The organism is Noviherbaspirillum suwonense, from assembly GCF_900182955.1.
Lineage (GTDB): Bacteria > Pseudomonadota > Gammaproteobacteria > Burkholderiales > Burkholderiaceae_D > Noviherbaspirillum_A > Noviherbaspirillum_A suwonense.
The window spans coordinates 284,047-395,140 of record NZ_FXUL01000001.1 but is presented as its reverse complement, the minus strand read 5'-3'; the positions used below and the strand labels follow the sequence as shown (position 1 = coordinate 395,140).

The following is a 111,094-nucleotide window of genomic DNA, read 5'->3' as shown; positions in this document are numbered from 1 at the left end:
GGCGACGCCAAGGAAGACATCACCTTCCAGTTCCGTTTCAAGAGCACCTCGAAGCGGACCCCGCTGACCATCGGCGACAAGCAGGTGCTGATACCGCTGATCAATTCCGGCCCGATCAACGGCGTCGACCCAGCCGCGCTGAACGTGCGCGAGTCCTACACCATCGACATGGTGCGCGGCGACCGCCGCAGCGGTTCCCGCTCCAGCCTGACCAACCTCAGCGGCGGCGGCACCACCTTCATCAAGCCTGTCGACAATATCGGCGAGAAGTCCTTCCCGGGCGGCTATGACGCCTATGCGAACCAGCACGTGTACAGCGTCGCCATCCCCGGCTGCGGCAACGGCCGCGTGTTCGTCGGCCAGCGCAAGGAGCCGTTCTATATTGCCGTCGGCAAGATCTTCGACCTGGTCAACCTGAACCCGCTCGGCGCTGAAGTCGGCGGCAACAAGAACGACCTGGAAAACAAGAACGTCAGCACCATCGCACTGGAAGTGCCAATTGCCTGCCTCGCGGCCGGCGGCGATTCCGTGATCGGCGCTTACACGACCGCCAGCGTGCGCCAGGGCAAGCTGACCAACCCGACGCCCGCATCGGGCCTGAACAATGCGACGAAGGAAGGCGGCGCATGGACCCAGGTCTCGCGCCTGGGCATGCCGCTGGTGAATGAAGTCGTGATCGGGATGGACGACAAGGACCGCTTCAATGCATCCAAGCCGAGCAACGACGCGCAGTTCATCAACTACGTGACCAACCCGACCCTGCCGGCGCTGCTGCAGACGCTGTTCCCGGTTGCCAAGGCGCCGACCAACCTGCCGCGCACCGACCTGGTGACCGTGTTCCTGAAAGGCATCGCCGGCGTCAACCAGCCTAAGAACGTGGTCGCATCGGAAATGCTGCGCCTGAACACGGCGATCGCCGCGACCCCTGCCGCATCGCAGAACCCGCTGGGCGTGGCCGCTGGCGACAATGCCGGCTTCCCGAACGGCCGCCGTCCCGCGGATGACGTGGTGGACCTGTCGCTGCGCGTGGCGATGGGCGCGCTGTGCACGCTGACCGGCGCTGCCGACGCGCTGCAGGTCGGCTGCAAGCCGTCCGATGCACCGGTGGGCGGCGTTGCGCTGACCGACGGCGTTCGCAAGACCGCGGCCGACTACCAGGCGGCCTTCCCCTACCTGACGGCGCCGCTGTCCGGCTCCTTCAATAACTAGGCCCAGGAGAATCACGATGACCAACAAGCGACTTTATGCGACCGGGGGCGCCTTGCTGCTGGCGCTGGCGCTCGGCGCCTGCGGCGGCTCGAACGATAACGACCACGGCAATAGCGGCCAGGATGCCAACGCCGGCGCGACCGACGCGTTCTTCACGCAGGTCCTGGCCCTGATCGGCACCAGCCCGGACAACACCGAGCCGGTGTCGATCGACGGCATCGCAGCCACCTCGCCGGAAACCATCGAGCCGGCGCCGCTGTAAGCTGCCGGCCTGACGTCAGGCACGCCCAATGGCGGACTTCGGTCCGCCATTTTTATTACTGGATCCCGTTCGTCACGGTAGCGGTGCGCATCGCGCACGCTGCCTACGGCGCACACCCAGGGCGACGAGGTCGGCGCAGCGGCGTGCTACCCGGCCCGCCGGGTCAAGGTTTGGCGCCTCTTGTCAGCGCCGCAGGCCGAGGGCATCATGGCGTCCAGATCAACGAGGAGACGATGCGATGGACTTTGACCCGAAGCTGGACTTGCAGCAGGTGCGCGAGATCGACGTGCCGGTCGCCGACGTGTGGCGCGGCTGGACCACCCCCGATGTGCTGATGCAGTGGTTCTGCCCGAGGCCATGGAAGGTCGTGGAATGCGAGATCGACCTGCGCCCTGGCGGCATCTTCCGCACCGTGATGCAATCCCCCGAGGGGCAGAACATGCCGGCCAATGCCGGCGCTTACCTGGTGGTGGAACCGCAGAAGCGGCTGGTATGGACCAATGCGCTCGGCCCCGGCTACCGGCCCAACCCGCCGTCCGACGACCAGCAGATGGGCTTCGTGTTCGTGGTCGACCTGCGGCTGGAAGCGATGCCCGACGGCGGCACCCGCTATCATGCGCGCGTGATGCACGCGACCGAGGCGGCATGCGCGGCCCATGCGGCGATGGGCTTCGAACAGGGTTGGAACGTCGCACTCGACCAGCTGGTGGCGCTGATGAAGCAGGGCGGCTGACAGGCGTTCACGCCGGCGATGTCAAGGCGCAACGCCGGTGACGCCGTAGCCGCCTCCTGTTGACTCCCACTGTCACACCCGCTCCAGCACGAGCGCTATCCCCTGCCCGACGCCGATGCACATCGTGCACAGCGCGAAGCGGCCCTTGCCTGCATGCAGCTGGTTGACCGCCGTGGCGACCAGGCGTGCGCCGGATGCGCCCAGCGGGTGGCCCAGCGCGATCGCGCCGCCGTGGCGGTTGACACGCGGGTCGTCGTCCTGCAGGCCCCAGTCGCGCATCACGGCCAGCGCCTGCGCGGCGAAGGCTTCATTGAGTTCGATCACATCCATCTGGTCCATCGTCAGGCCGGTCTGCACCAGCACCTTGCGCGCCGCCGGCGCCGGGCCCATGCCCATCACCCGCGGCGGCACGCCGGCGCAGGCCATGCCCAGCACCCGGGCGCGCGGCTTGAGCTGGTATTTGTAGGCCGTCTTTTCGCAGGCAAGCAGCAGCGCGCAGGCGCCGTCGTTCAGTCCAGACGCATTGCCGGCGGTGACCGTGCCGTCCGCCGAGACGATGGGCGGCAATGCCGCCAGCGCCTCCAGCGAGGTCGCGCGCGGATGCTCGTCCACGGTCAGGATCAGCGGATCGCCCTTCTTCTGCGCCAGCGTCACCGGCGTGATTTCCTCGTCGAACACGCCGTCCTTCTGCGCCTGCGCCGCCCTGGCCTGCGACGCCAGCGCGAAGCGGTCCTGCGCCTCGCGGTCGACGCCGAATTCGCGGGCGACGTTTTCGGCGGTCTGCGGCATCGACTCGGTGCCGTACTCGGCCTGCAGCAAACGGTTGACGAAGCGCCAGCCCAGCGTGGTGTCGTGGATCTCGGCATGGCGCGAGAACGCGGTCTCGGCCTTGGGCATGACGAACGGCGCACGGCTCATCGATTCAACGCCGCCGGCGATCATCATGGTCGCCTCGCCCGCGCGGATCGCACGCGCGGCGCTGCCCACCGCGTCCATGCCGGAGCCGCACAGCCGGTTGATAGTGGCGCCCGGCACGCCGACCGGCAGGCCGGCCAGCAGCGCGGCCATGCGGGCGACATTGCGGTTGTCCTCGCCGGCCTGGTTGGCGCAGCCGAGCAGCACGTCGCTCAGCTGTTCCCAGTCGACGTCGGGATTGCGCACCATCAGCGCGGCCAGCGGAATGGCGGCGAGGTCGTCGGTGCGCAGGGTGGAAAGCATGCCGCCGTAGCGGCCGAAGGGCGTGCGGATCGCATCGCAGATGAAGGCAGGGATAATCATGGCGCTCCAAAAAAATAGTGACTGTTGAAAAGTTCCTATTTCAGGACATGACGCACTTGCTCGCTACCGGCCGCGATGGCGGCTGACCGTTATTTCGCCCAGCCTACTCCTTGATGAAATGCTCGCGGTAGTAGCGCAATTCCTCGATCGATTCAATGATATCGGCCAGCGCCGTATGCTTCTGGTGTTTCTTGAAGCCGCTGATCAGCTCGGGTTTCCAGCGCCGGCAAAGCTCTTTCAGCGTGGACACATCGAGGTTACGGTAATGAAAGAACGCTTCCAGCTTCTTCATGCCGCGCGCCATGAAACGGCGGTCCTGGCAGATCGTGTTGCCGCACATCGGCGACTTGCCGGGCGGGACGAAGTGCCGCAGGAAATCGACCAGCGCCACTTCGGCATCGGCCTCGGTGATCGTGGATGCCTTGACCCGGTCGATCAGGCCGGAGCGGCCGTGCGTGCCCTTGTTCCAGGCGTCCATGCCGTCGAGTATCTCGTCGGGCTGGTGGATGGCGAACACCGGGCCCTGGGCCAGGATGTTGAGGTTGGCGTCGGTGACGACCGCGGCGACTTCGATGATGCGGTCGGTGTCGGGATCGAGTCCGGTCATTTCCATATCGATCCAGACAAGGTTGAATTCATTCGGCCGCGCCGGAATGGCGGCCTGCCCGTCGACTTGGGTAGCTTGTGACATAATTTGCGTTTCCTCCGGTTTGTCCGCATTTTCTCACAGGCATAGCATGTCCACACACGGCTTTTCCATATTGTTCATCGCGTTTCTGCTTGCCACGCTGGCTTTGCGCTGCTGGCTGCTGTGGCGCCATGTGCGCCATGTGCATGCCCATCGCGGCGCGGTGCCGCCGCAGTTTGCCGAGAAGATACCGCTGGCCGCGCACCAGAAGGCAGCCGACTATACCGTCGCGCGCAGCCGCTTCTCGCTGCTGACCATGTTCGTCAATACCGTCGTGCTGCTGGGCTTCACCCTGCTGGGCGGCCTCCAATGGCTGTCGGTCGCCATCGTCAACCTGACCGGCCCCGGCATGACCTACCAGATCGCGCTGCTGGCCGCCTTCGCCGTGATCTCGGGCCTCATCGACCTGCCGTTCGAGTACTACCGCCAGTTCGTGCTGGAAGCGAAGTTCGGCTTCAACAAGATGACGCCGAAGCTGTTCGTCTCGGACATGGTCAAGAGCGTGACGCTGGGCGCCGTGATCGGCCTGCCGCTGGTCTGGGTGATCCTGGCGCTGATGGAGCGCGCCGGCGACCTGTGGTGGCTGTATGCATGGTTCGTCTGGAGCGGCTTCCAGCTGCTGATGCTGGTGCTCTTCCCGACCGTGATCGCGCCGATGTTCAACAAGTTCACCCCGCTGGCCGACGACAGTCTGCGCGCCCGCATCGAGAGCCTGATGCAGCGCGTCGGCTTCGCCTCCAAGGGCCTGTTCGTGATGGACGGCAGCAAGCGCAGCGCCCATGGCAATGCCTACTTCTCCGGCTTCGGCGCGGCCAAGCGCATCGTCTTTTTCGACACGCTGCTGGCGCGCCTGGCGCCGCATGAGATCGAGGCGGTGCTGGCGCATGAACTGGGCCATTTCAAGCTCAAGCATATCGTCAAGCGCATCGCGATGATGTTCGCGCTGTCGCTGGCGTTCCTGGCGCTGCTGGGCTACCTGAAGAAGCAGGTCTGGTTCTATGCGGGCCTGGGCGTCGACCCGATACCGGGCCTGCCATACGACGCGATGGCGCTGATCCTGTTCATGCTGGTGCTGCCGGTGTTTACCTTCCTGTTCTCGCCGCTGACCTCGATTTCCTCGCGCAAGCATGAGTTCGAGGCGGATGCGTTCGCGGCGAAGCACAGCAATGCGCAGGACCTGGTGTCGGCGCTGGTCAAGCTGTATGAAGACAATGCGTCGACGCTGACGCCCGACCCGCTGCACTCGGCGTTCTACGACTCGCATCCGCCCGCCACGGTGCGCATCAACCGGCTGCTGGCCAACGGGAGGCCGGCATGAGGGCCGCGCTGCTGACCAGCCGCCGCTGCCAGGCCGTGCTGCCGGCCGCGACGCCGGAAGATATCGGCCGCATGCTGGCGCTGCTGCCGGACTGGACCGTGCAGGACGGCAAGCTGGTGCGGGCCTTTTCCTTCAAGGACCATTACGAGACGCTGGCCTTCGTCAATGCGCTGGCCTGGGTCAGTCATTGCGAAGACCATCATCCCGAACTCACCGTCACCTATAACCGCTGCGTCGTCCGCTACGACACGCACTCGGTCAATGAAGGAAAGGGCGGCCTGTCCGACAATGACTTCATCTGCGCCGCCAAGGTCGACGCCCTGTACGACCAGCGCGTGGCGCGCGCATGAGCGCGGACACCGGCATCATCATCGCGGCCCATGGCCGTCATTACATGGCGCAGGCGGGTGACCTGCGGCTGCAGTGCGTCACCCGCGGCAAGCGCAGCGACGTGGCCGTGGGCGACGTGGTGACGCTCAAGCTCACCTCGGCCAACCAGGCCGTGATCGAAGGCATACAGGAGCGCAAGACCCTGCTCTATCGCTCCGACCAGTACAAGTCCAAGCTGCTGGCGTCCAACGTGACCCGGCTGCTGATCGTGGTGGCGACCGAGCCGGCCTTTGCCGACGACCTGATCTCGCGCGCGCTGGTGGCGGCCGACGCCGCCGGGGTCGAGGCCCATATCATCCTTAACAAGACCGACGTCACCGCCTCCCTGGAAAAAACCCGCAAGCGGCTCGCGCTGTATGCCGGCCTTGGCTACCAGGTGCACGAAGTCTCGGCGCGCACCGCGCCCGAGGCGGCCGTTGCCACGCTGATGCCGGTGCTGCATGGGCAGTCTTCCATCTTCATCGGCCAGTCCGGCATGGGCAAGTCCTCGCTGATCAACCTGCTGGTGCCCGATGCCGACATCGCGGTGCGTGAAATTTCCGCTGCGCTCGACACCGGCAAGCACACCACCACCTTCACCCGCCTCTACTGGATAGACAAGGAAAGCTCGGTCATCGATTCACCGGGTTTCCAGGAATTCGGCCTGCACCAGCTGACCGAAGGCATGCTGGAGCGCGCCTTCCCCGAGTTCGGGCCCTACCTGGGCAACTGCCGTTTCTACAACTGCCATCACATCAGCGAGCCGGACTGCGCGGTGCTGGGCGGCGTGAAGGATGGCAAGATCGCGCCGATGCGGCATGCGCTGTATGCGCAGTTGCGGCATGAGTCGATGCAGACGGTGGGGTACTAGCCCGCGCTTGCCGCGTGCTGTTGCATTAACTTTCCGTGCTGGCTGGTTACAGATAACCGGTTCAACCACTCTGGAGAGTTCCATGATCACCCCGCCCGCCGGAAGCGAAAGCCTGGTACCGGCTTCGCTGACGCCTTCCAGTTCAGCCCCAATCGGCGTTGCCCCCATACCGCCGTCCGTGCACAGCAGGACGGAAAAGCCCGCATCCCTGCTGGTAGTGCGTCCTGCAGGCGGCGGCATGCCTGATTTCGCCGGGCTTACTTCCACCTATAGCGGAAAGAGTATCCATACGCTCGACTTGAAGGGCGCCGACCTGCGCAGCGGAGCATGGCGTTTTCTTGGAAACTTTTTAAAAGTCCTGGCTTCGCTCGACACACTGGATCTGAGCCGAATAATGATAGGCGGAAGGGATGCATTCCAGATCAGCAACTTCGGACTTTTTCTTAAAAAGCTGGATGCAATGCCAGTGCGCTTGTTATTAGGAAAAAACGGGATCGGATCGAATTGCATTGCCCCGATTGCAGCTCGGCTGTCCGTCGACAAGCAGTTGAAAGCGCTGGACCTCTCGGGGAACCTGCTGGGCGCAGCGGACATACAAACACTGGGCGATGCGCTATCCCATAACGAAACGCTTCAAGATTTGAATCTGGCGGAAAACCGGCTTGACGCCAGCGCGATTCCCGCATTGAACGATTTGCTGAACCGTGCAGGCTCCCTCAAAAACCTGGATCTGAGCGGAAATCTTTTCACGGCGGAAGAAAAGGCAAACCTGCGGCAGAGGGCGGGCATGCGCACTGCCGGACCGGTGGAACTGGCGCTTTAAACGTTGAAACCCGACGCTTGACCGCAATACGCCCGTCGGGCCCGTTATGACTGCGGCAAGTGTCTTTTCGCAAAAATCTCCCCTATAATCAGCAAATTGACGAACTTCGGCGGCAGGCGCCACCCTCGCCGCCGTTTTCTTTTATGGCAATCAAACACTTTCTGCAGTTTTCCGACTTCACGCTCGACGAGTTCGAGTACGTGATCGAGCGCGCGCACGTCATCAAGCGCAAGTTCAAGAACTACGAGCCCTACCACCCGCTGGAAGACCGCACGCTGGTCATGGTGTTCGAGAAAAGCTCGACCCGCACCCGCCTGTCCTTCGAGGCCGGCATGCACCAGCTGGGCGGCGCGGCGATCTACCTCAACACCCGCGACAGCCAGCTGGGCCGCGGCGAGCCGGTGGAGGACGCGGCGCAGGTGATGTCCCGGATGTGCGACATCATCATGATCCGCACCTTCGGCCAGGACATCATCGAGCGCTTCGCCGCCAATTCGCGCGTGCCGGTCATCAACGGCCTGACCAACGAGCATCATCCCTGCCAGGTGCTGGCCGATGTCTTCACCTACCTCGAGCAGCGCGGCAGCATCGCCGGCAAGACCGTGGCCTGGATAGGCGACGCCAACAACATGCTGTACTCGTGGCTGCAGGCTGCCAAGGTGTTCGGCTTCCATGTGAATGTCTCCACCCCCGCCGGCTACGACATCGACAGCGCGCTGGTCGCAGCCGACAACGACTGCTACACCGTTTTCCCTAATCCGTCGGACGCCTGCCAGGACGCCGACCTGGTCACGACCGACGTCTGGACCAGCATGGGTTTCGAGGAAGAAAATGCCGAACGCCTGAAGGCCTTCGACGGCTGGATCGTCGACAGCGACAAGATGAAGCGCGCACGGCCCGATGCGCTGTTCATGCACTGCCTGCCGGCCCATCGCGGCGAGGAAGTCTCGGCCGATGTCATCGACGGCCCGCAGTCGGTGGTCTGGGACGAGGCGGAAAACCGGCTGCATGTGCAAAAGGCCTTGCTCGAATTCCTGGTGCTCGGCCGCATCGCCGCATAATGACCTATCAATCACCTGTTTGAAGAAAGACTCTCATGAGCGACATCAACAAAGTCGTGCTGGCCTATTCCGGCGGCCTCGATACCTCGGTCATCCTTAAGTGGCTGCAGGACAATTACCATTGCGAAATCGTCACCTTCACCGCCGACCTCGGCCAGGGCGAGGAGCTTGAGCCGGCGCGCCAGAAGGCGCTGAAGTTCGGCATCAAGCCGGAGAACATCTACATCGACGACGTGCGCGAGGAATTCGTCCGCGACTTCGTGTTCCCGATGTTCCGCGCCAACACCGTCTATGAAGGCGAGTACCTGCTGGGCACGTCGATCGCGCGCCCGCTGATCGCCAAGCGCCTGATCGAGATCGCCCGCGAAACCGGCGCCGACGCGATTTCGCATGGCGCCACCGGCAAGGGCAACGACCAGGTCCGCTTCGAACTCGGCGCGTATGCGCTGATGCCCAACGTGAAGATCATCGCGCCGTGGCGCGAGTGGGACCTGCTGTCGCGCGAGAAGCTGCTGAAGTATGCGGAAGACGCCGGCATCGAAGTCGACATGAAGCACAAGAAAGGCGGCGCGCCCTACTCGATGGACGCCAACCTGCTGCACATCAGCTTCGAAGGCCGCCACCTGGAAAACCCGGCGGCGGAAGCCGAGGAATCGATGTGGCGCTGGACCGTCAGCCCGGAAGCGGCGCCTGACGAAGCCGAGTACCTGGACATCGAATTCGAGAAGGGCGACATCGTCGCGCTGAACGGCACCCGGATGTCGCCGGCCACCGTGCTGACCGAGTTGAACCGCCTCGGCGGCAAGCATGGCATCGGCCGCCTCGACCTGGTGGAAAACCGCTACGTCGGCATGAAGTCGCGCGGCTGCTACGAAACCCCGGGCGGCACCATCATGCTGCGCGCTCACCGCGCGATCGAGTCGATCACGCTGGACCGCGAAGTCGCGCACCTGAAGGACGACCTGATGCCGCGCTATGCGCAGATGATCTACGCCGGCTACTGGTGGTCGCCCGAGCGCGTCGCGCTGCAGACCCTGATCGACCATACCCAGCAAAGCGTCAACGGCTGGGTCCGCGTCAAGCTGTACAAGGGCAACGTGATCGTCGTCGCCCGCGACTCGAAGACAGACTCGCTGTTCGACATGAACATCGCGACCTTCGACGAGGATGGCGGCGCCTACAACCAGGCCGATGCCGGCGGCTTCATCAAGCTCAATGCGCTGCGCATGCGGATCGCGGCGATGGCGCGCGAGAAGCGCGGCCAGTAATCTTCAACGCATAACGGGGCCCGATGCCGGGCCCTTTTCTTTTATTGGAAGGAAGCGCAATGAGCGATCAATTCGAGAATGTCACGATTACCAAGAAGGCCAACGTCTACTTCGACGGCAAGTGCGTGTCGCACACCGTCACGATGGCGGACGGCAGCAAGAAGTCGGTCGGCGTGATTTTCCCGTCCAACCTGCTGTTCAACACAGGCGCGCCGGAAATCATGGAACTGAATGCCGGCAAGTGCCGCATTCGCCTGCAGGGCGAGGACACCTGGACCGACTACGAAGGCGGCCAGCAGTTCAGCGTGCCGGGCAATTCCAGCTTCGACATCGTGACGCTGGAAATGCTGGATTACGTCTGCCATTTCGGCTGATCGGCTGATCCGCAGCCCATTTTGCAACGGTGTAATGCGCTTCGCTCATTACACCCTATGAATCAATCCGTTATACGAACACCGGCTCCGGCTCCAGCCGGACGCCGAACCTGCTCTCCACGTCCTGCCCTATCGCCTCCGCCAGCGCCACCATCTCGGCCCCGCTGGCGCCGCCGCGGTTGACCAGCACCAGCGCCTGTTTCTCGTAGACGCCGGCCGCGCCCATCGTCCTGCCCTTCCAGCCGCACTGGTCGATCAGCCATCCGGCCGCCAGCTTGAAGCTGCCGTCGCCCTGCAGGTGGCTGACCATGCCCGGGTGGCGGGCAAGCAGCGCGTCCCGCTGGGCCGCCGGCACCACCGGGTTCTTGAAGAAGCTGCCGGCGTTGCCCAGGAGCGCCGGGTCGGGCAGCTTGCGCTGGCGGATCGCGATCACCGCCGCGCTGATGTCTGCGGCGCCCGGCGCGGTCCAGCCCCGAAGCGCCACTTCCTGCGCCAGTTCCGCATACCGCAGGTTGGGCTGCCACCGCTTCGGCAGCGCGAACGTGACATCGAGGATGACCGCGCGGTCGCGCAGCCGGTGCTTGAAGATGCTGTCGCGGTAGCCGAATTCGCAGGCTTCCCGATCCAGATGCAGCAAGGCGCCGGTGTCGAAGTCGAATGCGGTCAGGCCATGGAAGCAGTCCTTCAGCTCGCTGCCATAGGCCCCGATGTTCTGGATCGGCGATGCGCCCACGCTGCCGGGGATCAGCGACAGGTTTTCCATGCCGCCCAGCCCATGCGCCAGCGTCCACATGACAAGGCCATGCCAGCTTTCGCCGGCGGCCGCACGCACCAGCACCGCGTCGCCGGTTTCGCCGACGATGTCGATGCCCGTGCCGCGCATCTGCAGCACCAGGCCGTCGAAGTCGCCGGTGAACAGCAGGTTGCTGCCGCCGCCCAGCACCAGCCTCGGCAATGCGTTCAACGTCGGGTCGGCGCGGACCGCACGGAGGTCGTCCACGCCATGCACGGGCAGCAAGGCATGGGCATGGGCATCGATGCCCATGGTGTTGAATGAACGCAGCGATACGCCGGTTTGCAGGTGGGGTACGGGAGCCATGGCCGGCGATTATAGCGCCTAGCCACCCGGTTTTTTGTCCGCTAGAATGACCGGCCTCGCAGTCAGCAATCAGCGCCTCTCCGGCGCGCCAGCAAAAGGACATCCCATGCCATCGTTCGACGTAGTATCCGAAGCCAACCTGGTCGAAGTGCGCAATGCGCTCGACCAGGCCAACAAGGAAATATCCACCCGTTTCGATTTCAAGGGCAGCGACTCCCGCATCGAGCAGAAGGAGCAGGAACTGACCGCCTTTGCCGACAGCGATTTCCAGCTCGGCCAGGTGCGCGACGTGCTGACCGCCAAGCTGACCAAGCGCAGCGTCGACGTGCGCTTTCTCGACATCGGCAAGGTGGAAAAGATCGGCGGCGACAAGGTCAAGCAGGTGATCAAGATCAGGAAGGGCATCGAGTCCGACGCCGCCAAGAAGATCGTGCGCCTCGTCAAGGACAGCAAGATGAAGGTGCAGGCCAGCATACAGGGCGAGTCGGTGCGCATTACCGGCGCCAAGCGCGACGACCTGCAATCCGCGATGGCGCTGCTGCGCAAGGAAGTCGCCGACCTGCCGCTCGAGTTCAACAACTTCCGTGATTAAGCGCGCGCTGCCGGGAGCGGCGGCGCTGCTGGCGCTGCTGGCCGCACTGCCGGCCGCGCAGGCCGCCGACATCGGCGTGGTGGGGCTGTTTCCAGGCAAGGCGGTGCTGGTGGTGGATGGCGGCGCGCCGCGCACCTATGAAGTCGGCAGCACGGTCGCGCTCGGCGTGCGGCTGCTGGCTGCCGACCAGTCCGGCGCCACGCTGGAAAGCCGCGGCCGGCGCGAGGTCATCGCGCTGGGCAGCCACGTGAACCGCCAGGCGCCGTCCGCGCAGGCCGGCACGGTGCTGCAGGCGGACGAGCGCGGCCACTTCTTCGCGCAAGGCATGATCAATGGCAACCCGGTGCGCATGCTGGTCGACACCGGCGCATCGCTGATCGCGCTGCCGGCGGCCGATGCGCAGCGCATGGGCATCGACTACCGCCACGGCGGCCGCGGCACGGTCAGCACCGCCAACGGCGTGGTGCCGGTCTACCGGGTCAGGCTGGACACCGTGCGCATCGGCGACCTGGAGCTGAGCCAGGTCGATGCGCTGGTGCAGGAACAGGGCCTGCCGATCGCGCTGCTCGGCATGTCCTTCCTGAACCGCACCGAGATGCGCCGCAGCGGCGAGCAGATGACGCTGCAGCGCCGCTACTAGACTCCCCTACTCGAGTGCCAGGCGGCGCTGGCGCACTGCATTGGCCAGGCCTTCCAGCACCTTCACGCTCGAATCCCAGTCGATGCAGCCGTCGGTCACCGACTGGCCGTAGGTCAGTTCCTTGCCCGGCACCAGGTCCTGGCGGCCGCCGACCAGGTGCGACTCGACCATCACGCCGACGATGCGGGTCTCGCCGCCCGCGACCTGCGCCGCGATATCGGCGCAAACGGGCACCTGGTTGTCCGGCTTCTTCGAGCTGTTCGCATGCGATGCGTCGATCATCAGGCGCGAGGCCAGGCCGGCGGCGGCGATGTCGCGGCAGGCGGCGTCGACGCTGGCGGCGTCATAGTTCGGCGCCTTGCCGCCGCGCAGGATGATATGGCAGTCCTCGTTGCCGCCAGTGGACACGATGGCCGAGTGGCCGCCCTTGGTCACCGACAGGAAATGGTGCGGCTGGGACGCGGCCTTGATCGCATCGACCGCGATCTTGATATTGCCGTCGGTGCCGTTCTTGAAGCCGACCGGGCAGGACAGGCCGGACGCCAGTTCGCGATGCACCTGCGACTCGGTGGTGCGGGCGCCGATTGCGCCCCAGCTGATCAGGTCCGCCACGTACTGCGGGCTGATCATGTCGAGGAATTCGGTGCCGGCCGGCAGGCCCAGCTCATTGATGTTCAGCAGCAGCTCGCGCGCGGTGCGCAGGCCGTCGTTGATGCGGAAGCTGTTGTCCATGTACGGGTCGTTGATCAGGCCCTTCCAGCCGACCGTGGTCCGCGGCTTCTCGAAGTAGACCCGCATCACGATTTCCAGCTCCGGCGCGAAGCGTTCGCGTTCGGCGGCGAGGCGGTGCGCATATTCCATCGCTGCCTTGGTGTCATGGATCGAGCAGGGTCCGATCACGACCATCATCCGGTCGTCCTGGCCGTGAAGTATCCGGTGCAGCGCGTTGCGGCTGTCGGCGACGACGGTCGCCGCCTTGTCCGAAACGGAGAACTCGCGGATCAGGTGCGAAGGTGGGATCAGTTCTTTCAATTCTCGTATCCGTAAGTCATCGGTGCGCGGCATGTTTTCTCCTGGGTGATTTCTTGCATCTCTAAAACGAAAAAACCGCCATCGCGGGCGGTTTTTTCAGAATTTCGGCTTGTCTCGTTTTTGCTTTTACGTGAACTTACCGCTTTTCCTCCGCCTTGGGGCTGGGGTAGCTAAAGTAAAAGTAAAAGTGGAAACGGGCAAAGGTCATGGGAATTCGGTGCATGCTGGTAAAAAGCTTGGGCAATAGTGCAGCAATTTCGCGGGATTTGCAAGCGTGGCGAGCGTGAAATGATGGGCTTGAGCCGATATCGCGGCGGATGGTTGCCGTTGCGGCAAGCACTGGCATGCCGGGTCGGGCAGGTCGTGCGGCAAGCCGCCGGCGGCCCGGCTGCAGCCCTGCTCCCGCGACTTGCCCGCCGTTCCTCAGCCGTAATGCCCGAGGGACGGCCGCCGCAGTTGCGCCACCAGCTCGATCAGCCGGGGCCGCACTTCCTCCAGCAGGAATTCGGGAGACAGGTTGAATGCGGGACCGCCGCAGTTGATGCTGAGCGGCGCCGCGTTTTCACTCGGGCGGAACGCGATTGCGATCGCGTTCACGTCGGGCTGCCAGTCGCCGAAGGACGTGCAGCAGCCCAGGGTCCGGTATTCGTCGACCGCCCGCATCACGCGGTCGCGCAGCGTCGGCCAGGCCAGTTCGTCGAGGTCGCGCACGCGTTCCAGGATGTCGTTGCGCTCGTTGCTGGACACTTCCGCTAGATAGGCCCGTCCCATCGCGGTGCTGGCCACCGGGATGCGCGCGCCGACGTCGAGCCGCAGCGTCAGCGCCGCCTGGCTGCGGCAGTTTTCCACGTAGATCATGCTGAGCCGGTCGCGCATGCCCAGCGACACCATGGTGTGGGAGAAGTCGGCCAGTTCCTGCATCAGCGGCCGCGCGATCTGCCGGATGTCCAGCCGCGACAGCATTGCGCTGCCCAGCGCCAGCGTGGCCGTGCCCAGCCGGTACTTGCCGACCTGGTCGTCGTACTGCAGGTAGCCCAGCTTGGTCAGCGTATAGGTCAGCCGCGACACCGTGGACTTGGGCAGCTTGCTGCGTTCTGCCAGTTCCTGGTTGCCGAGGAGCTTGTCGCCCGAGCGGAAGCAGGCCAGCAGTTCGAGCCCGCGTGCCAGCGCGGTCACGAAATGCCGGTCTTCCTTGATGTTGGGCCGCATCAGCGGCGTCGCAACCGAGCTGGCTAGTTGTTGTGTCATGGTGATTTCCCTGGTGCGTCGATGTTGAGCCGGTGCCTGGTGGGCCGATGCTTCGTGAGCCTGCCCTTCGTCAGTTGCCGCTGGCGGCAATGCGCTGCAATTCCTTTTTCAGGATTTTTCCGGTCGGCGCCGCCGGCAGGTGCTGCATGATGACGATCTGCGTCGGCACCTTGTATGGCGACAGCCGCTCCTTCAGGTAAGCGCGCAGCGCATCGACGCTGACTTTCGCATCCTGCGCGGTCTCGACGAATGCCACCACCTCCTCGTTGCCCTCGACCGCACGGCCGACCACCGCCGACTGGACCACGTCCGGGTGGCCGTTCAGCACCTGCTCCACTTCGACCGGGTAGACATTGAAGCCGGAACGGATGATCAGCTCCTTGCTGCGGCCGACCACGTGATAGGCGCCGTCGGCGTCCACCCGCGCCAGGTCGCCGGTGCGCAGCCAGCCGTCGGCCGTCAGCGTCTCGGCGCTCAGTTCGGGCGCGCGGTAGTAGCCCAGCATGACGTTGGGGCCGCGCACCTGGATCTCGCCGACGCCCGCCTCGTCGAGTTCGGCGCCCTGCAGCCGCACCTCGATGCCCGGAATCGCCTGCCCGACCGAGCAGTCCGGACGCGGCGCTTCCATGCGCGTCTGGCAGATCGACGGCGCCGCCTCTGTCATGCCGTAGCCGTTCTGTAGCACGATCCGGAACGCCTTCTCGAAATCGGTTTTCAGCGACGCCGTCAGCGGCGCCCCGCCCGACTGGGCAACGCGCAGGTGCGGCGCCAGCAGCGGCGTGCCGGTCTGCTCGCTCCAGGCCAGCAGCTTGGCGTACATCGCGGGCGCGCCATGCATCACGGTGATGCCGCGCATGGCCAGCGCATGCGCCAGCGCCTGTTCGGAAAAGCGCGGCACCAGCAGCAGCGCTGCGCCGCTGACCAGGGACGCGACCAGCAGCGCGGACAGTCCGTAGACATGCGACAGCGGCAGCACGCCATAGACCGTATCGCCCGGCCCGAGCTTTCTCAGCACGCGGTTGTTGTTGCCGATGAAAAGCAGGTTGGCATGGCTCAGCATCACCGCCTTGGGCGCGCCGGTGGTGCCGGAGGTGTAGACCATGACCGCGGGCTGCTGGGCCGGGTCGGCGAACACCGGCTCCGGTTCGGCGTGGGTATTGAGCGCGCCCAGATAAACCTCGCCGATGACGGGCCAGAGTTGCCGCTCGGCGCCGCGCGCCACCGCATGCGCCTGCGCCGCAGGCGACACGGCGCCGAAATACAGCGCGCGGCGGGCGCCGGAATGGTCGAGGAAGTTATCGATCTCGCGTGCGGAAAGCCGCGCGTTCACGGTCGCGGACCAGGCGTCGAGCTGGCTGAGCGCCATGATGCAGACCGCCAGCGCGACGGCGTTTTCAGCCACCAGCAGAACGCGGTCGCCGGGCCGCACGCCGGCGGCCGAGAACTGGGCCGCGACCGCGTCGACCGCGGCGGGCAGTTCGCCATAACGAAGGGTGATCAGGTCGTCGGCCAGCGCGATCGCGTCGGGCTGGGATGCCGCCCAGGGCAAAAAGGCGTGGTGAATGCGACGCGGCACGGCGCCGGCATCCGTTTGATTCTGCATTACGTCTCCTCGCACGCTGCTTGCGTGCATTCTATTTCTGCCGATACTGTCATAATGGAACTCAAAAATCAAATTTAATCAGAACGATATTCTGCACTGCAAAACAATATTTTAAGTGGAAAATGCGTTTGCCGCAGCGGCCAAGGCTGGATTTCCTCCAGTCAAGCCTAGGGGACAATTCTTGACAGATGAAATGACCTCACATAGAGTTCCGCATGCTCAAACACCATTCCACCTTGCAGAACCTCAAATCGCTGTGAAAAACACGGCGTCCAATTTTTCCGTCACCGGCGAAAAAAACTGCTAGAAACAGGAGAACAAGCATGCCAGCAACGCACCGGCCCGAGGCCACTTCACCGGATCTCGTCATCGGCATCGTGGGATGCGGCGTCATGGGACGCGGCATCGCGCAGATCGCCGCGCTGGCCGGCGCCACCGTGTGGCTCAATGACACGCGGGCCGAAGCCGCGCATGCCGCCCGCGACACGCTGGCCAACACCTTCGGCATGCTGGTCGAGAAAGGCAAGCTGCAGCGCGATGCCGCCGACAGCGCGATCGGCCGCCTGCATGCGGGCGCCGACCTGAAGGAACTGGCCGGCTGCCACCTGGTGATCGAAGCCATCATCGAGCGGCTGGACGCGAAGAAGGAACTGTTCCGCACGCTGGAAGACATCGTCGGCCCGGACGCGATCCTGGCGACCAATACGTCGTCGCTGTCGGTCACCTCGATTGCGGCCGGCCTCAAGCGGCCGCAGCAGGTGGTGGGCTTCCACTTCTTCAACCCGGTGCCGCTGATGAAGATCGTCGAGGCCATCGGCGGCCTGATGACTTCGCCGGAAGTGGTCGACTACATGCTGGCGCTGGGCCGCCACTGGGGCCATGCCGCGGTGCGGGCCAAGGACACGCCGGGCTTCATCGTCAACCATGCCGGCCGCGGCTTCGGCACCGAGGGCATGCGCATCCTGGCCGAGGACATCACCGACATCCCGACGCTGGACCGCATCCTGCGCGACGGTCCCGGCTTCAAGCTCGGTCCGTGCGAACTGATGGACCTGACCGGCCTGGACGTGTCGCACCCGGTGATGGAATCGATCTATCAGCAGTATTACGAAGAGCCGCGTTTCCGGCCTCAGCCGCTGACGCGCCAGATGCTGGACGCCGGCGCGATCGGCCGCAAGGTCGGCCATGGCTTCTACCGCTACAGCGCCGACGGCAAGAAGGAAGTCCCGGCCGAGCCGGCGCCCTCCTCCGCATTGCCGCCCAGCGTATGGCTGTCGCAGGCGCGGCCCGAGCTGGCCGCGCGGATCGCGCCTTTCCTTCAGGCCGCCGGCGTGACCGTGGAAAGCGGCGACACGCCGAGCAGCGAGGCGCTGTGCCTGGTCACGCCGCTGGGCGACGACGCGACCCGCTGCTGCGCGGCGCAGGGCCTCGATCCGCGCCGCACGGTGGCGGTGGAAACCCTGTTCGACCTGACCCGCCGCCGCGTGGCGATGACCACGCCGGCGACCGACGCCGCCTATGCCGACATGGCGCGCGGCCTGCTGGGCGCGGACGGCGCGGCCGTCAGCCTGGTGCGCGACAGCACCGGCATCGTGTCGCAGCGCGTGGTTGCGCACATCATCAACATCGCCGCCGAGATCGCGCAGCAGGGCATCGCGGAGCCGGCCGACATCGACCGCGCCGTGACGCTGGGCCTCGGCTATCCGCGCGGGCCGCTGGCCTGGGGCGACGAGCTCAGCGCCGGAACCGTGCTGACCATTCTCAACAACCTGCTGCAGGAAACCGGCGACCCGCGCTACCGCCCCAGCCTGTGGCTGCGCCGGCGCGCCGAACTTGGCCTGTCGCTGCTGCACCGCGAAATCTGATCCATCCCTGCTGCGCCGGCCCCGCGCCGGCGCAGTGTTCTGCACTAGCATCGCTCACGCACCATCAAGAACTATCAATCTGGAGAAAACCATGCAAGCCAAAGCACAATTCCACTGGGACGACCCGCTGTTGCTGGACCAGCAGCTCACCGATGAAGAACGCATGGTGCGCGACGCCGCGGCCGCCTACTGCCAGGACAAGCTGCAGCCACGCGTGCTGGACGCTTTCCGCAACGAGACCACCGACCCGGCCATCTTCCGCGAGATGGGCGAGCTTGGCCTGCTTGGACCGACCATTCCCGAGCAATACGGCGGACCTGGCCTGAACTACGTCAGCTACGGCCTGATCGCGCGCGAAGTCGAACGTGTCGACTCTGGCTACCGCTCGATGATGAGCGTGCAGTCGTCGCTGGTGATGGTGCCCATCTATGAATTCGGCACCGAGGAACAGAAGCGCAAATACCTGCCCAAGCTGGCCACCGGCGAATGGATAGGCTGCTTCGGCCTGACCGAGCCGAACCACGGCTCCGATCCGGGCTCGATGATCACCCGCGCGAAGAAAGTCGACGGCGGCTACGAGATCAGCGGCGCGAAGATGTGGATCTCCAATTCGCCGATCGCCGACGTGTTCGTGGTCTGGGCCAAGGACGATGAAGGCGCGATCCGCGGCTTCGTGCTGGAAAAGGGCATGCAGGGCCTGTCGGCCCCGGCCATCCACGGCAAGTTCGGCCTGCGCGCATCGATCACCGGCGAGATCGTGATGGACGGCGTGTTCTGTCCTGAAGAAAACGCCTTCCCCGACGTGCGCGGCCTGAAGGGCCCGTTCACCTGCCTGAACTCGGCGCGCTACGGCATCGCCTGGGGCGCGCTGGGTGCGGCCGAAGCCTGCTGGCACACCGCGCGCCAGTACGTGCTGGACCGCAAGCAGTTCGGCAAGCCGCTGGCGGCCAACCAGCTGATCCAGAAGAAGCTGGCCGACATGCAGACCGAGATCACGCTGGGCCTGCAGGGCTGCCTGCGCCTGGGCCGCATGAAGGACGAAGGCATCGCGGCGACCTCGATCACCTCGATCATGAAGCGTAACTCGTGCGGCAAGGCGCTGGACGTGGCGCGCCTGGCGCGCGACATGCTGGGCGGGAACGGCATCTCCGACGAGTTCGGCGTGATCCGCCACATGGTCAACCTGGAAGTGGTCAACACCTACGAAGGCACGCATGACATCCATGCGCTGATCCTGGGCCGCGAGCAAACCGGCATCGCCGCTTTCTGATGCGGAGGCAGATATGGACCTGAATTTCACCGCGGAAGAAAGCGCATTCCGGCAGCAGGTGCGCAGCTTCATGCAGGAAAAGCTGCCTGCCGACATACGCCGCAAGGTGCTCGGCGGCATGATCGTTGAGCGCGACGACTACGTGCGCTGGCAGCGCGTCCTGCATGAGCAGGGCTGGGGCGCGCCGGGCTGGCCGCAGCAGTTCGGCGGGCCGGGCTGGAACGCCACGCAGCAGTATATTTTCGAAGAGGAGTCGGCCGCCGCCGGCGCGCCGCGCGCGATCCCCTTCGGCCTGAAGATGGTGGCCCCGGTCATCATGGCCTTCGGCTCGCCGGAACAGCAGCAGCGCTACCTGCCGAAGATCCTGTCGGCCGAGGAATGGTGGTGCCAGGGCTATTCCGAGCCCGGCGCCGGCTCCGACCTCGCATCGCTGAAGATGCGGGCCGCGCGGGAAGGCAACGAGTACGTGCTCAATGGCCAGAAGACCTGGACCACGCTGGGCCAGTATGCGGACTGGATATTCTGCCTGGTGCGCACCGACCCCGACGTCAAGCCGCAGCGCGGCATCTCCTTCATCCTGGTGCGGATGGACACGCCGGGCATCACGGTGCGTCCCATCATCACGATGGACGGCGCGCACGAGGTCAACGAGGTCTATTTCGAGAACGTCCGCGTCCCCGCCGAGAACCTGATCGGCGAGGAGAACAAGGGCTGGACCTATGCCAAGTTCCTGCTCGGCCATGAGCGCACCAACATCGCCGGCATCGGCATCGCCAAGCGCGAACTGGCGCGCCTGAAGCGGGTCGCGTCGGAAGAGAAGAAGAACGGCAAGCCGCTGCTGCAGGACCCGATGTTCGCCGTCCGCGTCGCGCAGGTGGAAGCGGACCTGACCGCGCTGGAAATCACCAACCTGCGCGTGCTGTCGGCCGAGGCGGAGCACCGCGCGCCCGGCCCGGAAGCGTCGATCCTGAAGATCAAGGGCACCGAGATCCAGCAGGCCATCACCGAGCTGCTGACGCAGGCGGTCGGTCCCTATGCGCTGCAGCTCAACCGCGCGGCCATGGCCGCCGGCTACCAGGGCGAGCACGCCGGACCGGCCTATGCGGAGCCGCTGGCCGCCGGCTATCTCAACATGCGCAAGCTGTCCATCTATGGCGGCTCCAACGAGATTCAGAAAAACATCATCTCGCAAATGATCTTGGGACTGTAAATCATGGACTTCACATTTACCGAAGAGCAGCAGATGCTGCAGGACACCACGCGCCGCTTCGTCTCCCGGGACTATACCTTCGAGACGCGCCGCCAGCGCCTGGCGGCAGCCCGCGAAGGCCGCGCCGACCGCAAGGTCTGGCAGGGCCTGGCCGACCTTGGCGTGCTGGCGCTGAACGTGCCCGAAGAGGACGGCGGACTTGGCGGCAACGCGATCGACACCATGCTGGTGATGACCGCGCTGGGCGAGGGCCTGGTGCTGGAACCTTTCCTGTCCTCCGCCGTGCTCTCGACCCGGGCGCTGGCGTCGATGGGCAGCGCCGCGCAGAAGGAAAGCATGCTGCCGGCGCTGGCCGCCGGCGAGACCGTCGTGGTGTTCGCGCACGATGAAGCGGCCAGCCGCTTCGACTGGAAGGCGATCGAGACCAGCGCCCGCGAGGACGACGGCAGCTATGTGCTCAACGGCCGCAAGAGCGTGATTCCCTACGCGCCCAGCGCCGACGTGCTGCTGGTGACGGCCCGCATCCAGGGCCCGGACCAGCCGGGCGCGATGGCGGTTTTCGCGGTGCCGCGCAATGCGGCCGGCATGCGCATCGTGCCGGCGCCGCTGGTCGACGGCTCCGTCGCCGGCGAGATCGTGCTCGACGAGGTCTCGCTGCCGGGGCAGGCGCTGCTGGGCGAGACCACCGACGATGCGGAAAGCCGGATCGCCGACGTGCTCGACGCCGGCATTGCGGCGGTCTGCGCCGAAGCGGTGGGCGCGCTCGACAAGCTGCTGGCGGCCACCGTCGAATATGCCCGGACCCGCAAGCAGTTCGGCGTGCCCATCGGCAAGTTCCAGGCGCTGCAGCACAAGATGGCGGACATGGTGCTGCACATCGAGCAGGCCCGTTCGATGAGCTACCTGGCGTCGGTGCGCTGCACCGATCCCGACCTCGCGCTGCGCCGCCGCGACCTGTCGGCGGCGAAGGTCATCGTCGGCCAGGCATGCCGTTTCGTCGGACAGCAGGCGGTGCAGCTGCACGGCGGCATGGGCGTGACCGACGAACTCGACGTGAGCCATTACTTCAAGCGCCTGATGGCCATCGAAATGGCGTTCGGCAGCACCGACACCCACCTCGAGCAGCTTGCCGCCAGCCTGAGTTGAACCAGGCGCGGCATCATGCACCTGCACGTAAAAACGGCGGCCTCACTGGCCGCCGTTTTTACGTGAGGAATCAGTTTCCCGTCGCCCGGCAGGTCTCCATCACATCCATCGCGCCGCGGTAGAAGTCGGTCCGCGCGCCCATTGCGCCGAGCAGCGTGTGATACAGGTTGTCATGGCTGTAGGGCCGCGGAAGCTGGCCGCGCATGCATGCGCCGTCGATTGCAAACCGCGCGCGGTAGGCGTCGGACATCCAGATGATCAGCGGTATCCGCGTCTGCTCCCCCGGCGCCACCTCGTACGGCGCGCCGTGCAGGTGCACGCCATTCTCACCCAGCGATTCGCCATGGTCGGACAGGTAGATCAGCGCGGTGTCGAAGCGGTCCGACACCTTGCGCAGCAGCGCGATCTGCCCGGTCAGCAATTGATCGGTGTAGACGATCGTGTTGTCATAGGCATTGCGTATCTCGTCGAGGCTGCAGCGGTTGATGTCGTTGGACTGGCATGCGGGCGTGAATCGTTCGGCGGACTGCGGATAGCGCTCGTAGTAGGCCGGCCCGTGGCTGCCCATCTGGTGGAACACCACCAGCCGGTCGGGGCCGCCCTGCGCCGGCCTGGCCGCCAGTTCGGCTTCCAGCCCCGTCGTCAGGATGCCGTCGAGGCAGGACGCGCCGTCGCAGAACGGCTTTTCCCGGCTCTCGCTGAAGTCGAGCGTGCGGCGGTCACCGGCGATGCCTTTGCTTCCGGAATTATTGCTGCGCAGGCTGACCTCGACGCCGGCCCGCGCCAGCTCGGACAGCACGTTCGGGCTGCGCGCGGCAGCCGCCAGGGTGAAGTCCTCGCGGCCGAGACGGGACAGCATGCAGGGCACCGACACGGCTGTCGTGGTGGCGCAGGAAGTCACGTTGCCGAAGAAATGGACGCCCTCTACCTGGCTCAGCCCGGGGTTGGTCGGCCGGCCGTAGCCGCCCAGCTGGAAGTTCATCTGGCGCGCGGTTTCGCCTATCACCAGGAAGACCAGCAGCGGCCTGGCCGCGGCCGGCGACGCGATGCGCCGCGGCATGCCGGCGGCCGCCGCCGTGCCGCCAGCGGCGTCCTGCAGCCGGCCATTCGCATATTCGGCCAGTCCCTGGACCGCCGCGCCCGGCACCGACAGGTAGTGCAGGTCCCGGCGCTGCGTTGCGAAGTCGCCGAAGCGCGACGCCTGGACGCCGACCAGGGGCGCGGCCAGCGCCAGCGCCGCGGCGCAGAACAGCAGCCGGTGCCGCAGGTGCCCGCGCAGGTCCAGCGGCGCGATCCGCGAGCGGGCGACCAAAAACTGCGGCAGCACGCCGAAGCAGACGGCATAGATCACGATGCGCGGGCTGAACAGGGCCAGCGCCTCGCGGCTGTCGGTGGCGCCGACGTTGCGTATCATCTCGCTGTTGATTGCGAGCCCGAAACTGTCGGCGCAGAACGCCGCCATGGAGCCCAGCGGGAACAGCAGGCCGGCGACCACGATCATCAATGTATTGCCCGGCACCATCAGCAGCGCGGCGGCATAGAGCAGCGTCAATACCAGTCCGAGCGTTGCCAGGAAGAATACGTCGGCTGCCTGGCCGTGCGAGAATGCCGCAGCCGTGGCCTGCCAGAAACGCAGGTTGAAGAACGCCACGAATAGCGTTGCGATCAGCAGCGCGAAACTGACCGGCGACCTGAACCGGACGATGCGCTGGGCGGCCTGCGCCCGTGTTTGATTGGCTGCTGCTTTCATCTGTTTACGCGGAATGGGGCGAACCGTCGCGGAGCGCATGGTTCTGTTATGGTTCTGTTCTGCAGGCGCATTGGTGCCGACCGGCATGATGCGCAGCATGCAATATTGCACGCAGATCAGGCAAGTTTGTCCGAACGCAGACATCCGCGTTGATTCGCAGCAGTATGCAGTGGGTACGACGATATTATTTGTTCGCATTGATTCATGCAGGCAGGAATCAACCGTTGATCATCAAGGGCAATAACGTATGCTGGCAACCCACCCGAGTCATGTCGTGAACGACTGGGTCGCACAAACGCGACCGCTCGTCGACGCGCATCTGGACGAGATGCTGAAGCCGGCGCGGCCGTCTCCGGTCATCGAGGCGATGCGCTACAGCGTCCTCGGCCCCGGCAAACGCATACGCCCGCTGCTGACGCTGGCGGTCGCCGACTTCCTTGGAATGCGGCCGGCCGGCGCGCTGCACGTGGCCTGCGCGATCGAGATGATCCATGCCGCCTCGCTGATCCTCGACGACCTGCCCTGCATGGACAACGACCGCGAGCGGCGCGACCGTCTCTCCACGCATGCGGCCTATGGCGAGGACCTGGCCATCCTGGCCGCGGTGTCGCTGCTGATGCAGAGCCAGTGCGTGATGGCGTCCCACCAGACGCTGGCGCCTGAACTTCGCGTGCGGCTGATCCAGCTGCTGTGCGAGACCATCGGGCCGCACGGCCTGTCGCTCGGCCAGTACATCGACCTCAGCTCCAAGGCGCAGCCCGCCAGCCTGGCCGCCATCACCCAGATCCATCACCTGAAAACCGGCGTGCTGTTCGTCGCCGCCGCGAAGGCCGCCTGCCTGATGTGCGCCGCCACGCCGGAGCAGGAAGAACGGGTCGTGCGCTTCACCACCAACCTGGGCCTGGCCTTCCAGCTCAAGGACGACCTCGCCGACCTCGACGAGGCCAACCTCAACCTGGCAGCGCGCATGGGCGCATCGAGCGCCGAGCGCACTTTCCACGGCTACCTGCAGGCGGCCGACGCCGCGATCGGCAATGAGCAGAATGCCGCGGTGCTGCAGGATTTCGCCCGCACCTTTTTCAGCAAGCGCTAGGCGTCCGCCTTGGTCCAGAGCCCGGCCCTGGACACGGTCGGGGGCCGCCGCCGGCGCGCCACCGCGGCCGTCGCCACGAACCAGCCGCGGCACACGTGCGCAAGCTTGCTCTTGCCGGGGACCTGCATCCTGCCATGCCAGGCGGCCGGCTGCGCCGCCCTGACCCGCAGGCCGATATCGCGGTAGATCAGCAGCGCGCTGGCGATCGCCCATGCGCAGCGCCACGGCAGCTGCGCCATGCCTATCCGCGCCGACGCATAGTATTGCTCGGCCAGCTCGACCAGCTCGCAGGCCAGCGCATGCAGCGCCGCATGATGCTCGGGCAGGTGCATGTCCTCGCGGCGGATGCCGCTGCGTTCCAGCCACTGCTCGGGCAGGTAGCAGCGCCCTACCTGCATGTCCTCGATCACGTCGCGCGCGATATTGGTCAGCTGGAAGGCGATGCCCAGGTCGGCCGCCCGCAGGATCACTTCCCTGTCCCGCGCTCCCATGATCCTGGCCATCATCACGCCGACCACGCCGGCGACGTGGTAGCAGTAATGCAGCGTGTCGTCGAGCGTGCGGAAGCGGGCTTCCTCCGCGTCCAGCCCGAAGCCTTCGAGCAGTTCGAACAGGTAGCGCCGCTCGATGCCGTGCCTCTGCACGACCTGCGCCAGCGCGGCGAATGCCGGTATCGCGCTGGGCTGGCCGTCGCAGATGCGGTCGGTTTCGTCCTGCAGCATCCGCAGGCGTGCCCTCTTCTCCTCGATGCCCAGTTCCTGCTGGCCATGCCCCAACGTCTGGCCGTCGATGACGTCGTCGCAGTAGCGGCACCAGGCGTAAAGCATGGTCACGCTGTCGCGGGTTTCCGGGTCGAACAGCATGGCGGCCTTGGCAAAGCTCTTCGAGCCCTGCCGGATGGCGGTCTGGCTGTAGGCGGCAAGATCCTGCATCAGGCCACCTTCCGGCCGCCGAGGTCGTCGAGCACGATGCCGGCAGTGGCCTTGGCGGAACCGACCACGCCCGGTATGCCGGCGCCCGGGTGCGTGCCGGCGCCGACGAAATACAGGCCGTCGATCTGCGCGTCCTTGTTATGGGTGCGGAAGTACGCGCTCTGCCACAGCACCGGCTCCAGCGAGAATGCCGAACCCACGTGCGCATTGAGTTCGTCGCGGAAGTCGAACGGCGTGAAGATGCGGCAGGTCACCAGGTCCCGCGTCAGGTTTGGAATCTGGTGCTTCTCCAGGTAGGCCAGGATGCGGTCGCGATAGCGCGGCCCTTCCACTTCCCAGTCGATGTCGGCATTGCCCAGATGCGGCACCGGCGCCAGCACGTAGTAGGCGCTGTGGCCGGGCGGCGCCAGCGTCGGGTCGGTGACGGACGGCGCATGCAGGTACAGCGAGAAATCGTCGGCCAGCTCGGCGCCGTGGAAGATATCCTTCAGCAGCTCGCGGTAGCGCGGCCCGAACAGCACGGTGTGATGGGCGAGTTCGGGCCGCTCGCCCTTGAGGCCGAAGTAGATGACGAACAGCGACATGCTGAAGCGCTTCTTCCTGAGGCTGGCGGCCTTGCGCCTGGCCAGCGCATTGTTGCGCAGCAGCTTGTCGTAGGTATGGACGACGTCGGCGTTGCTGGCGGCCAGCAGGCAGGGAATGGTCTCGCCCGATTGCAGCTTCACCGCCGACACCTTGCCTTTTTCGACGACAATTTCATCGACGCCGGCATTGAGCCGCACCTCGCCGCCCAGGTCCTGGAACAGCTTCAGCATGCCCTCGATCAGCGCGCCGGTGCCGCCCTTCGGAAAGAACACGCCCCACTGCCGCTCCAGCGCATGGATCAGCGCATAGATCGCCGATGTCTCGAACGGGTTGCCGCCCACCAGCAGCGAATGGAAGCTGAAGGCCTGGCGCAGCTGCGGGTCCTGGATGAAGCGCGACACCATGCTGTAGACGCTGCGGTAGCTCTCGAGCTTGATCAGCTGCGGCGCCACGCGCACCATGCTGCGGAAGTCGGGAAACGGCACATGCCCGAGCTTCACGTAGCCTTCCTGCAGCACGGCCTCGGAATAGGCAAGGAACTTGCGGTAGCCCGCCACGTCGGCCGGTGACTTCAGGCCGATCTGGCGGTCGAGTTCGGCCTGGTCGTTCGCATAGTCGAAACAGTAGCCGTCTTCCCAGCACAGCCGGTAGAACGGGCTGACCGGCAGCATCGGCGCATAGTCTTCCAGCCGGCGGCCCGACAGCGCGAACAGTTCTTCCAGCGCGGTCGGGTCGGTGATGACCGTCGGCCCGGCGTCGAAGGTGAAGCCCTGGTCATGGTAGACGTAGGCGCGGCCGCCGGCCTTGTCGCGCTGTTCCAGGATGAGCGTATCGATGCCTGCCGACTGCAGGCGTATTGCCAGCGCCAGGCCCCCGAATCCACTGCCGATCACGACTGCTTTGATGATGATTCCTTTCCGGTTTCGATGGCCGCCCTGAAGGCGGAAAGCACGGGGACCGGCGGTTTGCCGGTCAGTATGCGCAGCTGGTCGAACCATGTCAGCCGGGCTGCATAGAAGCGTTCGATCAGCTGTTGCGGCAGCTTGTAGAAACGCTGCAGGATACGGTAGCGCTGCAGCGGCGGGCTGGCGTAGAACAGCATCCGGTTCAGCAGGCGCATGAAGCCCTGGCGGCGCCACTGCTGCACCGAGAACGCCTTCGTCTGCTGGTAGACCGACTCCGCGTCCAGCGCCGGCATGCCGGCGATCAGGTCGGCCAGCTTCACCGCGTACAGCAGCGAATAGCCGGTGGTCGCGTGGAACAGGCCGGCGCGCAGGCCGCTGCAGGGCAGCGCGCCCGGCTTTTCGCGCCAGAATGCGTCGATGTCGCCCGACAGCGCAATGGGCAGCACGCCGGTCTCCTCCCGCACGACGCCGGCCACCTTCCAGCCGCGGCTGGCGATATAGGCGTCGATATGGTCGCCCACCGCCGCCTGATCGAGGTCGGGCTGGTTGCTGTAATAGGTGTCCTCGACCAGCATGCGGCGGGCGTCGAACGGCAGCGTGTAGACGAAGCGGTAGCCGCCGTCCTGCGGCACCGTCGCGTCCATGATGATGGGCACCGTCTGCCCGTGCGGCTCGGCAAGCTCCACTTCCCGTCCGACGAATTTCTGGTAAGCGCAGCGCATGTGCCCGGATGCCTGGTGGCCGCGGCCATCGATCACCACGCGGGCTTTCAGCGTCTGGCCGCCGGCCTGAACGGTATTGCGGTCGACGATGCTGACCGCGGCATCGAGCATCACGGACTCGCCCAGGGCCGCGGTCAGCACTTCGTGGAACCGGGTGGAGCTGATGCTGTAGCAGCCGGTGTCGAGCATGCGCCGGTGGGTCGGGAAGCGTACTTCATAGCCGGGCCACTGCCTGACCACCATCGGCTGCAGCCAGGCCAGCTGCGCCGGCGTCAGGTCCTTCTGGTAGAACGACCAGGTATGGTTGCCGCCGAGCACGGCGCCCTGCTCCACCAGCAGGATGCGCAGTTCCGGCCTCTGCAGCCGGAGCCGCCAGGCGATCAGGCCGTTGGCCAGGCCGCCGCCGACGAGGATGACGTCATGCATCGCGCAGCACCTTCTCGATGACGTCGCAGGCCTGCGACACGCCGTCTTCCGCCTTTGCCTTCTGCGCGACGCTGGCCGCCGCCGCCTGCATGCCGCTGTCCGCGAGCACGCGCTGCAAGGCCTGGCGCAAGGCCCGCGCGCCGGCGCGCTTGCCCGGCAGCACGCGGGCCACGCCCAGGCGCTCCAGGCGCAGCGCATTGTCGAGCTGGTCATGCGCATGCGGCACGATGATCTGCGGCGCGCCGGCCTGCATTGCCTTGAACGCGGAGCCGATGCCGCCCGCGTGCACCACCACCGCCGCGTACGGGAAAACCTGCTCGAACGCGGCGTAGTCGACGCGGAAGGCCCAGTCGGGCAAGGGTTCGGGCAGGCGCGACGACGCGGCAAGGCCGCTGGTGATCAGGAGCGCCCGCATGCCCAGCGCGCCGGACGCGTCGAGGCCATTGCGGTAGAAGTCGCCGGCGTCGTTGCTCGCGGCCGACGACAGCGTGAAGATAGCCAGCGGCAGGTCGTCCCGTTCGAGAAACCGCTGCAGCGCTTCCGGCAGCGGCGCGGCAGCCGGCGGCAGCTGCGCGGTGCCGGTCTGGCGCACCGACGCCGGCCAGTCCGGCTGCGGCCCGCCCAGCATCGGCGAGAACATCGCCAGCACGCAGCCGGGCGAATGCTGGCCCTCGTACATCGGGTGGCCCTGTTCCGCGATACCCAGTTCCCGGCCCAGGTCCAGCACCGGCCTGACCCACTGCTCGGTGTGCTTCCTTACATACTGGAATATGTTCTGGTGCATCTGCGGCGAACGTCCGCACAGCCACGGCAGCAGCGGGAACGGCAGGTAATTGGGCCGCTCGTACACCGAGAAGAAGGACATCGGCTGAAACACCGCGGACACCCACGGTATGCCGGTGCGGGCCGCCACCAGCGGCGCGGCCAGCGCCATCAGCGACTGGCTCACCAGCAGGTCGGCGTCGCGGGTCGCGTCCGCCAGGTCGTCGTAGCTGCGCCGTATCGCCGGCGACAGGTAGTCCTGGTAGACGAACTGCCCGCCGGTTTTCGGATGCATGTAGCGCGCATGGAATGCCGCGGTGTTTTCCGGGTCCGGCCGCATGTGTACATAGTCCAGGCCCGTGTCCAGCACATGCTGCCGATGGTTGGCGCTGGTGGCGACCGTCACCCGCTTGCCGCGCTGCCGCAGTTTGCGTCCGAGCGCCAGGAAAGGGTACAGGTCGCCGAGCGAGCCGGCGGTGGCGAAAACGATATGTTGTTGGGGCATGGCGGTGTCCGTCATGGCCTGCGCACCGCGGGCAGCCGCCACCACGGTTCGGCCGGATGCAGGTGGTGCTCGTGGTGGTAGCCGAAATGAAAACAGGTCAGCAGTGACATCAGGTAGCCATATTCATTGCTGCGGGTCCGGTGGCGGTCGGGGAAGCCTGCGCCGCCTGCCGGCAGGTGCCGGTGCGGCAGGAAAGTGCCGAAATAGAAGAGCTGGAACGAGGAGATCAGTCCGGGCACGGCGAAGAACAGCAGGATGTTTTCCAGCCGGGCGCCGAGCAGCATGTAGATGCCGACCCGCAGGCACATCGTCAGCACCTCGCGCGGTCCGAAATAGGTTTTCATGAACTGGCCGTACCAGCGGAACGCCCGGTCCGGCGTCGCCGCCGCGAAGTCGGGGTCGTCGGCGCTGCCCGGCTGGCGATGATGCGCATGGTGCTTGGGCGCCAGCCGGCGGAACGTGAAGCCGGCATACAGCCACACCGCAACCGCGCCGATCAGGTTTCCCGCCGCCGGGTTGGCCGGACAAAGCGACCCGTGCATCGCGTCGTGGGCGACGATGTAGACGCCGACAGACAGCCAGGTCAGCACGGCCAGCAGCAGCAGCGCCTGCGGCAGATGCGCCATGCTCCGCAAGTCGAGGAAGAACACGCCGTAGACATGCAGCGCCAGCCATGCCGCGATGATCGCCAGCGCCAGCGCCGTGCCTATCCAGCTTTGCCGGGACGCGGTCATTTCCTGGCGTTATTGCTGCGCAGCTGCTTGCGCAGCTTTTCCACCGGCGGCGCATACAGGAAACCGAAGGAGATGCCGCCCTCGCGGCCCCTGGTCGCATGGTGCAGGTAATGCGCGGTCATCAGTCGTTTCAGGTAGCGGTTTTTCGGACGCCACTGGTGCGCCAGCCGCTTGTGGATCAGCACGTCATGCAGCAGGCCATAGATCATGCCGTACAGCGTCACGCCGAGCGCGATCCACCACAGCGGCGCATTCGTATCGCCCAGCGCGAACAGGCCGATGGTGGCCGCCGCGAACACGATCGCATACAGGTCGTTCTTTTCCCAGCCGGTCTGCCGGCGCGACAGGTGATGCGATTCGTGCCAGCCCCAGCCGAAGCCGTGCATCACGTATTTGTGGATCAGCGCGACCGCGCCTTCCATCACGATCATGGTCGCTATCACGAGGAACAGGTTAAATGCTTTCATGCCTGGGGGTCGGTGAGCGAAGGTGTAGGGAAACGCGTCCGGGGCGATGCTGGCCGGATCGTGGCCGCGGGCGCCGGCAATCCCAACAACCTGCCATGCGCAGCGAGGCAAGTCATTCTACTGTGGGCGGGAAACAATCGATCGATTAACCCTGTTGGAAGAAGGTTTGATCAAACCGCCGGGGCCGCGCCGGTGCGCAGGGAACGCGCGGCGTGGCCAGTGTAGCAATTCTTTAACATCTGGTGACAATCTAAACATATTAAGGGTAGCAAAAATGAACGGCCAGGCTTAAACTGAATTTCCGATGGGCACTATCCATTAGAGACATAGCCATGAATGCGCAGAAGAAAGAACTCAGCATGCGGACGCGGTTTTTTGTATCGGGCCTGGTTTGCCTGGTCATGGCCAGCGTGCTGTTCGGTGCCGCTTTTTCATCGGTCCTCCGGCTTTCCACTCCGGAACGGCCGGGGACGCAAGGCCAGGCCATCGTCAAGATGACGGACGCGCGACCGCGTTCCTGAAGCGGCCCGCTGCCCCTTTGCGCATGCATGCCGGCCGACGCCGGGATGCATGCGGCCGGATGTGCAAACCCCGCCTCGCACCCGGCGGATGACATTGCCCAGGCCAGCGCCGGCGCTTACTTCATATCCAGCGCGATCCCGTGTTTTTCCATCAGCCGGTACAGCGTCATCCGCGACACCCCGAGTTCGCGCGCCGCCTGCGACACATTGCGGCCGACCCGCTGCAGGCTGAGGTGTATCGCCTCCCGCTCGGCCTCGGTGCGCGCGCTGTCCAGGCCGACCTGGATACGGGCCGGCTCCCCGGCCAACCCCAGGTCCACCGCGGCGATCAGCCGCCGGTCCGTCATCACCACCGCCCTCTGCACCCGGTTGAACAGTTCACGCACATTGCCCGGCCAGTCATGGGCCATCATCGCCGCCAGCGCCTGCTGGCTGAAGCCTTCGAGCCGGCTGGAGGTGTCGGCGACGCATTGCCTGAAGAAATGCTCGGCCAGCATCGTGATGTCGCCCTTGCGCTCGCGCAGCGGCGGCACCACGACCGTCAGCACATTGAGCCGATAGAACAGGTCCTGCCGGAAGCGCCCGGCCGCCACCGCCTTTTCCAGGTTCAGGTGGGACGCGGCCACCACCCGCGCATCGACCCGGATGCTGCGCGCCGAACCGACCCGGCTGATGGTCTTTTCCTGCAGGAAGCGCAGCAGGTTGATCTGCAGGTCCAGGCTGAGGTCGCCGATCTCATCGAGGAAGATGGTGCCGCCGTTGGCCGCCTCGATCAGCCCGCGCCGCTCGCTGACCGCGCCGGTGAACGAGCCGCGTTCATGGCCGAACAGTTCCGAGTGCACCAGCGACGGCGAAATGGCGCCGCAGTTGACTGCGATGAACGGACCATCGGCGCGCGCGGAGATGCGGTGGATCGCCTGCGCCGCAAGCTCCTTGCCGCTGCCGCTTTCGCCGCCGATCAGCACCGGCGCATTGTTGGCGGCGACCTTGCGGATATGCCAGCGCAGCTGCGCGATGCCGGTGCTCGCGCCGACCATGCCCAGGCTGTCGTTGACCCGGGTGCTGCCGGCCTGCTCGGCGCGCAGCAGCGCCCGGCCGTACGCATGGCCGACCGTATGGGCCAGGTGCGCCAGGTCGACCGGCAGGGTGTGGTAGTCGAACAGGTAATTCAGCACGAGGTCGCGCAGCGGCGCATTGCGCAGCGCGCTCGGGCCGCATACGCCTATCCACTCGGCCTGCCGCCAGTAGCGCATGCAGGCTTCGATATCGGCCAGCTGCGCCAGCGGCGCCTGGCGCATCAGCAGCAGGCAGACCAGCGGCTGCGGCGGCGCCTGCCGCTGCAGCTGGCGGGCGGCCGGCAGGTCGGTCGCCACCTGCACGTCCCAGCCGGCGTCGCGCAGGTGCGCGGCGATCGCGCCGGGGTCCTCGTCCAATGCGATGATGTTTAGTTTGCGCATCACATTACAGCGACATCGGCATGCGCAAGGTCAGCGTCAGGTCCGGCGTGTCGCGCGTGAGCCCGGCGCCGACCGACACGTTGAACGAGGTCTTGTCGCTGTAGCGGTAGGCGTAACCCAGGAGCATGGTCGCCAGGTTGGTCCGCACCGAGCCCGGCACCGTCACCCCGTTCTGCTTGGTGCGGCCGACGGAGTTGATGTCGAAGCCCAGGCTGAACGAGGACTTGTCGTTGAGCGCCAGGCCCATGCCGAAATTCATGCCCAGGATCGGGCCCGGCTCGACGGTGCCGATGAACTCGGACTCGCCGTTGAGCACGCGCCGGCTGATGTCGGTCCGCTTGAAGTTATGGGTGTAGCTGAAGCTGCCGAAGAACACCGCCGGGTCGGACGGGAACAGCCAGGTCAGGCCCGGCTGCAGCGAGTAGAAACCCGAACCGGTGGGCAGGTCGATCGGCAGCCCGGTGCCGCTGGTGTTGCCGATGCAGCGGGTCACGCAGTCGGTCACCACCTCGAACGGGTCCTTGCCGGTGCGGCTCTTGAACCGCAGCGAGCCGATCATGTAGGGCCGGGTCGCGCCGCCGTCGTTGAGCTGGTAGCGGCCGGTCACCTCGATGTCGCCGATGCCCTTGCCGCTGGTGTCGAACGCCGACTCGCTGGCGCTGCCGGTGAATATCTCCCGGCTGATCGCGGAGTCCGACCGGTACACATAGGGCAGCCTGGCCTCGATTTCAAAGCGGTTGGTCAAGCCGAATCGGCCGGTCAGCGCACCGGTGAACGTGTGCCGCTTGACTTCGCGGACATCGACCAGGCCGATCAGCAGCGCCGGGATGACCGTGTAGCCGACCAGCGCAACCCGGTTGTTGGAGGAATAGCCGTATTGCAGCGAAGGTTCGAACACCATCTTGCCGCGCGGCGTCAGCACGCCGGGTTGTTCGAACAGCGGTGCGATGGTGCGGGTTTCCGCATTGGGAGCCGTGCCCACCTGGACTTGCCGCGGTCCTTCGGCCGCGCCGGCCTGCGCCGTCTGCACCGTGGCCACCGGCGCTGCCGGCTCCGCGCCCCCGCCCGCAGCCGGCCCGGTGCCCCTGGCATTGGCCAGGTAGTCCAGGCCCAGCGCCTTGCGGATATCGCCGTTCCGCGCCTCCTGTTCGGCAATTGCGCGTTTCAGTTTTTCCAGTTCCCTGCTCTGCAGTTCCACCTGCCGGCGCAACATGCCCAGCTCCGCGGTCTCGGGCGTGTTGTCGGCAAGTTGCTGCGCGTAGGCCAATTCACTGGAAAGCGCGAGCACTGAACAAGCTGCCGCCCCGATGATGAAGGCATTCTTTTTTTTCACACTTTGTCTCCAAGGTGCCGATCTTAGTTTTATGCAACTATTTTTGGTGTCTCATCCTGATGCAGCAATGACGAATATATAACAAAAAAAACCGGACCGGCCTTGAAACTTGACCCTTTTGGCAACTATTTTGTGAATAATTAAACAATGGAAACAGATCAACTTCAGGCATCCTCGGCTAATTCTTTTCGAAAATCCCACTAAATTTTCTCTCTGGAAAATCCTGTCACATGGATGTGACAGCCATGCATAGAGGCCCTTGCCTGCTGGCGCTTGTCTGGCCTCATAGGGAGATATGCGGAAAACGCGCCGCCGCGATTGCCGGAGACTCCCGTCATCGATAAATGTTGTCACGCTGGCGTTACACCCATCTTTCGCTATCCGTCCGTGTTTTCATCCATGCCGTCCACGCTGACAGAACGCGCGGCAGTCCGGAACGCCTTGGAGGTGTCAGCAAGCTGTTACACCTTTGGCATCGATCGTCGACTTTTTCAGGCACTGCGACCTCTGACGCCGCTGCCGCGCATTGCGCTGAATTCCAGTTTTCATAGCAAAAAGATATCGCTGAATGCAATTTGAGGCCGTGTGGCACCATTTTTGCAAAGAGCATTCGTTGTTGGCTGATTGCCAACACGACCTGAACTTGCCCTGAACTAAAATAATGGAGAACGTATGAACAAGTCTTTATTGGCGACCGCAATCGCCTTGGCCTTCGGCGTCGGCGGCCAGGCTTACGCCAACCCCGTCAACAATGGCAGCGACGGCACGACAACGTCCACAACCGGCAGCCAGACGGCGACGGCGACATCGACGCAGAGCGGCGGGGCCAGTCCGCAGGCGAACGAGAATTCGACGGCAACGCTGGACAGCCGCACCAACCAGGGATCGGGCGCGGCAACGGCCAGCGCGGCACGCAGCGCAACCACCAATAACGGCGCGACCTCCACCTTCACCAATGCGTTCAATGTGGCCACCGCCACCGCGACGAGCAGCCTGACGGGCACGGTGACGGGGAACACCATCAGCAACATCGGCAATGTCGCCACCAATAGCGGCACGGCCAACGGCGCAGTCGGCGGCGTGGGCACCGGCGGCAACGGCGCAGGCGGCACCGCCTCCGGCACCGGCGGCAATGGCGCCGCATCCACCGCCGGCAACGGCGCGGTCGGCGCCGTCGGCGGCTCTGCCACCAACGGCAGCGCGACCAACGGCGGCAGCACGGCCGGCGCAGGCGGCGCAGGCGGCACGGCCTCCAATGCGGGCAGCGGCGCGGGCGGCGCAGGCGGTGCGGGTGGCGCCGGCGGCGCAGGCGGCGCAGGCGGCCTGGTCACCAGCGGCGCAGGCGGCGGCGGCGGCGCCAGCGGCACGGCGACCGGGGCCAATGGCGCATCGTCCGGCAGCACCGGCGGCCAGACGGGCGGCGCAAGCGGCCTGGCAACCGGCGGCGGCGGCGGCGCAGGCGGCGCGGGCGCTGCGGGCGGCGCAGGCAATGGCGGCGCAGTAACCGCAAGCAATGGTCCTAGCGGCGGCAATGGCGGCAATGGCGGCACGATCACATCGGGCGGCGCAGGCGGCAGCGCTACTTCCGGCACCAATGCCGGCACTGGCGGCACCACCACCACCGGCAGCGGCGGCAATGGCGCATCGGCCGGCGCAGGCGGCTCCGGCACCACCGGCGCGGGCGGCGCAGCCACGGCGGCATCGAGCGGCGCGGGCGGCTCCGGCGGCACGGCAACCTCGGGCGCGGGCGGCAACGGCGCAGCAAGCGGCAGCGCCACCAGCACGGCCGGCAATGGCGCAGCGGGCGCCGCAGGCGGCAATGGCGGCGGCAGCGGCGCGGCGACCAACACGGCCGGCAACGGCGCAGCGGGCGGCCAGTCGACCAACGGCAGCGCGACCAATGGCAGCGCGACCGCGGGTAACGGCGGCGCAGGCGGCGCAGGCGGTGCCGGTGGTGCGGGCGGTGCAGGCGGCTCGGCCGGCACCCAGACCGCGCAAGGCGGCACCGGCGGCGTCGGCAACGGCGGCGTGGGCGGCGCAGGCGGCACCAACACCGTCAATGCCGGCACCTTCAACATGTCCAATGCCATGTCCAGCGTCGGCCAGTCGGCCGCAGGCATCATGGTGGCAAGCCAGAACAGCGGCCTGTCCAGCCTGATCCAGCAAAGCGTCAACGTCCAGGCCAACCTGAACGTCGGACGCTGATCGTACGGAGCGCTGCCGGCCCACGCCCGCAAGGGCTGGCGGCCGGCGGCGCTCCGCGTTGCCTGGAACAGGAATAATAAGGAGACACCATGCGACATGTACGCGTATTCATGCTGGCGCTGTCCGCCCTCGCGGCCTTGCCCGGCGCGGCGCTGGCGCAGGACGACGCCCCGGCCATCGCAGGCTTCGGCCCGGCGCTGGCAAGCGACAGCCTGGCGGATTTCCGCGGCGGCAGCGAACTGGCGAGCAGCGAGATGCGGCTGGCCGGCACCACCGCGGAAAACGCCGCGACCAACGTCGTCACCGGCGCCAACAGCATCAGCGCCGGCTCGTTTGCCAACATGAGCGGCATCCCGGTGGTCATTCAGAACTCGGGCGCCAATGTGCTGATCCAGAATGCCACCATCGTCAACCTCCAGCTGAACTGAGGCCGGACCATGAGGCATTGCATGCTGCTATGCGGCGCGGTCCTGCTGGGCGGCCTGGCGCATGGCGCCGACCTGCCCGCGCTGGGCGGCGTCCAGTACTCGGTGCCGGTCAAGAGCATCAAGGAAATACGCCGCGCGTCGACCATGCTGCAGCAATACGACTTCAGCTGCGGCTCGGCGGCGCTGGCCACCCTGCTCACCCACCATTACGGTTACCCGGCCAATGAGCGCGCCATTTTCGAGGACATGTATGCGCGCGGCGACCAGCAGAAGATCCGCAAGGAAGGCTTTTCGCTGCTGGACATGAAAAACTTCCTGGAAGCGCGCGGCTTTCGCGCCGACGGCTTCCAGCAGCCGCTGGAGAAGCTGGCGGAAGCCGGCATTCCGGCCATCGTGCTGATCAGCGAGAACGGCTACAACCATTTCGTGGTGATCAAGGGAATGCGCGGCGACCGCATCCTGCTGGGCGACCCGGCCAGCGGCACCCGGGTCATGCCGCGGACGCTGTTTGAAAACGTCTGGAAAAACAAGCTGCTGTTCGTCGTTCACAACCACGTCGAGCAGGCGCGGTTCAATGACGCGTCGGACTGGAATGCCGCGCCGCTGGCGCCGCTGGCCAGCGGCGTGGGGCGCGACAGCCTGTCGAACATCACGCTGCCGAAGTTCGGCCCGGGGGACTTCTGATGCGCGCCGCTCCCCTCCTGGCATTGGGCCTGTGCCTGTCGCTGGCGGCAGGCCGCGCCGCCGCCGACGCGCCGCTCTGGACCGCGGTCGAGGACAGCACGCTCGAGTCGATGCGCGGCGGCTTCGACTTCGGCAACGGCCTGACCGTGTCCTTCGGCATCGAACGGGCGGTGTACATCAATGGCGCGCTGGTGACCAGCACCACGGTCAATGTCGGCGACCTTGCGCGCGTCACGCCGGAACAGGCGGCCCTGGTCACACGCCAGGCCGCGGCAATCAACCTGGTGCAGAACGGACCGGGCAATGCGTCTGCCCTGACGGGCAGCGACCTCGCCACCCCGGGCACGGTGATCCAGAACACGCTGAGCAACCAGAACATCCAGAGCCAGACCATCATCAACGCCAGCAGCAATGCGATGGGCCTGATGAAGACGCTCAACACGCTGACATCGATGCGCGAGGCGTTGGGCAACAGCGTGCGTTAGCGGCGGCGATGCGCGCCGGCCGCTGATAAGCTTCCTGCCAGCCGCTATCAGGCTGCGCACGCCTGCAGCCGCTGGGCGGCGCCGCCGGACTTCGCCAGGCTGGAGCGGAAGCCGTCTTCGATGATCCGTATCGTCCTGGAAATGGCGCGTCCCTTGGCGGCGATATTCTTCGCCTGCGTTTCAACCCGCGCAATGGCCAGCGACGTCAGCGCGCCGTCGAACAGCATCAGGATCGGCTTGTGCGGCCCGGCTGCGGCCACGCCGGTTTCCAGGCCCAGGCTGGCATGGACATTGGCCGGCCATGAGGCTTTGGCAATGTCCGGTCCGGTCCGATCCGACGCAAGGAAAATGCCTCTGCTGCCTCTGCAGTAAGCCGGTGGGTGATAAAGTCGGACGCTTGCATAACAAGGCATGCGAACGCTGTTCGGTGCATTCCCTTGCCTGAACTATTCAGCTGCTCACCACGATCATCATGAACTGGACCCTACTCTTCATCGCCGGCCTGCTCGAAGTCGCCTGGGCCATCGGCCTCAAGTACACCGAAGGCTTCACCCGTCTCTGGCCCAGCATCGGCACCGCCGCCGCGATGCTGGCCAGCGTCGGCCTCCTGGGCATCGCGATGCGCGACCTGCCGGTCGGCACGGCCTATGCGGTATGGGTGGGCGTCGGCGCGGTCGGCACCGTGGTGCTCGGGATCGTGCTGTTCGGGGAGTCGGCCAGCCTGGCCAGGCTGCTGAGCGTGGGTCTGATCGTCGCGGGCATCATCGGCCTGAAGCTGGCCGGGGAATAAGGGACGGCGTCCTGCCGCCTCGCCGGCGGCGCCCGGGCTGCCCGGATGCGGCTGCCGCGTCGCTTGCTGAGAGCGCATCGACGGTGGCGCGGGCGGACGAAAAAAAACCGCTACCAGGGTAGCGGTCGGATAAGACTAAACGGCAATCAGCGCTCGTACACCGCGTCGACCACGCACAGCGCGGTCATGTTGACGATGCGCCTGACCGTTGCCGACGGCGTCAGGATATGCACCGGCTTCGCGCAGCCCAGCAGCACCGGCCCGATCGCGATGCCGTTGCCGGCAGTCGTCTTGAGCAGGTTGTAGGCGATGTTGGCCGCGTCGATGTTGGGCATCACCAGCAGGTTGGCTTCGCCGGTGAGCGTGGTGTCGGGCATGGTGCGCTTCAGCAGCGCGCCGTTGAGCGCGGTGTCGCCATGCATCTCGCCGTCCACTTCCAGGTCCGGCGCCAGTTCGCGCAGCAGCGCCAGCGCGGTGCGCATCTTCCTCGCCGACTCGCTGTTGCTCGTGCCGAAGTTGGAGTGCGACAAGAGCGCTACCCGTGGCGCCAGGCCGAACCGGCGCATTTCCTCGGCCGCCAGCATCGTGATTTCGGCGATCTGCTCGGCGGTCGGGTTTTCGTTCACATGGGTGTCGACCAGCACGACCTGCCGGTCCTGCATGATCAGGCCGTTCATCGCCGCGTACACATTGACGCCCTCGCGCTTGCCCAGCACATGGTCGATGTAGCGCAGGTGGACGTCGGTGGTGCCATAGGTGCCGCAGATCATGCCGTCGGCGTCGCCCTTGTGGACCATCATCGCGCCGATCAGCGTATGGCGGCGGCGCATTTCCAGCTTCGCATACTGCTGGCTGATGCCTTTACGGACGGTCATCGACAGGTAGGTTTCCCAGTAGTCGCGGAAACGCTCGTCGTATTCGGGATTGATCACCTCGAAGTCCACGCCCGGGCGCAGGCGCAGGCCGAATTTCTGGATGCGCTGCTCCAGGATGGCCGGGCGGCCGACCAGGATGGGCTTGGCCAGCGTCTCGTCGACCACGACCTGCACCGCGCGCAGGACTTTCTCTTCCTCGCCCTCGGCATAGACGATGCGCTTGCGCTCCGCCGGCGCCTTCTTCGCAATCGCGAAGATCGGCTTCATGAATGTGCCGCTGCGATAAACGAACTGCTGCAGCCGCTCGGCATAGGCCTGCATGTCGGTGATCGGCCGCGCCGCAACGCCGCCCTCTTCGGCCGCCTTGGCGACGGCCGACGCGATCTTGTTCATCAGCCGCGGGTCGAACGGCATCGGAATGATGTAGTCCGGGCCGAAGGACAGGTTGGTGATGCCGTAGGTGGTGGCGACGATATCGGACTGCTCGGCTTGTGCGAGTTCGGCAATCGCATGGACCGACGCGATTTCCATTTGCCGGGTGATCGTCGTTGCGCCGCAATCGAGCGCACCGCGGAAGATGTAGGGGAAGCACAGCACGTTGTTGACCTGGTTCGGATAATCCGAACGGCCGGTCGCGATCACGGCGTCGCTGCGCACCGCCTTCACTTCCTCCGGCAGGATTTCCGGGGTCGGGTTGGCCAGCGCCAGGATCAGCGGGCGCGGCGCCATCTGCATGACCATTTCCTGCTTCAGCACGCCGCCGGCGGACAGGCCAAGGAAGATGTCGGCGCCGGCGATGACCTCGGACAGGCTGCGCTGTTCGGTCGGCTGCGCGAACCGGGCCTTGTCCGGGTCCATCAGCTCGACGCGGCCGGTATAGACCACGCCGGCCAGGTCGGTCACCCAGATGTTTTCCAGCGGGAAGCCAAGGTCGACGATCAGGTCCAGGCAGGCCAGCGCCGCGGCGCCGGCGCCGCTGACGACCAGCTTGCATTCCTTGATGTCCTTGCCGACGACCTTCAGGCCGTTCAGGATGGCCGCGCCGACGATGATGGCGGTGCCGTGCTGGTCGTCGTGGAAGACCGGGATCTTCATCCGCTCGCGCAGCTTGCGTTCTATATAGAAGCACTCCGGCGCCTTGATGTCTTCCAGGTTCACGCCGCCGAAGGTCGGCTCCAGCGAGGCAATGATGTCGCACAGCTTGTCGGGATCGGTTTCATTGATCTCGATATCGAACACGTCGATGCCAGCAAACTTCTTGAACAGCACGCCCTTGCCCTCCATCACCGGCTTGGACGCGAGCGGCCCGATATTGCCCAGGCCCAGCACCGCGGTGCCGTTGGTGATGACCGCGACCAGGTTGCCGCGGGCGGTGTAGCGGAAGGCATTGGCCGGATCGACGACGATTTCCTCGCAGGCCGCCGCCACGCCAGGCGTGTAGGCCAGCGCCAGGTCGCGCTGGTTGGTCAGTTGCTTGGTGGGGGTGACGCTGATTTTTCCGGGGGTGGGAAACTCGTGGTATTCGAGCGCGGCTTGCCGCAGTTGCTGGCGAATCTGTTCTTTCTGGTCATTCGGCATATCCATCTGCGGCCTTCCTGTGAATTCTTACGGAAAGCTGGCGATTCTAGCAGACCGTTCATCACATAACTAATAGGTGTTTATACGAACAGATTAGTAGTTACACCAATCTCTCCAGCCTTGTTATTGACATATTAGCTTTACTTTACGACATCCACACTATCCGTTATCGGGCATCGAATGCTATCCCTGCGATAAGCACAATCAATTTCCAGAAATCATTAACTTTAGCTATTATCCATCCCAAGCCGATTTATTAAATTTATCTTCAACAGGAGCACATCATGGCCGACAACAATTCCGTCACCATCCAGAACCTCGAAGCCGCCTTTGCTGGCGAATCGATGGCGCACATCAAATACCGTTATTTCGCCAAGCTGGCCCGCGCCGCCGGCGCCGAGGATGTCGCACAGATTTTCGAGGCGACCGCGGACCAGGAAGTCATGCATGCGTTCGGTCATTTGGACCTGCTTTATCCAAAGGCTAAAATGACGCCTGCCAAGGCGCTGGAAATCGCCATCGAGGGTGAAACCTACGAATACACCGAGATGTATCCGAAATTCCGGCACCTGGCCGTGGAGGAAGGCAATTCCGCAGCGGTCGCGGAATTCGACGAGCAGATCGCCGAGTCGAAGGAACATGCGGAGAATTTCCGTCGCACGCTGGAAATGGCCGCCAAGCGTTTCGCTGCGCTGGCCAAGGTCGAGGAGCGTCATGCAAATCATTACCGCGATGCGCTGAACGCACTCGAAAAGGCAGCCTGAAGGCATCGCCAGTCATTGAATCTTTTTTAGAAAACAAGGGAAAACCATGAAGTCCTACCAATGCGTCGTCTGCGGTTTCATTTATGACGAGAACGTCGGCATGCCGGAAGACGGCATTCCAGCCGGCACCCGCTGGAGCGATATCCCGGAAAACTGGGAATGCCCGGACTGCGGCGTTTCCAAGGCCGATTTCGATATGGTCGAACTCTGATACGACCGGCGTGCGCTGCGCGCCACCCCGGCCCGCGCCGGGGTGGCGCTTGTTTTTTGTCCAAGGAAAACCAATGAGACCGATCATCATCATCGGCGCCGGCATGGCCGGCTACACTGCCGCCCGCGAGCTGCGCAAGCTCGACAAGACCGTTCCGCTGACCATCGTCACCGCCGACGATGGCGGCTTTTATTCCAAGCCGATGCTGTCGAACGCCTATGCGCAAAACAAGCTGCCCACGCAGCTGGTGACCCAGACGGCGACCCAGCTGGCTGCGCAGCTCGACGCCACCATCATGACCGGGACCCGGGTCGAGCGGCTCGACACCGCGGGCAGGAAGCTGGTGACGGACAAGGGCGAGCTGGACTATGACAAGCTGGTCTTCGCGGTGGGCGCGCATCCGATCCGGCTGCCGCTCGAGGGCGACGCGGCCGACCAGGCGATGTCGGTCAACCACGTCGAGGATTACGTGCGCTTTCGCCAGCAGCTTGACGCGACCGAAGCCGGCCGCAGGGCGCGCGTGACCATACTCGGCGCGGGCCTGATCGGGTGCGAATTCGCTGACGATCTCGCCGGCGGCGGCCATGCGGTGACATTGATCGATCCCAATCCGCTGCCGCTGGCCGCGCTGGCCGCGCCGGCGCTGTCCGAGGGCTTGCAGGCGTCGCTGACCGAACGCGGTGTCGACCTGCGGCTGGGCACCACGGCCAGCCGGGTCGAGCGCGGCGACGGCGGCCTGAATCTGACGCTCGCCAATGGCGCGACCGTGCAGACCGACATCCTGCTGTCCGCGGTCGGCCTGCGGCCCAGCACCACGCTGGCGGCGACCAGCGGCCTGACCGTCAACCGCGGCATCGTGGTCGACAGCTACGGCCGCAGCAGCGCGCCCGACGTCTATGCGCTGGGCGACTGCGCCGAATACACCGAGGCCGATGGCGCGACCCGGATCATGCCGTATATCGCGCCGCTGATGAATGCGGCCAGGGCGATTGCCCGCACGCTGACCGGGACGCCGACCGCGATCGACCTGAAACCGTCGGCCGTCATCGTCAAGACGCCCTGCTACCCGCTGGCCCTGGTGCCGCCGCCGCAAAAAAGCGTGGCGCAAGGGAGCTGGGCTACGGCGCGTGACGACAAGCGCACCATTTGCCGTTTCTATGATGCGGATGGCCTGATGGCCGGCTTCGGCATGTCGCACCATGACGCGGCAGGCAGGCAGGCGCTGATGGCGGAACTCGGCAAGCCCCGGGACGCTGCGCCCGGCGCCTGATGGATCGCGGCTGGCGGCTGGCCGCTGGCCGATCATTGTTTAGGGTTTAGGGCTTACGGCTGGCGACCGATGGCTGGGAATATACCTCTGACAGTTGACGGCCGGACGCCGGTCCGCGGCGCTCGACCGCCGGCATCCGCCCCACAGGCAGCCGCACGGCGCCGCCGGCCTGCGCGGCACGACGCGGTCTGCCCGCCCGGCCTTGGGTACAATCCGGCATGCTCTCCGAATTCAGTCTCATCTCCCGTTACTTCGACCGTCCGCCGCGCGCCAACGGCAATGCCGAACTGGGCATAGGCGACGACTGCGCGCTGCTGCGCACCGCGCCCGGCATGCTGACGGCCATTTCGTCGGACATGCTGGTGGAAGGACGCCACTTTTTCGCCGGCGCCGATCCCCGGCTGCTGGGCCATAAGAGCCTGGCGGTCAACCTGTCCGACCTGGCCGCCATGGGCGCGCAACCGCTGGGCTTCACGCTCGCGCTGGCCCTGCCGGCAGCGGACGAAGCATGGCTTGCGCCCTTCGCCGACGGCCTGTTCGCGCTGGCCGACCGGCACGGCTGCGAACTGATAGGCGGCGATACGACCAGGGGACCGCTGACCATCTGCATCACCATTTTCGGCGCGGTGCCGCCCGGCCAGGCATTGCGCCGCGACGCCGCCCGGCCCGGCGACGACATCTGGGTGTCCGGCTCGCTGGGCGACGCCCGGCTGGCGCTGGCCGGATACCGGAACGAACTCGCGCTGGACGCAGCCGATCTCGCCGCCGCCGCCGTGCGCATGCATGCGCCCGAGCCGCGTGTCGCACTGGGACTGGCGCTGCGCGGCCTCGCGCATGCGGCAATCGACATCTCGGACGGCTTTGCCGGCGACCTCGCGCACATCCTCGAACGTTCAGCCGTGGGCGCCACGGTGGACGTCGATGCGCTTCCCGCCGGCTCCATGCTCGCCAGGCAGCCGCAGCCGCTGCGCCGGCAGTATGCGCTGGCCGGCGGCGACGACTACGAACTCTGCATCACGGCGCCGCGCAGCCGGCGCGCCGACGTGCAGGCCGCCGCGGCCCACGTCGGCTGTGCGATGACGCTGGTCGGGACGATAGACGCCAGCCCCGGCCTGCGGCTGGTAGACCACCTGGGCGCGCCGCTGGCGCTGCAGGCCGCGTCCTTCGACCACTTCGCGATGCCGCCGTCATGACGCCGGCGCCCAGGTCTTCCACGCCCGTGCCCGGCGGGCGCAGCATGCTGCAGTTCATGCGCCGTCATCCGGCGCACCTGCTCGCGCAGGGCTTTGGCAGCGGCCTTTCGCCCATCATGCCGGGCACCAGCGGCACGCTGTTCGGCTGGGCGTCCTTTGTCGCGCTCACCACCGCATGGCCAGCCTGGTTCTCGCCGCTGCACTGGGCATGGATCATCGTGGCCGGATTCGCCGTCGGCACCTGGGCATGCGGGAAAACCGGCCGCGACATGGGCGTGTCCGACCATGGAAGCATGGTGTGGGACGAGATCATCGCCTTCTGGCTGGTGATGCTGTTCGTCATGCCGGCAGGCTTTGGCACGCAGCTAGGGGCGTTCGTCCTGTTCCGTTTCTTCGACATGGTCAAGCCGCCGCCGATCAAATACTTCGACCGCCACGTCAAGGGCGGTTTCGGCGTCATGTGGGACGACATCGTTGCCGCGTTCTACACGCTGCTGGTGATTGCGCTGTGGCGGGCCGGCGCGTCATAGGAACCCCGTGAGGCCATGAGCCCATGAGCGCATCGGCCCCCAGTCCACGCGGCCGCGACGCGGCGGCAGCTTACTTCAGCGACCTCTCGGTCGTGTACTTCAGCAATACCTGCAGCTCGGTCGGACCCGCCTTCTTCAGCCATTCGCGCGCGACGGTTTCGCCGATGCGGTCAAGGTAGCTGCGGATCATGAAATCCATGCCGGCGACCTTCATCCGGTTGGCGGACAGCTGCTTTTCCTGGCCAAGGTCGCTTTCCTGGCTCATCTGCCAGCCCCGCGCTTCAGCCACCTTGGCCGCGTCCAGCACGACCTTCCGGTCGCCCGCCGTCAGCCGGCCGAATGTGTCCCTGCGCAGGAACACCATGTTCTTGGGCAGCCAGGCATTGACCTTGTAGTAATGGTTCATTGCGCGCCAGGCCTTGGTGTCGACACCGGTTCCGCTCGACGTCAGCATCAGCTCGACCCGCTTCGCCGCGATGGCCTTCGCGAGGTCGACCGCCTGCACGCTCACGGTGCGCGCCCCGACCAGTTCGGCAATGCGCTCGGTGGTCGGGTTGTAGACGCGCATCGCCCGGCCGCTGAAGTCCCGGATGGTCTCGACCGGTTCGCTCGAATACAGGTTCTGGGGCGGCCATGGCACCGCGTAGAGCACCATCAGGTCCCGCTGGGCCATCGCCTTTTCCACCGCCGGGCGCGCGGCGGTCCACATGCGCCTTGCATCGTCGTAGCCGGACACGATGAAGGGCAGCGAATCCATGCCGAACAACAGTTCCTCCTTCTGGAGGCTGGACATGATGACCTCGCCCGCCTCGGTCTTGCCGCTGCGCACGCCGCTGAAAATCTCGGTCGGCTTCACGAGGCGCCCGCCGGAATGCACACGGATGTTCACCCGCCCCTCGCTGGCGGTCCTGACATCGTCGGCGAACTGCTGGATGTTGCGGGTATGGAAGTTGTCCGGCGCGTACGCCGTGGCGAGGTCGATGTCGATTGCGGCTGGCGCGGGCGTGGCGGCCGGCGGCGGGGGCGAGGGCTGCGCAGCGAAGGCCGGCATCGGGATGGAAAGCGGGAGGCAGATGGTAAGCCGGAGCAATAGCGTCGTGATCGTATTCATGGGCCCGCCAGGTGAGTGATCGTGTAACTAATGGTTACAAAGCGCTGGCGGATTATAAAATGTTTGGACGTCAATACAATCCCGGAATCAAAACACTTTCATAACAATTCACGGCGGGCCGGCGCATCAAACGCCGGGACCGGGTGGTAAAGTAAAACCCACCGGGGAGACGGCCTTTTATCGAAATTCGAGAACAGGAGACAACATGAAAGACATCAATGCGCTTGCAGAACAGGTAGGCATCGTGCTTCAGTCGCAGCGGCTGATGCTGGCGACGGCGGAGTCCTGCACGGGCGGCGGCGTGGCCCAGGCGGTGACCGAGATTGCCGGGTCGTCGGGCTGGTTCGAATGCGGCTTCATCACCTATTCGAACGCGTCCAAGACCGACATGCTGGACGTGTCCGAGGGGCTGATCGTCCGCTATGGCGCGGTCAGCGACGAGGTGGCGACAGCGATGGCCGAAGGCGCGCTGGCCAACAGCAATGCGACGATCACGCTGTCGACGACCGGGATCGCCGGACCCGGCGGCGCGGTGCCGGGCAAGCCGGTCGGCACGATCTGCTTCGCCTGGGCGATGGGACACCGGACCTACAGCGAGCGCAAGGTGTTTGCAGGAGACCGGCATGCGGTGCGCGAGCAGACGGTCGCCCATGCGCTGTCCGGCCTGCTGCGCTTCCTGGAACAGTAAGCGCGGCGCCGGGCGCTAGCCGGCGGCCAGGCCGCGCTCGCGGTTGATCGCGTCGCGGGTCTCGCAGGCGACGCGACGCGCCGCCTGGTCGAAGGTCTCGCCGCTGCCCGCGAGCGGCTGCGCATACAGGATGGCCCGCGAGGAATTGATCATCATGCCGGCGCCGTGGCCGTCGCGGCCGGCGGCCACCGTGGCGGCGATGTCCCCGCCCTGCGCGCCGATGCCCGGCACCAGCAGCGGCATGTCGCCGACGATGGCCCTCACCTGCGCCAGTTCGCCGGGAAAGGTGGCGCCGACCACCAGGCCGCATTGCCCGTTGCGGTTCCACTTTTCCGCGACCAGCCGCGCGACGTGCTGGTACAGCGGCCGGCCGTCGACCTGCATGAACTGCAGGTCGGAGCCGCCCGGATTGGACGTGCGGCACAGCACGATGACCCCCCTGTCCTGCCATTCCATGTAAGGCGCCACCGAGTCGGCGCCCATGTACGGATTGACCGTCACCGCGTCCGCGTCATAGCGTTCGAACGCTTCCCGCGCATACTGTTCGGCGGTGGCGCCGATGTCGCCGCGCTTGGCGTCCAGCACCAGCGGCAGGTCCGGGTGATGCGTGCGGATGTATTTGCACAGCGCCTCGAGCTGGTCCTCCGCCCGCAGCGCGGCGAAGTAGGCGATCTGCGGCTTGAAGCTGCAGGCGGCGTCGGCGGTGGCGTCGACGATGGACTTGCAGAATTCGAATATCCCGTCCGGCCGCCCCTGCAGGTGGGCAGGAAACCTCGACACGTCCGGGTCCAGTCCGACGCACAGCAGGGAGTTGCGGGTGCGCCATGCGGACGATAACTTTTCTGTAAAACTCACGGTAAACCTTGGCTGGAATGGGTGAAATGTCCACGATCAAGCTTGCTTGCATCAGACGCGCACATTGTAACTTGCCATGTTATGTTTCGGACATCATCGCGCCCGCGCAGTGAGCAAGCGCCTTTACGGACCGTCCCGGCATCCGGACCAGGCGGGAAGCCCTCTCCCGGACGCATCACCAATCGATAAGGAAAATTTCTATGAAAACATGGCTGTCATGGCTTAGCGCCGCACTCTTCGCCGTCCTGCTTTCCGGCTGCGGCTACAACCAGTTCCAGAGCAGCGACGAAGCGGTCAAGGCAGCCTGGGGCGAAGTGGTGAACCAGTACCAGCGGCGCGCCGACCTGGTGCCAAATCTGGTCAACACGGTCAAGGGTTATGCCTCCCATGAGCGCGAGACCCTGGAAGCGGTGACCAAGGCGCGCGCCGCCGCCACCAGCATCCAGGTGACCCCAGAGGTGCTGAACGACCCGCAGGCATTCGAGCGCTTCCAGCAGGCGCAGGGACAGCTGACGCAGGCGCTGTCGCGGCTGCTGGCGGTGTCGGAAAACTATCCGCAGCTCAAGGCCGACGGCCTGTTCCGGGACCTGCAGTCGCAGCTCGAAGGCACGGAAAACCGCATCACCGTCGCCCGCCAGCGCTACATCAAGGCGGTGCAGGACTACAACGTGCTGGCGCGCAGTTTCCCGACCAACCTGACGGCGAAGATGTTCGGCTACCCGGTGCGGCCGTCGTTCACCGTGGAAAATGAAAAAGCCATTTCCAATGCGCCAGCCGTCAACTTCGGCAAGTAAGGCCGGCATGGTCGCGCGCTGGCTGGCCGGACTGGGCCTGGCATTCTGCGTGCTGCTTGCAGGCGCGCAGGACCTGAAGCCGGTGCCGCCGCTGCAGACGCGCGTGACCGACACCATCGGCATGCTGACGCCGGCCCAGCGCGACACGCTGGAGAACGTGCTGAAGGAGCAGGAGGAACGCACCGGCAACCAGGTCGCGGTGCTGCTGGTCGGCTCGACCGCGCCGGAGGCGATCGAGCAGTTCAGCATACGGGTGGCGGATGCATGGAAACTGGGCCGCAAGGGCGTGGACGACGGCGTGATCCTGGTGGTCGCGCGGGACAACACGCCGGCGCTGCGCCGGCTGCGCATCGAGACCGGGCGCGGCGTGCAGGGTTCGCTGACCGACGCCCAGTCGCGCCGCATCCTGGAGGAAGTGATCGCGCCGCATTTCCGACAGAACGACTTTTACGGCGGGCTGTCGGCCGGCGTTTCCGCCATCACCGCGCTGATCGACAAGGAAAACCTGCCGGCGCCGGCGCCCCGCGCGCAGCAAACAGGCGGCGAGGAAGGCATCGGCTCATGGCTGCCCTTCCTGCTGTTCGGGCTGTTCTTCATCGTGCCGATGTTCATGCGGGGCGGCCGTCGCCGCAACCGGCTGGGCGGCAATGACTGGGGACGCAATGCCGGCATCATCGTCGGCAGCGCGATCGGCAACAGCATCGGCAGCCGCGGCGGATTCGGCGGCGGCGGTTTTGGCGGCGGCGGTGGCGGCGGTGGATTTTCCGGCGGCGGCGGCGGATTCGACGGCGGCGGCGCTTCGGGGAACTGGTGATGACAAACTTGAAAAGACTGTGGCGGCACCTGACGACCACGCAGGCCAGCGGACGCCGGGCTTTCTCCAAGGAGGTGCTGGCCGACATCCAGCAGACCATCGCCGAGGGCGAACGGCTGCACCGGGCCGAGGTGCGCCTGATCATCGAGCCGGCGATGCCGCTCGATGACGTGCTCGAAAACCTTCATCCGCGCGCGCGTGCGCGCATGCTTTTCTCGGATTACCGGGTCTGGGACACCGAGGAAAATTGCGGCGTGCTGATCTACCTGAACCTGGCCGACCACCAGGTGGAAATCGTGGCCGACCGCGGCGTTGGCCGCCTGGTGCAGCCCGAAGAGTGGCAGGCGGTCTGCGACACCATGATAGGCCACCTGAAGCGCGGCGCTTTCCGCGACAGCACGGTCGCGGCGCTCAGCCAGCTCAACGAGCTGCTGCACCGGAAGCTGCCGGCCACCGGCGAACGCGTCAACCAGCTGTCGGACAAGCCCATCATCCTCTGAGCCCGGCCAGGCTCAGCCCCGCTCGTATATCCATTGCACCAGCAGGTCCAGCGGCTCGCGGGCCGCGCCGGCATTCGGGTGATTGACGATGCAGACCACCGCATACCATTTGCCCGAGGCGGCCATCACATAGCCGGCGATCGCGCGCACGCCGTCCAGGCTGCCGGTCTTGATGTGCGCGCGGCCGGCGACGGGCTTGTCCCGGAGCCGCTTGCGCATGGTGCCGTCATTCGCCACCAGCGGCAGCGAGGCGATGAATTCGGGCATGGTCGGCGAGTTGTAGCCGGCCAGCAGCACCCGGCCCATGGTAATGGCGGAGATGCGCTCGCTGCGCGACAGGCCGGAACCGTTGTCCAGGACCAGGTCGGGCGCATCGATGCCCTTGCCCATCAGCCAGCCGCGCACCGCGGCGGCGCCGCCTTCCGGATTGGCCGGCGCCGGCGAGGCCTCGCTCGCCATCGTCAGCAGCAGCTGGCGGGCCATCACGTTGTTGCTGAACTTGTTGATGTCGGTGATCACCTGGGTCAGCGGCGCGGATTGCCACTCGGCGACCAGGCGCGCATCGGCAGGCAGCAGGCCGTCGCGGACCTGCCCGCCCAGCGTGCCGCCCATCTCGGTCCAGAGCCGGCGGAACACCGCGCCGAAGAAGGCAGCGCGGCTCATCTGGTAGGGATGCGCATACAGCACGTTTTCACCGCAGGCATACGGGTAAGTGCCGTCGATGGCGATGCCCTGGTCGGTCAGGCTGGGCGCGAGGTTGGCGTTCCAGTTGCCGCACTCCCCTTCGACCAGCACGGGGCCGCTGACGGGCAGCCCGGACACCGGCGGCTCGACGCTGACGCGGGCCTTGCCGCTGGCCTGGTCCGGCGTCAGGCGCAGCGCGAACGCATGGTAGTTGAGCAGCAGCGCATCGGGGCCGGCATTGTACGGTTTGAGCGGCGCGCCGTCGAACTGGGCGGCGTCGAACGGCCGCGTCTCGAAGCGGCTATGGTCCAGCACCAGGTCGCCGCTGATCTGGCGTATGCCCTTCTCGCGAAGCTGGCGCAGGAACAGCCACAGGCTTTCCACGTTGAGGCGCGGGTCGCCGCCGCCGCGGATGACGAGGTCGCCTTCGAGGACGTCGCCGCGCTGCGGGCCGGCCGCATAGGCGCCGGTTTTCCAGGTATAGGTCGGCCCCAGCAGCTGCAGCGCGGCCTGCGTCGTCACCAGCTTCAGCGTGGACGCGGGATTGAGCGGCGCCAGCGCGTTCGACGACACCAGCGTGCGGCCCGCGATGACTTCCTGCGCATAGGCGCCGACGGCGCTCGACGGTATGCCGGCGTGGCGCAATGCCTGGGTTACGCTGGCAGGCAATTCCTGCGCGGCTGCGCCGCCGCAGGCAAAAACCAGGACAATGGCGGCTTGGAGTCTGAATGAAATTCGCATACGATCCGGAGTAATTCGGAAGAGTAAAAAACGGCAAGGCTAACACGACCGGTTTTTATCGCCGCTGCCGGCGCACCGTTCAAATCAAGGAATCACGATGTCCAAACCTTCCAAGAGCCCGGACAGCATACTGGCCCTGGATAGTCAGTTCTGCTTCGCGCTCTATTCGGCCTCGCTGGCCATGACCAAGACCTACAAGCCGCTGCTCGACAAGCTCGGCCTGACCTATCCGCAATACCTGGTGATGCTGGTGCTGTGGCAGGAGGACGGCCTGCTGGTGAAGACCATAGGCGAGAAGCTGTTCCTCGACTCCGGCACGCTGACGCCGCTGCTCAAGCGGCTGGAGGCATCCGGCCTGATCGTTCGCGCCCGCGACACGGAAGACGAGCGCCAGGTCCGGATCACGCTGACGCGCGAGGGCCGCGCGCTGAAGCGGCGTGCGCAGGACATACCGCAGCAGGTGCTGTGCGCCAGCGGCCAGTCCGAACAGGCGGTGACGGGACTGCGCGCGCAGCTGGCGCTGATACGCGACGGCCTGGTCCGCAACAAGGAATAAGCCGGTCCGGGCTGCCGGGGGCGTCGACGTCAAGGCAGACCGCCACGCTATCGGCGGCACAGATAAATTCAATTGCACACAATTTAATTTTACGTTATCTTGTGTCCTTCGAACGCAGCACCCCATTTCCAACGACACGGAGAAAGCCATGCAAGTACTCTATACCGCGCACGCCACTGCAACCGGAGGCCGCGACGGCCGCGCAACGTCCGACGACAAGCACCTGGATGTCGCGCTGAATACGCCCAAGGAACTCGGCGGCGCCGGCGGCGCGGGCACCAACCCCGAGCAGCTGTTCGCGGCTGGCTATGCGGCATGCTTCCTGTCCGCGATGAAATTCGTCGCCGCCCACACCAAGGTGCAGCTGCCGGCCGAGACCGCCGTCAATGCGGAAGTCGGCATCGGCCCGAACGACAAGGGCGGCTTCGGCCTGGCGGTGAGCCTGCAGGTAGCGCTGCCCGGCATGGCCGCCGATGCGGCGCAGGCGCTGGTGAACAAGGCGCATGAAGTCTGCCCCTACTCCAATGCCACCCGCAACAACATCGACGTTGGCCTGACCATCGGCTAATCACTGTCCTGACCAGGGCTGCGCCCCCGCGGATTGACGCCGCCGGGGCGCTTCGCTACGCTGACGCTTCCCCAGCGACCGGCACACTCCATGATTCCCTACCTCGACGCGGCGCAGCTTGCCGCCGCGCTGCCTTATCCAGTCCTCATCGAAGCCCTGCGCGATGCATTCCGCACCGGCGCCGAAACGCCGCGGCGACACGTGCACCCGATTTCCCCCGACCATGACGCTGTCCTCCTGCTGATGCCGGTATGGCAGCCGGAACGCCATGCCGGCGTCAAGCTGGTGACCGTCGCGCCGCGCAATCCGCAACGCAATCTGCCCACCGTGCATTCGATCTTCATGCTGTTCGACAGCGCGACCGGCGCGCCGGTATGCCAGATGGATGGCGAGGAGCTGACGCTGCGCCGCACCGCTGCCGCATCCGCGCTGGCATCGTCCTACCTGTCGCGAGCCGACAGCAGCAGCCTGCTGATCGTCGGCACAGGCTCGCTTGCGCCTTACATGGCGGCCGCGCATTGCGCGGCGCGGCCGATCCGCCGCATTACCGTATGGGGACGTTCGCCGGACAAGGCGGCCCGTACCGCCGCATCCATACGCCAGCGCCTCGGCGACGACACGATCGACGTGCTGACCGCGCAAGACCTGGAGCCGGCGGCCGGAAGCGCGGACATCATCAGCTGCGCGACCACCAGCACCGTTCCCGTGGTCCGCGGACGATGGCTGCGGCCGGGTACCCACGTCGACCTGGTCGGCGGCTTCCGCCCGAACATGCGCGAGGCCGACGATGCGCTGATGGCCAAAGCGGACGTGTTCGTCGACACCTTCAACGGCGCGCTGGCCGAAGCCGGCGACCTGCTGCAGCCGATCGAAGCAGGCTGCCTGGCGCGCGACGACATCCGCGCCGAGCTGGCCGACCTCTGCGCCGGCAGGCATCCGGGACGCACCGACGCGGCGCAGCTGACGCTGTTCAAATCGGTCGGCACCGCGCTCGAGGACCTGTGCGGCGCCAACCTTGCCTGGGACTTCCACCACCCGTGAGCAAGCGGCGGAATGCTGCCGCCTACACCGTCTTGTCCAGCGTGATCGGCAGGTCCCGCACGCGCTTGCCGGTGGCATGGAACACCGCGTTGGCCACCGCCGCGGCCACGCCGACGATGCCGATCTCGCCCATCCCCTTCGCGCCCAATGGGTTGACGATGTCGTCATGCTCCTCGACGAACACGACGTCGATGTCGGGAATGTCGGCATTGACCGGGATATGGTATTCCGCGAAGCTGTGGTTCATGAAGCGACCCAGCGCATGGTCGGTCAGGGTTTCCTCGTGCAGCGCCATGCCGATGCCCCAGACCACGCCGCCGACGATCTGGCTGCGCGCGGCTTTCGGGTTGATGACGCGGCCGCCGGCAATGGCGCTGACCACGCGCTTCACGGCCACGGTGCCGAAGTCCTCGTCCACCTCGACCTCGACGAACACGGCCGAATGGGTCTGCATCGTGTACTGCTTCTGCTTCTTCTCAGGCGACTGGTCGACCGTTTCCTCGATGCGGTGCAGCCCGTCGCTGCGCATGATGTCGGAAATGGCAAGCGACTTGTCAGGCTGGCCCGCCAGCTGCACCCTGCCCCCGGTCCATTCGACCTCGTCCGCGCCAGCCTTGGCCAGCGGCGAGTCCGGCATCGCGCGGGCGATGGTGAACAGCTTCTTGCGGATGTTTTCGCAGACCGATTTGACCGCCGAGCCTACCGACGACACGGTCCACGAGCCGCCTTCCAGCGGCGCCTGCGGCAGCGACGAATCGCCGAGCGTGAAGACGACGTTCTCGAGCGGCAGCCCCAGCGTGTCGGCGGCGATCATGGTCATCGCGGTATAGGTGCCGGTGCCGATGTCGGCGGTCGCCGACGACACCGCCAGCTTGCCGTCGGCCGACAGCACCGCCTTGGCGCTGGCCGGCTGCTGCATCGCGTCCCAGAAGCCACCGGCCATGCCCCACCCGACCAGCGTCTTGCCGCGCCGCATGGAACGCGGCGCAGGGTCGCGCTTGCCCCAGCCGAATTTCGCCGCGCCCTGCTCGTAGCAGGCCTTCAGTTCCTTGCTCGAAAACGGCTTGCCGGTGTTCTGGTCCTTCTCGGCATAGTTCATCAGGCGCAAGGCGACCGGGTCGACATGCACCGCATGCGCCAATTCGTCCATCGCCGACTCCAGCGCATAGACGCCCAGCGTCGCGCCGGGAGCGCGCATGTCCAGCGGCGTGTAGACGTCCAGCGCGGCGACCTTGTAGTCGAGGGTGACGTTGTCGCACTGGTAAGCCGAGCCGGACCAGTTGACCACCACCTCGATATAGTCCTCGAAGCGCGAGGTTTCAGCCACCGCCGCATGCTTGAGGGCCAGCAGCTTGCCGGTCTTGTCCGCGCCCAGCGCGATCTGGTGGCGCGACGCCGGCCGGTGGCCGAAGCTGAACATCTGCTGGCGGGTCAGCACGACCCGCACCGAGCGCTTCATTTCCTGCGCCGCCAGCACGGCCAGGAACAGCTGGTACTGCGGCCGCAGGCCGGAACCGAAGGCGCCGCCGACGAACGGTGAAATCACCCTCACCTGCTCCGGCTTCAGGCCGAACACGCCGGTCACATACTGCTGCGTGTTGAGCACGCCCTGGGTCTTGTCGTAGATGGTCAGGCTGCCGTCGGCGTCGACCATCACCGTGCTCGCATGCATTTCCATCGGGTTGTGATGCTCGACCGGCGTGGAATACTCGGCCAGCACATTGATCTCGGCTTTCTTGAGCGCCGCATCGGCGTCGCCGCGCGGCTTGGGCGGCGGCTGGAAGCCGTCCTTGCCCTGGCGCGGATGGTAGGCGTCTGCCTGCACCGCATCGAGATCGGTCTGGTGGGACGTGGCCTTGTAGCTCACCTTCACCAGCGCCGCGCCGTGCCGGGCCGCCTCGAAACTGGTGGCCAGCACCAGCGCCACCGGCTGGCCGCTGTAGATGATCTTTTCATCGTAGAGCGCCCGGAACGGCGAACCGGACGGCGTGTCGTCGTCGCGGTAGCTGCGGTCGAACCGCGGCAGGGGCGGACGGTTTTCATGGGTCATCACGTGCAGCACGCCGTCCACCGCCAGCGCAGCGGCGGCATCGATCGCGCTGATCTCGCCGTGCGCAATCGCGCCGGACACCACGACGCCGTACAGCAGGTCTTCCGCCGCGAATTCCGCAGCGTACTGCGCCTGGCCGGTGACTTTCAGCCGGCCGTCGACGCGACTGGTCGGCATGCCGATGCGGCCTTCCATGCCCTTGCCGTTCATTTCACTGGTAGTGGTCTTCATTCCGCGGACTCCATGGCAACGGCTCGCTGCAGCGCGCGCACAATGGTGCGCCTGGCGAGATTGATCTTGAATGCATTGTGTTCGAGCGCCTGCGCATCCTGCAGCACGGCGTCGGCAAATGCCTGGAACTGCTCGTCGCTGGCCTTCTTGCCCACCAGCAGCGCCTCGGCCTCGCGGTTGCGCCACGGCTTGTGCGCAACCCCGCCAAGCGCGACCGCGGCCGACCGCACCGTGTCGCCATCCATCTCCAGCCCGGCGGCCACCGAGACCAGCGCGAACGCATACGACTGGCGGTCGCGGACCTTGATATAGCTGTGATGCTGCGCATAGCCCTGCGCCGGCAGTTCGACGGCGGTGATGATTTCGTCCGGCGCCAGCGAGGTGTCGATGTCCGGCGTGTCGCCGGGAAGCTGGTGGAACTGTTCGAACGCGATTTGCCGTTCGCCGCGCGGCCCGTTCACGTGCACGACCGCGTCGAGCGCCGCCAGCGCCACGCACATGTCGGACGGATGCACGGCAACGCAGCTTTCGCTGGCGCCGAGGATCGCGTGGATACGGTTGACGCCGGTGCGCGCCGGGCATCCCGAGCCCGGCTCGCGCTTGTTGCAGGCGGTCCCGGTATCGTAAAAGTAATAGCAGCGGGTGCGCTGCAGCAGGTTGCCGCCGGTCGACGCCATGTTGCGCAACTGCGGCGACGCGCCGGCCAGTACCGCGGTCGACAGCAGCGGATAAGCCTGCGACACCTTGTCGTCATAGGCAAGGTCGGCATTCGACACCATCGCGCCGATGCGCAGCCCGCCATTGCCCGCGTCCTCGATCTTCGACAGCGGGAGATGGGTGATGTCGATCAGCATGCGCGGCCGGGTCACATCCTCCTTCATCAGGTCCAGCAGGTTGGTGCCGCCGGCGATGAAGCGGGCATGCTCGTTCCCGGCTATCTTGGCAAGCGCGTCGGCAACGCTGTCGGCGCGCGCGAGTTCGAACTGGTTCATGGTGTCTCCGTTGTCTTGGTGTCAGCCTGCGCCTGGCGCACCGCGGCGACGATGTTCGGATAGCAGCCGCAGCGGCAAAGGTTGCCGCTCATTAATTCGCGGATTTCGTCATCGGTCTGCGCACGTCCTTCGGCGATCAGGCCGACCGCCGAGCAGATCTGCCCCGGCGTGCAGTAACCGCACTGGAAAGCATCCTGGTCGATGAACGCCTGCTGCACCGGGTGCAGGCTGTCGCCTTCCGCCAGTCCTTCCACCGTCCTGATGTCGCAGCCATCCTTCATTGCCGCCAGCGTCAGGCAGGAATTGATGCGCTTGCCGTCGACCAGCACCGTGCAGGCGCCACACTGGCCATGGTCGCAGCCTTTCTTGGTGCCGGTCATCTGCAGGTCTTCCCGCAGCAGGTCGAGCAGCGTGGTCCATGGCGCGGCGGCGACTTCGCGGCGGCTGCCGTTGAGGGTCAGCACGATCTTGTGAAGGCCGGGATTCGGCGGAATGTGTCCCTGCGGGACGGCGTCTGTGGAAGTGGTCATGATCATCCTGGAAAGGTGCTGGGGACAAGGAACAAGGGACAAGGGACAAGGGACAAGGGACAAGACGCGTGGCTTGCTGGCGGACGCGGCGTATCGTGCAACCCTATCTGCCCGAACCGGCTTCGACGATCAGAAAATGCCTCGCAATGCTGTAGGAAACCCGGCAATTCGGCGCGATATTTGACGAAACGCCTGTCCGCGAGCAGGGTCCGTTCATCGGCTGGATGGCCCAGCTGCTTTATTTCTTCTAGACGCCGACCTTGAAAAGTACCACTACCGCCCCTATACTTGGCACTCACCGACGGAGAGTGCTAATAATTTCCTCGGACCGTCGTATTTCGTGGCTGGTTGCCGTTTCAGATGCGCAGCCGGCCGTATCGCATCAATTACTGTCAATTATTTAGGAGTTTGTATGGCACTTCGTCCTTTGCACGATCGCGTCATCGTCAAGCGCCTCGACCAGGAAACCAAAACTGCGTCCGGCATCGTTCTCCCTGAAACCGCGGCTGAGAAGCCTGATCAGGGCGAAGTCCTGGCAGTCGGCAACGGCAAGATCCTCGAAGGCGGCCAAGTCCGTCCGCTCGACGTCAAGATCGGCGACCGCGTGCTGTTTGGCAAGTATTCCGGACAGACCGTCAAGATCAATGGCGAAGAACTGCTCGTCATGCGCGAGGAAGACATCCTTGCCATCGTCCAGCAGTAATGCAGACTTCCATGCGCCAGGCAGGCTGCCGGCCATGGACAGGACAGCGGCCGGCAACTTCCGGCGCTGTCCGCTGCAACCCCAATCAAGAACACTCAAGGAGTAATACACATGGCTGCTAAAGACGTAGTATTTGGCGACAGCGCACGCGCCAAGATGGTTGAAGGCGTCAACATCCTGGCCAACGCGGTCAAGGTGACCCTGGGCCCGAAAGGCCGTAACGTGGTTCTGGAGCGTTCGTTCGGCTCGCCTACCGTCACCAAGGACGGTGTGTCGGTCGCGAAAGAGATCGAGCTCAAGGACAAGCTGATGAACATGGGCGCCCAGATGGTCAAGGAAGTGGCATCCCGCACCAGCGACAACGCTGGCGACGGCACCACCACCGCAACCGTGCTGGCGCAAGCCATCGTCCGCGAAGGCATGAAGTATGTCGCCGCCGGCATGAACCCGATGGACCTGAAGCGCGGCATCGACAAGGCTGTCACCGCCCTGGTCGAAGAAGTGCGCCTGCTGGCACGTCCTTGCACCACCACGAAGGAAATCGCTCAAGTCGGCTCGATCTCGGCCAACAGCGACAGCTCCATCGGCGACCGTATCGCCGAAGCGATGGAAAAAGTCGGCAAGGAAGGCGTCATCACCGTTGAAGACGGCAAGTCGCTGAATGACGAACTCGACATCGTCGAAGGCATGCAGTTCGACCGCGGTTACCTGTCCCCGTACTTCATCAACAACCCGGACAAGCAGTCGGTCATCCTGGAAAACCCGTTCATCCTGCTGTTCGATAAAAAGATCTCGAACATCCGTGACCTGCTGCCGGTGCTGGAGCAAGTCGCCAAGGCTGGCCGTCCGCTGCTGATCATCGCCGAAGACATCGAAGGCGAAGCGCTGGCAACCCTGGTTGTGAACAACATCCGCGGCATCCTGAAGACCTGCGCAGTCAAGGCCCCTGGCTTCGGCGACCGTCGCAAGGCCATGCTGGAAGACATCGCCATCCTGACCGGCGGCCAGGTCATCGCTGAAGAAGTCGGCCTGACGCTGGAAAAAGTCACTCTGAACGACCTCGGCCAGGCCAAGCGCATCGAAGTGGGCAAGGAAAACACCACCGTGATCGACGGCGCCGGCCAGTCCGCCACCATCGAAGCCCGCGTCAAGCAGGTCCGCGTGCAGATCGAGGAAGCAACGTCCGACTACGACCGTGAAAAGCTGCAGGAACGCGTTGCCAAGCTGGCAGGCGGCGTTGCAGTGATCAAGGTTGGCGCTGCCACCGAAGTCGAAATGAAGGAAAAGAAAGCCCGCGTCGAAGATGCGCTGCACGCTACCCGCGCTGCAGTTGAAGAAGGCATCGTTCCTGGCGGCGGCGTCGCGCTGCTGCGCGCTCGCGCCAACGTCCATGTCAAGGGCGACAACCCTGACCAGGAAGCCGGCATCAAGATCGTCATGCGTGCGATCGAAGAGCCGCTGCGCATGATCGTCCAGAACGCCGGTGAAGAAGCGTCGGTCGTGGTCGCCAAGGTGCTGGAAGGCACGGGCAACTTCGGCTACAACGCTGCGAACGACACCTACGGCGACATGGTCGAGCAAGGCGTGCTGGATCCAGCCAAGGTCACCCGCACCGCGCTGCAGAATGCCGCGTCGATCGCTGGCCTGATGCTGACCACCGACTGCACCGTTGTCGAACTGGCTGAAGACAAGCCAGCACTCGGCGCCGGCGGCATGGGCGGCATGGGCGGCATGGGTGGTATGGGCGGCATGGACGGCATGATGTAATTGCCTTCCGGCCTGCTGTAAGAAAAGCCCCCGATACGTCGGGGGCTTTTTATTTGCTCGCGAAAAAACGGGCCTGGCGGGCTGTTTATCAGGCTTGCACTATGCGCCGCTGAATTTAAGCGCCAGCATCCGGGTTAATTGCGCCGTCACCATTTCGATATTTTTTTCGTGAGTATCGCTGCTTCGCGCAAGGCTTTTCAGAAGCGCCATATCGATTTCATTGAAATTCAGCGCGGTAAAAAGCGCATCGCGCTCCGCTTCCTTTCCCGCTGTATCCGGCGTGGCGACCAGGGAAGTTGAAAGTGCATGCAACAGAAAAAACTTGTTCTCGGGATTTTGCGACAGGTTCCCGAACGGATCGACCATCCTGTTACCGGGAACGGACTGGTATTTGTTGAAATCTTCTTCCTCCTTCTTTTCCCTCCGGACGAGGTCGGCCGCTCTCACCGAACGGGCAATCAGAAAGGTAAAGAAGGCAGCCAGGACGATGCCGGCTGTCAGCCCGATGATGAGTGGCGCCGCATAAACGATGGAAAGCGCGATCGCCGCAATGGCTGCAATGCCGATTGCAATGAACACCGCGGCCTTGAATATCCGGAAAAAGGAGAATCCCTGCTCGTAGTGTTCATCCTGAATTTTCTTTCCAAGCATTCCCGCAACGCCTTTCGCCAGCAAGGCCATTTCGGGCATCGTCATTTCCCGAAACGCGGCGGCTATCTGTTTTCCGAGCGCGACGCCATGGTCGATTCTTTGCTGGCATCTGGCGACGACGACTATGCCGTGCACGAGATCGAGGACATTGGCGACCAGGGCCATCGTCATTTCAGCGACAGCGGTTCCCACCAATTCCAGATTATTGACGGCGATTTTTGTGGACGCCAACTGCTTGTACGCGGTTTCATTTCCCGCAACCGCGCCGCCGAACCGCAGCCATTCCTTTGCGGTCGCCGCCGCCGAGACCGCGCTGGCAAACCTTGCCTCTCCCGCGACCTGGTCCAGCTTGCCGATCACCGCCATGAACTGTCCGTACGCTTCGGCCTCCTCCGGGCTGACCGGAGTGGATGCCTGCACCTTTTGGAAGAAGGATGCCGCTTTATCCCTGGCGTTGATGAGTTCGCCAAGCAGGCTGGACCGGCTGTTTCCACGCGCTAGCGCGCTTTCCGTCGCCGTCACCGTGGAATAGAACCCGAGCAACAGTTCAAGCGACACCATCACGATCGAGAAAATCGGATCAGCATGGGAACGGCTTGCTTCCTGCACGATGGGTTGGACAGCAGAAACTAATGAATGCACCGCCGACGCGCTGAAATAAGTCAGCCGCCCTGCCTGGTCCAGATGGCTTTTTTGCGCGGGAAATGCTTTTTTCAACTGCGCGACGATCGTGTTGAAAATGAATATCGTCCCGGCAATTGCGGTTACCGGGCTCATTCCCCCCTGCGTGCAATGAACCAGACCGGAACAGACATCGGCAGGCCTGGTGACTTCATTAGTCGACCCGAAATTGATGAACGAGCCAAGAAACCTGGAAAAGGAAGTTGCCAGCCGCTCTCCGGCATCCGGCCTTGCTTCGAACCGGCCGCTTCCCGGGGATGTTTCCATCCACAGGCCACGCGATTCCAGCCTGGCCCTGGCATCATCAGCGAACTTGAAATAGTACGCGTGGCGCGCTATTTCCTTTTGCTCCGCGGATTCCCGCTTCAGATATTTTTGCGGCAGCAATTCGTCATCGATTCTTCCGTGGTCCCGAATATCCGGGGCAGAAACGGGATGCTCGGCATGGTAATAATGCGACAGGTCGGCATTCAGGGTCATTGCTTGCATTTGCCGCTCCTTAAACGAAACCGCGGTCCAGCATTACGGGCGCTTCCATGCCGTCGATGTCGGATGCATCAAGGCAGTCGACCCATGCCTTGATCACCGGCTTGAGCTGTATATCGAGCAAGGCGAACAAACTCGTTTCCTTGCGCAGCACGGCCATCGACGGATGCAGCATCAGCAATGCATGACCGTTCTTCTGACTGATGCCCAATGCGGGGAGATGGCGGGACTGATTCGCGCAATTAAATTCGAGCATCATGCGCAGCATGGCTGGAGGAAAACCGTGTCCAGGCTGGCCGAGGTCGAGAGTGATCCGGCATTGATCCGAATCCGGGAGGTAGTGCAGCCAGGCTAGGCGGCCGTGGATGGAAAAGGCATTGCCCCTGACGATGGACAGGCTGTCTGGCAGGCCAGCCTGCCGGCAGAAACCTTCGGCGATCTGCCGGAATTCGGATATGCCCATGTGATCTCCCATACTCTCGCTGCAGAGCGATTTCGCAGCGGCCTCGTTCAGCGCAGGCTGCGAAATGGGTGGCACGGGATTTTTGTTCGTTCCACAGCCGCCATGGACAACGGCGGTGGAAAATTGCCTTAGCGCGCGTCGTCCTGTTCGTCTTCGTCGATGGCTTCCGCGGCCTCGCCCAGCGACGGCGACGGCTTGTATGACGCCAGCAGCGCCACGCGGCTTTCCGGCGTTTCCAGGCTGACCCGGCCGATGGCGCCGCTGCGGTAATCCTGCAGCAGCGTATGGGCGGCTTTCTCGAGATCGAGCTCGCCGCCCTTCAGGCGATAGGCGCGGCGCTTGGCGATGCCTTCGATGACGCTGACGCCGTCGATGCCCTCGGTCGGGAAGCCGAAGCGGGCGCTGATCAGCGGTGCGTAGCGCATGAGCAGCACGTCGGCCAGGAAAGTCGCCACTTCCTCCTCGATCAGCGCATTGCTGCCGATCGCGTGGCTGGCTGCCAGCATCAGGCCGTCGCTCGGATGCTCGATCTTCGGCCACATCATGCCGGGCGTATCGATCAGCACGATGTTATTACCCAGGTAGAGCCGCTGCTGGATCTTCGTGACCGCCGGTTCGTCGCCCACCTTGGCGACCCGCTTCTTCAGCAGCGCATTCATCAGCGTCGATTTGCCGACGTTGGGGATGCCCATGATCATGATGCGCAGCGGCTTCAGCGCGGTGCCCCGGTTGGGCACCAGTTTCAGGCAAAGCTGCGCGATCTTTGCAACGTCGGACGGCTTCTTGCAGGAAAGCGCGACCGCGTTGACATCCTTCTGCCGGTTGTAATGCGCAATCCACGCGCTGGTGGCGGCGGGGTCGGCGAGGTCGGCCTTGTTCAGGATCTTCAGGCAGGGCCGCTGGCGGAATACGCGCAGCTTTTCGATCATCGGATTGCTGCTGGCCTGCGGTATGCGCCCGTCCAGCACTTCGATCACCATGTCGACCTTCTCCATGGATTCTTCCGCCTTCTTGCGGGCGGCGTTCATGTGACCGGGGAACCATTGAATGGACATTCGTGCGCTTCTTTCGAAATGAAGGCGGTATTCTACCCGCAGCGGCGCCCGCGCCCCGGCTTTACTCCAGGTCGGCCAGCGCCTTCAGGTGCGCGACGACGCTGCGGCCGAGCGCCGACAGGCTGTATCCGCCTTCCAGGCAGCTGACGATGCGGCCCTGCGAAAACTCCTTCGCCACCGCCATCACCTGCCGCGTGATCCATGCATAGTCGGCTTCGACCAGGCTCATCTGGCCCATGTCGTCCTCGCGGTGCGCATCGAAACCGGCGGAGATGAATATCATCTGCGGCCGGAAGCTGCGCAGCGCCGGCAGCCACAGGTCGGTCACCAGCCGACGGATCTTTTCGCCGTCGCTGTAGGCGGCGACCGGCACATTGACCATGTTGGGATTGAACTGGGATTCGCCGCCGACGCCGGTGTACGGATAGAACGGATGCTGGAAAAAGCTCACCATCATCACCCGCGGCTCGTACAGGAAGGCTTCCTCGGTGCCGTTGCCATGGTGGACGTCGAAGTCCACGATGGCCACCCGTTCCAGCCCGTGCACCTCGAGCGCATGCCGGGCGGCGATCGCGACATTGTTGAACAGGCAGAAACCCATGGGCTCGGACGGCCGCGCATGGTGGCCGGGCGGGCGCACCGCGCAGAACGCATTGTCGAGTTCGCCGGCGATGACCGCGTCGGTCGCCGCCACCGCGGCGCCGGCGGCGCGCAATGCCGCCTGCCAGCTGTGCGCATTGAGCAGCGTGTCGCCATCGATCGGGTAATACTCGCCGGCGGCCGGCACGTTGTCGCGGATCCGGGCAATGGCGTCGGCATGGTGGACCCGCCCGATGTCGGACAGGTCGGCCAGCGGCGCCTCGCGGTGGTCGATGCAGGTGTCGATACGGCTGGCGATGAGCTGGTCTTCGATCGCCTGCAGCCTGGCGGGAGACTCCGGGTGCCAGCTGCCCATTTCATGGGCCAGGCAATCGGTATGGCAATAAATGGCAGTGGTCATTTTGAGGAACGCTGTCGTCACGTTCTCGCATAGAATGCCCTAGTTTAACGAAAAACAGCAGGTCCGCATGTCATTTCCGCTACTTCGGCCGGCGCAGCCGGCAATAGGGGAAAAGAAAATCGAAAACCGGCCGTAATACTGAAGAGGCGCGCTACGCGCAAGGACAAGGCCGGCACTGCCGCTGATGTTTTCCCCTTTTTACTCCGCAGGAAAATCTATGTATTCCAGGATCCATGCCGTCGCCGCCCAGGTCGGACAGGTCATCGTCGGCAAAGAGTCCCAGGTCCGCCAGGCGCTGGTGTGCCTGCTGGCCGGCGGCCACCTGCTGATCGAGGACGTGCCCGGCGTCGGCAAGACCACGCTGGCGCAGGCGCTGGCGACCTCGCTGGGGCTGAAGTTCAACCGGGTGCAGTTCACCAGCGACCTGCTGCCGGCCGACATCATCGGCATCTCGGTGTTCGACCGCGAAAAGAACGGTTTTTCCTTTCATCCGGGCCCGGTCTTCACCCAGGTGCTGCTGGCCGACGAGATCAACCGGGCCACGCCGAAAACCCAGTCCGCGCTACTCGAAGCGATGGAAGAGCGCCAGGTCTCGGCCGATGGCGTCACCCGCGAGCTGCCCGACCCGTTCTTTGTGATCGCCACCCAGAACCCGAGCCACCAGATCGGCACGTTCCAGCTGCCGGAATCGCAGCTGGACCGCTTCCTGATGTGCCTGTCGCTGGGCTACCCGGACGCCGCCGCCGAGCGCGCGCTGCTGATGGGCGAGGACCGGCGCGCGATGGTGCGCGCGATGACTCCGGCGATGACGCCCGGCGAACTCGGCGACGCCCGCGCCGCGCTGCGCGACGTGCATGCGTCCGCCGCGCTGGTCGGCTACGTGCAGGCGCTGGTGCATGCATCGCGCCAGAACGGCCTGTTCGCCGAGGGCCTGAGCCCGCGCGCGGCCATCGCGCTGCTGCAGGCGGCCCGCGCCTGGGCGGCCCTGGAGGGCCGCAACCATGTGCTGCCGGAGGACGTGCAGGCCGTGCTGGTGCCGGTCGCCGCGCATCGGCTGCGGCCGGTGCGCGCCGCCGGCGGCAGCGTGGCGTCGAGCCGCGACCTGGTGCTGCAGCTGATGAAATCCGTCCCGGTCTGACGCCGCCATGCTTGCCGCACTGACGCATGGCCTGCGCGACACGACATCGCGCTGGCTGTTCAGGCTCAACGGGGCCGAAGCCGGCGAGGTGGTGCTGGGCCAGCGCCGCGTCTTCATCCTGCCCACCCGCGCCGGCCTCGGCTTTGCGCTGCTGCTGATCCTGCTGTTCATCGGCGCGGTCAACTACAACCTGGCGATGGGCCTGGCGCTGACCTTTTTCCTGACCAGCACGGCGCTGGTCGCCATGCACCTGACGTTCCGCAACCTGGCCTACCTGCACCTGGCGCCGGGACGGGCCAACCCGGTGCATGCCGGCGAAGAGGCGCAGTTCGAACTGCACCTGTCGAACCGCCGCCGCCATGGCCGCTACGCGGTCTGGGTCGGGTTCACCGGCGACGGCATGCCGCGCAGGGAACAGCCGTTCGACATTCCGGCCGAAGGCGCCTGCCTGGTGACGCTGCAGGCGCCGGCCGTGCGCCGCGGCTGGCTGGACGCGCCGCGCATCAAGCTGCACACCAGTTTCCCGCTGGGCCTGCTGCGGGCCTGGAGCTACTGGCATCCGGCGCAGCGGGTACTGGTGTATCCGCAGCCGGAAGAACATGCGCCGCCGCTGCCGGCGGCGGAAGCGATGCCCGGCGACGACCGCGGCGGCGCCGGGCAGGACGACTTCGCCGGCGTGCGCGCCTACCAGGCCGGCGACTCGATGAAGCGGCTGGCCTGGCGCCAGATCGCGCGCCTGGGCCGGGACGGCGCGCTGGTCAGCAAGCATTTCGAAGGCGGCGCGGCGAGCGAGATGCGTCTCGATTTCGCTGCCCTGCCCGCGTCCATCGATATCGAGACCCGGCTGTCGCGGATGACCCGGTGGGTGATCGAGGCCGAAACCCGCAACCTGCCCTATGCATTCAGGCTGGGCGGGTTTTCCAGCCCGGCGGCGCTCGGCGGCGCCCACCGCGAAGCCTGCCTGCGGGCGCTGGCCCTGTACGGTGCCGACGCATGAAGCGCAACGCACTGCATGCGGCCAGCCTGCGCGAACAGTTGTCGCGCGGCCTGTCCAGGGACAAATCCGACACCCTGCTGCTGATCGGCGCCTGCGCGCTGGTCATGATCCCGCATGCCTGGCACCTGCCGGCCTGGGTCACGCTGGCGGCCGGCGCGCTGCTGCTGTGGCGCGGCTGGATCACCTTCCGCGGCAACCGGATGCCGGCGCGCTGGCTGCTGCTGCCGGTGGCGCTGGTGCTGATGATGGGCGTCTACCAGAGCTACCGCACCTTCCTCGGCCGCGAGGCGGGCGTCTGCATGCTGGTGCTGCTGCTGGCGCTGAAGCTGCTGGAGATGCGGGCGCGGCGCGACCTGTTCGTCGTGGTCTTCCTCAGCTTCTTCGTCCTGCTGACCAACTTCTTTTATTCGCAGACCATCGCCACCGCGCTGCTCGCGGCGGCCGGCGTGATCGCCATCCTGAGCGCGCAGATGTCCTTCCAGTTCACCGGCGCCCATCCGCCGCTGCGGGAGCGGCTGGGCATGGCGCTGCGCCTGTTCCTGCTGGCCGCGCCGCTGACGCTGGTGCTCTTCGTTTTCTTCCCGCGCATCCAGGGGCCGTTCTGGGGCATGCCGGGCGATGCGACGGGCGCGCGCACCGGGCTGTCCGACAGCATGGAGCCGGGCAAGATCGCCGACCTGACGCTGTCGCCGGAAATCGCATTCCGCGTGCATTTCCTGGATGCCGCGCCGCCGCCGGCGAAGATGTACTGGCGCGGCCCGGTGCTGGGCAATTACGATGGCCGGCGCTGGCTCCCGCTGGCCGGGACCACGCTGCCGCCGTCGACCCGGGTCGCGGTCCGCGGCAAGCCGGTGCGCTACCAGGTCACGCAGGAACCCGGCAACCGGCAGTCGCTGTTCGCGCTCGACGTGCCGGTCTCGGTCCCGCAGCTTCCGCAGCACACGGTGCGCCTCCAGCCGGACATGCAGCTGCTTGCCGCGCAGGCCGTCACCGAGCGGGTGCGCTATGACGTCGCGTCGTCGCTGGACTACCAGCTGCAGGCCGACGAGTCGCCGGTGGTGCTGCGCGACTGGATGGAACTGCCGCCCGGCTTCAACCCGAAGACCCACGAATTCGCGACGCAGCTGCGCAGCCGGTCCGCCGATGACCTCGACATGGTCAATGCGGTGCTGCAGATGTTCCGCGAGCAGAAATTCAGCTACACATTGCGTCCGCCGCGCGTGGGCCGCAACGGCGTCGACGACTTCCTCTTTTCCACCCGCGCCGGGTTCTGCGAACACTATGCGGGCGCCTTCGTCGTGCTGATGCGCATCCTGGACATCCCGGCGCGGGTCGTCACGGGCTACCAGGGCGGGGAACTGAACCAGGTCGACGGCTATCTGACCGTCAGGCAATCCGATGCCCATGCATGGGCGGAAGTCTGGCTCGCCGGCCGCGGCTGGGTCAGGGTCGACCCGACCGCCGCCGTGGCGCCGGACCGCGTCGAGCGCAACCTGGCCGCGAACCGGCCGCGGGGCGAATTCGGCAACCTGCTGTTTTTCGATGCCGCCAGCGGACCATGGTCGGCGGCGCTGCAGAAGCTGCGCGACAACCGGGACGCCATCAACAATGCCTGGAACCAGTGGGTGCTGGACTATACGCCGGCGCGGCAGCGCGGCTTCCTGCAGTCGCTCGGCATCGACGACCCCGACTGGGGCACGCTGGCCGCGCTGGCGCTGACGCTGGGCGCCGCGGTCACCGCGCTCGTTGCGCTGCCGCTGGTGCGCAACCGCGAAAAGATGGACCCGGCGGAACGGCTGTACCGCAAGCTGTGCGCCGATCTGTCCAGGGCGGGCTGGCCGCGGGCCGCGCATGAAGGGCCGCTGAGCTACCGGACACGGCTGCGCGAGGCTGCGCTGCCGCCGGCCAGGCAGCGGGCGGCAATCGCCTTCCTGGAACTCTATGAATCCCTGCGTTACGGCATGCAGGACACGCCGAATGCGAAAAGTGCGCGCGCCGCACTTCACCAACTCAAATCCCTGTTAAAGCGATCCCGATGAATTCAAGTCGTTTGTTTCTGTCCCTCCTTGTTGCTTCCTCCTTCCTGAGCGGCTGCCAGACCCAGGCCGCCGAACCCGGCCAGCGCGCCGCCAAGGCCCGCAAGGTCGCGGTTGCCGCCGATGACGGCGGCGAATTCGCCAACTTCAGCCAGTGGCGCGACGTCAGCGCATTCATCGACGACATGGTGGTCCGCCACGGCTTCAGCCGGCCCGAACTGGAAAATGTGCTGGCCAGGGTGCGTTTCGTCGACAGCGCGATCCAGCTGATGAAACCGGCGCCGCCCGGCCGGCCGAAAAACTGGGCCGCCTACCGCGCCCGTTTCGTCGAGCCGGTGCGCATCGACGCCGGCGTCGCCTTCTGGAACGACTACGGCGACGCCCTCAACCGTGCCGAGCAGCAGTACGGCGTGCCGCCCGACATCATCGTCGGCATCCTCGGCGTGGAAACCGTCTACGGCCGCAACAAGGGCAACTTCCGCGTGATGGATGCGGTGACCACGCTGGCATTCGCCTATCCCGACACGCCGACGCGGACCGCCCGCATGGAATACTTCCGCGGCGAACTGGCCAACACGCTGTTATTTGCGCGGGAAAGCGGCATCGACCCGTTCTCGCTGCGCGGGTCGTATGCCGGCGCGGTCGGCTGGCCGCAGTTCATGCCCGGCAGCATACGCAGCTACGCGGTCGACTTCGACGGCGACGGCAAGGTCGACCTGCGCAATTCGCCGGTGGATGCGATCGGCAGCATCGCCAACTTCCTGGTCGCGCATGGCTGGAAGCGCGGCGAACCGACGGTGTTTCCGGCCAATCTCGACGCGTCGTCGGGCAATGGCTGGGAAATGTTCCTGAACCAGGGACTGGAAGCCAAGTTCCGGCTCGACGAGATCCGCACCGCCGGCATCCGGCCGACAGTGGAACCGCCGGCTGACATGCTGTTTGGCCTGGTCGACCTGCAAAACGGCGGCGCGCCGACCGAATACTGGCTGGGCGCGAATAATTTCTTTGCAATCACCCAGTACAACCGGAGCTTTTTCTACGCGATGTCCGTGATCGACCTCGGCCGCGCAGTGCGCGCCGCGCGCGGCGGCTGAGGCCTGCCGACGGACGGCTCGCGATGCGGGGCCGGCATGCCGGCCCCGCCGGCTTCAGCCGCGCGCCTTGAGCACGGTGAATTCGAGTTCCAGCGGCGTGTCGCCGTCGTTGATCCAGAACTGGCCGTCCTGTATCGTGCACTGGAACTGCATGCTGCGCCGGGCCATCGCGGCCAGCGCTTCGCTGGCGCCTGCGGCCAGGTTGTAGACGGTCAGGTTGCGGGCGCGCTCGACGCGGTTGCCGACCTGGCCCCACCAGATTGCACTGGTGCTGCTATAGCTGTAGACGATGACTTCACTGGCGCGGCCGCAGGCCTTCAGCATGCGACGGTCGTCCGGCTGGCCGACGTCGATCCAGAGTTCGATGGCGCCGGTCAGGTCCTTCTGCCAGAGATCCGGCTCGTCGACATCCGACAGGCCCTTGGCAAAGACCAGCGCCGCATGCGCATGCCGCACGAAAGCCGCCAGGCGCACCATCAGCCGCTCATCAGTCTCGGATGGATGTCGGGCCAGCGTCAGGCTGTGTTCCTGGTAATAGTGCCGGTCCATGTCCGCAATTTGCAGATCCGCTTTATAGATCGTTGACTTCAGCGCCATAATTCACATCCAAACATATTCAAGGGAGCGCAAGAATAGCCGATCCATCCGACCGCAGCCTGGCTGGCCGAAATAAATTGCGCGAAAGACGGCTGTCCGCCGCGTCGCGCACCGTGCCAGCCCGGCCCTGGCATCATCATGGACCCGCATTTCCCGTGCCTAATCAATGAACAATTCTTCTTCCGGCGATCACCAGCGCATTGTGTCCGACGTCGAGTCCTGGCTGGAAACCGCCGTGATCGGCCTCAACCTGTGCCCGTTCGCCCGCGCCGTCCACGTAAAAAAACAGGTCCGCTACGCCGTCACCGAAGCGACCGAACCGGACCAGCTGGTCGCAGCGCTGACGCAGGAGCTGACTTACCTGCATGAATGCGACCCGGAGCTCACGGACACTACCCTGCTCATCCATCCGTGGGTGTTGCAGGATTTTTCCGACTACAACGAATTTCTCGATATCGCCGACGTGATCCTGGCCGGGCTGGGCATGGAGGGCGAGATCCAGATCGCCAGCTTTCATCCGGATTACCAGTTTTCCGGCACCCAGCGTGACGACGTGAGCAATTACACCAACCGCGCGCCCTATCCGATCCTGCACCTGCTGAGGGAAGACAGCATCAGCCGCGCGGTGGCGTCCGTGCCCGATACCGATGCGATCTACAAGCGCAATATCGCTACGCTCAAGGCACTTGGCAAGGATGGCTGGGTGAAATTATTCAAAAGAAGTGAACATCCTTGAACCACGCTTTTATCCATGGTCGACTATCGCTCATATTTAACGATATGAATCAGTAATTTGCATGCGATTCTTCAATTGCAAAATACTGCACGACTTTTCGTGACAAGGTTCATGACCTTGGATAAAATCCCGCCCAGCAGTTAATAACTAAAGCGTTTTCCGGCTGTGCAATTTTACTCATAAGAAACGCATTATTTCCCATGATAAATTTTTAGCGAATTTGGCTGTCTAAATGACACCATATCGCTAATAATTGCACTAATGCATCACCGGTTCTTAAATCCCGGCATCAGCCAAGACAGGACACGCTGCCAGAACCCTGGGCATCCCCGTTATTGAAAGCGCACTATGGAAGTCACAACTATCATGAACAATCCCTTTGAAAACGCAGCAAGCAAGCGGCCTGCAGAAACAGTCGCCTATGATCCCAACAACCTGCTGGACTCGCTGATCGAAAAGCTGAATCTGAAGAACGACGCGGCCCTGTCGCGTGCGCTCGAGGTCGCGCCGCCCGTGATCAGCAAGATCCGCCATCGACGTCTCCCGGTGGGCGCTTCGCTGCTCATCCGCATGCACGAAGTCAGCGACCTGACCATCCGTGAACTGCGCGTGCTGATGGGCGACCGCCGCGACAAATTCCGCATCAGCGACAAGCAGTTCAAACCGAAGAGCGGTTCGGCTGCGGGCGCATTCAATAACGATTGACACCGCTTTCGCGGAACGACAGGGCGGCGCCGATGCCTGGCGCCGCTTTTTTCATTGCGCTTTCAGGCGCGCCGGCAATCAGGCGGGAAAAACGCCCGTGGAGAGATAGCGGTCGCCGCGATCGCAGACGATGAAAACGATCGTCGCATTCTCCACTGTCTGCGACACGCGCAGCGCCACCTCGCAAGCCCCGGCGGCCGATATGCCGCAAAAAATACCCTCTTCCACCGCCATCCTGCGCGCCATGTGCTCCGCAGCCGCCTGGCTGACGTTTTCCACCTGGTCCACCCGCGAGCGATCGAAAATCCGTGGCAGGTAAGCCTCGGGCCATTTCCGTATGCCGGGAATCTGCGAGCCTTCGTCGGGCTGCGCGCCGATGATACGGATCGCTTCGTTCTTTTCCTTCAGATATTGCGACACGCCCATGATGGTGCCGGTCGTGCCCATCGCACTGACGAAATGCGTGATCTCGCCGCCCGTGTCGCGCCAGATTTCCGGCCCGGTGGATTCATAGTGGGAACGCGGATTGTCCGGGTTGGCGAACTGGTCCAGGATGATTCCCTGCCCTTCCTTCTGCATCTGCTCGGCCAGGTCCCTTGCATACTCCATGCCGCCGGTCTTGGGCGTCAGCACGATTTGCGCGCCATAGGCGGCCATGCTCTGGCGCCGTTCCAGGCTGAGGTTTTCCGGCATCAGCAGCACCATCTTGTAGCCGCGCATCGAGGCGGCCATTGCCAGTGCGATCCCGGTATTGCCGCTGGTGGCTTCGATCAGCGTATCACCAGGCTTGATATCGCCGCGTGCTTCGGCGCCCTTGATCATCGCCAGCGCCGGCCTGTCCTTGACCGAGCCCGCCGGGTTATTGCCCTCGAGCTTGCCAAGGATCACATTATTGCGTCGGGCCGCTTCTTCACCGGGTATGCGCTTGAGTTGCACCAGTGGCGTATTGCCTACCGTATCTTCGATCGTGGGATATTGCATGTCGGTTCGCGTCCGCTTCAATTAAACATCCATTTTAATCGCAGACGGCAAGCGACGCTGGAGCGCCCCCATTCCCGGACGCAGCGGGCCCGGCCTGCAAAAAAGCCCCTGTTCAACGGGGCTTTCCTGTATTGCCGCACTGCGACGGATGTCAGGACTTCTTCGGGTCGTCCTTTTTGGCCGGCTTGCCCGCGGGCGCCGCGGCGGACTTCCCAACAGCCTGGCCATTGATCCGCAGACCGGCGTCGGACAGTCTCAGCGCGCGCTTTTCCTTGACGCCCTTGACCCGCTTTTCAAAGTCCGACCAGTCCTTGAAGTCGCCCTTTTTCCGTTCTTCGATGATGTTTTTGGCCAGCGACGGCCCGATACCCTTTACACCGTCGAGGCTGGCAAGGTCAGCCTTGTTGATCTCGATGTCGGCAGCAAACGCGGCACCGATGGCGGACATGCAGAATACGACCGACAGCAACAATCTCTTGAACATGATGTTCTCCGAAAAGGACTTCGAGGGGGGAAAAGATGAGGATTGTGAATCGGACATGATCCATGTCTGCCCGCCTTAACGCGCCACCCTGCCGACGGTTGACACCCTGCCTTCAGCTGCCGAACAACTCCTCCCGGGTCACCGTTGCGGTGCCCAGCTTGCCCACGACGATGCCGCCGGCGCGGTTGGCCATTTCCACCGCATCCGCCAGCGGCAGTCCCGCGCCCAGCATGGTCGCCAGCGTCGCAATCACGGTGTCGCCGGCGCCGGACACGTCGAACACTTCCCGCGCCATCGCCGGGAAATGCCGCACGGCGTCCGCGGTGTACAAGGTCATGCCGTCTTCCGAACGGGTCACCAGCAGGGCTTCGAGCGCCAGCTCTTCGCGCAGGCGCTGCGCCTTCGTCGTCAGCTGCTCCTCGGTCTTCCAGCTGCCGACGATATGCTGCAGCTCGGCCCGGTTCGGCGTGAGCAGCGACGCGCCCGCGTACGGCGAAAAGTCGTCGCCCTTGGGATCGACCAGGACCTGCTTGCCCAGCGCCCGGGCGGCGGTGATCATGTCCGCCACGTTCACCAGCGCGCCCTTTGCATAATCGGACAGCACGACCAGGTCGTAGGCCGGCAGCAGCGCATTGAAGCGGCTCAGCTTGTCGCGCAGCACGATATCGCTGGGCGCTTCCTCGAAATCGATGCGCAGCAACTGCTGCTGGCGCCCGATCACACGCAGCTTGATGATGGTCGATATCGCGTCGTCATGATTCAGGTAGCTCGCCGTGCCGGTCTCGGTCAGCATGCGCTCGACCGCAGCGCCGGCTTCATCTTCACCGACCACGCCCAGAAGGCCGGTCTGCGCACCTAATGCCGCCGCGTTGCGGGCAACGTTGGCCGCGCCGCCCAGGCGTTCTTCACGCCGCTGGACGCGCACGACAGGCACCGGCGCTTCGGGCGATATCCGGCTCACCTCGCCAAACCAGTACCGGTCCAGCATGATGTCGCCAGCGATCAGCAAGCGGGTGGACGACAGTGCGGCCAGCGACGGCGGGGAAGCGGGAAAAGGCTGGTGGGGAGTGTTCATCTGCTAGGCCAACAAATCGGGTTCAGGATCGGGATCGATTAATTCATCACGTTCAGTTCTTCGGTGCGGCGCGGCGGATAGGTTTCCCACTGGCTGCACCCTGGACATTGCCAGTAGAACTGCCGCGCCTTGAAGCCGCAGTGGCTGCACTGGTAGCGCGCCAGTTTCTGCGCATAGCCATGCACCAGGTTGCGCACCATGGACAGGTCGGACTGGTCTTCCGGCGCCGCATTCATCATCCGCGCTTCCAGCATCTTGTCCAGGCCCAGCAATGTCGGCGTGCGGCGCAACTCGTCGCGCACCAGCTGGTTCGCGGCTTCCACGCCATTCAGTTCGAGCACCGCCTTGAAAACCACTTCCAGCAGATCGATCGAGGATGCTTCCGCCAGGTAAAACTTCAGCAGATTGATGCCTTCCTGCGGACGCCCGAGTGCGCGGTAGCCGTCCATCAGCCGCTGCGCAACCAGGGCCACGTGCGGCACGCTTTGCTGTTCGACCCGGCGCCATGCCATCAGCGCCGCTTCGGTGTCGCCGCGCGCCAGGTGCACGTCGCCCATCAGCATGGTCGCCCGGACGTTCTTGCGGTCGGCGGCCACGGCGTTTTCCAGCATGACCAGCGCCGCGTCCGGGTGCGTGTGCACCAGCTCATCGTGCGCCAGTTCGCAGTAGAACTGGGCGATTTCCTTTTGCCGGCTGCCGGCGCCGGAATCCTGCAGGCCGCGCGCGGCCTCGATCGCCCGCGTCCACTCCTTTTCGCGCTGGTAGATCTCGAGCAGCGCCCGCTGCGCCTGCACCGAATAGCTGGTGCTGATCAGGTGGTTGAATGCTTCCTCGGCGCGGTCCAGCAGCCCGGCCTTCAGGTAATCCTGCCCCAGTTCGAACTGCGCCTGGGCCTTGTGCTCGGCCGGCAGGTCCTGGCGCGCCAGCAGGCTCTGGTGAACGCGGATCGCACGTTCGGTCTCGCCGCGGCGGCGGAACAGATTCCCCAGCGCATAGTGCAGCTCGATGCTCTCCGGATCGAGCTTCATGATCTCGATGAAGGAATCGATCGCCTTGTCCGGCTGGTCGTTCAGCAGGAAGTTCAGGCCCTTGAAGTAGCCTGTCGGCAAGGTGCGGGACTCGGACACCAGCTCGCGTATGTCGACACGGGCGGCGACCCAGCCGAGGGCAAAAAATATGGGGATGCCGAGCAGCCACCAGGTTTCAAATTCCATGCGGATTCTTGTGTTGTTATTGTGCGGCGGCGCAGCGCCGCCTGTTCAGGGACGGCATTCAGTAAGCGCCAGGCTGGGGCGGCTGCGCGCTGTCCGCGTCTAGCGGCCTGCTTCCCGCCTGCGCTGTCGACATGGCGATTTTCTGGCGTTCGCTGCTGCGCCGGTAGCGCACCACGGTCGGCGTCATCGCCAGCACGCCAAGGATCGCGCCGCTGGCAAAGAAGCCGAGCAGCATCAGCACCAGCGGTGCGTGGATCTCGTATCCCAGAAAAAAGCGCAGCGCCACTTCCTGGGTATTTTTCAGAGCGAAACCAAAGAACAGGATGAACAGGACAATGCCAATGATGCGGGATAAAAATTTCATGTCCGGTATTCCTTGTCATCCGGGCCAAAACAGCCGAAATTGTACGCGAAAAAAAACGGCATCCGAGAATGCCGTTTTGTAGGTAGTGCAACAATGACTCAGTCTTCCTTGATCGGCTGCCCAACCATCGCGTCGACCCGCTCCCGCAATTCCTTGCCGGGCTTGAAATGCGGCACCCGCTTTTCGGGAACCATCACCTTGTCGCCCGATTTCGGATTACGACCGGTGCGAGGCGGCCGGATATTCAGCGCAAAGCTGCCAAATCCCCGTATTTCGATGCGCTGGCCGGTGGCCAGTGCATCGGACATCGCATCGAGCAGGGTTTTCACCACGTAATCCGCATCTTTTGCGACAAGCTGCGGATAGCGTTCGGCCAGACGGGCAATCAGTTCCGACTTAGTCATTGAGACGCGACCTTAGTTTTTGTTGTCGAGCTTTGCTTTCAGCAACGCGCCCAGGCTGGTGGTGCCCGAAACGGTGTTGGAATCAACCGACATCTTCTGCATGACTTCCTGGGTCTCTGCATTATCTTTCGCCTTGATCGACAGCTGGATGCTGCGCGACTTGCGATCGATATTGATGACCAGGGCCTCGACCTTGTCGCCGACTTTCAGGTGGGTACCGGCATCTTCCACGCGGTCGCGGGAGATTTCGGATGCACGCAGATAGCCTTCGACTTCTTCGGACAGCTGGATCACGGCGCCCTTAGGCTCGACCGACTTCACGGTGCCGTGAACGATGGAACCCTTGTCGTTCATTGCAGCGAAGTTGTTGAACGGATCGCCTTCGAGTTGCTTGACGCCCAGCGAAACGCGCTCGCGCTCCACATCGATTGCCAGCACGACAGCTTCCAGTTCGTCGCCCTTCTTGAACCGGCGCACGGCTTCTTCGCCGCTCTCGGTCCAGGACAGGTCGGACAGGTGCACCAGGCCGTCGATGTTGCCAGGCAGGCCGATGAACACGCCGAAGTCGGTGATCGACTTGATCGCGCCGCTGACGCGGTCACCCTTCTTGTGGGTGATGGCAAAGTCGTCCCATGGGTTCGGCTTGCACTGCTTCATGCCCAGGCTGATACGGCGACGCTCTTCGTCGATTTCCAGGACCATGACTTCGACTTCGTCGCCCAGCTGGACAACCTTGTTCGGTGCCACGTTCTTGTTGGTCCAGTCCATTTCGGAAACGTGGACCAGGCCTTCGATGCCCTGCTCGACTTCGACGAATGCGCCGTAGTCGGTCAGGTTGGTGACCTTGCCGAACAGGCGGGTGCCTTGCGGGTAACGACGTGACAGACCGGTCCAAGGATCGTCGCCCAGCTGCTTGACGCCCAGCGAGACGCGGTTCTTTTCCTGATCGTACTTGAGGACCTTGGCCGTGATTTCCTGGCCGACCGACAGCACTTCCGACGGATGACGCACACGACGCCATGCCAGGTCGGTGATGTGCAGCAGGCCGTCGATGCCGCCGAGGTCGACGAATGCGCCGTAGTCGGTGATGTTCTTGACGATACCGGTGACGACGGTGCCTTCCTTCAGGGTTTCCATCAGCTTCTGACGCTCTTCGCCCATCGATGCTTCGATGACAGCGCGGCGCGACAGCACCACGTTGTTGCGCTTGCGATCGAGCTTGATGACCTTGAATTCCAGGGTCTTGCCTTCGAACGGCGTGGTGTCCTTGACCGGACGGGTGTCGACCAGCGAACCCGGCAGGAATGCGCGGATGCCGTTGGTCAGGACGGTCAGGCCGCCCTTGACCTTGCCGTTGACGGTGCCGGTGACGATCTCGCCGGATTCCATCGCTTTTTCCAGCGACAGCCAGGATGCCAGGCGCTTGGCCTTGTCACGCGACAGGATGGTGTCGCCGAAACCGTTTTCCAGGGACTCGATGGCAACGGAGATGAAGTCGCCGACATTGACTTCCAGCTCACCGTTGTCATTCTTGAATTCTTCGATGGGGATGAATGCTTCGGACTTCAGGCCGGCGTTGACGATCACGAAATTGTGGTCGAGACGGACGACTTCAGCCGAAATCACTTCACCAGAGCGCATGTCCTGACGCGACAGCGATTCCTCGAACAGAGCTGCAAAGCTATCTGCACCAGAATTGCCGGACGCAGGTGACATTAATACTGTAGACATAGATTTGATTGGGGTTAGCCAGTGAAACGCGAAATGCGAGACATCTGGGTTAAGGTTTTTCAACGCCGCGCTGCACTTTGCATGCGCGCGGCACCAGGTACTGCAGGAACTTCCTAAATGGCGTCGGGAACAGTGTTTTCAACCGCCGGCGTCATGTCGTTTCCTCACTGCGGCGTACCAGTTGAGGACCTGACTGACTGCCTCGTCGGCGTTCATGTCGGAAGTATCCAGCAGGTATGCCCCTTCGGCAGGCTTGAGAGGTGCTATCGAACGGTTGGCGTCGCGCGCGTCACGTTCAGTCAAATCTTGAAGAAGGTCGGCCATGTTAGCAGCAAAGCCTTTTTCAATCAATTGCTTATATCGCCTTTCCGCACGCGCCGCAACGCTTGCGGTCAGGAAAACCTTGAGTTGTGCATGCGGAAATATGACGGTGCCCATGTCGCGTCCATCGGCCACCAGTCCGGGCGGCTTGCGAAAGCCCAGCTGCAGGCCGACCAGCGCGTGGCGCACGGCGGGCAGCACCGCGATGCGCGACGCGGTATTGCCCACTTCCTCCCTGCGGATGGCCTGGCTGACATCTTCCTTGCCCAGGTAAATGTGTTCGCCGACGAACGAGCACGGCAGCCCGGCCGCCAGCTTGGCCAGCGCATGTTCGTCCTTCAGCGAGGTTTCATGCCGCAGCGCCACAAGCGCGGTCAGCCGGTACAGCGCGCCGGAATCGAGATAGTGGAAACCGAGGCGGTCGGCTACCCGGTGGGCAACGGTGCCCTTGCCGGAAGCCGTGGGTCCATCGATGGCGATAACGGGGATCGGCGTGCCGGTCATTAAAACAACTCGTCTTTGGTGATCGAGGCAAATGCCTCGAAGTAATCGGGAAAGGTCTTGGCGACGCACTTCGGGTCGTTGATCCGGATCCGGGCGCCGGGCCGGGCGGCGCCGGTCAGCGAGGCCAGCGAGAAGCACATCGCGATCCGGTGGTCGTCATAGGTGTCGATCGCGGCCGGCAGGATTTCCGCCGGCGGCGTGATGCGCAGGCTGTCGGCGCCCTCCTCGACCGTGGCGCCGAGCTTGCGCAGCTCGGTTGCCATCGCGCTCAGCCGGTCGGTTTCCTTGACGCGCCAGCTGCCGATGTTGCGCAGCGTCGACGGGCCGTCGGCGAACAGCGCGGCGACGGCAATCGTCATCGCCGCGTCGGGAATATGGTTGAAGTCGGCGTCGATCGCCTTCAGCACGCCGCTCGACGCGGCTTCGACCCAGTTCTCGCCCATGGTGACCTGCGCGCCCATCTGCTCCAGCGCCTCGACGAACCGCAGGTCGCCCTGGATGCTGTCGCGGCCCACACCTTCGACCCGCACCGGCCCGCCGGCAATGGCGCCGGCCGCGAGGAAGTACGAGGCCGACGACGCATCGCCTTCGACATGGATGGCGCCCGGGCTGGTGTAGCGTTCGCCGGCGGCGATGGTGAAGGACCGCCAGTCGTCGCGCTGCACTTCCACGCCGAAGCGGCGCATCAGGTTCAGCGTGATCTCGATATAGGGCTTGGAAATGAGCTCGCCGACGACGTCGATGGTGATTGCCTGGTCGCGCGCCATCAGCGGCGCGGCCATCAGCAGCGCGGTCAGGAATTGGCTGGACACATTGCCGCGCACCGCCATCCGGTGCGCATGGATATGGCCGCGCTGGATGTGCAGCGGCGGATAGCCGACTTCGCCGGTATAGGCGATGCGCGCGCCGACTGCGTTGAGCGCATCGACCAGGTCGCCGATCGGCCGCTCATGCATGCGCGCCACGCCATGCAGCGTGTAGTCGCCGCCGGTGACGGCAAGCGCCGCAGTCAGCGGCCGGATCGCGGTGCCCGCATTGCCCATGAACAGGTCGGCCTGGTGCGTCGGAAACGCGCCGCCGACGCCATGCACGGTGTAATCCTGGCTGACGCCCGCCTGCTCCCAGCGCACGCCCAGCTTCTGCAGCGCCATCAGCATCACGTGGGTGTCGTCGGACGCCAGCAGTTCGCGGATCTCGGTCGTGCCTTCCGCCAGCGCGGCCAGCAGCAGCGTGCGGTTGGATATGCTTTTCGAGCCGGGCAGCCTGACCGTGCCGACGGCGCGGATCGCGGGCTGCAGGTCCAGGGAATGGGGATAGCGCTTCATCAGTCACCGCCTTGTCTTGATTGCTTTTCCGCCGCTTCGATGGTGCTGATCCATTCATGCCGCGCCTGCTGCGCATTCGCATACACCGCCTCGATCGCCGCGCCATCCCGGTTTGCCAGCAGGGTCCGCAGCTGTCCCAGCTGGACGAGATAGGCGTCGAGTTCGGCCAGCATCGCGGGCTGGTTGGCCAGCGTGATGTCGCGCCACATCTCGGGCGACGAGCCGGCGATCCGCGTGAAGTCGCGAAAGCCGCTGGCCGCGTACTGGAACAGCAGGTCCGCATGCGGCTTGCGCGCAATGTCGTCCACCAGCGCATAGGCCAGCAGGTGCGGCAGGTGGCTGACCGCGGCGAAGACCTTGTCATGCTCTTCCGCGCTCAATGCGTGGATGACGGCGCCGCACAGGCGCCAGGCCTGCGCCACGCGCTCGACGTCCGCCGGGTCGTTCTCGGGCAGCGCGGCAAGCACGACTTTCTTGCCGACATACAGCTCCACCAGCGCGGCGTCCGGACCGTTCTGCTCGCGGCCCGCGATCGGATGGCCGGGCACGAAGCAGGCAATCTTGTCGCCCAGCGCGGCGCGGGCGGCAGCCACGACGTCGGTCTTGGTGCTGCCGGCGTCGGTGACGACGGTGCCCGGCTGCAGGTGCGGCCGTATCGCGGCCAGGATGGCGCCGGTCTGCGCAACCGGCGCGGCGATCAGCACCAGGTCGGCGCCTGCCACGGCGTCCGCCGGCGACGTCGAGAACGTGTCGATGATGCCCAGTTCGGCCGCCCGTTCGAGCGAGCGCAGGCTGCGCCCGACGCCGACGATGTGCGCGACCGCGCCGGCCTTCTTCAGGGCCAGCGCGAACGATCCGCCGATCAGGCCGACGCCGAAGATGGCGATCTTCCGGAACATGGGCTCCGCCGCTTCCCGCTGCGCGCCGGTCACTCGGCCAGCGCCTTTTTCAATGCATTGAGGAACGCGGTGTTTTCTTCGGGCAGGCCGATCGAGATGCGCAGCCATTGCGGCAGGCCATAATTGCTGACCGGCCGCACGATCACGCCCAGCTTCAGCAGCGCCAGATTGACCCGGCTGCCGGCGGCGTCGTCATTGCCCGCCCTCATCAGCACGAAGTTGCCGAAGGACGGCACGTATTCGATGCCCATCGCGTCGAACGCCTCGGTCAGCTGCACATAACCGGCCGCATTCATCTGCGCGCTTTCATGCAGGAACTGCTTGTCGTTCAGCGCCGCTACCGCGGCAGCCTGCGCCAGGCTGTTGACGTTGAACGGCTGGCGGATACGGTTGAGCAGGTCGGTCAGCCCGGGCTGGGCGATCGCGAAGCCGACGCGCAGGCCGGCGAGGCCGTAGGCCTTGGACATCGTGCGCGACACCAGCAGGTTCGGATACTGGCGCACCCAGGCGACCGATTCGTACTGCAGCTGCGGCGCCAGGTATTCGTTGTACGCCTCGTCGAGCACCACCACCACTTCCGGCGGCACGGCCACCAGGAATTTCTCGATCTCGGCGGCGGGCACGAACGTGCCGGTCGGGTTGTTCGGGTTGGCAATGAAGATCAGCCGCGTGTCGGACTCGATGGCCCGCGCCATCGCGCCGAGATCATGGCCGTAATGCACCGACGGCACCACGATGGCGCGGGCGCCGACGCCCTGGGTCGCCAGCGCATACACCGCAAACGAATACTCCGAATAGACGACCGACTCGTGCGGCTGGACGAACGCATGCGCGGCCAGCTCCAGGATGTCGTTGCTGCCGTTGCCCAGCGTGATCCAGTCTTCCGGTACGTCGTACTTGGCGCTGATTGCCTTCTTCAGCACGAAACCGTTTGCATCCGGATAACGGCCGATGTCCGACACCGCGGCCAGCATGGCCTTGCGCGCCGACTCCGGCATGCCCAGCGGGTTTTCATTCGACGCCAGCTTGACGATGCCGGCTTCATCCAGGCCGAACTCGCGCGCCACTTCGGAGATGGGCTTGCCTGCCTGGTAGGGCGCAAGGCGCCGCACATATTCTGGTCCAAATTCTATCGGCATGATGATGGTGACATTCTGTAATTGAAAAGCGGCGGGCGCCGGCCCGGAGACCGGCGCCGCACCCCGTTACAAGCTGCAGGGATAGGAGCCCAGCACCTTGAAAAATGCGGCGTTTTCTTTCAGCTCGACCAGGGCGCGGGCCATGCGCTCGTCGTCCGAGTGGCCTTCGACATCGACGTAGAAATAATATTCCCACGTGCCCATCCGGGCTGGCCGCGACTCGAAGCGCGTCATCGACACGCCGTGCTTGGCCAGCGGCGCCAGCAGGTTGTAGACGGCGCCGGCCTTGTTGGCGACCGACAGCACCAGCGACGTGTGGTCGTGGCCGCTGGGCGACGTGCGCAGCCGCCCGATCACCGCGAAGCGGGTGCGGTTGTGCGGATCGTCCTGGATATGCGCGCTGACCACCTGCAGGCCATGCTTTTCGCCGGCGATCTCGCCGGCAATGGCCGCGACCGTGCCGTCTTCGGCCGCCATCCGCGCGGCTTCGCCGTTGGACGACACCGGCTGCCGGGCCACTGCCGGATAGTGCTGGTTCAGCCAGGCCTGGCATTGGGCCAGCGCCTGCGGATGCGCGCAGATGCGTTCGACGCCGGCCATCGTGCCGCTGGCCGTCATCAGGCTGTGATGCACCGGCAGCGACACCTCGCCGCTGATGGTCAGCGGCGTCTGCAGCAGCAGGTCGAGGGTGCGGTTGATCGCGCCCTCGGTGGAATTCTCCACCGGCACGACGCCGAAGTCGGCGGTGCCGGCTTCGGCCGCGCGAAACACCTCGTCGATCGACGCGCACGGCATGCCGTCCACCGCGTGGCCGAACTGCTGGTACACCGCCTGCTCGCTGAAGGTGCCGACCGGCCCCAGGTAAGCGACGGTCACGCGCTTTTCAAGCGCGCGGCAGGCCGACATGATTTCGCGGAAGATGGTCTGCACGTCGCCGTCGGCCAATGGGCCGGGATTGCGCTCGGCGACATTGCGCAGGACCTGCATCTCGCGCTCCGGCCGGAACACCGGCGCATTGGTCTCGGCCTTGATGTGGCCGACTTCCTGCGCCACGCCGGCCCGCTCGCCCAACAGCGCCAGGATCTGCGCGTCGATCGCGTCTATTCGCGCCCGCAACGGCGTCAATTTTTCATCACTCATGGTCTACTCGCATTCGCGCCAGGTATGCGAGGCCGTCGGCCCCGCCCGCATCACTCGCTTTCCGCCGCCGGAACTTCCGGCGCCTCGTTGTCGTCCTCGTCCGCCTCGGCGACGTCGGATTCGACGATGCGCTGCAGCCCCGACAGATGCGTGCCGTCTTCCACGGCGATCAGCGTCACGCCCTGGGTTGCCCGGCCCATCTCGCGGATTTCCGCGACACGGGTGCGGATCAGCACGCCGCCGGTGGTGATGAGCAGGATTTCATCGTTTGGCTCGACCAGCGTGGCCGCCACGACCTTGCCGTTGCGCTCGCTGGTCTGGATCGCGATCATGCCCTTGGTGCCGCGGCCGTGCCGGGTGTACTCGGTGATCGGCGTGCGCTTGCCGTAGCCGTTTTCGGTCGCGGTCAGCACCGACTGCTGCTCGTTTTCCGCCACCAGGAGCGCGATGACCTGCTGGCCTTCCTCGAGGTTCATGCCGCGCACGCCGCGCGCGGTGCGGCCCATCGGGCGCACATCGTTTTCGTCGAAGCGCACCGCCTTGCCGGAGTCGGAGAACAGCATCACGTCATGCTGGCCGTCGGTCAGCGCGGCGCCGATCAGGAAGTCGCCCTCGTCGAGGTCGACCGCGATAATGCCGGCCTTGCGCGGATTGCTGAAATCCGACAGCGGCGTCTTCTTCACGGTGCCCAGGCTGGTCGCCATGAAGATGTAATGGTCTTCCGGGAACGTGCGGTTTTCGCCGGATAGCGGCAGCACCACGGTGATCTTCTCGCCATCCTGCAGCGGGAACATGTTGACGATCGGGCGGCCGCGCGAGTTGCGCGAACCCTGCGGCACTTCCCAGACCTTCAGCCAGTACAGCCGGCCGCGGTTGGAGAAGCACAATATATAGTCATGCGTATTGGCGATGAAGAGCTGGTCGATCCAGTCGTCTTCCTTGGTCGCCATTGCCTGCTTGCCGCGTCCGCCGCGCTTTTGCGCCCGGTATTCGGAAACCGGCTGCGACTTCATATAGCCGGTATGCGACAGCGTCACGACCATGTCCTGCGGGGTGATCAGGTCTTCGGTGCCGAGGTCGGTCGCATTATTCTCGATGGTGGAACGACGCTCGTCCTTGGGACCGCCGTACTCGTTCATCGCCGCATTGAGCTCATCGGTGATGATGGCCGTCACGCGCTCCGGGCGCGACAGGATGTCGAGCAGGTTGGCGATGGTTTCCATCACTTCGCGGTACTCGTTGACGATCTTGTCCTGCTCCAGGCCGGTCAGGCGCTGCAGGCGCATCTGCAGGATTTCCTGGGTCTGGTCGTCGGACAGCTTGTACATGCCGTCCGGCTGCAGCCCGTAATGGCGCGGCAGGTTGGCCGGGCGGAATGCCTCGATACCGCCGACATTGTTTTCGCCGGTGCGCGCCAGCATCTCGCGCACGACCGACGAATCCCACGACCGGGCCATCAGCTCGGTCTTGGCCACCGGCGGCGTCGGCGCCGCCTTGATGATGTCGATGAAATCGTCGATATTGGCCAGCGCAACGGCCAGGCCTTCCAGCAAATGGCCGCGCTCGCGCGCCTTGCGCAGTTCGAACACGGTGCGCCGCGTCACCACTTCGCGGCGATGCGACAGGAAGCACTCCAGCATCTGCTTCAGGTTCAGCAGCTTGGGCTGGCCGTCGACCAGCGCCACCATGTTCATGCCGAAGGTATCCTGCAGCTGGGTCTGCTTGTACAGGTTGTTGAGCACCACCTCGGCCACTTCGCCGCGCTTCAACTCGATCACCACGCGCATGCCCGACTTGTCGGACTCGTCGCGGATGTCGGAAATGCCTTCGAGCTTCTTGTCGCGCACCAGTTCGGCGATACGCTCGAGCAGAGACTTCTTGTTTACCTGGTAAGGCAGTTCGTCGACGATGATCGCGGTCCGGTGTTCCTTGCCGAATTCCTCGAAGTGCGTCTTCGCGCGCATGACGACGCGGCCGCGGCCGGTACGGTAACCGTCGCGCACGCCGGAAATGCCGTAAATGATGCCGCCGGTCGGGAAATCGGGCGCCGGGATGAGCTCGATGAGCTCGTCGACCGTCACGTCCGGGTTATGCAGCACATGCAACGCGCCGCCGATCACCTCGCTGATGTTGTGCGGCGGGATGTTGGTCGCCATGCCGACCGCGATGCCGGACGAACCGTTGATCAGCAGGTTGGGGATCCTGGTGGGCAGCACCGACGGCTCTTTTTCCTTGCCGTCGTAGTTCGGCACGAAGTCGACGGTTTCCTTGTCGATGTCGGCCAGCATTTCACCGGCGATCTTGTCGAGCCGGCACTCGGTGTAACGCATCGCCGCGGCGCCGTCGCCGTCGACCGAACCGAAATTGCCCTGCCCGTCGACCAGCATGTAGCGCAGCGAAAACGGCTGGGCCATGCGGACCAGCGTATCGTAGATCGAGGCGTCGCCGTGCGGATGGTATTTACCCATCGTCTCGCCGACCACGCGGGCGCACTTCACGTACGGCCGGTTCCACACGTTGTTCATTTCATGCATCGCGAACAGGACGCGCCTATGCACCGGCTTCAAACCGTCGCGGACGTCCGGAAGCGCGCGCCCCACGATCACGCTCATCGCGTAATCGAGGTAACTCTTGCGCATCTCTTCTTCCAGAGAAATGGGGATAGTTTCTTTTGCGAATAAATCCATTGGAAGTTCGGCTCGAATCAGACTGGTTGGGAAGTCAGGCACGCATGCTGAAACCGCGGCGCCTGCGAAACCGTAATTTTACCATGCTGACATGGCGCAAACCGCGTGCTCCCGGATGCCCGGCCAACGGGAACGGGACGCCGCTCCGTGTAACTGAAAATTACATTATCGAAGCCGGAAATGCCGCACGATAGTTTGCTTGAATGCAATATGGGCAGTCTGGAAACTTGAGAAAATATCTATTAGTTGAATATTTGGCAGTTGTTTTCAGCGAGGCGAACCAGCAGGAGCCGATGTTGCAGAAAAACTACAAACTATCAAAAACGTAGTTTGGGCTATTTGACAAGAGCCGTTCCGGTGGTCAGCCTGTGGCAAAATGTAGGTTAGTTAAGTTCATTGCATATAGTCAATTCTGTATGTGTAATGGCCTAAACCGCATGGTATTATCCGTTCACCAACTATTTTGATGTGTCGATTTGTTGCGCAGTTCATCTGCGGATATCTCACCCGAGAGGAGAAACATGAATAAATTAGGAAAACTCGTCTTCGCTGCGTCCGCAGTCGTGGCTTTTTCTGCATCCGCGCAAGTGGTTACTGATATTCAGGCCAAGAAGCCGAACAGCGCGTACGTGCAGGATTCCCGAGGCGTGATCGTGCGCGATCCGTTTGGTCTGTGCTGGCGCACCGGCTACTGGACCCCGGCTGACGCAGTTCCAGGTTGCGACGGCCCTCTGGTTCAGGCCCAGGCTCCCGCCCCGGCACCAGCTCCTGCTCCGGCACCAGCCCCAGCACCGGCACCAGCACCTGCTCCTACCTCTGAAAAAGTTACTTTCGCTGCCGACACGTTCTTCGACTTCGACAAGTCCGTCCTGAAACCCGATGGCAAGGCTAAGCTGAACGACCTGACCTCCAAGCTGCAAGGCATGAACCTGGAAGTCATCATCGCAGTCGGCCACACCGACTCGATCGGTACCGACGCTTACAACCAGCGTCTGTCGGTCCGCCGTGCTGAAGCCGTCAAGGCCTATCTGGTTTCCCGCGGTATCGAAGCCAACCGCGTCTACACCGAAGGCAAGGGCGAGAAGCAACCAGTTGCAGACAACAAGACTGCAGCCGGCCGCGCCAAGAACCGTCGCGTGGAAATCGAAGTTGTTGGTACCCGCAACAGGTAATCGATTCAGCTTTAATAACCCCGCTTCGGCGGGGTTTTTTTATGCGCCGGAATTACGAATGCCTGCGGCGCTTTCCTTGTTGAAGTCGGCAGCGACGCTGCCGATTTGTCTTTATCATTGCGCCTATGAATGCCGATCCCCTAGAACTGCAGAAATTCAGCGACCTTGCCCATCGGTGGTGGGACCCAGGTTCCGAATTCCGTCCATTGCATGAGATCAACCCGCTCAGGCTGGAATGGATCAACAGCCGCGTCCCGCTGGCCGGAAAGACCGTGCTCGATATCGGCTGCGGCGGCGGCATCCTCGCCGAATCCATGGCGCGCAAGGGCGCGGATGTCACCGGCATCGACCTGTCGGAAAAGGCGCTGAAAGTCGCCGACCTGCACAGCCTCGAGAGCGGCGTCCGGGTAAAGTACGAGCTGATTTCGGCGGAAGACATGGCGGCCCGCGAACCGGGCAAGTTCGACGTCGTCACCTGCATGGAAATGCTGGAGCACGTGCCGGACCCGGGCGCCGTGGTTTCCGCCTGCGCAGCGCTGGTGAAGCCCGGCGGCCATGTGTTCTTTTCAACGATCAACCGCAATCCCAAGTCTTACCTGTTTGCCGTGCTGGGCGCCGAATACATCCTGCGCCTATTGCCAAAAGGCACGCATGACTACGCAAAGTTCATCACGCCGGCCGAACTCGCGCAATATATCCGCAGCAGCGCCCTGAACCTGGAAGCGCTGAAGGGCATGACGTATAACCCGCTGACCAAGGTGTACTCGCTGAACCAGGACACCAGCGTCAACTATCTGGTGGCTGCCAGCCGTCCGGCCAGCTGATCAGGCAACCATGACAACGAACGTTTTTTCCGGGCGTCCGGAAGCTATCCTGTTTGACCTCGACGGCACGCTCGCCGATACCGCTCCGGATCTGGCAGCAGCCCTGAACAGGCTGCGGGCCGACCGCGGCCTGACGCCGGCGCCCTACGAAAGCCTGCGGCCGTATGCATCGGCCGGCGCGCGCGGCCTGATAGGCGCGGGCCTGAACCTGGGACCCGACGCCGAGGAATACGAAGCGCTGCGCATTGCTTTCCTCGATAACTATGCAGCGTCGATTGCCGTCCACAGCCGCTTGTTCGACGGCGTTCCGGACCTGCTCGACCGCCTGCAGGCCGCAGGAATAGGCTGGGGCATCGTCACCAACAAGGCGATGCGTTTCACCGACCCACTGGTTCCGCTGATCGGCCTGGGCCACGCAGGCTGCATCGTATCGGGCGACACCACGCCGCATGCCAAGCCCCACCCTGCCCCTCTGCTCGAAGCGGCGCAACGCCTGGGCGTTGCGCCAGCGGCCTGCTGGTATGTTGGCGACGACATGCGCGACATCCAGGCCGGACGCGCTGCAGGCATGGTCACCATCGCCGCCGCCTGGGGTTATTGCGGCAGCGACGGACCGACCCAATGGAATGCGCATGCAATCGCCGAATCGCCGCTTGGCCTGCTCAACCTGATTCCACACATTGGCTCTTGAAAGACGGATCGTCAGCCACATCTTCTGCGGTACAATGGCAAACTGCTTACGGGGGCGACCTGGTTTCGACAGGGGTTGCAAAGCAGCGCAGGGCATACCGAGGACTGGTTACCTCGCAAATCCATCCAGAATTGCTTAAACGCAAACGACGAAGCTTACGCACCAGCAATGGCAGCGTAATACCCCTAGCGGCTTAAAAACCCGCTAGCTCTGCACCACCGGGTCTCTGGGGTGGGTTGGCAACAACAGCAGAGTCATTTACAGAGAATCGCGACATGTCGGGTTACTTGGCATGAAGTTAAATTTAGGTGACTCGTCCAGCCGTAGCGTGCCTGTCCGCGGCGTATGGATTAAATCAAATGGCAAGGCTAAGTATGTAGAACTGTCTGTAGAGTACTTCTGGACGCGGGTTCGATTCCCGCCGCCTCCACCAATTAAAACGCCACCGCAAGGTGGCTTTTTAATTGGTGGAACTGTTTGATCGAACCCGCGGGACGCGGGGTGCAGGCAGGGTTTCGGCGAGCATGCTCGCCGCTGCCGCAGCGGATTCGCGCCTGCCGGCGCGAAGACCGGGAGATTCCCGCCGCCTCCACCAATTAAAACGCCACCGCAAGGTGGCTTTTTAATTGGTGCGACTGTTTGATCGAACCCGCGGGACGCGGGGCGCAGGCAGGGTTTCGGCGAGCATGCTCGCCGCTGCCGCAGCGGATTCGCGCCTGCCGGCGCGAAGACCGGGAGATTCCCGCCGCCTCCACCAATTAAAACGCCACCGCAAGGTGGCTTTTTAATTGGTGCGACTGTTTGATCGAACCCGCGGGACGCGGGGCGCAGGCAGGGTTTCGGCGAGCATGCTCGCCGCTGCCGCAGCGGATTCGCGCCTGCCGGCGCGAAGACCGGGAGATTCCCGCCGCCTCCACCAATTAAAACGCCACCGCAAGGTGGCTTTTTAATTGGTGCGACTGCCCGATCGAAACCGCGGCACGCAGGGCGCAGACAGGTGCCGCCGAGGATGCTTGCTGCCGAAATGGATTCCCCTTTTCACGGGAGCAGGTACCAGACGTCTCAGCACCGTCTTCTGCCAGCCCATATGCCGAAACTTATATGACAAGCGCTGGCGCATACGCTTTCGTTATAACACTCATCAGTGATGGCAATTGGATTTCCTGATCGTTCGCTCTTATCTTGTGCTCATCGAATATTTATTATCAGGAGCAACACCATGACCACCGCAAAACTTCAAACCCTGTACGTTCCATTTGAACAAGCCCAGAAAATCCCGGCGAAGCTTGCTGCGTTTATCGCGGTGCTGTTCATGGTTGACCTGCGTGACTCGCAGTCGGACGAATCCTGCGCTTACGCTGCTTATCTCGCGTAAGCCACGCCTCCAGGAGAGGCATGTAGTTACTGGGAAAGATCGTCGTCTCAGTCAGAAGCCGCCCTCCGGGGCGGCTTTTTTATTGGCCGCGGGGTGTTACTACGCAAATGACCCATTGTCTTCAAAAACAATGACTTAAGTGATTTTAAATCTTGCCGTTATTAACTTTCGGCCAAACTTTACTCCTTTGCAACAGCTTGATAATGCCTCGTGCCCTGCGCTACGGCAACTGCCGCTATCGACCCATAGCCGCCATTTGGCGAATTTGTACGAATGACAGCAATGCGAGAAAAACCGGACAGTCGGATAAGTCTAGCAAACGCCAGCTGTCTGGCACAGTCGGGCTATGGTATTCGCTACTACATCGACGATTCTTTAATGTATCTTCTTAGCAATGAGTGCTTTTCAGGCATGCGCCGCGGTTTGCGATTCAGCTGCCAGATGCGTCAAGTCGATGACGCGTGTCTCGATCGGTTAGAAGCTTTTTATCAAATTGCAACGACTCAAAGGGCGGGGTCGAATGCTCGGTGAGCGGAAGGTAGACTGTAAAGGTGCTACCCCGGTTAAGGCCCTCACTAAACGCCTCCACACGTCCTCCGTGCAGTGCCACCAGTCTCTGTACAAGCGACAGGCCAATACCGAGCCCCCCTTGTGCCTTGGCCTCGTGCTCGCTGACCTGCTCAAACATGTTGAAGACCTTTGACTGCGCTGCAACAGGAATTCCCATGCCATCATCCTTGATTTTCACAACCGCCATACTGCCTTCCTTGTGGGCCTGTAGCTCAATGTGGCCGCCGGGAGGTGTGTACTTCGCCGCATTGCTCAGCAAGTTAATGAAAATTTGCTGCATGCGGACTGTGTCAACGTCCACTTTCAATGGTCCATCCGGCAAGCTCACTTTCAACATGTGCCTGGCTGGATCCATGAATGTTTGAGCGGCTTCAAGTACGCTTACCAAGATTTCTCTGAGATCCGCAGACTTGCGTTCCAGCCGAACCTTCCCGCTGTTGACACGGGCAACGTCTAGCAGATCATCTATCAGCCGGCGCATCTGCTCAAGTTGGCGCTGAACAACTCCATGAGCCCGGGCAAATCGTTCCGATCCCGGCGAGGCATGATTTAAAATGCTCATCCCGTTCTGCATCGGCGCGAGCACGTTCCGCATTTCATGAGAAAGTGTTGCAAGGAACTCGGTTTTCAGGCGATCGGCATGGGTCAACTCTGAGGCGAGTACCTGAAGGACAATCTTGTGCTGTTTTTGCTCCTGCCTCTGAATGAAAAAAAACACGCCGGCAACCGTAAGCAATGAAAAAACGACGACGGCACTAATTGCGCCGTTGACCGTGCGATGCCAGCCTGCGAGAACAACCCGTTCCTCGGTGCTTAACGCCACCACGAACGGTTGACTGTCGAGTTTTCGGTAGCTGAGCACGCGCGCAGTATTAAAAGGTGGGCCATTCGTCGTATAGACGCCAGCGTCCTGATGTCGAAGGTGTTCAGAGAACAAAGGCAAGGAAGCGTAACTGTGACCGATATTCATGTCGTCCGGAGGATAGCGCGCAATAAGCCGACCATCAGCATGAAATAGGGACATCACATGGCCCGGGCGTAAGCCCAACTTCTTGTATAGGTTAGAGAAGGAATCAAGTTGTACTGCCGCAACCAAGACGCCTAAAAATTCACCGCGAGGCGAAACAATTTTGCGAGTCGAGGCGAGAAACCAGCCAGCACCTGAACGGCTTTGCATGGCAGAAGACAGGCCTTGCATCAGATCAGGACGCTCGACGTACTGACGGAAATACTCTCGGTCTGCCAGAGACACATCAGGTGTCTTGGGGTAGTCGGTGTCATGCTGGATGAATCCATCCGGACTAATGACAAATAGCGCTCTGACTTCGGGAAGGTGCTTCATGTAGCCGAGCATCAGCTCCCGAGTCCGTAAATCGTGCCGGGCCGAGTGCTGATTCACCAGATAGATAGCGATGCCGTGCAAAGCAATGTCGACATTTTCAAATGTACGCGCAGTGTTTTCTTCCAGCACCGACACCAATGTGGAAGTCTCCTGCTGGGCCTGCTGCAGGTAGAGCTTTCGTTCCCGCTCCAAAGCAATGCCCAAGGCCAGCATTATCGTAAGCCAAAATGCACAGGCTGCGAAAATTGCCTTTTTTGCGTGACGAGAATTCTTAATCCAAGGGATGAAGTTCAAAAGCACTCCTGTCAAAGGGGCGATATGTCGTTGAGCGTAATACGCACTTTCATCGTACTGCTTGCTAAAAGGCAAATGACCGCATGGATCAACCTGATTACCTAAAGTATCCTGTACGCAGGATATTTTGGGAACGTAGTTTGCTAAAACTTGTCAATTTGATAGGCCCCTTCCCATACAGCAGGAATGGGATGAAATACCAGATAAATCCGTATTTCTTTACCGACCGCAGGAATTCATCTAATCTTAAAGAGAGGCAACATATGGGCATACTAGGCAATATATTCCATAAAATCTTTCCTTCTTCCCATCCCGCTGTCGCTCAGGCAGATGCACCGGCCGCAGCTTCACCTGCTGCTCCAGAAGCTGACAACACTGGGCCAGCCACTACGTCCGCAGCGGCGCCGACGCAGAACATGCCGGAAGTCGATGTTGAACAAATCTTAAACGGCATGGCGCAGTCAAGCGGACAAACGCTTAATTGGCGAACCTCCATCGTCGACCTGCTCAAGCTGCTTGGTCTTGATAGCAGCCTGCAATCACGCAAGGAACTTGCCGGCGAGCTAGGTTATAGCGGTGACACGAATGATTCTGCCTCGATGAATATCTGGCTTCACCGTCAGGTAATGAACAAACTGGCCGCGAATGGCGGAAAGGTGCCCGCAGACCTCAAAGACTAACTTTGCGTAAACGACTGCATTGGGTCACGCCTGTCGTTGGCGTGGCCTTTGCCCGTTATTCTGTTGAATTGTGCTTGATGGCCAATACGCTGTGCAGACGCTTGCGGCTGACCGGACCAAGCCCTCAGGCTCTTGACTGGCATGCCTTTGGGCGAAGCACGGTGCTGTCCATCAGTCGCAACGATCTCTGTGCAATTCCTGTCGGGAGAGGAAGTCGTGAATGAAGCTCCGGCGCAACTTCGTTGCTGCGATATTCTTTATCCTGCATTGGGCTTCCACTGGTGTTGCTGCGACAGATTTTGCCGCAGAAATGGAAGCCGAGAATAGCCGTTGGTTAGCTGTTTATAACAGCCGGGATGCCCAAGCATTTGGACCGATGTACACGCCGGATGCCGTTTTCGTGCCTCAAGGCGGGGAACCAATCAAAGGGCGTACAGCCATTGTGCAGTTTTGGTTTGAGATGCTGAAGAATGGATTTCTGAAGCCGACTCTTGAAATTGTTGATCTGCACCAGGAAGGCAGGCTAGCCTACCAGACTTGCCGATGGACCGTTTTGAAGCCGAGAGAAAGCAATTCGGTAAAGCAACTCAGTGGAAACACGTTGCGGATTTTCGAGCGTCAGCGTGATGGACGTTGGCTGATTAAAGTCCAGATGTCCAATACCGATTAAGGAAACAATGGTCTATGTTTCCGACAGTCATGACGAATCACTTGGTAGGCTATACAGATCGACAAGATGAAACAACAAATGAATCAACGCCCCAAATGGCAGGCACTTTTCCCGTGAGGGAACCGGGATTGAGCAAGCAATCAATCGCCTTGCCCCAGCCCTGTGCTATAGATCTTCCGGTTTCCCGTTTCACGCAGTCTTATATTTGTCAGTCTTAATGGCAGCGATTCAATTGCGCCTTATCCAGTAAGGCAAGATGGACACTTTCAACGTTGCATTTGAGAAACCGCAATCCGGCCAGTATCACACCACTGTAGTGTTGTCATCATGCCATGCAGGGAAAAGACGGGAGAGGAGACGGGATGGACCAGCGGATACAGGAACTGGCAATCAAGGCCGGGGAACATTGGGAGAAGTGGCTACCTAGGAAAACCAAGGAATTGAAAGATGCCGGACAATTCTACGCGGCCCTCCAGATCGTCGCGGTGTACACACAGGCGGAAATCAACGAGTTCATAGCCAAGGGATACGACAAGCACAAAGCCGAAGCACTGGCGCTGCCGCTGTATATTTTACTGGAACCGGAAACACCAAACCTTCTGTCACTGCTGAATTAATTGCCATCCCTGGCACCGTTCAGCACTCATCGAGGCACTGTTCCACCGGGTAGATAATCAGGATTTATGGGCCGTGCGTTTGGGAGTCCTTCCGACAACTTCCAACTTGGCTTCCACAATTCCAGAACGCGCCATCCCTAATTTTTTGGCGGCAGCGAGCGTTACGTCACCCACTAGGTCAGGCGAACTCGGACCACGATCATTGACCCGAAGGATAACGCTCCTGTGGGTTTTCAGATTTGTGACCCTGACGCGGGTTCCGAACGGCAGCGTCTTGTGGGCCATCGTCATTGCGCTGGCGTTAAAGCGTTCGCCACTTGCCGTCTTGCGACCATTGAACCTACCCCCATACCAAGCGATCTTGCCGGATGAGGCGCCTGTATTGCCGGCGCTTGGCTCGTATCCAGTAGCATTTTGGGCAAGGGCTCCATTGGCTAGCGAAAAAAGTACAGTGGCGGCAATAATTGAAAAAACTGAACGGAGCATGCTATCCCCAATGAGTTTGTTGACAAGTGATTTTTAGCGCAATGCACCTGGCTGCCTGAGCGCATCACGTATCTCGCGAAGAAGCAGCACATCTTCCGCTGGGGGTGCTTCTACGACAGGCGCCTGTGCTTCCTTGCGCAAGGTCAGGGTCCTCGCCTTGTTAATCATATGTACCATCAGGAAAATGATGAATGCCAGAATAATGAAGTTGATCAATATAGTCAGGAAGTTACCGTAAGCCAAGACTGCGCCGGCCTTCTTCGCTTCTGCCAAAGGCAACTGCATGCTTTGGTTATTCAACGGCAGATAGTAATTAGAAAAATCCAGTCCACCGAAAATCTTCCCGACAATCGGCATGATCACGTCTTGCACAAGCGATTCCACGATCTTGCCAAAGGCCGCGCCAATAATGACCGCGACTGCCAAGTCGACCACATTGCCTTTCACGGCAAACGCTTTGAATTCTTGAAGCATGCTCATCGGGATCTCCTGTTTTCTAAATTACAACATCCTATCATAGCGAGTCCTATCATAGCGAGCACAAACGCCTTGAATCCATAATATGCACCTTGGTTGTTTATGGTCATAAGGCATTAAAAACCAACGTCTTTTATAACAATGATTTGAACTATCTCAGCACGGGCTTCAATTTATTCGAATGTTCAGAGGCCAAGGGCAAGCCGAAAGCGCATTAAGGTGGTGCCACCTACTTGCCAGTATCCACTTCAGATTTTTAGCAATCAAAGGTTTCACCTAGCCGTGCTCGAACTGCATTCCGGGCACGGCCTTGCCGTGAAGACCGGCCGCCAGTTAATTTCGCGACCGTATGCTCCCAACTGTCATTGATTCAGGTGATTCTTCATCTTGGCCATTGCGATTGCAGGGGCTGCCCCGCCAAATGTTTTTATCAGCCCGGGGTGCTGCGCGTAAAATCCAGCGAGTTCGTCGACAATGGCGGGATTTGTCTGATTATCAGAAAATCAATTCAGAGGCGACTTACAGCATGGATTTGGCTTGCGAAAGAATTGTGTCGCAAACTTGCTTGGTGATCTTATCCTTCAAGCCTCCGCCGCTCAAATCAAGTTGCTTGCCATTGCTGCTGTTAAGAATACCTTTTTCGCCATCGGCATAGCCGCTGTCAGACGAAGAAGATCCTCCTGGGAGCTTGCCCATGAGACGGTCCTTCACCGACGAGACCGCGTTGCCACCCAGGTAGTTATTCTTGATGCAGAAGCTCAGAATGCCAGCGACGTTACCTGTGCTTCCAGCAGTAACGGACTCGCCCGACAATGCGCCCCCCATCCCTCCTAAGTTTCCCAAATTTCCTAGACCGCCAGTCGACCCTGCCTGCTTTTCCTTATTGAGCAGCTCACCGAGCTGGGCGTTTGCAATTGATGCAGGCAATACCGCACCGAAGAAAACTCCGATAAGTACCGTGCAATAGAGAGGGGCTTTCATATCGAATCCCTTCATGTGTAGTTGTGCCAACTTTCACTATAGATGTTTCATGTCCCGGGCGATGAATCGGCTTGGTGATTACTTGGCACAGTTGATGTGCGTCAGACGTTGCTCAAACTATTTCCAGAAATTAATTCCTTTAGGAAGCGCAATTTTGAAAACAGATGCGGTCAGCTTCACTAATAAGTAGCAAGCCGCAAATAAGATGCATGCATGCACTTTTTCTTGGTAGCAACTCCTAAAAATGAGGATCGCCATTGTCGCTGGCGCCACCGAAAGGCAGCAATTCCTGACCAACGTCAAATACATCACGACGACGCCGATCATGCTTGATTCAGCCTGAATTAGCAGCGGTCTCTGCACGTATTGATTTGCATGGATTGCAGTCGTGGCTTTCGAGAGCGTTGACGATTGATGAGCGGCGTAGTACGCCAGCCGTTCTCTGCCCAAGTCAGGGTCAACAGGCAGCGATTTCTGCCATTACCATGCTGGAGGAGCGTCATGACTGCGAAACTCGTTGCTGAATTCCTTGGTACTTTCTGGCTGGTCTTGGGCGGGTGCGGAAGTGCAGTCCTTGCCGCTGCATTTCCCGAGGTAGGTATCGGGTTGCTTGGCGTTTCGCTCGCGTTTGGCCTGACGGTGCTGACTGCTGCTTACGCACTCGGTCCGATTTCAGGCGGGCACTTCAATCCGGCAGTGTCAGTCGGGCTATGGGCTGGCGGGCGTTTTCCAGCAGAACACGTTTTGCCCTATGTTATGTCGCAGGTCATTGGCGGCATTGCAGGCGCAGCCATGCTCTACCTGATTGCCAGTGGGAAGGCAGGCTTCACTCTGGCCGATGGCATGGCATCCAATGGCTATGCGGACCATTCGCCTGGAAAGTACACGTTGCTTTCCGGACTGATCACCGAGTTCGTAATGACGTTCATGTTCCTGATCGTCATTCTGGGTGCCACCCATCAACGCGCGCCAGTGGGGTTTGCAGGCGTGGCGATCGGACTTGCGCTGACACTGATTCATCTGATTAGCATTCCGGTAACGAACACTTCCGTGAACCCGGCCCGCAGCACTGGGCCTGCACTCATCGTCGGGGGCTGGGCGCTTCAGCAGCTTTGGCTGTTCTGGATCGCACCGATTCTTGGAGCGGTTTTCGCGGGGTTTTCCTATCGATCTGTGCTCGAAGCCGAATATGCTGCACCACCGCCAGTAACGGGTCGGAAGAGTCCGACAAGTTCCTGACTGGAGCACACGCGTCAAAGAACTATTTTCAGTTCATATCACGCCGAAAAGATGATCGGACGCGACAGGCGGTGCGCGTGATAAACGGGACGCTGCAAGGCAAAAACAGGTAAACTAAATTCTCAAAACAAGAGATGTCGGCTGCCAGAGTCATCGTCCGAACAGCCCCTTGAGCTTGCCCTTTAATTGATCCTCGACCCGGCCCTTGATCTCGTCCTTGCGGCTGTCCAGCTGCTTTCTGACAAGGTCTTCAGCTATGCCAGTGAAGTCGACCTGATAGCCAATGGAGGTGAATGGCCCCGACAGCCGGACCGGCACAGTCAGCCCTTTCAGCGCTTGTAGTTCCGGACCGCCTTGTCCTTGCAACGTGGACACGATGGTAGCCTTGACCAGATAATCAAGCCGGTCTTCGCCGAAGTCGATGTTGCCTGCCCCCTCTACACGCAACAATGGCGATTTGGCCCGTAAGTCCTGGTTGCGGGCAATTCCACGAACAATGTTGAAGCTGCCGGTCAGCTCACTGAAATCGCTCTTTTCAGCCGCGTTGCCGGTGCCGGACTGCGGGGGCACCGTGCCGCGCAATTCCCCGATACGACTCCTGGCGGTACGGATGATCTGTCCTACATTGAATCCTTTGACCGCACCATCCCGCAGCGCAACTTCCACTTTGCCGTTCAGGTTCTTCTTCAGTTGCGCAACCAGCCCGCCCTCGGTCGTTACATCTAGCATCACGTTGCCACGCCCCTCCACCGGGTCCTTGCCGATCGCGTCCTTCAGCAAAGGGCCAAGGTTGATCCCGGACAGCGACTGCCGCACAAAAAATTTCGCTGACGTTGCGGCGACCACCCCTGCCGCACCAGTCATGGTCCCGCCATACAGGCTGGCGCTGAGCGGGTTGATGTCGAGTTGGCCCCCGCCCGCCTTCATCGACAGGCGGAGATTGGAAAGCCGGATGTTTTCTGCCTTCAGGCTTCCGACCCGCAGATTGCCGCTCGCCTGCAGTTGACGCAGCGCCGACAGGTCGATCGGCTTTTCCAGCCGGTCTGCGGGCCTGGCTTTGCCCTGTCCGGCGCCGACTGGCGTTCTTGCCCGATACCGGTCTGCGTCCAGCTTGTCGACATCGATGTCGAAGGTATAGGCGGCCGGAGCATATCCGACCAGCCCAAGTGTTGCATCAAAGCTGCTGTCGTCGAGCTTTCCTCGTAGCTTGGCGCTCATGGTCTGCCGGTTTAACTCGGCCAATGCGCTGCCGCTGGCCCCCAGCTTCATTGCGCCACCACTCGGATTGGGCAGCGTCACATCGATTGCGATGCCTGGCAGGTCGATCCGGCCGGACGGCAGATTGGCCGTGATCCCAGTGGAAATCGTGCCGGCGATGGTCGTCGCTCCCTGTTTTCCGGACAGCGTTGCGTTGAGCGCTGGTGAAGAAAACAAGAGTCGGTCGAAATCGCCTGTCAGGCTCCCCGCCACGCTGACTTTTGCATCAGTAGTGGCGTCCTTGAGTGTCGCAGCCAAGGTGAGCGCCGGCAGTTGGAAGGCCTGCCGTGTGCCTTCGAACGCAGGTAGCAAGAACGTCATATTCACGTTACGGCCACTCGAAAACCACCCGGCTTCGCCCGAGACCTTGCCGCCATGGAGCTTGTCACCAGCCATAATCAGTTTTGGCGCATCCAGGCTGAACACGAGCGGCCTTCCAGCCTGCTTGCCCGTCGCCGACAGTTTCAGGCCGGCCAGCGCGAACTGCCTGGTTTCGGGCTGCAGATCGGCATTGCCGGCAACGTGCACCAGTAGGTCGGTGATACCGAGCGTGGCGCCTTTCAATTCGCCCTCAAGGGCGTCGAACGCATAGCGCTTGCGGTCCAGGTCGAAGTTGAACTTCGTCTTCACGATCAGGCTGGCATCCAAATGTGGATTGGTGCTCCTGATACGGGCGGTCACTTGCGCGTTGCCCGGTACGGCATTGGCTATCCGCCCGGTTTGCAAGTTCAGTTCAGTAATCTCGATCTCGCGCCGCGCCATCTGGTCGTCAAGCGCGATCCGGCCATTGGCGACTGTCACGCTATGAATGTCGACGCGAACAGGCTGGCCATTGCTTTCCTGCTTGGCCAGCAGGTCGTCATAATTGGTCGTCCCGTCCTTGTCGCGCCGAAGCTGAGCGTTCAACTCCTTGATCTCGACGCGGTCGACGATCAGTTGCCTGCTCAGCAGCGGAAGCAGTGCGAACGATACCTTTGCACTCTCGACACTGGCGAATTGCGTGCTTGCATTGCGCTCGGAAAGGCTCACCCGGCCCAGGTCGGCACTGATTTTAGGGAAAAAGCTTAGCCTAATGTCGCCGGGTATCGTCAGCGTGCGCTGCTTCTGCTCCTGGACCAGCGCAATGATCCGGGGCTTGTGGGCGTTCGGGTCGAAGGTCGCGGCAATGAAGGCGATGCTGCCAGCAGCGACGACAAACAGGAATGCAAGACCAAGGAGGAAATATTTGGCGGCTTTGGGCATGGCGCAGTCCGATCAGGCAGGCTGGATATTCAATTTACCACTGTCGCATGCAAGGCAACGCGCATAAACAGCCGAAACGATGAGACTGGAACAGTCTAATCGTGCATCAGCACCTGGGCCAACAGCGTCACGACCAGCAGATGTTGTAGTCCATAACTAGTTAGGCACAGGTGGTGAGGCAAATGAAAGTCCCTACCTTCGGTAGTCACGTTGCGCGGCCGACGATAGAAGCCCAGTTCACCTATGCTAGCGGACGTCAACTGCAAGGCTTTGCAAACGTTCTAACAATGCCGCAACCATGCGCAATTGCTAAGTGACCTGCTAAAGGAACGCTGAATTAAAACGCCGCTCGGTATTGCTACATTGTTTTTGGTTTGTATTACCGGCGCGCAGGCGCAAGACAGCAGCACCGACTTGGCCAAGCATCGCGATGCCCGGCACTGCAAATAATTACAATTCCCATGGTGCAATATAAATCTGGAAGGCGTGCTTGCTGTTAATCCCGCTTTTGGAGAAACGACGAAGGTTACGGCACAATAAGAATCTGGGACGGCTTGAAACAGCGGCACGATATCCTCCGTCCCTGCGGGTATCCAAGGGTTCAGACCGCCGTCGGTATCGTTAGCAGCGCGTGTGCTCGTGACTTTCCAACGCAAAGCCACTTGGCTCGACCTTCTCCAGCGGTTCGGGCTCGTATTTGCCAGTCACCGCATTGTCGGGATGCGGTCTGATAACATCGTTGGCACTACAACTCTCGTAGCGCACAAGGCGCAGCAAGTGATCGCCGTTCTCTAAACAGCATCGTCACCCGCCCTGTGATCTTGCGGCCTGTTTCAGCCCAATGCCCGTTCCATCGCCTGTCGCGGCCCGAAGAATTCGAAGTGGACTTGTGCTGGCGGAATTCCCCGAGCAAGCAGTTCATGAAAGATATGCACCATGAAAGGCTGGGGTCCGCAGAAATAATAGTCTGCGTCGCGATTCGGCAGCAAGGACTCGATCAGCGCGGCATCGATCAGCCCCGTGCTGGCATTGCCGGTGCGTGCGATGCCTGGCTTGGCCGGGTCGCTGTAACGATAATGGAGCGTCAACCGCAAGTTCTTCTGCGCCAGCCCGTCGAGGGCGGAGCGGTATGCCTGGACGTCCTCATTCAGAATACCGTGTACGAGGATGATTTCGCGGTCCGGCATTGCCTCCAACGCGGCAAGCAGGATGCTCATCAACGGCGTAATACCGATACCCGCCGCCAGCAACATCAGTGGACGCTGATGCCTCTCGGTCACGTCAAGGAAAAATTCACCGCAGGGCGGCGCCAGCTCGATTTCCGATCCTACATTTACCGTAGCGTGGAGCAGGTTGGACACATAGCCTTGCGGCGTGTTCGCATCGGGCCCGTCTTCGCGCTTTACGCTAATGCGCAGCCATTCCATCCCGGGCTTGTCGGACAGGCTGTAATTGCGCATGGTTGTCTGGTTATTGGGAGCACCAACACGCACTGTCGTGTACTGACCTGGCTTGAATGCAGGAACCGGGGCACCATCCAAGGGTTGCAGGTAAAAGGATGTGATGTTGCTGCTTTCCCTTTCCTTCCTAATGACGCGGAAGGGCTTGAATCCTTCCCAGCCGCCCGGGCGCTGGGCATTGTCATGGTAAATCTGCCTTTCGCGTCCGATCAGGATGTTGGCCAGAAAGCCGTAAGCCTCGGCCCATGCATTGATTACTTCATCGGTGGCGCCGGCGCCCAGCACTTCCCGGATCGAAGCCAGCAGGTTTTCGCCCACAATTGGGTAATGTTCGGGCTTTATCAGCAGTGACGCATGTTTCTGGGCGATGAGCTCCACCGCGCCGCCAAGGACTTCTAAGTTATCAATGTTTGCCGCATAGGCGGTGATTGCCGCCGCGAGCGCGCGCTGTTGCTTTCCAGCGGTTTGGTTGGCCGGATTGAACAGGGGCGCAACTTCCGGGTTATGGGTAAACATCCGCTTATAAAAATGGCGGGTCAGCAATTCCCCGTGTTCTTCGAGGATGGCGGCAGTGGACTTGACGACCGCGATGGTGTGCTGGTTCAGCATGGATACTCCTTGAAAATGGGTTTCACAGGCGATTATGAAACTCCTTGCTTATATAAAACCCAAGATGAGTCGTAGAGCAATTCGCCGCAGCTGTTTTTTAACAATACTACCTATAGACCCCAGCCGACCGCTTGACGTTCCAACTCCCTTCTCCGCCTTCTCCTGCCGTTTCGAATCGGATATGCAGGTGACCGCATAGCCGGGAATGCCATGAGATAGCAGCAACTTTTCTACCGCGTAGGAAAGCATCGCCTGACCGGCTGGATTTCACTCCAAAGCCCAGCTATGAGGCTTGCTGACCAACGAAGGGCCGTACCCAACCCAAACTAGAAATACCGTTTTTACATCAGAACACCCGGAACGCGGCAGTAGCAGACGTTGGGAACAAACGTATCAAAGAATGCCGAGTTTCTGGCTCGCAAGCGCCTATATGGTGCGGTCAGGATTAACCAATTTTAATCAAATCGGCCTCGTCTTTTAATAAAGCACTTTTAGTCGGCTTTCTCACTAGAATGAAAAATAGTTTGTGCAGTATAAGTTTTCATTATTTTTGATGAATGACTTATTGGTTGCCGATGAGACTGACTATGTCTAGTATTTTTGCTCTCCTCCAGTACCTTGGTTTTTTTCGTCCGCGTACCGTCCGAACACTCGCAACGTTCTTTGTCGTCCTGGTTGTTCTATCCTTTATAGGTATGCAAGGCTGGAGCTTGCATCAGGCACGCAATGACAGAATTGAGAGTGCACGGGTGCAGACAGCTAACATGACGCGCGCCCTGGCGCAGCAAACCGATGACACCATTCGCGCCGCTGAAGTTGCGCTCGTCGGCGTAGTGCAAAGCCTGGAAACCGAGGGAGTCGATGCGACGACCCTAGCACGGGTTCAAACCCTCCTCCGACTAACTGTCGCTAAACTGCCTGCCCTGGATAGTGTGTCCTTCTATGACAGAAAAGGTCACGGAATCATTACGTCACGAACGCAGATCACCGGCAGTTTCAGTATTCCGGACCGGGATTATTTCAAGCACCATGCTGGCAGCCAAGATAGGGACATGCACATTGGCAGTCCGGTGCGCAGTCGCACCTCGGGGCGCTGGATCATGCCAGTGTCGCGTCGGGTCAACCAACCGAATGGCTTCTTTGCAGGTGTCGCTGTTGCTACCATCGATCTGGAGTACCTACAGGAATTTCACAATAGCTTTGATCTTGGGCGCGATGGCACCATATTCCTCCTGTCCAGTAGGGGCAAGATCATCGTGCGCCGACCATTTAGCGAAGCACAGATCAATGCGGATGCAAGCAAGGGCCCGGTATTCCAAACCTACTTAAATAAAGGAAAAGAAGGTAGCGCCGTGCTGACTGGATACATAGACGGCATTGAACGCATGTACAGCTACCAACATTTGGCCCACTACCCCGTCATCGCCGCCAGCGCAGTCGCCACGATGGATGTATTGGCAGACTGGCGCCGGGAGACGGTACGGGTATTGGGGGCAGGAGCGGTACTGCTCGCCGTACTAGGCTTGCTAGGACGCAAGCTCATCCAGCTGATTGGAGAGCGGGAACAAGCTCAGCGTGAACTGCGCAAGGCAAAAACATCTCTGGAGAAGATGAACCAGTCCCTTGAGCGATTGACGCTGCTGGATAGCCTGACCGGCTTGGGTAACCGGCGCCTATTCGACACGGTACTCACGGAGGAGTTCGATCGAGCCAAGCGTACAGCGACTTTCCTGGCGTTGATCATGATCGACGTCGATTACTTCAAGCGCTACAACGACTTGTATGGGCATCCGGCCGGGGACGCTTGCCTGCAGCAGCTCGGCGAGACGCTGATGGAAGCGGCTTGCCGGCCCGGCGATGTGGCGGTGCGCTATGGCGGAGAGGAAATGGCCGTGCTGCTTCCAGACACCGATGTAGAAGGTGCAGTTGCCATGGGAGAGCGTTTTCGTCATGCGGTTCTGACGCGCGCAATTGCACACGGCGGCAGTCCTGAGGACGTGGTGACGGTCAGTATTGGTGCTGCCGCATGCCTTCCCGACCAAGATGATTCGTCGTGCAAATTGTTGCTCCAGTCAGCCGACAAGGCATTGTACGCCGCTAAAGCGGGCGGACGTAATCAAGTTTGCATGGCTACCTGAACACTGCGGTATTCGCAGTTTCACTCCCGTTTCTCGTGTTCATTGCCGCCGCGCCACTAGGCCTCAGCCTGGGAGTTGCTTTGATCCTTGCCGGACGCGACGTAGCGCATCTTGCGGTGGCTTAGCAAAGCACATTTGCATTTCGCTAGCGACATGAGTGATTTCCAAGTGCTTAAGCCGCTGGGCAAATATGAAGATCTGCTCCTGCATTTAAAGCAGTCTTTCTTCTTTGACGACTGAAAGACGGCTTCTGTTTAGGGTTGTACGATGCCTGCCCTTACCGTAGGACGGGCGAGACACAGTGAAGCCAAGCGGGCAGGCGTCGTACAACCCTCAAGGGAGGAAACCGCGGAATGCTCCGGCACGGTCGGGGCAGCGGTGATCGTTATGGGGTTTGGATGCGCGGAGTCGGGTTGAGCGCGCCGATCCGGCAGGCACATCGCACAGCGCGGTCACACTCATTCCCGATGACTGGTTGATTCCGCTGCATTATTTGGCGTTGGACACGGCTGGAGACGGTGCTTTTGCGGCGTAAGGCGACGCCTTGCCCTATCGACGGCAACCGACACAGAAGCGACGAGCGGGTTGAACAGAGAAAGAGGCCTTGGGTCATGCCGGGCCTCGTGACCGCGGCGGCGCACGGATTGGCTGGTGGCGCACGACGGTCTCAACGATGCGCATCGCCGCACCACAGCACGGGCACACGAATGTCGGCTGGATTAATTCAGCCGACCCCGCCTGCGGCGCTTCCCTGGCCGCAGGCGCTTCGCACCCCAGCAGCGCACGTACCCGCGCAAGGTTCGCCCGGCGCCCGGCATTGGCCAGCAGCCCGTAGTGACGGATGCGGTGAAAGCCGCCAGGCAGGACATGCAGCAGGAACCGGCGCATGAACTCGGGCGCCTCCAGCGTCATGGTCTTGTAACGCGTCCTTCCGCTGGCACGGTAATCCTTCCAGCGGAACGTAATGCCGCGCTCGTCCATGGCAACCAGGCGCTGGTTGGAAATGGCCACCCGATGCGTATAGCGCGACAGATAAGCCAGTACCGCCGCCGGCCCGGCGAAGGGGCGTTTGGCATAGACCACCCACTCGCACTGGCGCAGCGGCGCGAGCCAGTCGGAGAAGGCTGTCGCATCGGCCAGCGCGGCATGTTCACCGAAGAACTGCAGCTGGCCGCGATCATGGGCCCGGCCGAGTTCCTCGAGGAAGCGTCGTCGGAACAGCCGCGAGAGCACGCGCACCGGCAGGAAGAAGCCACGCCTGCAGGCGACCCAACGTTCCCCGTCCGACGACAGCCCGCCGCCGGGGACGATGCCGTGGACGTGGGGATGGTGCGTCAGCGCCGAACCCCAGGTGTGCAGCACCAGGGTGGCGCCGATTTGTGCGCCCAGGTGCCGCGGATCGGCGGCAATGGTGCGCAGGGTTTCGGCAGCGATGTCGAACAGCAGACCGTACATCACCGCCTTGTTGGCATAGGCAATCGCGCTGATCGGGGCAGGCAAGGTGAACACCACATGGTAATACTCCACCGGCAGCAACTCGGCCTGACGGGCGTCGAGCCAGCGTCGGGCGGCGCTTGCCTGGCACTTCGGACAATGCCGGTTGCGGCAGGAATTGTAGGCAACCTCGACCTGCTCGCAGGCGTCGCAGCGCAGCACATGGCCGCCCAGCGCCGCGGTGCGGCACTGTTCGATGGCCGACATGACCTTGCGCTGACCCAGGCTCAGGTGAGCATGCTGCGCCTGGCGCCAGGCCGGCCCGTGGGCGCGGAAGATATCCGCGACTTCCAGGCCAGGCGCGCCCATGGCCAGGACCTACCCGGGCCGCACGGCCTCCAGCGGACTAACCACTTCCCGCAGTATGTCGGTGGCGACCTGGGCATAGAGCGCCGTGGTCTCAAGCTTCTTGTGCCCGAGCAAGACCTGGATCACGCGGATATCGACCTTCTGCTCCAGCAGGTGCGTTGCAAAACTGTGGCGTAGCGTGTGCATCGAGACCCGCTTGTCGATCCGGGCAGCTTCTGCGGCGGCATGGATGGCGCGGTTCAGTTGACGGGTACTAAGCGGCTCGATCGGATTCATGCCGGGAAACAGCCAGCCGCCATCGAGCATCTTGCCCTGTGCGCGGGCCACGCGCCACCAAACGCGCAGGCGCTCGAGCAGCACCGGCGGGAGCATCGCGTAGCGATCCTTGTGGCCCTTGCCCTGCTCGATACGCAGGGTCATGCGCTGACTGTCGATGTCGCTGACCTTGAGCGAAATGACTTCGCTGGCGCGCAACCCGGCACCGTAGGCAACAGAAAGCGCCGTCTGATGCTTGAGGTTGCCGGCGGCAACGATCAGACGGCTCACTTCCTCGCGGCTGAGCACAACCGGCAGGGTGCGCGGAACACGCACCGGCTGCATCCTTGCCATCAGCCCGGCCTGGTCGGCCGTGATGGCAAAGAAGAACTTCAGCCCCGTGATCGCCGCATTGAGCGAGACCGGCGAGGTGCCATGGTCGACCAGGTGCAACTGATAGCGCCGCAAATCCTCGACGGTGGCCGTGTCAGGCGAACGCCCCAGATAGCCCGCAAACTGCCGTACGGCGCGAAGGTAGTGAGCCTGGGTCTTGGGGGAAAGTTTGCGCATCCGCATGTCGTCGATCATGCGTTGGCGCAGCGGTGAAATGGCTTGAGTCGATGGGGTCATGGCTCTGCTCCTGTCGGAAACGAGGCGGATTGCCTCGTTTCCAGCATAGGAAACAGCCACGCTGTGCTTCTGTCTCAATTACCGGCACCGGCGCGCAGCCTCCTACCGCGCGAGCGGTTTAGTCCTCTGGCCGATCTCGGTCTGATAAGTAACTGGTGCTATATACCCATAGCGGGCTAACCGGCGCCGGCTATGAACGGTCGCTGTGCCGTACCAGTAATAAACCATTTTGACAGACTCGCGAGAGTCAAACTCAAGCCAATGTAGGGTTGATTTGCACACAGAATAGAAACCGTGTGTGACGTCAAGATAATCTTCCGGAACTGGGGGGAATGTAATCGATAATTCTTTTGGCGGCGGTTTTTACAGGCGCATCGTGCAATGTCTTACGAGCCTTAATGTCAGCCTGAACCGACGAATTGGAGTTCAGGCAGCGGCATTTGCCCGGTATTCTCTCCATATAGATTCGACATCAATTCCAGATGCAAGCGATTCCCTGATTTTGGTTTTTGCGTTGTCTGAAAATTGGGAAAACTTGCTTTGACCAAACACGAAGACATGCATGCATTTCTCGTCCCCGTCAATATCTAATTTCCACCGCATCGCCTTTGCTTTCGCCGTAGTGAGGCCTACTGTCTCGGCAAGAGATGAAGCATTCATATGGAATTTCTTGCGTAGATCGACTTCTCTAATTGCCGCTGCTGCATTGGGGTCATCGCCGCCAACAAACCGGACTGGGGCGCCATCTTTTTTCGAAAAATGAACCTTAAGCGTGACTCCTTCACCGGTCAGACTGGTCGAAATTGTTGTCAATCGCGGAAATACCTTGTCAATTTCCTCTCCAGCTTTGATAGCCTTTTCAATACGGTCGATGTCCTTTTCACTCACTTCCACCTCGTCCGCAACTATCGCTTCCATGGCGAGCAAAGACCGAATGCGCGCTTGGGCCTCGTCGCGGTGACGTTTCCCAGGAGCCAAGAGACCCTTAATGAGGGCAAACTCTTTGTCAACCAAGAACAGGAGATCGCCAGGGGGTGTTGTTGAAACAGGAAGCACTCTTGTCGGAATGTGACTGTGCAGATCGGTGCCAAGCTGCCGTTGCAGAAAGGCATCAAATGCAGTCACCAGTGCACGGGTGTGCATGTACAGCAAGTCTTCAGAAACGAATATATACCAGTGCTGGCTCGCGTCTCTTAGAGCATTGACAGCTCGCATAACGCCAGCTTCCTCGGTGGTAAGTGCGGCATGTTGCATGCAGAGCCGGATGCATTTCTCGAAACCAATAGACATACCGGCTTCTTTGTCGAACACCGGTACTCGCTTCTGCACCAGTACAGCCTTCAGCAACATTTCACTGGCATGCTGAAGATGGAGAAGCGTTGTGCAAATCCGTCCTTCTTCTTCGAATGAGTTAAATGCAGTCATGGCGATCTTGAGAGACGCGATAGACTTTTGCTGGAGAGTGCGTGCATCACGTAAAAGCTTCATTTTTTTATTCTTTCAAAGAAGCAATATTATAATCATTGCAGCCTCGAAAGATACACTGGCTGCATTACTTGGGGCATTTATGAATGCATTTATATTGCATACGAGGACTATGCATTGAAATATGCGACGGAGGTTACGGGCGTCTCGACGACGTTAATACCTTCGCATAAGGCCGCTAATGATATTTCCACCGGCCTGATGGCCCCGCTGACTTTTCTAAAGAAAGTAAGCCGCATCACATAGAAACGATATTCTGGACTACGACAGCAGTTTTATAAGTTCAGCGCAGCTATTTACGGGTGGGTTTTCTGGAAGATTTAGAAACAATTGCCTGCTCGTTCTCGTATCGGATTTTGCAAGACGCGCCTATCTCTGGTAAGTCCCGGAAATTTTCCTGATCATGCCATACAAAGTTCTGACCAGTCTGTTGATATACGAATTGATTATCGGCATAAAGGATTATCCCGTCGTGCGCTTTGGTTTTATCTGCCGGAATAGCCAAGTAAATGTTGTAGATGCCTGGTTTAATTGCTCCGGCTTTGTCGACTTTATCTACTATCCATTGCCCAGCATGCTTGCTCTGTAGAAGCCGATACCCATTCAGCACGAGAAGACGTTGCATCGTAGATCTGTTTATTTTAGGGAGCCAGAAAAGGCGAAAGCCGGTCATGGACCGGCCTTCTAATCGCTTACCGGAATGCAGTAAATTGGTGAACTCGGGTTCTAAGTGAAGATTTACGGCGCACGGAGATACTCAACTGTGTCAGCGAGCAGGCGGTACTGCCGCCGGAACCAGATCAATCAATCCTTTTTTTCGTTTTTTCTTGAAATGTTGGATCAGTATCCATTTTCTCATTGAGTTCGATCATCTCTTGTCCGAGGTTCTCGAGCGCAATATCGATTTGGTCTGGCAAGTCAGGTAAGAGATCACGGTGATACCGGAGATGGTCTATAGCACTGGCAAGCGGGCGATACCGCGGCCGGTCTGGCGTATCCGGTAAAAACGAAAGATTCGGATATAGTTCAGCCATAGTTTTTTGCTTCTCGGCAATTTCCGACCCTGGCTTTGAGTTTTTTGACGGCATGATTTTACCTATACATATACGCAGTATTCGATTTGCAAAAGCAAATCATAGACCTGCTGCCTGCCAGTCTCAGTCAGCATCACATCGATCGGAATACGGTAGTCCAGACCGCGTGCCGGACTCTCAAGCCAACGCTGCGCCTCGTCTGCGCCACCTAAGACGTACGCCGCCTTCGTACGAATTTCTTCGCTATGCATGATGTACATTCGATAAGTTGCTGTATTAACACCTTTTCACGCTATCTTGGTTTCAGTATAAGCCGCTTTGTTGGTGACGGCTTGCAGCGCCTCAAATCCTACAGAAAGCTCATTCGCATCGTTCGTCAGATTGAAGCGCCGCGCCTCACTTATGACTGGAAGACCTGCTCCAGGCGCCTTATGCGCTCCTAAAGATTTCTGGCGTGATCAGCTTTATCGGTGCGGCGCTCCTCTGGCAGGTTAGCCACCACTGCTCCTGCAACAGTGGCACCTGTGTTGCGCCATGTCCATCAGCATAGGGCCACCTGTCTTCGAACCGCAGCAAAGTAAAATCCCTCCGAAGCCAAAGAAATAGTCAGCAATGTTGCGAACACGGCTTTCGACGATACCTCTGCCTCCACCAGCACCGCAATGACGAGCGGGCCGGCAGCCTGCGCCATCAACAGTGGGCCTGCCAGAGCGCCGGCTATCGCGCCGTAGTTCTCTCGTCCAAAGAGCTTTTTGGGGAACCGTGCCACGGACGATAGTCAAGATGCCATTGTTAAACCCATACAAGTCGCAAAACGCGGCTACCACCCATTGCTCTATGCCGAGGAACAGCAACACGGCCAAAGCAGCGGGCAGCACCTTGTCGCAAGTGGCGCTCAATGATTCCATCATGATCATCGCCTTTGCTCCGCTAGTGGCGTTGCTCCTCGGCTTGTCCGCAATCACCGTGCCGTGGGATACGCTCATCACATCAGTGGTGCTGTATATCGTGATTCCGGTAATCCTGGCTCAGGTGCTGCGCAAGATGCTTTTGGCAAAAGGGTCAGGCAGTCTGGAACGGGCTGTGGCAACACTGGGGCCTTATTCGATTTCTGCGCTGCTGCTAACACTTGTGCTGCTATTTGCGTTTCAGGGCGAGGCCATTACCAGGCAACCGGCCGTCATCGCCATCCTGGCCGTGCCGATTCTGATTCAGGTATTTATCAACTCCGGGCTAGCGTATCTATTGAACCGCAAGCTCGGCGTCGCGCACTGTGTCGCGGGGCCGTCCAGCTTGATTGGCGCGTCCAATTTCTTTGAACTTGCCGTGGCAACGGCCATCAGCCTGTTCGGCTTTCAGTCCAGCGCGGCGCTTGCCACTGTTGTCGGCGTATTAATTGAAGTGCCTGTCATGCTGCTAGTGGTTGCAATCGTCAACCGCTCGCAACACTGGTACGAAGCAAAGGTTCAAATCCTCCCATGTCACTACACAACTTGCCCAATCTCACAGAAGACCTGTTTGCCGTCCCGACCCGATCGGATTTCGCCAACGTCGCTACTTCGACGCATGCTCCCCGCTTTCACTTGCTGTACGGTTCGTTGCGGGAACGATCATTCAGCCGGCTGCTGACACAGGAAGCCGCCCACCTGCTTGAAGCGATGGGAGCAGAAGTGGAGATTTTCGACCCAAGCGGCTTGGCGCTGCCGGATGACGTGCCAGAGAGTCATTCGAAAGTCCAGGAACTACGCAAGCTTGCACAGTGGGCCGAAGGCATGGTCTGGTGCTCCCCGGAGCGCCATGGCGCGATGACGGGCATCATGAAAGCACAGATCGATTGGATCCCGCTGTCCATCGGCGCTGTCCGGCCAACCCAGGGCAAAACACTGGCGGTAATGGAAGTCTCTGGCGGCTCACAGTCTTTCAATGCGTTGAACCAGATGCGCGTGCTGGGAAGATGGATGCGTATGATCACGATCCCTAATCAGTCGTCTGTCGCCAAGGCCTTCATGGAGTTTGATGAAAATGACCGAATGAAGCCATCGGCTTACTATGACCGCGTTGTTGATG

At 62.7% G+C, this 111,094-nt stretch carries 108 protein-coding genes, 1 other RNA gene and 1 pseudogene (2 of these 110 running past the window's edge); 56 read left to right on the top strand and 54 right to left on the bottom strand.

Annotated elements, in window-relative coordinates; all coding sequences use genetic code 11:
- The 3 genes from QOL82_RS01830 to QOL82_RS01820 all read left to right on the top strand — a co-directional run.
- On the top strand, positions 1-1,209 hold the 3' portion of the coding sequence (locus QOL82_RS01830; protein WP_283440508.1) for a DUF4331 domain-containing protein. The gene continues 291 nt to the left of window position 1, outside the view; the window shows 1,209 of its 1,500 coding nt (coding positions 292-1,500); its start codon lies beyond the left edge, outside the window; the stop codon is at positions 1,207-1,209.
- 16 nt (positions 1,210-1,225) lie between these two features.
- Positions 1,226-1,471, top strand: coding sequence for a hypothetical protein (locus QOL82_RS01825; RefSeq protein WP_283440507.1), 246 nt, complete (start codon positions 1,226-1,228; stop codon positions 1,469-1,471).
- A 238-nt stretch (positions 1,472-1,709) separates the two neighbouring features.
- Positions 1,710-2,204 carry an SRPBCC domain-containing protein gene (locus QOL82_RS01820; RefSeq protein WP_283440506.1) on the top strand — a complete coding sequence of 165 codons (495 nt, stop codon included), beginning with the start codon at positions 1,710-1,712 and terminating at the stop codon, positions 2,202-2,204.
- 72 nt (positions 2,205-2,276) lie between these two features.
- Here the strand turns inward: QOL82_RS01820 and pcaF are convergent, their stop codons facing one another.
- Together pcaF and orn are read right to left on the bottom strand one after the other, a co-directional pair.
- The gene (gene pcaF / locus QOL82_RS01815; RefSeq protein ID WP_283440505.1) at positions 2,277-3,482 is read right to left on the bottom strand and encodes a 3-oxoadipyl-CoA thiolase; all 1,206 of its coding nucleotides are present in this window, start codon (positions 3,480-3,482) and stop codon (positions 2,277-2,279) included.
- Between the two features lie 103 nt (positions 3,483-3,585).
- Entirely contained in the window at positions 3,586-4,173 is a 588-nt protein-coding gene (gene orn / locus QOL82_RS01810) for an oligoribonuclease (protein WP_283440504.1), read from the bottom strand.
- Between the two features lie 46 nt (positions 4,174-4,219).
- Between orn and QOL82_RS01805 the strand changes: the two genes are divergently transcribed.
- From QOL82_RS01805 to ppnP, 7 genes are all read left to right on the top strand, one after another.
- Positions 4,220-5,488 (top strand): M48 family metallopeptidase, encoded by a 1,269-nt coding sequence (locus QOL82_RS01805; protein WP_283440503.1) that lies wholly within the window; start codon positions 4,220-4,222, stop codon positions 5,486-5,488.
- Entirely contained in the window at positions 5,485-5,838 is a 354-nt protein-coding gene (locus QOL82_RS01800) for a 4a-hydroxytetrahydrobiopterin dehydratase (RefSeq protein WP_283440502.1), read from the top strand. Before QOL82_RS01805 ends, QOL82_RS01800 begins: the two co-directional genes overlap by 4 nt.
- Complete coding sequence (rsgA, locus tag QOL82_RS01795; RefSeq protein WP_283440501.1) at positions 5,835-6,728, top strand: ribosome small subunit-dependent GTPase A; 894 nt, start codon at positions 5,835-5,837, stop codon at positions 6,726-6,728. The genes QOL82_RS01800 and rsgA overlap by 4 nt, the downstream gene beginning before the upstream one ends.
- An 82-nt stretch (positions 6,729-6,810) precedes the next feature.
- Entirely contained in the window at positions 6,811-7,551 is a 741-nt protein-coding gene (locus QOL82_RS01790; protein ID WP_283440500.1) for a leucine-rich repeat domain-containing protein, read from the top strand.
- A gap of 143 nt (positions 7,552-7,694) precedes the next feature.
- Entirely contained in the window at positions 7,695-8,612 is a 918-nt protein-coding gene (argF, locus tag QOL82_RS01785) for an ornithine carbamoyltransferase (protein WP_283440499.1), read from the top strand.
- 35 nt (positions 8,613-8,647) lie between these two features.
- Positions 8,648-9,880 carry an argininosuccinate synthase gene (locus QOL82_RS01780; RefSeq protein WP_283440498.1) on the top strand — a complete coding sequence of 411 codons (1,233 nt, stop codon included), beginning with the start codon at positions 8,648-8,650 and terminating at the stop codon, positions 9,878-9,880.
- A gap of 59 nt (positions 9,881-9,939) precedes the next feature.
- Complete coding sequence (gene ppnP, locus QOL82_RS01775; RefSeq protein ID WP_283440497.1) at positions 9,940-10,254, top strand: pyrimidine/purine nucleoside phosphorylase; 315 nt, start codon at positions 9,940-9,942, stop codon at positions 10,252-10,254.
- A 70-nt stretch (positions 10,255-10,324) separates the two neighbouring features.
- On the opposite strand, the gene murB is transcribed toward ppnP, so the two are convergent.
- Positions 10,325-11,353 (bottom strand): UDP-N-acetylmuramate dehydrogenase, encoded by a 1,029-nt coding sequence (gene murB / locus QOL82_RS01770; protein WP_283440496.1) that lies wholly within the window; start codon positions 11,351-11,353, stop codon positions 10,325-10,327.
- 106 nt (positions 11,354-11,459) lie between these two features.
- Here murB and QOL82_RS01765 point away from each other — a divergent pair, with 106 nt between their 5' ends.
- Positions 11,460-11,945, top strand: a complete 486-nt coding sequence (locus QOL82_RS01765) for a YajQ family cyclic di-GMP-binding protein (RefSeq protein ID WP_283440495.1) — start codon at positions 11,460-11,462, stop codon at positions 11,943-11,945.
- On the top strand, positions 11,938-12,585 hold the full coding sequence (locus tag QOL82_RS01760) for a retropepsin-like aspartic protease family protein (RefSeq protein ID WP_283440494.1): 648 nt from the start codon (positions 11,938-11,940) through the stop codon (positions 12,583-12,585). Before QOL82_RS01765 ends, QOL82_RS01760 begins: the two co-directional genes overlap by 8 nt.
- A gap of 6 nt (positions 12,586-12,591) precedes the next feature.
- On the opposite strand, the gene aroG is transcribed toward QOL82_RS01760, so the two are convergent.
- The 3 genes from aroG to QOL82_RS01745 form a co-directional block, all read right to left on the bottom strand.
- Entirely contained in the window at positions 12,592-13,650 is a 1,059-nt protein-coding gene (aroG, locus tag QOL82_RS01755; protein ID WP_283440493.1) for a 3-deoxy-7-phosphoheptulonate synthase AroG, read from the bottom strand.
- Between the two features lie 390 nt (positions 13,651-14,040).
- Entirely contained in the window at positions 14,041-14,865 is an 825-nt protein-coding gene (locus QOL82_RS01750; protein WP_283440492.1) for an IclR family transcriptional regulator, read from the bottom strand.
- A gap of 70 nt (positions 14,866-14,935) precedes the next feature.
- Positions 14,936-16,468 carry a class I adenylate-forming enzyme family protein gene (locus tag QOL82_RS01745; RefSeq protein ID WP_283440491.1) on the bottom strand — a complete coding sequence of 511 codons (1,533 nt, stop codon included), beginning with the start codon at positions 16,466-16,468 and terminating at the stop codon, positions 14,936-14,938.
- A gap of 323 nt (positions 16,469-16,791) precedes the next feature.
- Here QOL82_RS01745 and QOL82_RS01740 point away from each other — a divergent pair, with 323 nt between their 5' ends.
- From QOL82_RS01740 to QOL82_RS01725, 4 genes are all read left to right on the top strand, one after another.
- Positions 16,792-18,333 carry a 3-hydroxyacyl-CoA dehydrogenase gene (locus QOL82_RS01740; RefSeq protein ID WP_283440490.1) on the top strand — a complete coding sequence of 514 codons (1,542 nt, stop codon included), beginning with the start codon at positions 16,792-16,794 and terminating at the stop codon, positions 18,331-18,333.
- A 91-nt stretch (positions 18,334-18,424) separates the two neighbouring features.
- On the top strand, positions 18,425-19,603 hold the full coding sequence (locus QOL82_RS01735) for an acyl-CoA dehydrogenase (RefSeq protein ID WP_283440489.1): 1,179 nt from the start codon (positions 18,425-18,427) through the stop codon (positions 19,601-19,603).
- A 13-nt stretch (positions 19,604-19,616) separates the two neighbouring features.
- Entirely contained in the window at positions 19,617-20,813 is a 1,197-nt protein-coding gene (locus tag QOL82_RS01730) for an acyl-CoA dehydrogenase family protein (protein ID WP_283440488.1), read from the top strand.
- Between the two features lie 3 nt (positions 20,814-20,816).
- Entirely contained in the window at positions 20,817-21,959 is a 1,143-nt protein-coding gene (locus QOL82_RS01725) for an acyl-CoA dehydrogenase family protein (protein ID WP_283440487.1), read from the top strand.
- A 70-nt stretch (positions 21,960-22,029) separates the two neighbouring features.
- Here the strand turns inward: QOL82_RS01725 and QOL82_RS01720 are convergent, their stop codons facing one another.
- Positions 22,030-23,709: a phosphoethanolamine transferase gene (locus tag QOL82_RS01720; protein WP_283440486.1), complete on the bottom strand. Its 1,680-nt coding sequence runs from the start codon at positions 23,707-23,709 to the stop codon at positions 22,030-22,032.
- A 247-nt stretch (positions 23,710-23,956) separates the two neighbouring features.
- Here QOL82_RS01720 and QOL82_RS01715 point away from each other — a divergent pair, with 247 nt between their 5' ends.
- Positions 23,957-24,802: a polyprenyl synthetase family protein gene (locus tag QOL82_RS01715; RefSeq protein ID WP_283440485.1), complete on the top strand. Its 846-nt coding sequence runs from the start codon at positions 23,957-23,959 to the stop codon at positions 24,800-24,802.
- On the opposite strand, the gene QOL82_RS01710 is transcribed toward QOL82_RS01715, so the two are convergent.
- The 6 genes from QOL82_RS01710 to QOL82_RS01685 are packed head-to-tail and all read right to left on the bottom strand — an operon-like array spanning position 24,799 to position 30,840.
- Positions 24,799-25,734: a phytoene/squalene synthase family protein gene (locus QOL82_RS01710; RefSeq protein WP_283440484.1), complete on the bottom strand. Its 936-nt coding sequence runs from the start codon at positions 25,732-25,734 to the stop codon at positions 24,799-24,801. The two genes, QOL82_RS01715 and QOL82_RS01710, sit on opposite strands and share 4 nt — an antisense overlap.
- Positions 25,734-27,212: a phytoene desaturase gene (locus QOL82_RS01705; RefSeq protein ID WP_283440483.1), complete on the bottom strand. Its 1,479-nt coding sequence runs from the start codon at positions 27,210-27,212 to the stop codon at positions 25,734-25,736. Before QOL82_RS01705 ends, QOL82_RS01710 begins: the two co-directional genes overlap by 1 nt.
- Positions 27,209-28,372 (bottom strand): lycopene beta-cyclase CrtY, encoded by a 1,164-nt coding sequence (gene crtY, locus QOL82_RS01700; protein WP_283440482.1) that lies wholly within the window; start codon positions 28,370-28,372, stop codon positions 27,209-27,211. The genes QOL82_RS01705 and crtY overlap by 4 nt, the downstream gene beginning before the upstream one ends.
- Positions 28,365-29,639, bottom strand: coding sequence for a glycosyltransferase (locus QOL82_RS01695; protein WP_283440481.1), 1,275 nt, complete (start codon positions 29,637-29,639; stop codon positions 28,365-28,367). Before QOL82_RS01695 ends, crtY begins: the two co-directional genes overlap by 8 nt.
- An 11-nt stretch (positions 29,640-29,650) precedes the next feature.
- Complete coding sequence (locus QOL82_RS01690; protein WP_283440480.1) at positions 29,651-30,373, bottom strand: fatty acid desaturase; 723 nt, start codon at positions 30,371-30,373, stop codon at positions 29,651-29,653.
- Complete coding sequence (locus QOL82_RS01685; RefSeq protein WP_283440479.1) at positions 30,370-30,840, bottom strand: sterol desaturase family protein; 471 nt, start codon at positions 30,838-30,840, stop codon at positions 30,370-30,372. The genes QOL82_RS01690 and QOL82_RS01685 overlap by 4 nt, the downstream gene beginning before the upstream one ends.
- 332 nt (positions 30,841-31,172) lie before the next feature.
- Here QOL82_RS01685 and QOL82_RS01680 point away from each other — a divergent pair, with 332 nt between their 5' ends.
- Positions 31,173-31,361, top strand: a complete 189-nt coding sequence (locus QOL82_RS01680) for a hypothetical protein (protein WP_283440478.1) — start codon at positions 31,173-31,175, stop codon at positions 31,359-31,361.
- A 116-nt stretch (positions 31,362-31,477) separates the two neighbouring features.
- On the opposite strand, the gene QOL82_RS01675 is transcribed toward QOL82_RS01680, so the two are convergent.
- On the bottom strand, positions 31,478-32,818 hold the full coding sequence (locus tag QOL82_RS01675) for a sigma-54 dependent transcriptional regulator (protein WP_283440477.1): 1,341 nt from the start codon (positions 32,816-32,818) through the stop codon (positions 31,478-31,480).
- Positions 32,819-32,822: 4 nt separating this feature from the next.
- Positions 32,823-34,151, bottom strand: coding sequence for an acetate kinase (locus tag QOL82_RS01670; protein WP_283440476.1), 1,329 nt, complete (start codon positions 34,149-34,151; stop codon positions 32,823-32,825).
- Between the two features lie 672 nt (positions 34,152-34,823).
- Here QOL82_RS01670 and QOL82_RS01665 point away from each other — a divergent pair.
- The 4 genes from QOL82_RS01665 (at position 34,824) to QOL82_RS01650 (ending at position 37,953) form a co-directional block, all read left to right on the top strand.
- A complete protein-coding gene (locus QOL82_RS01665) occupies positions 34,824-36,356 on the top strand; it encodes a hypothetical protein (RefSeq protein WP_283440475.1) in 1,533 nt (510 codons plus the stop codon).
- Between the two features lie 89 nt (positions 36,357-36,445).
- Positions 36,446-36,784 carry a hypothetical protein gene (locus QOL82_RS01660; protein WP_283440474.1) on the top strand — a complete coding sequence of 113 codons (339 nt, stop codon included), beginning with the start codon at positions 36,446-36,448 and terminating at the stop codon, positions 36,782-36,784.
- 9 nt (positions 36,785-36,793) lie between these two features.
- Complete coding sequence (locus QOL82_RS01655) at positions 36,794-37,468, top strand: C39 family peptidase (RefSeq protein WP_283440473.1); 675 nt, start codon at positions 36,794-36,796, stop codon at positions 37,466-37,468.
- Entirely contained in the window at positions 37,468-37,953 is a 486-nt protein-coding gene (locus tag QOL82_RS01650) for a hypothetical protein (protein ID WP_283440472.1), read from the top strand. The genes QOL82_RS01655 and QOL82_RS01650 overlap by 1 nt, the downstream gene beginning before the upstream one ends.
- A gap of 47 nt (positions 37,954-38,000) precedes the next feature.
- On the opposite strand, the gene QOL82_RS29355 is transcribed toward QOL82_RS01650, so the two are convergent.
- The gene (locus QOL82_RS29355) at positions 38,001-38,366 is read right to left on the bottom strand and encodes a flagellar export chaperone FliS (RefSeq protein WP_488158806.1); all 366 of its coding nucleotides are present in this window, start codon (positions 38,364-38,366) and stop codon (positions 38,001-38,003) included.
- Between the two features lie 59 nt (positions 38,367-38,425).
- On the opposite strand from QOL82_RS29355, the gene sugE reads away from it, so the two are divergent.
- Positions 38,426-38,743 (top strand): quaternary ammonium compound efflux SMR transporter SugE, encoded by a 318-nt coding sequence (sugE, locus tag QOL82_RS01640; protein ID WP_283440470.1) that lies wholly within the window; start codon positions 38,426-38,428, stop codon positions 38,741-38,743.
- A gap of 146 nt (positions 38,744-38,889) precedes the next feature.
- Here sugE and QOL82_RS01635 read toward each other — a convergent pair whose 3' ends face one another.
- A complete protein-coding gene (locus QOL82_RS01635; protein WP_283440469.1) occupies positions 38,890-41,202 on the bottom strand; it encodes an NADP-dependent malic enzyme in 2,313 nt (770 codons plus the stop codon).
- Positions 41,203-41,480: 278 nt separating this feature from the next.
- Here QOL82_RS01635 and QOL82_RS01630 point away from each other — a divergent pair, with 278 nt between their 5' ends.
- The 5 genes from QOL82_RS01630 to QOL82_RS01610 all read left to right on the top strand — a co-directional run bounded on the left by QOL82_RS01630 (position 41,481) and on the right by QOL82_RS01610 (position 45,164).
- Positions 41,481-41,960, top strand: coding sequence for a rubrerythrin family protein (locus QOL82_RS01630; protein ID WP_283440468.1), 480 nt, complete (start codon positions 41,481-41,483; stop codon positions 41,958-41,960).
- Between the two features lie 46 nt (positions 41,961-42,006).
- Positions 42,007-42,171: a rubredoxin gene (locus QOL82_RS01625; protein WP_283440467.1), complete on the top strand. Its 165-nt coding sequence runs from the start codon at positions 42,007-42,009 to the stop codon at positions 42,169-42,171.
- A gap of 73 nt (positions 42,172-42,244) precedes the next feature.
- Entirely contained in the window at positions 42,245-43,441 is a 1,197-nt protein-coding gene (locus QOL82_RS01620; protein ID WP_283440466.1) for an FAD-dependent oxidoreductase, read from the top strand.
- Positions 43,442-43,659: 218 nt separating this feature from the next.
- Positions 43,660-44,634 carry a thiamine-phosphate kinase gene (thiL, locus tag QOL82_RS01615; RefSeq protein WP_283440465.1) on the top strand — a complete coding sequence of 325 codons (975 nt, stop codon included), beginning with the start codon at positions 43,660-43,662 and terminating at the stop codon, positions 44,632-44,634.
- Complete coding sequence (locus QOL82_RS01610; RefSeq protein WP_283440464.1) at positions 44,631-45,164, top strand: phosphatidylglycerophosphatase A family protein; 534 nt, start codon at positions 44,631-44,633, stop codon at positions 45,162-45,164. Before thiL ends, QOL82_RS01610 begins: the two co-directional genes overlap by 4 nt.
- Positions 45,165-45,234: 70 nt before the next feature.
- Here the strand turns inward: QOL82_RS01610 and QOL82_RS01605 are convergent, their stop codons facing one another.
- Positions 45,235-46,275, bottom strand: a complete 1,041-nt coding sequence (locus QOL82_RS01605; RefSeq protein ID WP_283440463.1) for a TRAP transporter substrate-binding protein — start codon at positions 46,273-46,275, stop codon at positions 45,235-45,237.
- A gap of 205 nt (positions 46,276-46,480) precedes the next feature.
- On the opposite strand from QOL82_RS01605, the gene QOL82_RS01600 reads away from it, so the two are divergent.
- Positions 46,481-46,963: a CinA family protein gene (locus QOL82_RS01600; protein ID WP_283440462.1), complete on the top strand. Its 483-nt coding sequence runs from the start codon at positions 46,481-46,483 to the stop codon at positions 46,961-46,963.
- Between the two features lie 15 nt (positions 46,964-46,978).
- Here the strand turns inward: QOL82_RS01600 and pyrF are convergent, their stop codons facing one another.
- The gene (gene pyrF / locus QOL82_RS01595) at positions 46,979-47,818 is read right to left on the bottom strand and encodes an orotidine-5'-phosphate decarboxylase (protein ID WP_283440461.1); all 840 of its coding nucleotides are present in this window, start codon (positions 47,816-47,818) and stop codon (positions 46,979-46,981) included.
- 200 nt (positions 47,819-48,018) lie between these two features.
- Between pyrF and QOL82_RS01590 the strand changes: the two genes are divergently transcribed.
- Genes QOL82_RS01590 through QOL82_RS01580 form a run of 3 tightly spaced genes read left to right on the top strand, consistent with a single transcriptional unit; the run spans position 48,019 to position 49,926 of the window.
- Complete coding sequence (locus QOL82_RS01590; protein WP_283440460.1) at positions 48,019-48,612, top strand: LemA family protein; 594 nt, start codon at positions 48,019-48,021, stop codon at positions 48,610-48,612.
- Positions 48,584-49,426 carry a TPM domain-containing protein gene (locus QOL82_RS01585; RefSeq protein ID WP_430438420.1) on the top strand — a complete coding sequence of 281 codons (843 nt, stop codon included), beginning with the start codon at positions 48,584-48,586 and terminating at the stop codon, positions 49,424-49,426. The genes QOL82_RS01590 and QOL82_RS01585 overlap by 29 nt, the downstream gene beginning before the upstream one ends.
- The gene (locus tag QOL82_RS01580) at positions 49,426-49,926 is read left to right on the top strand and encodes a TPM domain-containing protein (RefSeq protein WP_283440459.1); all 501 of its coding nucleotides are present in this window, start codon (positions 49,426-49,428) and stop codon (positions 49,924-49,926) included. Before QOL82_RS01585 ends, QOL82_RS01580 begins: the two co-directional genes overlap by 1 nt.
- Positions 49,927-49,938: 12 nt before the next feature.
- Here QOL82_RS01580 and dacB read toward each other — a convergent pair whose 3' ends face one another.
- Positions 49,939-51,279 (bottom strand): D-alanyl-D-alanine carboxypeptidase/D-alanyl-D-alanine endopeptidase, encoded by a 1,341-nt coding sequence (dacB, locus tag QOL82_RS01575; RefSeq protein WP_283440458.1) that lies wholly within the window; start codon positions 51,277-51,279, stop codon positions 49,939-49,941.
- A gap of 169 nt (positions 51,280-51,448) precedes the next feature.
- Between dacB and QOL82_RS01570 the strand changes: the two genes are divergently transcribed.
- The 3 genes from QOL82_RS01570 to lhpI all read left to right on the top strand — a co-directional run bounded on the left by QOL82_RS01570 (position 51,449) and on the right by lhpI (position 53,516).
- Entirely contained in the window at positions 51,449-51,907 is a 459-nt protein-coding gene (locus QOL82_RS01570; RefSeq protein ID WP_283440457.1) for a MarR family winged helix-turn-helix transcriptional regulator, read from the top strand.
- Between the two features lie 148 nt (positions 51,908-52,055).
- On the top strand, positions 52,056-52,475 hold the full coding sequence (locus tag QOL82_RS01565) for an organic hydroperoxide resistance protein (protein WP_283440456.1): 420 nt from the start codon (positions 52,056-52,058) through the stop codon (positions 52,473-52,475).
- A 90-nt stretch (positions 52,476-52,565) separates the two neighbouring features.
- Positions 52,566-53,516, top strand: coding sequence for a bifunctional Delta(1)-pyrroline-2-carboxylate/Delta(1)-piperideine-2-carboxylate reductase (lhpI, locus tag QOL82_RS01560; protein WP_283440455.1), 951 nt, complete (start codon positions 52,566-52,568; stop codon positions 53,514-53,516).
- 22 nt (positions 53,517-53,538) lie between these two features.
- Here lhpI and QOL82_RS01555 read toward each other — a convergent pair whose 3' ends face one another.
- The 3 genes from QOL82_RS01555 to QOL82_RS01545 are packed head-to-tail and all read right to left on the bottom strand — an operon-like array spanning position 53,539 to position 57,319.
- Positions 53,539-55,797, bottom strand: a complete 2,259-nt coding sequence (locus QOL82_RS01555) for a xanthine dehydrogenase family protein molybdopterin-binding subunit (protein ID WP_283440454.1) — start codon at positions 55,795-55,797, stop codon at positions 53,539-53,541.
- The gene (locus QOL82_RS01550) at positions 55,794-56,789 is read right to left on the bottom strand and encodes an FAD binding domain-containing protein (protein WP_283440453.1); all 996 of its coding nucleotides are present in this window, start codon (positions 56,787-56,789) and stop codon (positions 55,794-55,796) included. The genes QOL82_RS01555 and QOL82_RS01550 overlap by 4 nt, the downstream gene beginning before the upstream one ends.
- A complete protein-coding gene (locus tag QOL82_RS01545; protein WP_283440452.1) occupies positions 56,786-57,319 on the bottom strand; it encodes a (2Fe-2S)-binding protein in 534 nt (177 codons plus the stop codon). Before QOL82_RS01545 ends, QOL82_RS01550 begins: the two co-directional genes overlap by 4 nt.
- Here QOL82_RS01545 and QOL82_RS01540 point away from each other — a divergent pair.
- The 3 genes from QOL82_RS01540 (at position 57,318) to groL (ending at position 59,789) form a co-directional block, all read left to right on the top strand.
- Complete coding sequence (locus tag QOL82_RS01540) at positions 57,318-57,503, top strand: hypothetical protein (protein ID WP_283440451.1); 186 nt, start codon at positions 57,318-57,320, stop codon at positions 57,501-57,503. The genes QOL82_RS01545 and QOL82_RS01540 overlap by 2 nt on opposite strands.
- A 228-nt stretch (positions 57,504-57,731) precedes the next feature.
- Positions 57,732-58,022, top strand: coding sequence for a co-chaperone GroES (gene groES, locus QOL82_RS01535; RefSeq protein WP_194712855.1), 291 nt, complete (start codon positions 57,732-57,734; stop codon positions 58,020-58,022).
- Positions 58,023-58,133: 111 nt separating this feature from the next.
- Complete coding sequence (groL, locus tag QOL82_RS01530; RefSeq protein WP_283440450.1) at positions 58,134-59,789, top strand: chaperonin GroEL; 1,656 nt, start codon at positions 58,134-58,136, stop codon at positions 59,787-59,789.
- A gap of 99 nt (positions 59,790-59,888) precedes the next feature.
- Here groL and QOL82_RS01525 read toward each other — a convergent pair whose 3' ends face one another.
- The 4 genes from QOL82_RS01525 to QOL82_RS01510 form a co-directional block, all read right to left on the bottom strand.
- A complete protein-coding gene (locus QOL82_RS01525; RefSeq protein WP_283440449.1) occupies positions 59,889-61,610 on the bottom strand; it encodes a hypothetical protein in 1,722 nt (573 codons plus the stop codon).
- A 10-nt stretch (positions 61,611-61,620) separates the two neighbouring features.
- Positions 61,621-62,070 carry a CesT family type III secretion system chaperone gene (locus QOL82_RS01520; RefSeq protein ID WP_283440448.1) on the bottom strand — a complete coding sequence of 150 codons (450 nt, stop codon included), beginning with the start codon at positions 62,068-62,070 and terminating at the stop codon, positions 61,621-61,623.
- Positions 62,071-62,198: 128 nt separating this feature from the next.
- Positions 62,199-63,125 carry a ribosome biogenesis GTPase YlqF gene (gene ylqF / locus QOL82_RS01515; RefSeq protein ID WP_283440447.1) on the bottom strand — a complete coding sequence of 309 codons (927 nt, stop codon included), beginning with the start codon at positions 63,123-63,125 and terminating at the stop codon, positions 62,199-62,201.
- A gap of 61 nt (positions 63,126-63,186) precedes the next feature.
- Complete coding sequence (locus tag QOL82_RS01510) at positions 63,187-64,125, bottom strand: histone deacetylase family protein (protein WP_283440446.1); 939 nt, start codon at positions 64,123-64,125, stop codon at positions 63,187-63,189.
- A gap of 217 nt (positions 64,126-64,342) precedes the next feature.
- Here QOL82_RS01510 and QOL82_RS01505 point away from each other — a divergent pair, with 217 nt between their 5' ends.
- The 4 genes from QOL82_RS01505 to mltB are packed head-to-tail and all read left to right on the top strand — an operon-like array spanning position 64,343 to position 69,390.
- Positions 64,343-65,263 (top strand): AAA family ATPase, encoded by a 921-nt coding sequence (locus QOL82_RS01505; protein ID WP_283440445.1) that lies wholly within the window; start codon positions 64,343-64,345, stop codon positions 65,261-65,263.
- A gap of 7 nt (positions 65,264-65,270) precedes the next feature.
- A complete protein-coding gene (locus QOL82_RS01500) occupies positions 65,271-66,260 on the top strand; it encodes a DUF58 domain-containing protein (protein WP_283440444.1) in 990 nt (329 codons plus the stop codon).
- The gene (locus tag QOL82_RS01495) at positions 66,257-68,299 is read left to right on the top strand and encodes a transglutaminase TgpA family protein (protein WP_283440443.1); all 2,043 of its coding nucleotides are present in this window, start codon (positions 66,257-66,259) and stop codon (positions 68,297-68,299) included. Before QOL82_RS01500 ends, QOL82_RS01495 begins: the two co-directional genes overlap by 4 nt.
- Positions 68,296-69,390, top strand: coding sequence for a lytic murein transglycosylase B (gene mltB / locus QOL82_RS01490; RefSeq protein ID WP_283440442.1), 1,095 nt, complete (start codon positions 68,296-68,298; stop codon positions 69,388-69,390). Before QOL82_RS01495 ends, mltB begins: the two co-directional genes overlap by 4 nt.
- Positions 69,391-69,444: 54 nt before the next feature.
- On the opposite strand, the gene QOL82_RS01485 is transcribed toward mltB, so the two are convergent.
- Positions 69,445-69,987, bottom strand: coding sequence for a YaeQ family protein (locus tag QOL82_RS01485; RefSeq protein WP_283440441.1), 543 nt, complete (start codon positions 69,985-69,987; stop codon positions 69,445-69,447).
- A gap of 166 nt (positions 69,988-70,153) precedes the next feature.
- Between QOL82_RS01485 and QOL82_RS01480 the strand changes: the two genes are divergently transcribed.
- Both QOL82_RS01480 and QOL82_RS01475 read left to right on the top strand, forming a co-directional pair.
- Positions 70,154-70,723 carry a DUF1415 domain-containing protein gene (locus tag QOL82_RS01480; RefSeq protein ID WP_283440440.1) on the top strand — a complete coding sequence of 190 codons (570 nt, stop codon included), beginning with the start codon at positions 70,154-70,156 and terminating at the stop codon, positions 70,721-70,723.
- Positions 70,724-71,089: 366 nt separating this feature from the next.
- The gene (locus QOL82_RS01475) at positions 71,090-71,428 is read left to right on the top strand and encodes a hypothetical protein (RefSeq protein ID WP_283440439.1); all 339 of its coding nucleotides are present in this window, start codon (positions 71,090-71,092) and stop codon (positions 71,426-71,428) included.
- Positions 71,429-71,506: 78 nt separating this feature from the next.
- Here the strand turns inward: QOL82_RS01475 and cysM are convergent, their stop codons facing one another.
- The 13 genes from cysM to gyrA all read right to left on the bottom strand — a co-directional run bounded on the left by cysM (position 71,507) and on the right by gyrA (position 85,696).
- A complete protein-coding gene (cysM, locus tag QOL82_RS01470; protein ID WP_283440438.1) occupies positions 71,507-72,409 on the bottom strand; it encodes a cysteine synthase CysM in 903 nt (300 codons plus the stop codon).
- Between the two features lie 151 nt (positions 72,410-72,560).
- Positions 72,561-72,950 carry a ComEA family DNA-binding protein gene (locus QOL82_RS01465; protein WP_283440437.1) on the bottom strand — a complete coding sequence of 130 codons (390 nt, stop codon included), beginning with the start codon at positions 72,948-72,950 and terminating at the stop codon, positions 72,561-72,563.
- A gap of 55 nt (positions 72,951-73,005) precedes the next feature.
- The gene (rfaE1, locus tag QOL82_RS01460; RefSeq protein ID WP_283440436.1) at positions 73,006-73,968 is read right to left on the bottom strand and encodes a D-glycero-beta-D-manno-heptose-7-phosphate kinase; all 963 of its coding nucleotides are present in this window, start codon (positions 73,966-73,968) and stop codon (positions 73,006-73,008) included.
- A 38-nt stretch (positions 73,969-74,006) separates the two neighbouring features.
- Positions 74,007-75,182: a lipopolysaccharide assembly protein LapB gene (gene lapB / locus QOL82_RS01455; protein WP_283440435.1), complete on the bottom strand. Its 1,176-nt coding sequence runs from the start codon at positions 75,180-75,182 to the stop codon at positions 74,007-74,009.
- Between the two features lie 58 nt (positions 75,183-75,240).
- Positions 75,241-75,546, bottom strand: a complete 306-nt coding sequence (locus tag QOL82_RS01450; RefSeq protein ID WP_283440434.1) for a LapA family protein — start codon at positions 75,544-75,546, stop codon at positions 75,241-75,243.
- Positions 75,547-75,644: 98 nt separating this feature from the next.
- Positions 75,645-75,950 (bottom strand): integration host factor subunit beta, encoded by a 306-nt coding sequence (locus tag QOL82_RS01445; protein ID WP_283440433.1) that lies wholly within the window; start codon positions 75,948-75,950, stop codon positions 75,645-75,647.
- Between the two features lie 12 nt (positions 75,951-75,962).
- On the bottom strand, positions 75,963-77,681 hold the full coding sequence (rpsA, locus tag QOL82_RS01440; RefSeq protein ID WP_283440432.1) for a 30S ribosomal protein S1: 1,719 nt from the start codon (positions 77,679-77,681) through the stop codon (positions 75,963-75,965).
- A gap of 138 nt (positions 77,682-77,819) precedes the next feature.
- The gene (cmk, locus tag QOL82_RS01435; RefSeq protein WP_283440431.1) at positions 77,820-78,506 is read right to left on the bottom strand and encodes a (d)CMP kinase; all 687 of its coding nucleotides are present in this window, start codon (positions 78,504-78,506) and stop codon (positions 77,820-77,822) included.
- Entirely contained in the window at positions 78,506-79,831 is a 1,326-nt protein-coding gene (gene aroA / locus QOL82_RS01430) for a 3-phosphoshikimate 1-carboxyvinyltransferase (protein ID WP_283440430.1), read from the bottom strand. The genes cmk and aroA overlap by 1 nt, the downstream gene beginning before the upstream one ends.
- Positions 79,831-80,730, bottom strand: coding sequence for a prephenate dehydrogenase (locus QOL82_RS01425; RefSeq protein ID WP_283440429.1), 900 nt, complete (start codon positions 80,728-80,730; stop codon positions 79,831-79,833). The genes aroA and QOL82_RS01425 overlap by 1 nt, the downstream gene beginning before the upstream one ends.
- Before the next feature lie 29 nt (positions 80,731-80,759).
- Positions 80,760-81,869: a histidinol-phosphate transaminase gene (gene hisC / locus QOL82_RS01420; protein WP_283440428.1), complete on the bottom strand. Its 1,110-nt coding sequence runs from the start codon at positions 81,867-81,869 to the stop codon at positions 80,760-80,762.
- A 66-nt stretch (positions 81,870-81,935) separates the two neighbouring features.
- Positions 81,936-83,009, bottom strand: coding sequence for a prephenate dehydratase (gene pheA, locus QOL82_RS01415; protein WP_283440427.1), 1,074 nt, complete (start codon positions 83,007-83,009; stop codon positions 81,936-81,938).
- A 50-nt stretch (positions 83,010-83,059) separates the two neighbouring features.
- Positions 83,060-85,696 carry a DNA gyrase subunit A gene (gene gyrA / locus QOL82_RS01410; RefSeq protein WP_283440426.1) on the bottom strand — a complete coding sequence of 879 codons (2,637 nt, stop codon included), beginning with the start codon at positions 85,694-85,696 and terminating at the stop codon, positions 83,060-83,062.
- A gap of 521 nt (positions 85,697-86,217) precedes the next feature.
- Here gyrA and ompA point away from each other — a divergent pair.
- The 5 genes from ompA (at position 86,218) to QOL82_RS01385 (ending at position 89,758) form a co-directional block, all read left to right on the top strand.
- Positions 86,218-86,868 (top strand): outer membrane protein OmpA, encoded by a 651-nt coding sequence (ompA, locus tag QOL82_RS01405; protein ID WP_283440425.1) that lies wholly within the window; start codon positions 86,218-86,220, stop codon positions 86,866-86,868.
- A 125-nt stretch (positions 86,869-86,993) separates the two neighbouring features.
- Positions 86,994-87,692 (top strand): bifunctional 2-polyprenyl-6-hydroxyphenol methylase/3-demethylubiquinol 3-O-methyltransferase UbiG, encoded by a 699-nt coding sequence (gene ubiG / locus QOL82_RS01400; RefSeq protein WP_283440424.1) that lies wholly within the window; start codon positions 86,994-86,996, stop codon positions 87,690-87,692.
- Positions 87,693-87,702: 10 nt separating this feature from the next.
- Positions 87,703-88,383 (top strand): HAD family hydrolase, encoded by a 681-nt coding sequence (locus QOL82_RS01395; RefSeq protein WP_283440423.1) that lies wholly within the window; start codon positions 87,703-87,705, stop codon positions 88,381-88,383.
- A gap of 50 nt (positions 88,384-88,433) precedes the next feature.
- Positions 88,434-88,816, top strand: a transfer-messenger RNA (tmRNA) gene (gene ssrA, locus QOL82_RS01390).
- 786 nt (positions 88,817-89,602) lie between these two features.
- Positions 89,603-89,758 carry a hypothetical protein gene (locus tag QOL82_RS01385; protein ID WP_283440422.1) on the top strand — a complete coding sequence of 52 codons (156 nt, stop codon included), beginning with the start codon at positions 89,603-89,605 and terminating at the stop codon, positions 89,756-89,758.
- Between the two features lie 430 nt (positions 89,759-90,188).
- Here the strand turns inward: QOL82_RS01385 and QOL82_RS01380 are convergent, their stop codons facing one another.
- The gene (locus tag QOL82_RS01380) at positions 90,189-91,964 is read right to left on the bottom strand and encodes a cache domain-containing sensor histidine kinase (RefSeq protein ID WP_283440421.1); all 1,776 of its coding nucleotides are present in this window, start codon (positions 91,962-91,964) and stop codon (positions 90,189-90,191) included.
- 263 nt (positions 91,965-92,227) lie between these two features.
- On the opposite strand from QOL82_RS01380, the gene QOL82_RS01375 reads away from it, so the two are divergent.
- The 3 genes from QOL82_RS01375 (at position 92,228) to QOL82_RS01365 (ending at position 93,931) form a co-directional block, all read left to right on the top strand.
- Entirely contained in the window at positions 92,228-92,644 is a 417-nt protein-coding gene (locus QOL82_RS01375) for a DUF3597 domain-containing protein (protein ID WP_283440800.1), read from the top strand.
- A gap of 220 nt (positions 92,645-92,864) precedes the next feature.
- Positions 92,865-93,314: a YybH family protein gene (locus QOL82_RS01370; RefSeq protein WP_283440420.1), complete on the top strand. Its 450-nt coding sequence runs from the start codon at positions 92,865-92,867 to the stop codon at positions 93,312-93,314.
- 362 nt (positions 93,315-93,676) lie between these two features.
- Complete coding sequence (locus tag QOL82_RS01365) at positions 93,677-93,931, top strand: hypothetical protein (protein WP_283440419.1); 255 nt, start codon at positions 93,677-93,679, stop codon at positions 93,929-93,931.
- 57 nt (positions 93,932-93,988) lie between these two features.
- On the opposite strand, the gene QOL82_RS01360 is transcribed toward QOL82_RS01365, so the two are convergent.
- The 3 genes from QOL82_RS01360 to QOL82_RS01350 form a co-directional block, all read right to left on the bottom strand.
- Complete coding sequence (locus tag QOL82_RS01360; protein WP_283440418.1) at positions 93,989-94,417, bottom strand: septal ring lytic transglycosylase RlpA family protein; 429 nt, start codon at positions 94,415-94,417, stop codon at positions 93,989-93,991.
- A 33-nt stretch (positions 94,418-94,450) separates the two neighbouring features.
- Positions 94,451-94,897 (bottom strand): large conductance mechanosensitive channel protein MscL, encoded by a 447-nt coding sequence (gene mscL, locus QOL82_RS01355; RefSeq protein ID WP_283440417.1) that lies wholly within the window; start codon positions 94,895-94,897, stop codon positions 94,451-94,453.
- Between the two features lie 516 nt (positions 94,898-95,413).
- Positions 95,414-95,875, bottom strand: a complete 462-nt coding sequence (locus QOL82_RS01350) for a YjjA family protein (RefSeq protein WP_283440799.1) — start codon at positions 95,873-95,875, stop codon at positions 95,414-95,416.
- 501 nt (positions 95,876-96,376) lie between these two features.
- Here QOL82_RS01350 and aqpZ point away from each other — a divergent pair.
- Positions 96,377-97,114, top strand: a complete 738-nt coding sequence (aqpZ, locus tag QOL82_RS01345; RefSeq protein ID WP_283440416.1) for an aquaporin Z — start codon at positions 96,377-96,379, stop codon at positions 97,112-97,114.
- A 150-nt stretch (positions 97,115-97,264) separates the two neighbouring features.
- Here the strand turns inward: aqpZ and QOL82_RS01340 are convergent, their stop codons facing one another.
- The gene (locus QOL82_RS01340; RefSeq protein ID WP_283440415.1) at positions 97,265-99,613 is read right to left on the bottom strand and encodes an AsmA family protein; all 2,349 of its coding nucleotides are present in this window, start codon (positions 99,611-99,613) and stop codon (positions 97,265-97,267) included.
- 833 nt (positions 99,614-100,446) lie between these two features.
- Positions 100,447-101,682, bottom strand: a complete 1,236-nt coding sequence (gene hmpA, locus QOL82_RS01330) for an NO-inducible flavohemoprotein (RefSeq protein ID WP_283440414.1) — start codon at positions 101,680-101,682, stop codon at positions 100,447-100,449.
- 587 nt (positions 101,683-102,269) lie between these two features.
- On the opposite strand from hmpA, the gene QOL82_RS01325 reads away from it, so the two are divergent.
- A complete protein-coding gene (locus QOL82_RS01325; protein ID WP_283440413.1) occupies positions 102,270-103,820 on the top strand; it encodes a sensor domain-containing diguanylate cyclase in 1,551 nt (516 codons plus the stop codon).
- 609 nt (positions 103,821-104,429) lie between these two features.
- On the opposite strand, the gene QOL82_RS01320 is transcribed toward QOL82_RS01325, so the two are convergent.
- The 7 genes from QOL82_RS01320 to QOL82_RS01290 all read right to left on the bottom strand — a co-directional run bounded on the left by QOL82_RS01320 (position 104,430) and on the right by QOL82_RS01290 (position 109,944).
- Positions 104,430-105,623: an IS91 family transposase gene (locus QOL82_RS01320; RefSeq protein ID WP_283440412.1), complete on the bottom strand. Its 1,194-nt coding sequence runs from the start codon at positions 105,621-105,623 to the stop codon at positions 104,430-104,432.
- A gap of 9 nt (positions 105,624-105,632) precedes the next feature.
- Positions 105,633-106,508: a tyrosine-type recombinase/integrase gene (locus tag QOL82_RS01315; protein WP_283440411.1), complete on the bottom strand. Its 876-nt coding sequence runs from the start codon at positions 106,506-106,508 to the stop codon at positions 105,633-105,635.
- Between the two features lie 426 nt (positions 106,509-106,934).
- The gene (locus tag QOL82_RS01310) at positions 106,935-107,996 is read right to left on the bottom strand and encodes a DUF3644 domain-containing protein (protein WP_283440410.1); all 1,062 of its coding nucleotides are present in this window, start codon (positions 107,994-107,996) and stop codon (positions 106,935-106,937) included.
- Between the two features lie 289 nt (positions 107,997-108,285).
- The gene (locus QOL82_RS01305) at positions 108,286-108,666 is read right to left on the bottom strand and encodes a KfrB domain-containing protein (RefSeq protein ID WP_283440409.1); all 381 of its coding nucleotides are present in this window, start codon (positions 108,664-108,666) and stop codon (positions 108,286-108,288) included.
- A 127-nt stretch (positions 108,667-108,793) separates the two neighbouring features.
- Positions 108,794-109,081: a hypothetical protein gene (locus tag QOL82_RS01300; protein WP_283440408.1), complete on the bottom strand. Its 288-nt coding sequence runs from the start codon at positions 109,079-109,081 to the stop codon at positions 108,794-108,796.
- An 8-nt stretch (positions 109,082-109,089) separates the two neighbouring features.
- On the bottom strand, positions 109,090-109,287 hold the full coding sequence (locus QOL82_RS01295; RefSeq protein ID WP_283440407.1) for an MbcA/ParS/Xre antitoxin family protein: 198 nt from the start codon (positions 109,285-109,287) through the stop codon (positions 109,090-109,092).
- Between the two features lie 231 nt (positions 109,288-109,518).
- The gene (locus QOL82_RS01290; protein ID WP_283440811.1) at positions 109,519-109,944 is read right to left on the bottom strand and encodes a hypothetical protein; all 426 of its coding nucleotides are present in this window, start codon (positions 109,942-109,944) and stop codon (positions 109,519-109,521) included.
- On the opposite strand from QOL82_RS01290, the pseudogene QOL82_RS01285 reads away from it, so the two are divergent.
- Both QOL82_RS01285 and arsH read left to right on the top strand, forming a co-directional pair.
- Positions 109,904-110,488 (top strand): annotated as a pseudogene (locus QOL82_RS01285) (arsenic resistance protein); the annotation flags it as partial. The gene QOL82_RS01290 and the pseudogene QOL82_RS01285 overlap by 41 nt on opposite strands.
- Before the next feature lie 17 nt (positions 110,489-110,505).
- Positions 110,506-111,094 carry the 5' portion of an arsenical resistance protein ArsH gene (gene arsH / locus QOL82_RS01280; protein WP_283440406.1) on the top strand. The gene runs 128 nt beyond the window's last position, so only the first 589 of its 717 coding nucleotides appear in the window; its start codon is at positions 110,506-110,508; its stop codon lies off the right edge, out of view.

Excerpts from the sequence above, each read along its gene's own strand:
- QOL82_RS01625 (WP_283440467.1), top strand. The coding sequence starts at position 42,007 with ATGAAGTCCTACCAATGCGTCGTCTGCGGTTTCATTTATGACGAGAAC.
- lhpI (WP_283440455.1), top strand. The coding sequence starts at position 52,566 with ATGATTCCCTACCTCGACGCGGCGCAGCTTGCCGCCGCGCTGCCTTAT.
- QOL82_RS01820 (WP_283440506.1), top strand. The coding sequence starts at position 1,710 with ATGGACTTTGACCCGAAGCTGGACTTGCAGCAGGTGCGCGAGATCGAC.
- QOL82_RS01610 (WP_283440464.1), top strand. The coding sequence starts at position 44,631 with ATGACGCCGGCGCCCAGGTCTTCCACGCCCGTGCCCGGCGGGCGCAGC.
- QOL82_RS01365 (WP_283440419.1), top strand. The coding sequence starts at position 93,677 with ATGGACCAGCGGATACAGGAACTGGCAATCAAGGCCGGGGAACATTGG.
- QOL82_RS01290 (WP_283440811.1), bottom strand. The coding sequence starts at position 109,944 with ATGATCATGATGGAATCATTGAGCGCCACTTGCGACAAGGTGCTGCCC.
- QOL82_RS01630 (WP_283440468.1), top strand. The coding sequence starts at position 41,481 with ATGGCCGACAACAATTCCGTCACCATCCAGAACCTCGAAGCCGCCTTT.
- QOL82_RS01550 (WP_283440453.1), bottom strand. The coding sequence starts at position 56,789 with ATGAACCAGTTCGAACTCGCGCGCGCCGACAGCGTTGCCGACGCGCTT.
- QOL82_RS01485 (WP_283440441.1), bottom strand. The coding sequence starts at position 69,987 with ATGGCGCTGAAGTCAACGATCTATAAAGCGGATCTGCAAATTGCGGAC.
- QOL82_RS01320 (WP_283440412.1), bottom strand. The coding sequence starts at position 105,623 with ATGGGCGCGCCTGGCCTGGAAGTCGCGGATATCTTCCGCGCCCACGGG.
- sugE (WP_283440470.1), top strand. The coding sequence starts at position 38,426 with ATGAACTGGACCCTACTCTTCATCGCCGGCCTGCTCGAAGTCGCCTGG.
- QOL82_RS01765 (WP_283440495.1), top strand. The coding sequence starts at position 11,460 with ATGCCATCGTTCGACGTAGTATCCGAAGCCAACCTGGTCGAAGTGCGC.
- QOL82_RS01505 (WP_283440445.1), top strand. The coding sequence starts at position 64,343 with ATGTATTCCAGGATCCATGCCGTCGCCGCCCAGGTCGGACAGGTCATC.
- QOL82_RS01500 (WP_283440444.1), top strand. The coding sequence starts at position 65,271 with ATGCTTGCCGCACTGACGCATGGCCTGCGCGACACGACATCGCGCTGG.
- QOL82_RS01370 (WP_283440420.1), top strand. The coding sequence starts at position 92,865 with ATGAAGCTCCGGCGCAACTTCGTTGCTGCGATATTCTTTATCCTGCAT.
- argF (WP_283440499.1), top strand. The coding sequence starts at position 7,695 with ATGGCAATCAAACACTTTCTGCAGTTTTCCGACTTCACGCTCGACGAG.
- pheA (WP_283440427.1), bottom strand. The coding sequence starts at position 83,009 with ATGAGTGATGAAAAATTGACGCCGTTGCGGGCGCGAATAGACGCGATC.
- QOL82_RS01750 (WP_283440492.1), bottom strand. The coding sequence starts at position 14,865 with ATGACACAACAACTAGCCAGCTCGGTTGCGACGCCGCTGATGCGGCCC.
- pcaF (WP_283440505.1), bottom strand. The coding sequence starts at position 3,482 with ATGATTATCCCTGCCTTCATCTGCGATGCGATCCGCACGCCCTTCGGC.
- QOL82_RS01395 (WP_283440423.1), top strand. The coding sequence starts at position 87,703 with ATGACAACGAACGTTTTTTCCGGGCGTCCGGAAGCTATCCTGTTTGAC.
- QOL82_RS01540 (WP_283440451.1), top strand. The coding sequence starts at position 57,318 with ATGATCATCCTGGAAAGGTGCTGGGGACAAGGAACAAGGGACAAGGGA.
- ppnP (WP_283440497.1), top strand. The coding sequence starts at position 9,940 with ATGAGCGATCAATTCGAGAATGTCACGATTACCAAGAAGGCCAACGTC.
- QOL82_RS01545 (WP_283440452.1), bottom strand. The coding sequence starts at position 57,319 with ATGACCACTTCCACAGACGCCGTCCCGCAGGGACACATTCCGCCGAAT.
- QOL82_RS01605 (WP_283440463.1), bottom strand. The coding sequence starts at position 46,275 with ATGAATACGATCACGACGCTATTGCTCCGGCTTACCATCTGCCTCCCG.
- ylqF (WP_283440447.1), bottom strand. The coding sequence starts at position 63,125 with ATGTCCATTCAATGGTTCCCCGGTCACATGAACGCCGCCCGCAAGAAG.
- QOL82_RS01310 (WP_283440410.1), bottom strand. The coding sequence starts at position 107,996 with ATGAAGCTTTTACGTGATGCACGCACTCTCCAGCAAAAGTCTATCGCG.
- QOL82_RS01480 (WP_283440440.1), top strand. The coding sequence starts at position 70,154 with ATGAACAATTCTTCTTCCGGCGATCACCAGCGCATTGTGTCCGACGTC.
- QOL82_RS01295 (WP_283440407.1), bottom strand. The coding sequence starts at position 109,287 with ATGTACATCATGCATAGCGAAGAAATTCGTACGAAGGCGGCGTACGTC.
- QOL82_RS01360 (WP_283440418.1), bottom strand. The coding sequence starts at position 94,417 with ATGCTCCGTTCAGTTTTTTCAATTATTGCCGCCACTGTACTTTTTTCG.
- QOL82_RS01745 (WP_283440491.1), bottom strand. The coding sequence starts at position 16,468 with ATGCAGAATCAAACGGATGCCGGCGCCGTGCCGCGTCGCATTCACCAC.
- QOL82_RS01300 (WP_283440408.1), bottom strand. The coding sequence starts at position 109,081 with ATGCCGTCAAAAAACTCAAAGCCAGGGTCGGAAATTGCCGAGAAGCAA.
- rsgA (WP_283440501.1), top strand. The coding sequence starts at position 5,835 with ATGAGCGCGGACACCGGCATCATCATCGCGGCCCATGGCCGTCATTAC.
- QOL82_RS01680 (WP_283440478.1), top strand. The coding sequence starts at position 31,173 with ATGAATGCGCAGAAGAAAGAACTCAGCATGCGGACGCGGTTTTTTGTA.
- murB (WP_283440496.1), bottom strand. The coding sequence starts at position 11,353 with ATGGCTCCCGTACCCCACCTGCAAACCGGCGTATCGCTGCGTTCATTC.
- QOL82_RS01495 (WP_283440443.1), top strand. The coding sequence starts at position 66,257 with ATGAAGCGCAACGCACTGCATGCGGCCAGCCTGCGCGAACAGTTGTCG.
- QOL82_RS01450 (WP_283440434.1), bottom strand. The coding sequence starts at position 75,546 with ATGAAATTTTTATCCCGCATCATTGGCATTGTCCTGTTCATCCTGTTC.
- crtY (WP_283440482.1), bottom strand. The coding sequence starts at position 28,372 with ATGCATGACGTCATCCTCGTCGGCGGCGGCCTGGCCAACGGCCTGATC.
- QOL82_RS01675 (WP_283440477.1), bottom strand. The coding sequence starts at position 32,818 with ATGCGCAAACTAAACATCATCGCATTGGACGAGGACCCCGGCGCGATC.
- hisC (WP_283440428.1), bottom strand. The coding sequence starts at position 81,869 with ATGCCGATAGAATTTGGACCAGAATATGTGCGGCGCCTTGCGCCCTAC.
- QOL82_RS01600 (WP_283440462.1), top strand. The coding sequence starts at position 46,481 with ATGAAAGACATCAATGCGCTTGCAGAACAGGTAGGCATCGTGCTTCAG.
- QOL82_RS01565 (WP_283440456.1), top strand. The coding sequence starts at position 52,056 with ATGCAAGTACTCTATACCGCGCACGCCACTGCAACCGGAGGCCGCGAC.
- QOL82_RS01525 (WP_283440449.1), bottom strand. The coding sequence starts at position 61,610 with ATGCAAGCAATGACCCTGAATGCCGACCTGTCGCATTATTACCATGCC.
- QOL82_RS01510 (WP_283440446.1), bottom strand. The coding sequence starts at position 64,125 with ATGACCACTGCCATTTATTGCCATACCGATTGCCTGGCCCATGAAATG.
- QOL82_RS01305 (WP_283440409.1), bottom strand. The coding sequence starts at position 108,666 with ATGACCGGCTTTCGCCTTTTCTGGCTCCCTAAAATAAACAGATCTACG.
- aqpZ (WP_283440416.1), top strand. The coding sequence starts at position 96,377 with ATGACTGCGAAACTCGTTGCTGAATTCCTTGGTACTTTCTGGCTGGTC.
- QOL82_RS01800 (WP_283440502.1), top strand. The coding sequence starts at position 5,485 with ATGAGGGCCGCGCTGCTGACCAGCCGCCGCTGCCAGGCCGTGCTGCCG.
- gyrA (WP_283440426.1), bottom strand. The coding sequence starts at position 85,696 with ATGGATTTATTCGCAAAAGAAACTATCCCCATTTCTCTGGAAGAAGAG.
- QOL82_RS01520 (WP_283440448.1), bottom strand. The coding sequence starts at position 62,070 with ATGGGCATATCCGAATTCCGGCAGATCGCCGAAGGTTTCTGCCGGCAG.
- aroG (WP_283440493.1), bottom strand. The coding sequence starts at position 13,650 with ATGCCGCGCACCGATGACTTACGGATACGAGAATTGAAAGAACTGATC.
- QOL82_RS01590 (WP_283440460.1), top strand. The coding sequence starts at position 48,019 with ATGAAAACATGGCTGTCATGGCTTAGCGCCGCACTCTTCGCCGTCCTG.
- QOL82_RS01555 (WP_283440454.1), bottom strand. The coding sequence starts at position 55,797 with ATGAAGACCACTACCAGTGAAATGAACGGCAAGGGCATGGAAGGCCGC.
- QOL82_RS01425 (WP_283440429.1), bottom strand. The coding sequence starts at position 80,730 with ATGTTCCGGAAGATCGCCATCTTCGGCGTCGGCCTGATCGGCGGATCG.
- QOL82_RS01635 (WP_283440469.1), bottom strand. The coding sequence starts at position 41,202 with ATGGATATGCCGAATGACCAGAAAGAACAGATTCGCCAGCAACTGCGG.
- QOL82_RS01315 (WP_283440411.1), bottom strand. The coding sequence starts at position 106,508 with ATGACCCCATCGACTCAAGCCATTTCACCGCTGCGCCAACGCATGATC.
- cmk (WP_283440431.1), bottom strand. The coding sequence starts at position 78,506 with ATGACCGGCACGCCGATCCCCGTTATCGCCATCGATGGACCCACGGCT.
- mltB (WP_283440442.1), top strand. The coding sequence starts at position 68,296 with ATGAATTCAAGTCGTTTGTTTCTGTCCCTCCTTGTTGCTTCCTCCTTC.
- QOL82_RS01825 (WP_283440507.1), top strand. The coding sequence starts at position 1,226 with ATGACCAACAAGCGACTTTATGCGACCGGGGGCGCCTTGCTGCTGGCG.
- QOL82_RS01780 (WP_283440498.1), top strand. The coding sequence starts at position 8,648 with ATGAGCGACATCAACAAAGTCGTGCTGGCCTATTCCGGCGGCCTCGAT.
- ompA (WP_283440425.1), top strand. The coding sequence starts at position 86,218 with ATGAATAAATTAGGAAAACTCGTCTTCGCTGCGTCCGCAGTCGTGGCT.
- QOL82_RS01735 (WP_283440489.1), top strand. The coding sequence starts at position 18,425 with ATGCAAGCCAAAGCACAATTCCACTGGGACGACCCGCTGTTGCTGGAC.
- QOL82_RS01475 (WP_283440439.1), top strand. The coding sequence starts at position 71,090 with ATGAACAATCCCTTTGAAAACGCAGCAAGCAAGCGGCCTGCAGAAACA.
- aroA (WP_283440430.1), bottom strand. The coding sequence starts at position 79,831 with ATGAAGCGCTATCCCCATTCCCTGGACCTGCAGCCCGCGATCCGCGCC.
- QOL82_RS01685 (WP_283440479.1), bottom strand. The coding sequence starts at position 30,840 with ATGAAAGCATTTAACCTGTTCCTCGTGATAGCGACCATGATCGTGATG.
- QOL82_RS01740 (WP_283440490.1), top strand. The coding sequence starts at position 16,792 with ATGCCAGCAACGCACCGGCCCGAGGCCACTTCACCGGATCTCGTCATC.
- QOL82_RS01325 (WP_283440413.1), top strand. The coding sequence starts at position 102,270 with ATGTCTAGTATTTTTGCTCTCCTCCAGTACCTTGGTTTTTTTCGTCCG.
- QOL82_RS01650 (WP_283440472.1), top strand. The coding sequence starts at position 37,468 with ATGCGCGCCGCTCCCCTCCTGGCATTGGGCCTGTGCCTGTCGCTGGCG.
- QOL82_RS01725 (WP_283440487.1), top strand. The coding sequence starts at position 20,817 with ATGGACTTCACATTTACCGAAGAGCAGCAGATGCTGCAGGACACCACG.
- groL (WP_283440450.1), top strand. The coding sequence starts at position 58,134 with ATGGCTGCTAAAGACGTAGTATTTGGCGACAGCGCACGCGCCAAGATG.
- orn (WP_283440504.1), bottom strand. The coding sequence starts at position 4,173 with ATGTCACAAGCTACCCAAGTCGACGGGCAGGCCGCCATTCCGGCGCGG.
- thiL (WP_283440465.1), top strand. The coding sequence starts at position 43,660 with ATGCTCTCCGAATTCAGTCTCATCTCCCGTTACTTCGACCGTCCGCCG.
- QOL82_RS01445 (WP_283440433.1), bottom strand. The coding sequence starts at position 75,950 with ATGACTAAGTCGGAACTGATTGCCCGTCTGGCCGAACGCTATCCGCAG.
- QOL82_RS01620 (WP_283440466.1), top strand. The coding sequence starts at position 42,245 with ATGAGACCGATCATCATCATCGGCGCCGGCATGGCCGGCTACACTGCC.
- QOL82_RS29355 (WP_488158806.1), bottom strand. The coding sequence starts at position 38,366 with ATGCCTTGTTATGCAAGCGTCCGACTTTATCACCCACCGGCTTACTGC.
- QOL82_RS01580 (WP_283440459.1), top strand. The coding sequence starts at position 49,426 with ATGACAAACTTGAAAAGACTGTGGCGGCACCTGACGACCACGCAGGCC.
- ubiG (WP_283440424.1), top strand. The coding sequence starts at position 86,994 with ATGAATGCCGATCCCCTAGAACTGCAGAAATTCAGCGACCTTGCCCAT.
- QOL82_RS01350 (WP_283440799.1), bottom strand. The coding sequence starts at position 95,875 with ATGAAAGCCCCTCTCTATTGCACGGTACTTATCGGAGTTTTCTTCGGT.
- QOL82_RS01805 (WP_283440503.1), top strand. The coding sequence starts at position 4,220 with ATGTCCACACACGGCTTTTCCATATTGTTCATCGCGTTTCTGCTTGCC.
- QOL82_RS01720 (WP_283440486.1), bottom strand. The coding sequence starts at position 23,709 with ATGAAAGCAGCAGCCAATCAAACACGGGCGCAGGCCGCCCAGCGCATC.
- QOL82_RS01465 (WP_283440437.1), bottom strand. The coding sequence starts at position 72,950 with ATGTCCGATTCACAATCCTCATCTTTTCCCCCCTCGAAGTCCTTTTCG.
- QOL82_RS01710 (WP_283440484.1), bottom strand. The coding sequence starts at position 25,734 with ATGCAGGATCTTGCCGCCTACAGCCAGACCGCCATCCGGCAGGGCTCG.
- groES (WP_194712855.1), top strand. The coding sequence starts at position 57,732 with ATGGCACTTCGTCCTTTGCACGATCGCGTCATCGTCAAGCGCCTCGAC.
- rpsA (WP_283440432.1), bottom strand. The coding sequence starts at position 77,681 with ATGTCTACAGTATTAATGTCACCTGCGTCCGGCAATTCTGGTGCAGAT.
- QOL82_RS01790 (WP_283440500.1), top strand. The coding sequence starts at position 6,811 with ATGATCACCCCGCCCGCCGGAAGCGAAAGCCTGGTACCGGCTTCGCTG.
- QOL82_RS01585 (WP_430438420.1), top strand. The coding sequence starts at position 48,584 with ATGCGCCAGCCGTCAACTTCGGCAAGTAAGGCCGGCATGGTCGCGCGC.
- QOL82_RS01385 (WP_283440422.1), top strand. The coding sequence starts at position 89,603 with ATGACCACCGCAAAACTTCAAACCCTGTACGTTCCATTTGAACAAGCC.
- cysM (WP_283440438.1), bottom strand. The coding sequence starts at position 72,409 with ATGCAATATCCCACGATCGAAGATACGGTAGGCAATACGCCACTGGTG.
- rfaE1 (WP_283440436.1), bottom strand. The coding sequence starts at position 73,968 with ATGAACACTCCCCACCAGCCTTTTCCCGCTTCCCCGCCGTCGCTGGCC.
- mscL (WP_283440417.1), bottom strand. The coding sequence starts at position 94,897 with ATGAGCATGCTTCAAGAATTCAAAGCGTTTGCCGTGAAAGGCAATGTG.
- QOL82_RS01730 (WP_283440488.1), top strand. The coding sequence starts at position 19,617 with ATGGACCTGAATTTCACCGCGGAAGAAAGCGCATTCCGGCAGCAGGTG.
- QOL82_RS01695 (WP_283440481.1), bottom strand. The coding sequence starts at position 29,639 with ATGCCCCAACAACATATCGTTTTCGCCACCGCCGGCTCGCTCGGCGAC.
- lapB (WP_283440435.1), bottom strand. The coding sequence starts at position 75,182 with ATGGAATTTGAAACCTGGTGGCTGCTCGGCATCCCCATATTTTTTGCC.
- QOL82_RS01665 (WP_283440475.1), top strand. The coding sequence starts at position 34,824 with ATGAACAAGTCTTTATTGGCGACCGCAATCGCCTTGGCCTTCGGCGTC.
- QOL82_RS01690 (WP_283440480.1), bottom strand. The coding sequence starts at position 30,373 with ATGACCGCGTCCCGGCAAAGCTGGATAGGCACGGCGCTGGCGCTGGCG.
- QOL82_RS01570 (WP_283440457.1), top strand. The coding sequence starts at position 51,449 with ATGTCCAAACCTTCCAAGAGCCCGGACAGCATACTGGCCCTGGATAGT.
- QOL82_RS01340 (WP_283440415.1), bottom strand. The coding sequence starts at position 99,613 with ATGCCCAAAGCCGCCAAATATTTCCTCCTTGGTCTTGCATTCCTGTTT.
- QOL82_RS01715 (WP_283440485.1), top strand. The coding sequence starts at position 23,957 with ATGCTGGCAACCCACCCGAGTCATGTCGTGAACGACTGGGTCGCACAA.
- hmpA (WP_283440414.1), bottom strand. The coding sequence starts at position 101,682 with ATGCTGAACCAGCACACCATCGCGGTCGTCAAGTCCACTGCCGCCATC.
- QOL82_RS01660 (WP_283440474.1), top strand. The coding sequence starts at position 36,446 with ATGCGACATGTACGCGTATTCATGCTGGCGCTGTCCGCCCTCGCGGCC.
- QOL82_RS01375 (WP_283440800.1), top strand. The coding sequence starts at position 92,228 with ATGGGCATACTAGGCAATATATTCCATAAAATCTTTCCTTCTTCCCAT.
- QOL82_RS01655 (WP_283440473.1), top strand. The coding sequence starts at position 36,794 with ATGAGGCATTGCATGCTGCTATGCGGCGCGGTCCTGCTGGGCGGCCTG.